General features: G+C 53.2%; 103 protein-coding genes (2 of these 103 running past the window's edge). 37 read left to right on the top strand and 66 right to left on the bottom strand.

Annotated elements, in window-relative coordinates; genetic code table 11:
- Positions 1-1,139 carry the 3' portion of a phosphotransferase RcsD gene (rcsD, locus tag WHR59_RS07630; protein WP_043017014.1) on the top strand. 1,531 nt of this gene lie to the left of the window's left edge, so 1,139 of the gene's 2,670 nt are visible here — the last part of the coding sequence; its start codon lies beyond the left edge, outside the window; the stop codon is at positions 1,137-1,139.
- Positions 1,140-1,155: 16 nt separating this feature from the next.
- Positions 1,156-1,806, top strand: coding sequence for a response regulator transcription factor RcsB (gene rcsB, locus WHR59_RS07625; protein ID WP_003027592.1), 651 nt, complete (start codon positions 1,156-1,158; stop codon positions 1,804-1,806).
- A gap of 112 nt (positions 1,807-1,918) precedes the next feature.
- Here the strand turns inward: rcsB and rcsC are convergent, their stop codons facing one another.
- Together rcsC and gyrA are read right to left on the bottom strand one after the other, a co-directional pair.
- Positions 1,919-4,765 (bottom strand): two-component system sensor histidine kinase RcsC, encoded by a 2,847-nt coding sequence (rcsC, locus tag WHR59_RS07620; protein ID WP_199994362.1) that lies wholly within the window; start codon positions 4,763-4,765, stop codon positions 1,919-1,921.
- Positions 4,766-4,885: 120 nt separating this feature from the next.
- Positions 4,886-7,522 carry a DNA topoisomerase (ATP-hydrolyzing) subunit A gene (gene gyrA / locus WHR59_RS07615; protein WP_047409857.1) on the bottom strand — a complete coding sequence of 879 codons (2,637 nt, stop codon included), beginning with the start codon at positions 7,520-7,522 and terminating at the stop codon, positions 4,886-4,888.
- A gap of 158 nt (positions 7,523-7,680) precedes the next feature.
- Between gyrA and ubiG the strand changes: the two genes are divergently transcribed.
- The 4 genes from ubiG to yfaE all read left to right on the top strand — a co-directional run bounded on the left by ubiG (position 7,681) and on the right by yfaE (position 12,609).
- Positions 7,681-8,409 carry a bifunctional 2-polyprenyl-6-hydroxyphenol methylase/3-demethylubiquinol 3-O-methyltransferase UbiG gene (ubiG, locus tag WHR59_RS07610; RefSeq protein WP_043017017.1) on the top strand — a complete coding sequence of 243 codons (729 nt, stop codon included), beginning with the start codon at positions 7,681-7,683 and terminating at the stop codon, positions 8,407-8,409.
- A gap of 418 nt (positions 8,410-8,827) precedes the next feature.
- Positions 8,828-11,113: a class 1a ribonucleoside-diphosphate reductase subunit alpha gene (gene nrdA / locus WHR59_RS07605; RefSeq protein WP_043017018.1), complete on the top strand. Its 2,286-nt coding sequence runs from the start codon at positions 8,828-8,830 to the stop codon at positions 11,111-11,113.
- 111 nt (positions 11,114-11,224) lie between these two features.
- Complete coding sequence (gene nrdB / locus WHR59_RS07600) at positions 11,225-12,355, top strand: class Ia ribonucleoside-diphosphate reductase subunit beta (protein ID WP_043017019.1); 1,131 nt, start codon at positions 11,225-11,227, stop codon at positions 12,353-12,355.
- A complete protein-coding gene (gene yfaE, locus WHR59_RS07595; protein ID WP_043017020.1) occupies positions 12,355-12,609 on the top strand; it encodes a ferredoxin-like diferric-tyrosyl radical cofactor maintenance protein YfaE in 255 nt (84 codons plus the stop codon). Before nrdB ends, yfaE begins: the two co-directional genes overlap by 1 nt.
- Before the next feature lie 172 nt (positions 12,610-12,781).
- Here yfaE and glpQ read toward each other — a convergent pair whose 3' ends face one another.
- Both glpQ and glpT read right to left on the bottom strand, forming a co-directional pair.
- On the bottom strand, positions 12,782-13,849 hold the full coding sequence (gene glpQ, locus WHR59_RS07585) for a glycerophosphodiester phosphodiesterase (protein ID WP_043017021.1): 1,068 nt from the start codon (positions 13,847-13,849) through the stop codon (positions 12,782-12,784).
- A 3-nt stretch (positions 13,850-13,852) separates the two neighbouring features.
- Complete coding sequence (gene glpT / locus WHR59_RS07580) at positions 13,853-15,211, bottom strand: glycerol-3-phosphate transporter (protein WP_047409846.1); 1,359 nt, start codon at positions 15,209-15,211, stop codon at positions 13,853-13,855.
- A 270-nt stretch (positions 15,212-15,481) separates the two neighbouring features.
- Here glpT and glpA point away from each other — a divergent pair, with 270 nt between their 5' ends.
- The 4 genes from glpA to WHR59_RS07560 all read left to right on the top strand — a co-directional run bounded on the left by glpA (position 15,482) and on the right by WHR59_RS07560 (position 20,661).
- Positions 15,482-17,110 carry an anaerobic glycerol-3-phosphate dehydrogenase subunit A gene (gene glpA / locus WHR59_RS07575; RefSeq protein WP_172863197.1) on the top strand — a complete coding sequence of 543 codons (1,629 nt, stop codon included), beginning with the start codon at positions 15,482-15,484 and terminating at the stop codon, positions 17,108-17,110.
- The gene (gene glpB, locus WHR59_RS07570) at positions 17,100-18,359 is read left to right on the top strand and encodes a glycerol-3-phosphate dehydrogenase subunit GlpB (RefSeq protein ID WP_172863198.1); all 1,260 of its coding nucleotides are present in this window, start codon (positions 17,100-17,102) and stop codon (positions 18,357-18,359) included. Before glpA ends, glpB begins: the two co-directional genes overlap by 11 nt.
- Complete coding sequence (gene glpC / locus WHR59_RS07565) at positions 18,356-19,546, top strand: anaerobic glycerol-3-phosphate dehydrogenase subunit GlpC (RefSeq protein ID WP_172863199.1); 1,191 nt, start codon at positions 18,356-18,358, stop codon at positions 19,544-19,546. Before glpB ends, glpC begins: the two co-directional genes overlap by 4 nt.
- Before the next feature lie 185 nt (positions 19,547-19,731).
- Positions 19,732-20,661: an Rpn family recombination-promoting nuclease/putative transposase gene (locus WHR59_RS07560; protein ID WP_338843780.1), complete on the top strand. Its 930-nt coding sequence runs from the start codon at positions 19,732-19,734 to the stop codon at positions 20,659-20,661.
- Between the two features lie 38 nt (positions 20,662-20,699).
- Here WHR59_RS07560 and WHR59_RS07555 read toward each other — a convergent pair whose 3' ends face one another.
- The gene (locus WHR59_RS07555) at positions 20,700-21,896 is read right to left on the bottom strand and encodes a nicotinamide mononucleotide deamidase-related protein YfaY (RefSeq protein ID WP_338843779.1); all 1,197 of its coding nucleotides are present in this window, start codon (positions 21,894-21,896) and stop codon (positions 20,700-20,702) included.
- Between the two features lie 79 nt (positions 21,897-21,975).
- The gene (locus WHR59_RS07550) at positions 21,976-22,518 is read right to left on the bottom strand and encodes a YfaZ family outer membrane protein (protein WP_043017028.1); all 543 of its coding nucleotides are present in this window, start codon (positions 22,516-22,518) and stop codon (positions 21,976-21,978) included.
- A 317-nt stretch (positions 22,519-22,835) separates the two neighbouring features.
- Here WHR59_RS07550 and nudI point away from each other — a divergent pair, with 317 nt between their 5' ends.
- The 8 genes from nudI (at position 22,836) to arnF (ending at position 30,923) form a co-directional block, all read left to right on the top strand.
- Positions 22,836-23,261: a nucleoside triphosphatase NudI gene (gene nudI / locus WHR59_RS07545; protein WP_043017029.1), complete on the top strand. Its 426-nt coding sequence runs from the start codon at positions 22,836-22,838 to the stop codon at positions 23,259-23,261.
- 282 nt (positions 23,262-23,543) lie between these two features.
- Positions 23,544-24,683: a UDP-4-amino-4-deoxy-L-arabinose aminotransferase gene (arnB, locus tag WHR59_RS07540; protein ID WP_043017030.1), complete on the top strand. Its 1,140-nt coding sequence runs from the start codon at positions 23,544-23,546 to the stop codon at positions 24,681-24,683.
- A gap of 2 nt (positions 24,684-24,685) precedes the next feature.
- The gene (arnC, locus tag WHR59_RS07535; protein ID WP_043017031.1) at positions 24,686-25,669 is read left to right on the top strand and encodes an undecaprenyl-phosphate 4-deoxy-4-formamido-L-arabinose transferase; all 984 of its coding nucleotides are present in this window, start codon (positions 24,686-24,688) and stop codon (positions 25,667-25,669) included.
- Positions 25,666-27,648 carry a bifunctional UDP-4-amino-4-deoxy-L-arabinose formyltransferase/UDP-glucuronic acid oxidase ArnA gene (gene arnA / locus WHR59_RS07530; RefSeq protein WP_172863201.1) on the top strand — a complete coding sequence of 661 codons (1,983 nt, stop codon included), beginning with the start codon at positions 25,666-25,668 and terminating at the stop codon, positions 27,646-27,648. Before arnC ends, arnA begins: the two co-directional genes overlap by 4 nt.
- A complete protein-coding gene (arnD, locus tag WHR59_RS07525; protein ID WP_075145885.1) occupies positions 27,645-28,547 on the top strand; it encodes a 4-deoxy-4-formamido-L-arabinose-phosphoundecaprenol deformylase in 903 nt (300 codons plus the stop codon). The genes arnA and arnD overlap by 4 nt, the downstream gene beginning before the upstream one ends.
- A complete protein-coding gene (arnT, locus tag WHR59_RS07520; RefSeq protein ID WP_172863202.1) occupies positions 28,544-30,202 on the top strand; it encodes a lipid IV(A) 4-amino-4-deoxy-L-arabinosyltransferase in 1,659 nt (552 codons plus the stop codon). Before arnD ends, arnT begins: the two co-directional genes overlap by 4 nt.
- Complete coding sequence (arnE, locus tag WHR59_RS07515) at positions 30,199-30,534, top strand: 4-amino-4-deoxy-L-arabinose-phosphoundecaprenol flippase subunit ArnE (protein WP_172863203.1); 336 nt, start codon at positions 30,199-30,201, stop codon at positions 30,532-30,534. The genes arnT and arnE overlap by 4 nt, the downstream gene beginning before the upstream one ends.
- On the top strand, positions 30,534-30,923 hold the full coding sequence (gene arnF, locus WHR59_RS07510; RefSeq protein WP_043017036.1) for a 4-amino-4-deoxy-L-arabinose-phosphoundecaprenol flippase subunit ArnF: 390 nt from the start codon (positions 30,534-30,536) through the stop codon (positions 30,921-30,923). The genes arnE and arnF overlap by 1 nt, the downstream gene beginning before the upstream one ends.
- 2 nt (positions 30,924-30,925) lie before the next feature.
- On the opposite strand, the gene pmrD is transcribed toward arnF, so the two are convergent.
- The 9 genes from pmrD to WHR59_RS07465 form a co-directional block, all read right to left on the bottom strand.
- Positions 30,926-31,189 carry a signal transduction protein PmrD gene (gene pmrD, locus WHR59_RS07505; protein WP_172863204.1) on the bottom strand — a complete coding sequence of 88 codons (264 nt, stop codon included), beginning with the start codon at positions 31,187-31,189 and terminating at the stop codon, positions 30,926-30,928.
- Between the two features lie 95 nt (positions 31,190-31,284).
- Positions 31,285-32,709 carry an o-succinylbenzoate--CoA ligase gene (gene menE / locus WHR59_RS07500; RefSeq protein ID WP_043017038.1) on the bottom strand — a complete coding sequence of 475 codons (1,425 nt, stop codon included), beginning with the start codon at positions 32,707-32,709 and terminating at the stop codon, positions 31,285-31,287.
- The gene (gene menC, locus WHR59_RS07495; RefSeq protein ID WP_087051299.1) at positions 32,706-33,668 is read right to left on the bottom strand and encodes an o-succinylbenzoate synthase; all 963 of its coding nucleotides are present in this window, start codon (positions 33,666-33,668) and stop codon (positions 32,706-32,708) included. The genes menE and menC overlap by 4 nt, the downstream gene beginning before the upstream one ends.
- Positions 33,668-34,525 carry a 1,4-dihydroxy-2-naphthoyl-CoA synthase gene (menB, locus tag WHR59_RS07490; RefSeq protein ID WP_043017040.1) on the bottom strand — a complete coding sequence of 286 codons (858 nt, stop codon included), beginning with the start codon at positions 34,523-34,525 and terminating at the stop codon, positions 33,668-33,670. Before menB ends, menC begins: the two co-directional genes overlap by 1 nt.
- Before the next feature lie 14 nt (positions 34,526-34,539).
- Positions 34,540-35,298, bottom strand: coding sequence for a 2-succinyl-6-hydroxy-2,4-cyclohexadiene-1-carboxylate synthase (gene menH, locus WHR59_RS07485; RefSeq protein ID WP_172863205.1), 759 nt, complete (start codon positions 35,296-35,298; stop codon positions 34,540-34,542).
- Positions 35,295-36,965 (bottom strand): 2-succinyl-5-enolpyruvyl-6-hydroxy-3-cyclohexene-1-carboxylic-acid synthase, encoded by a 1,671-nt coding sequence (menD, locus tag WHR59_RS07480; protein ID WP_227093294.1) that lies wholly within the window; start codon positions 36,963-36,965, stop codon positions 35,295-35,297. Before menD ends, menH begins: the two co-directional genes overlap by 4 nt.
- Positions 36,966-37,049: 84 nt before the next feature.
- The gene (menF, locus tag WHR59_RS07475; protein WP_075145882.1) at positions 37,050-38,348 is read right to left on the bottom strand and encodes an isochorismate synthase MenF; all 1,299 of its coding nucleotides are present in this window, start codon (positions 38,346-38,348) and stop codon (positions 37,050-37,052) included.
- A 104-nt stretch (positions 38,349-38,452) separates the two neighbouring features.
- Positions 38,453-38,758, bottom strand: coding sequence for a stress response protein ElaB (elaB, locus tag WHR59_RS07470; RefSeq protein WP_003027683.1), 306 nt, complete (start codon positions 38,756-38,758; stop codon positions 38,453-38,455).
- Positions 38,759-38,821: 63 nt separating this feature from the next.
- The gene (locus WHR59_RS07465) at positions 38,822-39,283 is read right to left on the bottom strand and encodes a GNAT family N-acetyltransferase (RefSeq protein ID WP_043017044.1); all 462 of its coding nucleotides are present in this window, start codon (positions 39,281-39,283) and stop codon (positions 38,822-38,824) included.
- A gap of 67 nt (positions 39,284-39,350) precedes the next feature.
- Here WHR59_RS07465 and rbn point away from each other — a divergent pair, with 67 nt between their 5' ends.
- Together rbn and WHR59_RS07455 are read left to right on the top strand one after the other, a co-directional pair.
- Positions 39,351-40,268 (top strand): ribonuclease BN, encoded by a 918-nt coding sequence (gene rbn / locus WHR59_RS07460; RefSeq protein ID WP_338843774.1) that lies wholly within the window; start codon positions 39,351-39,353, stop codon positions 40,266-40,268.
- Between the two features lie 64 nt (positions 40,269-40,332).
- Positions 40,333-41,337 carry a chemotaxis protein gene (locus WHR59_RS07455; RefSeq protein WP_047409800.1) on the top strand — a complete coding sequence of 335 codons (1,005 nt, stop codon included), beginning with the start codon at positions 40,333-40,335 and terminating at the stop codon, positions 41,335-41,337.
- Between the two features lie 58 nt (positions 41,338-41,395).
- On the opposite strand, the gene nuoN is transcribed toward WHR59_RS07455, so the two are convergent.
- The 14 genes from nuoN to lrhA form a co-directional block, all read right to left on the bottom strand.
- A complete protein-coding gene (gene nuoN, locus WHR59_RS07450; protein WP_003027689.1) occupies positions 41,396-42,853 on the bottom strand; it encodes an NADH-quinone oxidoreductase subunit NuoN in 1,458 nt (485 codons plus the stop codon).
- A gap of 6 nt (positions 42,854-42,859) precedes the next feature.
- The gene (gene nuoM, locus WHR59_RS07445) at positions 42,860-44,389 is read right to left on the bottom strand and encodes an NADH-quinone oxidoreductase subunit M (protein WP_003027692.1); all 1,530 of its coding nucleotides are present in this window, start codon (positions 44,387-44,389) and stop codon (positions 42,860-42,862) included.
- Positions 44,390-44,639: 250 nt separating this feature from the next.
- The gene (nuoL, locus tag WHR59_RS07440; RefSeq protein ID WP_043017047.1) at positions 44,640-46,481 is read right to left on the bottom strand and encodes an NADH-quinone oxidoreductase subunit L; all 1,842 of its coding nucleotides are present in this window, start codon (positions 46,479-46,481) and stop codon (positions 44,640-44,642) included.
- Positions 46,478-46,780 (bottom strand): NADH-quinone oxidoreductase subunit NuoK, encoded by a 303-nt coding sequence (nuoK, locus tag WHR59_RS07435; RefSeq protein ID WP_006683663.1) that lies wholly within the window; start codon positions 46,778-46,780, stop codon positions 46,478-46,480. The genes nuoL and nuoK overlap by 4 nt, the downstream gene beginning before the upstream one ends.
- Positions 46,777-47,331, bottom strand: coding sequence for an NADH-quinone oxidoreductase subunit J (nuoJ, locus tag WHR59_RS07430; protein ID WP_043017048.1), 555 nt, complete (start codon positions 47,329-47,331; stop codon positions 46,777-46,779). The genes nuoK and nuoJ overlap by 4 nt, the downstream gene beginning before the upstream one ends.
- An 11-nt stretch (positions 47,332-47,342) precedes the next feature.
- Positions 47,343-47,885: an NADH-quinone oxidoreductase subunit NuoI gene (gene nuoI, locus WHR59_RS07425; protein WP_003028062.1), complete on the bottom strand. Its 543-nt coding sequence runs from the start codon at positions 47,883-47,885 to the stop codon at positions 47,343-47,345.
- A gap of 14 nt (positions 47,886-47,899) precedes the next feature.
- Positions 47,900-48,877 (bottom strand): NADH-quinone oxidoreductase subunit NuoH, encoded by a 978-nt coding sequence (gene nuoH / locus WHR59_RS07420; protein WP_003028063.1) that lies wholly within the window; start codon positions 48,875-48,877, stop codon positions 47,900-47,902.
- Positions 48,874-51,600, bottom strand: coding sequence for an NADH-quinone oxidoreductase subunit NuoG (gene nuoG, locus WHR59_RS07415; RefSeq protein WP_075146370.1), 2,727 nt, complete (start codon positions 51,598-51,600; stop codon positions 48,874-48,876). Before nuoG ends, nuoH begins: the two co-directional genes overlap by 4 nt.
- 80 nt (positions 51,601-51,680) lie before the next feature.
- Positions 51,681-53,018 carry an NADH-quinone oxidoreductase subunit NuoF gene (gene nuoF, locus WHR59_RS07410; RefSeq protein WP_338843773.1) on the bottom strand — a complete coding sequence of 446 codons (1,338 nt, stop codon included), beginning with the start codon at positions 53,016-53,018 and terminating at the stop codon, positions 51,681-51,683.
- Positions 53,015-53,515, bottom strand: coding sequence for an NADH-quinone oxidoreductase subunit NuoE (gene nuoE / locus WHR59_RS07405; protein ID WP_003028069.1), 501 nt, complete (start codon positions 53,513-53,515; stop codon positions 53,015-53,017). The genes nuoF and nuoE overlap by 4 nt, the downstream gene beginning before the upstream one ends.
- 2 nt (positions 53,516-53,517) lie before the next feature.
- A complete protein-coding gene (gene nuoC, locus WHR59_RS07400) occupies positions 53,518-55,320 on the bottom strand; it encodes an NADH-quinone oxidoreductase subunit C/D (RefSeq protein WP_075145879.1) in 1,803 nt (600 codons plus the stop codon).
- Positions 55,321-55,405: 85 nt separating this feature from the next.
- Complete coding sequence (gene nuoB, locus WHR59_RS07395; protein WP_003028075.1) at positions 55,406-56,068, bottom strand: NADH-quinone oxidoreductase subunit NuoB; 663 nt, start codon at positions 56,066-56,068, stop codon at positions 55,406-55,408.
- 15 nt (positions 56,069-56,083) lie between these two features.
- Positions 56,084-56,527 (bottom strand): NADH-quinone oxidoreductase subunit NuoA, encoded by a 444-nt coding sequence (gene nuoA / locus WHR59_RS07390; protein WP_003028077.1) that lies wholly within the window; start codon positions 56,525-56,527, stop codon positions 56,084-56,086.
- Between the two features lie 627 nt (positions 56,528-57,154).
- On the bottom strand, positions 57,155-58,093 hold the full coding sequence (gene lrhA / locus WHR59_RS07385; RefSeq protein WP_043017049.1) for a transcriptional regulator LrhA: 939 nt from the start codon (positions 58,091-58,093) through the stop codon (positions 57,155-57,157).
- A 928-nt stretch (positions 58,094-59,021) separates the two neighbouring features.
- On the opposite strand from lrhA, the gene alaA reads away from it, so the two are divergent.
- On the top strand, positions 59,022-60,239 hold the full coding sequence (gene alaA, locus WHR59_RS07380; RefSeq protein WP_003028082.1) for an alanine transaminase AlaA: 1,218 nt from the start codon (positions 59,022-59,024) through the stop codon (positions 60,237-60,239).
- An 83-nt stretch (positions 60,240-60,322) separates the two neighbouring features.
- Positions 60,323-60,922 carry a 5'-deoxynucleotidase gene (yfbR, locus tag WHR59_RS07375; protein ID WP_003028083.1) on the top strand — a complete coding sequence of 200 codons (600 nt, stop codon included), beginning with the start codon at positions 60,323-60,325 and terminating at the stop codon, positions 60,920-60,922.
- Positions 60,923-60,985: 63 nt separating this feature from the next.
- Here yfbR and WHR59_RS07370 read toward each other — a convergent pair whose 3' ends face one another.
- From WHR59_RS07370 to yfbV, 4 genes are all read right to left on the bottom strand, one after another.
- Positions 60,986-62,818, bottom strand: coding sequence for an SLC13 family permease (locus WHR59_RS07370; RefSeq protein ID WP_043017051.1), 1,833 nt, complete (start codon positions 62,816-62,818; stop codon positions 60,986-60,988).
- Between the two features lie 77 nt (positions 62,819-62,895).
- The gene (locus tag WHR59_RS07365; protein WP_338844065.1) at positions 62,896-63,573 is read right to left on the bottom strand and encodes a sugar phosphatase; all 678 of its coding nucleotides are present in this window, start codon (positions 63,571-63,573) and stop codon (positions 62,896-62,898) included.
- On the bottom strand, positions 63,566-64,060 hold the full coding sequence (locus WHR59_RS07360; protein WP_003028086.1) for a YfbU family protein: 495 nt from the start codon (positions 64,058-64,060) through the stop codon (positions 63,566-63,568). Before WHR59_RS07360 ends, WHR59_RS07365 begins: the two co-directional genes overlap by 8 nt.
- Positions 64,061-64,143: 83 nt before the next feature.
- Complete coding sequence (gene yfbV, locus WHR59_RS07355; protein WP_003028087.1) at positions 64,144-64,599, bottom strand: terminus macrodomain insulation protein YfbV; 456 nt, start codon at positions 64,597-64,599, stop codon at positions 64,144-64,146.
- Between the two features lie 339 nt (positions 64,600-64,938).
- Between yfbV and ackA the strand changes: the two genes are divergently transcribed.
- The 4 genes from ackA (at position 64,939) to WHR59_RS07335 (ending at position 71,402) form a co-directional block, all read left to right on the top strand.
- Entirely contained in the window at positions 64,939-66,141 is a 1,203-nt protein-coding gene (gene ackA, locus WHR59_RS07350; RefSeq protein ID WP_043017052.1) for an acetate kinase, read from the top strand.
- Between the two features lie 75 nt (positions 66,142-66,216).
- Positions 66,217-68,361, top strand: coding sequence for a phosphate acetyltransferase (gene pta / locus WHR59_RS07345; RefSeq protein ID WP_043017053.1), 2,145 nt, complete (start codon positions 66,217-66,219; stop codon positions 68,359-68,361).
- Positions 68,362-68,561: 200 nt separating this feature from the next.
- Positions 68,562-70,082 carry a putative basic amino acid antiporter YfcC gene (gene yfcC / locus WHR59_RS07340; protein WP_047409785.1) on the top strand — a complete coding sequence of 507 codons (1,521 nt, stop codon included), beginning with the start codon at positions 68,562-68,564 and terminating at the stop codon, positions 70,080-70,082.
- 309 nt (positions 70,083-70,391) lie between these two features.
- Complete coding sequence (locus WHR59_RS07335) at positions 70,392-71,402, top strand: fimbrial protein (protein ID WP_043017055.1); 1,011 nt, start codon at positions 70,392-70,394, stop codon at positions 71,400-71,402.
- 50 nt (positions 71,403-71,452) lie between these two features.
- On the opposite strand, the gene yfcD is transcribed toward WHR59_RS07335, so the two are convergent.
- From yfcD to yfcF, 3 genes are read right to left on the bottom strand one after another with little or no spacing between them, the layout of a single operon-like run.
- The gene (gene yfcD / locus WHR59_RS07330) at positions 71,453-71,998 is read right to left on the bottom strand and encodes an NUDIX hydrolase YfcD (RefSeq protein ID WP_043017056.1); all 546 of its coding nucleotides are present in this window, start codon (positions 71,996-71,998) and stop codon (positions 71,453-71,455) included.
- A gap of 56 nt (positions 71,999-72,054) precedes the next feature.
- Positions 72,055-72,606 carry a phosphodiesterase gene (gene yfcE / locus WHR59_RS07325; protein WP_338843771.1) on the bottom strand — a complete coding sequence of 184 codons (552 nt, stop codon included), beginning with the start codon at positions 72,604-72,606 and terminating at the stop codon, positions 72,055-72,057.
- 55 nt (positions 72,607-72,661) lie between these two features.
- A complete protein-coding gene (gene yfcF / locus WHR59_RS07320) occupies positions 72,662-73,306 on the bottom strand; it encodes a glutathione transferase (protein WP_043017058.1) in 645 nt (214 codons plus the stop codon).
- A 134-nt stretch (positions 73,307-73,440) separates the two neighbouring features.
- Here yfcF and yfcG point away from each other — a divergent pair, with 134 nt between their 5' ends.
- From yfcG to WHR59_RS07300, 4 genes are all read left to right on the top strand, one after another.
- The gene (yfcG, locus tag WHR59_RS07315) at positions 73,441-74,076 is read left to right on the top strand and encodes a GSH-dependent disulfide bond oxidoreductase (protein WP_043017958.1); all 636 of its coding nucleotides are present in this window, start codon (positions 73,441-73,443) and stop codon (positions 74,074-74,076) included.
- A 54-nt stretch (positions 74,077-74,130) separates the two neighbouring features.
- On the top strand, positions 74,131-74,493 hold the full coding sequence (folX, locus tag WHR59_RS07310) for a dihydroneopterin triphosphate 2'-epimerase (RefSeq protein ID WP_043017059.1): 363 nt from the start codon (positions 74,131-74,133) through the stop codon (positions 74,491-74,493).
- 19 nt (positions 74,494-74,512) lie between these two features.
- A complete protein-coding gene (locus tag WHR59_RS07305; RefSeq protein WP_043017060.1) occupies positions 74,513-75,406 on the top strand; it encodes a TIGR01777 family oxidoreductase in 894 nt (297 codons plus the stop codon).
- 71 nt (positions 75,407-75,477) lie between these two features.
- Positions 75,478-75,993 (top strand): GNAT family N-acetyltransferase, encoded by a 516-nt coding sequence (locus WHR59_RS07300; protein ID WP_072033351.1) that lies wholly within the window; start codon positions 75,478-75,480, stop codon positions 75,991-75,993.
- 33 nt (positions 75,994-76,026) lie between these two features.
- Here WHR59_RS07300 and hisP read toward each other — a convergent pair whose 3' ends face one another.
- The 7 genes from hisP to WHR59_RS07265 all read right to left on the bottom strand — a co-directional run bounded on the left by hisP (position 76,027) and on the right by WHR59_RS07265 (position 82,115).
- Positions 76,027-76,800 carry a histidine ABC transporter ATP-binding protein HisP gene (hisP, locus tag WHR59_RS07295; RefSeq protein ID WP_043017062.1) on the bottom strand — a complete coding sequence of 258 codons (774 nt, stop codon included), beginning with the start codon at positions 76,798-76,800 and terminating at the stop codon, positions 76,027-76,029.
- A gap of 13 nt (positions 76,801-76,813) precedes the next feature.
- The gene (gene hisM, locus WHR59_RS07290) at positions 76,814-77,521 is read right to left on the bottom strand and encodes a histidine ABC transporter permease HisM (protein WP_043017063.1); all 708 of its coding nucleotides are present in this window, start codon (positions 77,519-77,521) and stop codon (positions 76,814-76,816) included.
- Positions 77,518-78,204, bottom strand: a complete 687-nt coding sequence (locus WHR59_RS07285) for a histidine ABC transporter permease HisQ (protein ID WP_043017064.1) — start codon at positions 78,202-78,204, stop codon at positions 77,518-77,520. Before WHR59_RS07285 ends, hisM begins: the two co-directional genes overlap by 4 nt.
- 187 nt (positions 78,205-78,391) lie before the next feature.
- On the bottom strand, positions 78,392-79,174 hold the full coding sequence (gene hisJ / locus WHR59_RS07280; RefSeq protein ID WP_003028120.1) for a histidine ABC transporter substrate-binding protein HisJ: 783 nt from the start codon (positions 79,172-79,174) through the stop codon (positions 78,392-78,394).
- 247 nt (positions 79,175-79,421) lie between these two features.
- Positions 79,422-80,204 carry a lysine/arginine/ornithine ABC transporter substrate-binding protein ArgT gene (gene argT / locus WHR59_RS07275; protein WP_043017065.1) on the bottom strand — a complete coding sequence of 261 codons (783 nt, stop codon included), beginning with the start codon at positions 80,202-80,204 and terminating at the stop codon, positions 79,422-79,424.
- 287 nt (positions 80,205-80,491) lie between these two features.
- A complete protein-coding gene (locus WHR59_RS07270) occupies positions 80,492-81,061 on the bottom strand; it encodes a UbiX family flavin prenyltransferase (protein ID WP_043017066.1) in 570 nt (189 codons plus the stop codon).
- Positions 81,062-81,122: 61 nt separating this feature from the next.
- A complete protein-coding gene (locus tag WHR59_RS07265; protein ID WP_172863213.1) occupies positions 81,123-82,115 on the bottom strand; it encodes a LacI family DNA-binding transcriptional regulator in 993 nt (330 codons plus the stop codon).
- Positions 82,116-82,454: 339 nt separating this feature from the next.
- On the opposite strand from WHR59_RS07265, the gene WHR59_RS07260 reads away from it, so the two are divergent.
- Together WHR59_RS07260 and WHR59_RS07255 are read left to right on the top strand one after the other, a co-directional pair.
- Entirely contained in the window at positions 82,455-83,858 is a 1,404-nt protein-coding gene (locus tag WHR59_RS07260; protein ID WP_338843769.1) for an MFS transporter, read from the top strand.
- A 7-nt stretch (positions 83,859-83,865) separates the two neighbouring features.
- Positions 83,866-85,827, top strand: coding sequence for a glycoside hydrolase family 127 protein (locus tag WHR59_RS07255; protein WP_338843768.1), 1,962 nt, complete (start codon positions 83,866-83,868; stop codon positions 85,825-85,827).
- Positions 85,828-85,861: 34 nt separating this feature from the next.
- Here WHR59_RS07255 and WHR59_RS07250 read toward each other — a convergent pair whose 3' ends face one another.
- The 4 genes from WHR59_RS07250 to WHR59_RS07235 all read right to left on the bottom strand — a co-directional run bounded on the left by WHR59_RS07250 (position 85,862) and on the right by WHR59_RS07235 (position 91,332).
- Positions 85,862-87,247, bottom strand: coding sequence for an amino acid permease (locus WHR59_RS07250; protein WP_181634519.1), 1,386 nt, complete (start codon positions 87,245-87,247; stop codon positions 85,862-85,864).
- A gap of 66 nt (positions 87,248-87,313) precedes the next feature.
- Entirely contained in the window at positions 87,314-88,417 is a 1,104-nt protein-coding gene (locus WHR59_RS07245) for an alanine/ornithine racemase family PLP-dependent enzyme (protein WP_181634518.1), read from the bottom strand.
- Position 88,418: 1 nt separating this feature from the next.
- A complete protein-coding gene (locus tag WHR59_RS07240) occupies positions 88,419-89,840 on the bottom strand; it encodes an APC family permease (protein ID WP_338843767.1) in 1,422 nt (473 codons plus the stop codon).
- 94 nt (positions 89,841-89,934) lie between these two features.
- On the bottom strand, positions 89,935-91,332 hold the full coding sequence (locus WHR59_RS07235) for a diaminopimelate decarboxylase family protein (RefSeq protein ID WP_079939913.1): 1,398 nt from the start codon (positions 91,330-91,332) through the stop codon (positions 89,935-89,937).
- A 207-nt stretch (positions 91,333-91,539) separates the two neighbouring features.
- Here WHR59_RS07235 and WHR59_RS07230 point away from each other — a divergent pair, with 207 nt between their 5' ends.
- Entirely contained in the window at positions 91,540-92,967 is a 1,428-nt protein-coding gene (locus tag WHR59_RS07230) for a sigma-54 interaction domain-containing protein (RefSeq protein WP_199994351.1), read from the top strand.
- Positions 92,968-93,002: 35 nt separating this feature from the next.
- On the opposite strand, the gene purF is transcribed toward WHR59_RS07230, so the two are convergent.
- The 9 genes from purF to pdxB all read right to left on the bottom strand — a co-directional run bounded on the left by purF (position 93,003) and on the right by pdxB (position 102,153).
- A complete protein-coding gene (gene purF / locus WHR59_RS07225; protein ID WP_016153855.1) occupies positions 93,003-94,520 on the bottom strand; it encodes an amidophosphoribosyltransferase in 1,518 nt (505 codons plus the stop codon).
- 33 nt (positions 94,521-94,553) lie between these two features.
- Positions 94,554-95,042 (bottom strand): colicin V production protein, encoded by a 489-nt coding sequence (gene cvpA, locus WHR59_RS07220; protein ID WP_005129678.1) that lies wholly within the window; start codon positions 95,040-95,042, stop codon positions 94,554-94,556.
- 220 nt (positions 95,043-95,262) lie between these two features.
- Entirely contained in the window at positions 95,263-95,925 is a 663-nt protein-coding gene (gene dedD, locus WHR59_RS07215; protein WP_043017070.1) for a cell division protein DedD, read from the bottom strand.
- The gene (gene folC / locus WHR59_RS07210; protein ID WP_338843766.1) at positions 95,915-97,183 is read right to left on the bottom strand and encodes a bifunctional tetrahydrofolate synthase/dihydrofolate synthase; all 1,269 of its coding nucleotides are present in this window, start codon (positions 97,181-97,183) and stop codon (positions 95,915-95,917) included. The genes dedD and folC overlap by 11 nt, the downstream gene beginning before the upstream one ends.
- Positions 97,184-97,375: 192 nt before the next feature.
- The gene (accD, locus tag WHR59_RS07205) at positions 97,376-98,290 is read right to left on the bottom strand and encodes an acetyl-CoA carboxylase, carboxyltransferase subunit beta (protein WP_043017072.1); all 915 of its coding nucleotides are present in this window, start codon (positions 98,288-98,290) and stop codon (positions 97,376-97,378) included.
- 149 nt (positions 98,291-98,439) lie between these two features.
- Positions 98,440-99,099 (bottom strand): DedA family protein, encoded by a 660-nt coding sequence (locus tag WHR59_RS07200; RefSeq protein ID WP_043017073.1) that lies wholly within the window; start codon positions 99,097-99,099, stop codon positions 98,440-98,442.
- 24 nt (positions 99,100-99,123) lie between these two features.
- Positions 99,124-99,936, bottom strand: coding sequence for a tRNA pseudouridine(38-40) synthase TruA (gene truA, locus WHR59_RS07195; RefSeq protein WP_047409760.1), 813 nt, complete (start codon positions 99,934-99,936; stop codon positions 99,124-99,126).
- Entirely contained in the window at positions 99,936-100,949 is a 1,014-nt protein-coding gene (locus WHR59_RS07190; RefSeq protein WP_043017075.1) for an aspartate-semialdehyde dehydrogenase, read from the bottom strand. The genes truA and WHR59_RS07190 overlap by 1 nt, the downstream gene beginning before the upstream one ends.
- A gap of 67 nt (positions 100,950-101,016) precedes the next feature.
- Positions 101,017-102,153 (bottom strand): 4-phosphoerythronate dehydrogenase PdxB, encoded by a 1,137-nt coding sequence (gene pdxB / locus WHR59_RS07185; RefSeq protein WP_047409756.1) that lies wholly within the window; start codon positions 102,151-102,153, stop codon positions 101,017-101,019.
- Positions 102,154-102,261: 108 nt separating this feature from the next.
- Here pdxB and flk point away from each other — a divergent pair, with 108 nt between their 5' ends.
- Positions 102,262-103,263, top strand: a complete 1,002-nt coding sequence (gene flk / locus WHR59_RS07180) for a flagella biosynthesis regulator Flk (RefSeq protein WP_043017959.1) — start codon at positions 102,262-102,264, stop codon at positions 103,261-103,263.
- On the opposite strand, the gene WHR59_RS07175 is transcribed toward flk, so the two are convergent.
- Positions 103,260-104,438 (bottom strand): MFS transporter, encoded by a 1,179-nt coding sequence (locus WHR59_RS07175; RefSeq protein WP_003834805.1) that lies wholly within the window; start codon positions 104,436-104,438, stop codon positions 103,260-103,262. The two genes, flk and WHR59_RS07175, sit on opposite strands and share 4 nt — an antisense overlap.
- 289 nt (positions 104,439-104,727) lie before the next feature.
- On the opposite strand from WHR59_RS07175, the gene WHR59_RS07170 reads away from it, so the two are divergent.
- Positions 104,728-105,246: a YbjP/YqhG family protein gene (locus WHR59_RS07170; RefSeq protein ID WP_043017960.1), complete on the top strand. Its 519-nt coding sequence runs from the start codon at positions 104,728-104,730 to the stop codon at positions 105,244-105,246.
- A gap of 50 nt (positions 105,247-105,296) precedes the next feature.
- Here the strand turns inward: WHR59_RS07170 and fabB are convergent, their stop codons facing one another.
- Positions 105,297-106,511: a beta-ketoacyl-ACP synthase I gene (fabB, locus tag WHR59_RS07165; RefSeq protein WP_003028160.1), complete on the bottom strand. Its 1,215-nt coding sequence runs from the start codon at positions 106,509-106,511 to the stop codon at positions 105,297-105,299.
- A gap of 159 nt (positions 106,512-106,670) precedes the next feature.
- Between fabB and mnmC the strand changes: the two genes are divergently transcribed.
- Positions 106,671-108,671 carry a bifunctional tRNA (5-methylaminomethyl-2-thiouridine)(34)-methyltransferase MnmD/FAD-dependent 5-carboxymethylaminomethyl-2-thiouridine(34) oxidoreductase MnmC gene (mnmC, locus tag WHR59_RS07160; protein ID WP_338843765.1) on the top strand — a complete coding sequence of 667 codons (2,001 nt, stop codon included), beginning with the start codon at positions 106,671-106,673 and terminating at the stop codon, positions 108,669-108,671.
- Positions 108,672-108,782: 111 nt separating this feature from the next.
- Here the strand turns inward: mnmC and WHR59_RS07155 are convergent, their stop codons facing one another.
- The 6 genes from WHR59_RS07155 to prmB are packed head-to-tail and all read right to left on the bottom strand — an operon-like array spanning position 108,783 to position 113,336.
- Positions 108,783-109,061: a YfcL family protein gene (locus tag WHR59_RS07155; protein ID WP_338843764.1), complete on the bottom strand. Its 279-nt coding sequence runs from the start codon at positions 109,059-109,061 to the stop codon at positions 108,783-108,785.
- A gap of 32 nt (positions 109,062-109,093) precedes the next feature.
- The gene (locus WHR59_RS07150; protein ID WP_181231221.1) at positions 109,094-109,642 is read right to left on the bottom strand and encodes an elongation factor P hydroxylase; all 549 of its coding nucleotides are present in this window, start codon (positions 109,640-109,642) and stop codon (positions 109,094-109,096) included.
- Positions 109,642-110,451: a sulfite exporter TauE/SafE family protein gene (locus WHR59_RS07145; RefSeq protein WP_043017079.1), complete on the bottom strand. Its 810-nt coding sequence runs from the start codon at positions 110,449-110,451 to the stop codon at positions 109,642-109,644. The genes WHR59_RS07150 and WHR59_RS07145 overlap by 1 nt, the downstream gene beginning before the upstream one ends.
- Positions 110,451-111,275: a penicillin-insensitive murein endopeptidase gene (gene mepA / locus WHR59_RS07140; RefSeq protein ID WP_043017080.1), complete on the bottom strand. Its 825-nt coding sequence runs from the start codon at positions 111,273-111,275 to the stop codon at positions 110,451-110,453. The genes WHR59_RS07145 and mepA overlap by 1 nt, the downstream gene beginning before the upstream one ends.
- A 3-nt stretch (positions 111,276-111,278) precedes the next feature.
- Entirely contained in the window at positions 111,279-112,364 is a 1,086-nt protein-coding gene (gene aroC / locus WHR59_RS07135) for a chorismate synthase (RefSeq protein WP_043017081.1), read from the bottom strand.
- A gap of 39 nt (positions 112,365-112,403) precedes the next feature.
- Positions 112,404-113,336 (bottom strand): 50S ribosomal protein L3 N(5)-glutamine methyltransferase, encoded by a 933-nt coding sequence (gene prmB, locus WHR59_RS07130; protein ID WP_043017082.1) that lies wholly within the window; start codon positions 113,334-113,336, stop codon positions 112,404-112,406.
- A gap of 166 nt (positions 113,337-113,502) precedes the next feature.
- Between prmB and smrB the strand changes: the two genes are divergently transcribed.
- Positions 113,503-114,054: an endonuclease SmrB gene (gene smrB, locus WHR59_RS07125; RefSeq protein WP_003839296.1), complete on the top strand. Its 552-nt coding sequence runs from the start codon at positions 113,503-113,505 to the stop codon at positions 114,052-114,054.
- An 80-nt stretch (positions 114,055-114,134) separates the two neighbouring features.
- On the opposite strand, the gene sixA is transcribed toward smrB, so the two are convergent.
- The gene (gene sixA, locus WHR59_RS07120; protein WP_003028179.1) at positions 114,135-114,620 is read right to left on the bottom strand and encodes a phosphohistidine phosphatase SixA; all 486 of its coding nucleotides are present in this window, start codon (positions 114,618-114,620) and stop codon (positions 114,135-114,137) included.
- 208 nt (positions 114,621-114,828) lie between these two features.
- On the bottom strand, positions 114,829-115,343 hold the 3' end of the coding sequence (gene fadJ, locus WHR59_RS07115; protein ID WP_338843760.1) for a fatty acid oxidation complex subunit alpha FadJ. The gene runs 1,633 nt beyond the window's last position; only the last 515 of its 2,148 coding nucleotides appear in the window; the start codon falls outside the window, past its right edge; its stop codon occupies positions 114,829-114,831.

Here is a 115,343-nt window from a genome sequence, read left to right as displayed (position 1 = left end):
TGGCCAACCTGCTGGAAAGCGACGCCTGGAAAGGGGAATCGACGCTATTTTCCGTGCAGGCGTTAATTGATGATGTGGTTCCTGAGGTTCTGCCCGCTATCAAACGTAAAGGGCTGCAACTGCTGATTAAAAATCACCTGAGCGCCCATGATGAACGCCGCGGCGACCGTGATGCCCTGCGCCGTATTTTGCTGCTGTTAATCCAATATGCGGTAACCACCACGCAAATCGGCAAAATCACGCTGGAAGTCGACCAGGATGAGTCGGAGGCTGAACGCCTGACCTTCCGCATTCTGGATACCGGAGAAGGCGTCACGTTGAATGAAGTCGATAACCTGCATTTCCCGTTCATCAATGACACGCAGGGCGATCGATATGGCAAGGCCAACCCGCTGGCGTTCTGGTTATGCGATCAGCTCGCCCGCAAGCTGGGCGGACACCTGAACATTAAAGCGCGGGAAGAACTTGGAACACGTTATATAGTCCATGTTAAAATGCCGCTGCACGATCAACATGCTGAAAGTGAAGAACGTTTGTTAGATGACGTCTGCATAATGGTTGATGTCACTTCTAATGACGTACGCAGCATTGTATTACGTCAGCTGGAGAACTGGGGCGCAACCTGCATCACGCCAGATGAACGGTTGAATAGTCAAGAATATGATCTCTTTTTAACAGATAATCCGTCTAATCTTACTGCCTCAGGCCTTCTTTTAAGCGATGATGAGTCTGGCGTGCGGAAAATTGGCCCTGGCCAGCTGCGCGTCAACTTTAATATGAGCAATGCTATGCAGGAAGCTGTCCTCGAGCTGATAGAAGAGCAGCTGGCACAAGAAGAGATCCAGGAACTCCCCCTCGGCGGAGATGAAAACGCCGAACTTCATGCCAGTGGTTACTATGCACTCTTTGTAGACACAGTACCGGATGATGTTAAGAGGTTGTATACTGAGGCAGCAACCAGCGATTTCGCTGCGTTAGCCCAAACGGCCCATCGCCTGAAAGGCGTGTTTGCCATGCTTAATCTGGTACCCGGCAAGCAGTTATGTGAAGCGCTGGAACATCTTATTCAAGAGAAAGATGCTCCAGGTATAGAAAAATACATCAGCGACATTGACGATTACGTCAAGAGCTTGCTGTAGCAAGGTAGCCCAATACATGAACACTATGAACGTAATTATTGCCGATGACCACCCGATTGTACTGTTCGGTATTCGTAAATCACTTGAGCAAATCGAGTGGGTAAACGTTGTCGGCGAATTTGAAGACTCCACTGCACTGATCAACAATTTGCCTAAGTTAGATGCTCATGTGTTGATTACCGACCTCTCAATGCCGGGAGATAAATACGGTGACGGGATCACGTTAATTAAGTATATCAAGCGCCATTTCCCGAGCCTGTCGATTATCGTTCTGACTATGAACAATAACCCGGCAATCCTGAGCGCGGTACTGGATCTTGATATTGAAGGGATTGTCCTGAAGCAAGGTGCGCCAACCGATCTGCCGAAAGCGCTTGCCGCTCTGCAGAAAGGTAAGAAATTCACCCCGGAAAGCGTTTCTCGTCTGCTGGAAAAAATCAGCGCCAGCGGCTACGGTGACAAACGTCTGTCTCCGAAAGAGAGTGAAGTTCTGCGTCTGTTTGCCGAAGGTTTCCTGGTTACTGAAATCGCGAAAAAACTCAACCGCAGTATTAAAACCATCAGCAGCCAGAAAAAGTCGGCAATGATGAAACTCGGTGTGGAAAACGATATCGCCCTGTTGAATTACCTCTCTTCCGTAACGCTGAGTCCCTCAGACAAAGAGTAATTCTTTTAGCACAAAAGTGCCTGATGGCACGCCGTTTATCAGGCCTACGAATGACACTGCGTGGTGCGTGTTCCGTAGGCCGGATAAGGCAAACGCCGCCATCCGGCATCTGTTATTCCCGCGCCTTCCTCACCCTTTCCGCATAGACCGTCAGCGTTTGCTTCAATACGTCCAACGTCACTGGCTTAGACAGACAGCTATCCATACCTGACTCAAGACAACGCTGCTTCTCTTCGGCCAGCGCGTTGGCCGTCACGCCGACAACCGGCAGCGTTAACCCTAGCTGGCGAATACGCTGCGTCAGACGATAACCATCCATGTTCGGCATGTTGACGTCGCTCAGTACGATGTCGATATGGTTTTTACTCAGTACATTGAGTGCATCCACGCCGTCATTCGCGGTTTTACACTGGTATCCCAACGATCCCAACTGATCGGCCAGTAAACGTCGATTGATCGGATGATCGTCGACCACCAGAATCATCATGTCATCGTTCGTTGCCCCTACTTTATCCGGGGCTGGTAGTGCAGTGGAAAGCTCTTCACTGTTCAGCTCAACGCTGTAGATATGCGCCAGCAGCGCAGGCAGCTCGTGAGGTGATGCCACGCTGTGCACCCACTCCCCAGGCACTCTTTCCAGTGGAATACCGATATGACGGCGGCAGAAAATCACCGCGGCGCGTCCCTGCCATGCCTGGTCCAGCACATCGTCAGCAATTAGCAGGTCATCCGCATCCGGTTGTTGCCCCTCATAACGCAGCACTGTCATCCCGTTACGCGTCAGGCTGGATTCAACAAACTGATACAGCGACGCGTTACGCACCGCCAGCCAGCAACGCTTGCTGACAAGCCCATCGATACCTTTATTCAGTGGATACTGCGCGCCATAAAGCGGAATACGCAGCATAAACTGACTCCCCATTCCCGGTTCAGAATCGACGGAAATGTCTCCATCCATCATGCTGATCAGTTTTTCACAGATAGCCAAACCAAGTCCGGTTCCCTGGAAATTACGCTGGACGCCGGTTCCCACCTGGAAGAAAGGATCGAACAACCGGACGACCTCTTTGGCAGGGATCCCGACTCCGGTATCACGTACGCGAATACTGAGATAGTCGCCGTTACACTGCACGTGCAGCACAATGCAGCCGGTATCGGTAAACTTGATAGCATTACTCAACAGATTGGAAATTACCTGCTGTAAACGCATCGGGTCGCCATTGAGCGCCACCGGTACATTTGGGTCGATAAAGCAGTACAAGCCCAGTTGCTTGCGGACCACCAGCGGCAGATAGTTAGCCGTAATATGATTCATGACTTCACGCGGTGAAAACTCGCGCGGTTCAATCTTCAGCTGTTCAGATTCAATTTTCGAGAAATCGAGAATATCGCTGATAATTTTCAACAGCAGGCTGGAAGAGTTGTTCATCGCCGTCACCAGGCGATCCACCCCGTTGGGTAACTCTTTGGTTTGCAACAAATCGAGGTTACCGATAATACCGTACAGCGGCGTACGCAGCTCGTGGCTCACCGTCGCAAGGAACATCGATTTGGACTGGCTCGCCTGCTCCGCCGCCTGCGCCATCTCCTGCAACGACTCTTCCATTTTTACGCGCGCGCTGACGTCAACCAGCACGCAAATCGCTACGTTTTCATTACGATAGCGCGAGTGCACAAAGCTGATTTGCAGATTGGTATTGTTACTGGTCAGTACATCGACAAAATTGACCTGCTGGCCGCAGATAATTTGCGTCAACCGCTGCCGGTCTTCATGCGTCAGCATGTTGAGATAGGTGTGCGCCAGCTCATTACTCAGGATGTTAATGCCATCTATCGTACGCAGAATACAAATACCAACCGGCGCGGAAGCCACGATTTTACGGTTAAACTGCTCGTGCTCTTCCAGGCGCTGAGCATCGCTTTCCGCCGGAATAAAAATACGTCGCTCATACATACGCGTGAGCATAAATAACGCCGCACCAACCAGCACATTCAGTAGGATCGCGTTCAGGATCATCATGCGGATCCGCTCCAGCACCAGGTCGACCGGTACGGAATACACAATGCTCAGCGATGAAGGGGGCAGGTTTTTCTTCAACACCAGATCGCGAAAACCTGGGGTATAACCAAACCAGGAGCGCTCCTGCATCCAGCGTGGTTCAGCCTTAATATTGCCCTCAGGGCCGGTGAGCGAAATGAGCGCATGACCATTTTCATCAAGAATGGTCACGCCCATTGGCAAACTGCCAGGCGTGAAGAAGTTTTCCATACGAATAGGTTGTTCGACGCCGAGCAGCGCTTGCAGACGATTGGCGAGATAAACCGGCGTCAGCGCATAGAAATACCCCACGCCCGGACGCGGCCCCTGGCTGATCCAGAACAAGTTGTTGCCGTTTTCGTCTTGCGTAGCATTGCGATACTTAATAATGCGCTCGTGTAGCGCCTTCAGCGCCTCGTCACGTTCAACCGGCATATCACGCAGGCCGAAATTAGCCATACAAAGGTTGTCGCTGCCGATCAGGAACACGCGATTCAAATCATAGGCGGCGGAAAAGTTGTCGCGCCAGTAGCGCATAAACCACGCCAGCGATTCCAGCGATCCCCGCCAGGCGTTGCCCATCACCGAGCAGTCGGAGTCGGCAAACAGCGGCTCAAAGTTTGGCACAACGGTTTTATCATCCCGCGACCGCAACGACATCACGCCGTTTTCCGCCGTTAAACGATTCTCAGCGATATATTTCAGCTCTTTAATTACATCAGAGGTGCGCTGAATGTAACGTTGGGCCTGATCGGAGCTGAGGTTAAGCTCCTGATGGATCTCAGATTCTCTCTGGTGCAGCGCATTCACGATGTAGAAAACGGAGGCGAACGCAATTAAAAACCAGATCAGGAGCGCCAGGGCCCTGAACAGGTAGCGTGAGACTTTTAGCGTTGAATGAACGGAAGCAAGGTATTTCAAAGGGGCGAAGCTCCGCCTCAGGGCATTAATAGAGTGTGGTTAAGGTAGCGGTAAATGTCTTTTGTCGCAATGCCATTAAAAAAAGGGCCGGATTTCTCCGGCCCCCTTATAACATCTCAATTACTCTTCAGCGTCGTCCGCTGCATCGTCATCGCTTTCCGCTTCAGGCGCGATATCCTCGTCCCCTTCAGCAGCACTGCCGTCGATGGAGTCGAGCTCTTCATCATCAACAGGTTCAGCCACGCGTTGCAGACCCACTACGTTTTCATCTTCCGCAGTACGGATGAGGATCACGCCCTGGGTATTACGCCCTACTACGCTGATTTCCGACACGCGAGTACGCACCAGCGTACCTGCATCGGTGATCATCATGATCTGGTCGGTATCTTCAACCTGCACTGCGCCAACAACGGAACCGTTGCGCTCGGTGACTTTGATGGAGATAACGCCCTGGGTCGCACGAGACTTGGTCGGATACTCTTCCGCCGCCGTACGTTTACCGTAGCCGTTCTGGGTAACGGTCAGAATTGCGCCTTCACCGCGTGGAACGATCAGCGATACCACGCTGTCGCTTTCCGCCAGTTTGATACCACGTACGCCGGTCGCGGTACGACCCATTGCACGAACGGCATCTTCTTTAAAGCGCACAACTTTACCCGCGGCAGAGAACAGCATGACTTCGTCACTACCGGACGTCAGGTCAACGCCAATCAGTTCGTCGCCTTCGTTCAGGTTAACCGCAATGATACCGGCAGAACGCGGACGGCTGAACTCGGTCAGCGCCGTTTTCTTCACGGTACCGCTGGCGGTTGCCATGAAGACGTTAACACCCTCTTCGTACTCGCGTACCGGCAGAATTGCGGTGATACGCTCGTTCGCTTCCAGCGGCAGCAGGTTGACGATTGGACGTCCACGCGCGCCACGGCTCGCTTCCGGCAGCTGATAAACCTTCATCCAGTACAAACGACCACGGCTGGAGAAGCAGAGGATCGTATCATGGGTGTTAGCCACCAGCAGGCGGTCGATAAAGTCTTCTTCTTTAATACGTGCTGCAGATTTGCCTTTACCGCCACGACGCTGCGCTTCGTAATCGGTTAACGGCTGATATTTCACGTAACCCTGATGAGACAAGGTCACGACAACATCTTCCTGGCTAATCAGATCTTCGATGTTGATGTCAGCACTGTTCGCGGTGATTTCGGTACGACGTTCGTCGCCGAACTGCTCGCGAATCAGCTCCATCTCTTCACGGATAACTTCCATCAGACGATCGGCGCTGCCCAAAATGTGCAGCAGTTCAGCGATCTGCTCCAGCAGCTCTTTGTATTCGTCGAGCAGTTTTTCATGCTCAAGGCCAGTCAGTTTCTGCAGACGCAAATCCAGAATCGCCTGGGCCTGCTGTTCAGTCAGGTAGTACTGACCATCACGCACGCCAAATTCCGGCTCCAGCCACTCAGGACGCGCGGCGTCATCACCGGCACGTTCCAGCATGGCAGAAACGTTGCCCAGCTCCCACGAACGCGCGACCAGCGCTGCTTTCGCTTCTGCCGGAGTCGGCGCACGACGGATCAGTTCGATGATCGGATCGATGTTCGCCAGCGCAATCGCCAGTGCTTCAAGAATGTGTGCACGGTCGCGAGCTTTACGCAGTTCAAAGATAGTACGGCGGGTTACGACTTCACGGCGGTGACGTACGAACGCGGCGATAATATCTTTCAGGTTCATGATCTTCGGCTGACCATGGTGCAGAGCAACCATGTTGATACCGAAGGAAACCTGCAGTTGAGTCTGGGAGTAAAGGTTGTTCAGAACCACTTCCCCGACCGCGTCGCGTTTCACTTCAATCACGATGCGCATACCGTCTTTGTCAGACTCGTCACGCAGCGCGCTGATACCTTCAACGCGTTTGTCTTTTACCAGCTCGGCGATTTTCTCGATCAGGCGCGCTTTGTTCACCTGATACGGAATTTCATGGACGATGATGGTTTCGCGGCCAGTTTTGGCATCCGCTTCGACTTCTGCGCGGGCGCGAATGTACACTTTGCCACGGCCGGTACGGTAGGCTTCTTCAATACCACGACGACCGTTGATGATCGCGGCGGTCGGGAAGTCCGGACCCGGAATATGTTCCATCAGCCCTTCAATGCTGATGTCTTCATCGTCAATGTATGCCAGACAGCCGTTGATCACTTCCGTCAGGTTGTGCGGCGGAATGTTGGTTGCCATACCTACCGCGATACCGGACGAACCGTTCACCAGCAGGTTAGGAATTTTGGTCGGCATGACGTCAGGAATTTGTTCGGTGCCGTCGTAGTTATCGACGAAATCAACCGTTTCTTTTTCCAGGTCAGCCATCAGCTCATGGGCGATTTTCGACATACGGATTTCCGTATAACGCATCGCCGCTGCGGAGTCGCCATCGACAGAACCAAAGTTACCCTGACCATCTACCAGCATGTAACGCAAGGAGAATGGCTGCGCCATACGAACAATGGTGTCGTAAACGGCGGTATCACCATGAGGGTGGTATTTACCGATTACGTCACCAACGACACGGGCAGATTTTTTATAGGCTTTATTCCAGTCGTTGCCCAATACGTTCATGGCGTAAAGTACGCGACGGTGAACCGGCTTCAGGCCATCTCGGACGTCCGGCAGCGCACGGCCAACAATGACCGACATCGCATAATCCAGATACGAGCTCTTCAGCTCTTCCTCAATGTTGACCGGTGTAATTTCTCTCGCAAGGTCGCTCATCTAACCGCTATCCCTCTACTGTATCCCGGATTCAAAGGTCGCAAATTATAACACATTCGCACAGATTCAGGTAAATGGATTCCCCCAGACAGAGGCTTTATTCATCCCGCCAGGCTGATATACTCATTTGCATCGCAAATTTAGGAGTAGAAGCCCCAATGAATGCCGAAAAACCCCCGGTAACTCACAACGTTGACCATGAAGAAATTGCCAAGTTTGAAGCAGTCGCGTCACGCTGGTGGGATCTTGAGGGTGAATTTAAGCCACTGCACCGTATTAACCCACTGCGTCTGGGCTATATTACTGAGCGCTCAGGCGGCCTGTTTGGTAAAAAGGTACTCGACGTCGGCTGCGGCGGCGGCATTCTGGCGGAAAGCATGGCGCGCGAGGGCGCAACCGTCACCGGGCTGGACATGGGTTTTGAACCGTTACAGGTAGCAAAACTTCATGCGCTGGAGAGCGGCATCCAGGTGGAATACGTACAAGAAACCGTTGAAGAACACGCGGAAAAACATGCGCATCAGTACGACGTTGTGACCTGCATGGAAATGTTAGAACACGTGCCGGACCCGCAGTCGGTGGTCAGGGCCTGCGCCAGACTGGTCAAACCGGGCGGCGAAGTGTTTTTCTCCACGCTTAATCGTAACGGCAAATCCTGGCTGATGGCCGTAGTTGGAGCGGAATATGTTTTGCGTATGGTGCCAAAAGGCACCCATGATGTGAAAAAATTCATTAAGCCCGCTGAACTGTTGGAGTGGGTTGACCAGACCGTGCTGAAAGAGCGTCATATGACCGGCCTGCACTACAACCCGATCACCAACAGCTTTAAACTCGGCCCAGGGGTTGATGTGAATTATATGGTGCACACTACCGCCAGGGTTGATTAACCTCTCCTGTAGGCCGGATAAGGCGTCAACGCCGCTATCCGGCATGCTCACGGGAACAATGCCTGATGACGCTCCGCTTATCAGGCTTACAAATCCTGTGCCAGATCATAAGAACTTTCTTCGCCTTAGATGAAGAAATCAGCACTCGATCAAATTTTCTATTTTTTTTCTCAATTATTGACATCCTCGCCAGGCCTTATAAGACGCGCACTTAGCGATTATTACCCTTTTGCAACCTCAATTTAACCTCAAAATCAACTCTTGTACTGAAAAGAATCCCTACTAGAATACTCACCATATAGCGTCTACTTTATCAAACAACCCCTACATATAGTATTTATCCACAGACTTAGTCACAACATGACTTTGTGGATAATATGGGGGATATTTTTTCTTTCACGGACAGGTAAAAAACCACATGAATCAGAGTCTGCTGGTGACAAAGCGTGATGGTAGTACAGAGCGCATCAATCTCGACAAAATCCACCGAGTTCTGGATTGGGCGGCAGAAGGACTGAATAACGTATCGATTTCTCAGGTCGAGCTGCGCTCCCACATTCAGTTTTATGACGGTATCAAGACCTCCGATATCCATGAAACGATCATTAAAGCTGCCGCCGATCTGATCTCCCGCGAAGCGCCAGATTATCAGTACCTGGCTGCTCGCCTGGCAATTTTCCATCTGCGCAAAAAAGCCTACGGCGAGTTTGAACCGCCGAAACTGTTCGACCATGTCGTGAAAATGGTTGAAATGGGCAAATACGACAATCATCTGCTGGAAGACTATACGGAAGAAGAGTTCAAGCAGATGGACTCGTTCATCGTACACGACCGGGATATGACCTTCTCCTACGCGGCGGTGAAGCAGTTAGAAGGCAAATACCTGGTACAAAACCGTGTTACCGGTGAGATTTATGAAAGCGCGCAGTTCCTCTACATACTGGTAGCGGCCTGCCTGTTCTCTAACTATCCGCGCGAAACACGTCTGCAATATGTAAAACGTTTCTACGACGCCGTTTCTACGTTTAAAATTTCGCTGCCTACGCCGATTATGTCCGGCGTGCGCACCCCTACTCGTCAGTTCAGCTCCTGCGTGCTGATCGAGTGCGGCGACAGCCTGGATTCCATCAACGCCACCTCCAGCGCGATTGTGAAATACGTTTCTCAGCGCGCCGGTATCGGTATCAACGCCGGTCGCATCCGCGCACTGGGCAGCCCGATCCGCGGCGGTGAAGCGTTCCACACCGGCTGTATTCCGTTCTACAAGCACTTCCAGACCGCGGTAAAATCCTGTTCCCAGGGTGGCGTACGTGGCGGTGCAGCCACGCTGTTCTACCCAATGTGGCACCTGGAAGTTGAAAGCCTGCTGGTCCTGAAAAACAACCGTGGCGTTGAAGGCAACCGCGTGCGTCACATGGACTACGGCGTACAGATCAACAAACTGATGTACACCCGTCTGCTGAAAGGCGGCGATATCACACTGTTCAGCCCGTCCGACGTCCCGGGCCTGTATGATGCGTTCTTCGCCGACCAGGACGAGTTTGAACGTCTGTACACCAAATATGAAAACGACGACAGCATTCGCAAGCAACGCGTGAAAGCGGTCGAACTGTTCTCCCTGATGATGCAGGAACGTGCCTCTACCGGCCGCATCTACATCCAGAACGTTGACCATTGCAACACCCACAGCCCGTTTGATCCGGTTGTCGCGCCGGTGCGCCAGTCAAACCTGTGCCTGGAAATCGCCCTGCCGACCAAACCGCTGACCGACGTTAACGACGAAAACGGCGAAATTGCGCTGTGTACGCTGTCCGCATTTAACCTCGGCGCTATCAATAGCCTGGACGAGCTGGAAGAGCTGGCCGTACTGGCGGTGCGCGCGCTGGATGCGCTGCTCGATTACCAGGACTATCCAATTCCTGCCGCCAAACGCGGCGCGATGGGCCGTCGTACGCTGGGTATTGGCGTGATCAACTACGCCTACTGGCTGGCGAAAAACGGTAAGCGTTATTCTGACGGCAGCGCGAACAACCTGACTCACAAAACCTTTGAAGCCATTCAGTATTACCTGCTGAAAGCCTCTAACGAGCTGGCAAAAGAGCAAGGCGCGTGCCCGTGGTTTAACGAAACGACTTACTCCCAGGGCATTCTGCCGATCGATACCTATAAAAAGGATCTCGATGCTATTGCCAACGAGCCGCTGCATCTGGACTGGGAACAGCTGCGTGAATCCATCAAGACGCACGGTCTGCGTAACTCAACGCTGTCTGCGCTGATGCCGTCCGAGACCTCTTCGCAGATCTCCAACGCCACCAACGGTATTGAACCGCCGCGCGGCTACGTGAGCATCAAAGCGTCGAAAGACGGTATTCTGCGCCAGGTCGTGCCGGACTACGAACACCTGCACGACGCGTACGAACTGCTGTGGGAAATGCCAAACAACGACGGCTATCTGCAGCTGGTAGGTATCATGCAGAAATTTATCGATCAGTCGATTTCCGCCAACACCAACTACGATCCGTCACGTTTCCCGTCCGGAAAAGTGCCGATGCAGCAGTTGCTGAAAGACCTGCTCACCGCCTACAAATTTGGTGTCAAAACGCTGTATTATCAGAACACCCGTGACGGTGCGGAAGATTCTCAGGACGATCTGGTACCGTCCATTCAGGACGACGGCTGCGAAAGCGGCGCATGTAAGATCTGATGAATGTTGCCGGGTGGCGCTACGCTTACCCGGCCTACGATTGCACGGTTTGTAGGCCGGATAAGGTTTTTATACCGCATCCGGCGCTCATCCCACAAAGGATTCACATCAATGGCATACACCACTTTTTCACAGACGAAAAATAACCAACTTCTGGAGCCGATGTTCTTCGGCCAGCCGGTGAACGTTGCCCGCTACGATCAGCAAAAATATGACATCTTCGAAAAGCTGATCGAAAAGCAGCTCTCTTTCTTCTGGCGTCCGGAAGAGGTCGATGTTTCTCGCGATCGCATCGACTTCCAGGCGCTGCCGGAACATGAAAAGCATATCTTCATCAGCAACCTTAAGTATCAGACGTTGCTGGACTCCATTCAGGGACGCAGCCCAAACGTAGCGCTGCTGCCGTTAATCTCGATCCCTGAGCTGGAAACCTGGGTGGAAACGTGGGCGTTTTCTGAGACGATCCACTCCCGTTCTTATACTCATATTATTCGTAACATTGTGAACGATCCGGCGGTGGTGTTTGACGATATCGTCACCAACGAACAGATCCAGAAACGCGCGGAAGGCATTTCCAGCTACTACGACGAATTGATCGAGATGACCAGCTACTGGCATTTGCTGGGCGTTGGCACACATACGGTCAACGGTAAAACGGTTGTCGTTAACCTGCGTGAGCTGAAGAAGAAGCTGTACCTGTGCCTGATGAGCGTTAACGCGCTGGAAGCCATTCGCTTCTACGTCAGCTTCGCCTGCTCCTTCGCCTTCGCTGAACGTGAACTGATGGAAGGCAACGCGAAAATTATTCGTCTGATCGCCCGTGATGAAGCGCTGCACCTGACCGGTACTCAGCATATGCTGAACCTGCTGCGCAGCGGCGTGGACGATCCGGAAATGGCGGAAATTGCCGAAGAGTGCAAACAAGAGTGCTATGACCTGTTCGTCCAGGCCGCGCTGCAGGAAAAAGAGTGGGCAGATTATCTGTTCCGTGACGGCTCAATGATTGGCCTGAACAAAGATATCCTGTGCCAGTACGTTGAGTACATCACCAACATTCGTATGCAGGCTGTCGGGCTCGATTTGCCGTTCCAGACGCGCTCTAACCCAATCCCATGGATCAACACCTGGCTGGTGTCTGATAACGTGCAGGTTGCGCCGCAGGAAGTGGAAGTCAGCTCCTATCTGGTTGGGCAGATTGACTCGGAAGTTGATACTGACGATCTGAGTAACTTCCAGCTCTGATGGGCCGCGTTACTCTGCGCATCTCTGGCACACAGTTGCTGTGCCAGGATGAACACCCTTCCCTGCTTGCTGCGCTCGAATCGCACAATGTCGAAGTAGAATATCAGTGCCGTGCAGGTTATTGCGGCTCCTGTCGTACCCGCCTGGTAGCGGGCCAGGTCGACTGGATTGCCGAACCTCTGGCCTTCATTCAACCAGGTGAAATTTTGCCCTGCTGCTGTCGGGCAAACGGCGATATTGAAATAGAAATGTAACGCATCGTGGGGAAAAATCGTTACTGACAAAAGAGCCGCCGGTGAACGGCAGCTCTTTATTTCTCCTGCAGGCAGGTATGAAAACGTTGACAGCAGACGGCCTTATCTAGCGGTTTATAACGTTTCATCCTATAAGGCCCGTGACCGGAGGTGCGTCACAGGCCTTGTGCCATTACTCTTTATTCAGGAACTTCACTGCTTTGTCGGGGAAGTCGGTGAACAGCCCGTCAACGCCCGCCTTGTTATACAGAATGTCATACAACTGGTTTACGTCAGTAGTGTAATCCGGCAACTGATCGGCACGAACGGTATAAGGATGCACCACCATCTTGTTCTGATGCGCATCCTGTACCATGCCAGTTAACAAGATATTGCCTTTCTTCGACTTCTCATCAACCAGCATGTGGTAGTCCGGCCCAATGCCGTCCGCATACTGCGCAACCTGCTTCATGGCACCCGGTTTAAACATCCAGTCGTAGTTGTAATTAACCCAACTGCCGTCCGGCTTTTTCTCCTGTGTTTCATTCCAGTCAGTGTACGCAATCAACTGTACCAGATTGAGATCCATCCCCATCTTCGGTTCCAGCTCATTCTTAATGCGCTTTAACTCTGCGACATCAAAACACTGCAGATAGACCTTGTCGTTCTTGTCGGTATACCCGTACTTTTTCAGTACTTCCAGCGTTTTAGCCGCAATGTCCTTCCCTTCCTGATGATGGAACCACGGTGCTTTCATTTCCGGATAAATACCGATGTTTTTACCGGTTGAATGATTTAATCCCTGAACAAACTCAATCTCTTCTTCGAAAGTGTGTACGCGGAAGTCAGATTTACCCATCGGGAAACGCCCTGGGTAGGTCTGGACCTTTTTGCCATTTTCGATATCAAAGCCTTCGGTAAATTTCAGCGATTTAATCTCATCCAGCGTAAAGTCGATAGCGTAATAACGCCCGTCTTTACGCGCGCGATCCGGGAAACGCTCGGCAACATCGGTGACGCGGTCAAGATAGTGGTCATGCAGGACGACCAGATGGTCGTCCTTGGTCATCACCAAATCCTGTTCCAGGTAATCTGCGCCCTGAGCATAGGCCATCGCTTTCGCAGGCAGCGTATGCTCCGGTAGATAACCGCTGGCGCCACGGTGCGCAATCACGATTTTATCAGCGGCAACCGCTGCGCTGCTAACCACCATACCTGCCAGCATTAGCGCTACGCTGAGACTTTTCAATGTGGTTTTCATCTATTAGCCCCCGTTACGCTTCAGTTCCATCTCTTCGTGATGACGTTTTTCGCCAATCATAACGACCACCAGCAGAATTACCGCCAGCACGCTACCGCCAATCATCACCATAAAGCCGCCGTCCCAACCGAAGAAGTCAACGGTGTAGCCGACAATGGCGCTCGCCGCCACAGAACCGCCGAGATAACCGAACAGTCCGGTGAAGCCTGCCGCCGTACCCGCCGCTTTTTTCGGCGCCAGTTCCAGCGCGTGCAGACCAATCAGCATGACCGGGCCGTAGATCAGGAAGCCGATGATAATCATACAAGCCATATCAACGTTCGGATTTCCTGCCGGGTTCATCCAGTAAACGATGGTCGCAATCGTCACCAGCGTCATAAAGAACACGCCGGTCGCACCACGGTTGCCACGGAAGACTTTATCCGACATCCAGCCACACAGCAGCGTGCCCGGAATACCCGCATATTCATACAGGAAGTAGGCCCAGGAAGATTTATCCAGTGCGAAATGCTTCACTTCTTTCAGATAGGTCGGTGACCAGTCGAGGATGCCGTAGCGCAGCAGATAAACAAACACGTTGGCGATAGCGATGTACCACAACAGTTTGTTCGGCAGTACGTATTGCATGAAGATCTGCTTCGCAGTCAGCTCTTCTTCCGCTTTCTCGTTGTAATCGTCCGGGTAGTCGTTCTTGTACTCTTCGATAGGCGGCAGGCCACAGGATTGCGGCGTGTCGCGCATCAGAGCAAAAGCAAACAGCGCGACGACGATCGCACCGAAAGCAGGCATGTACAGCGCCGCTTTCCAGTCATTAAACCAGGCCATGCCCAGCAGGAACAACAGAGGAGGCAGACCGCCGCCCACGTTGTGCGCACAGTTCCAGACGGAAACTATGCCCCCACGCTCTTTCTGCGACCACCAGTGCACCATGGTACGACCACACGGCGGCCACCCCATTCCCTGGAACCATCCGCAGAGGAACAGCAGCACAAACATAATCGCAATGCTCGACGTCGCCCACGGCACAAAGCCCATAAACAACATCACAGCGGCGGCCAGTATCAGACCCGCTGGCAGGAAAACGCGCGGATTCGAGCGATCCGAGACGGATCCCATGATGAATTTCGAAAATCCATAAGCAATGGAGATACCGGACAAGGCAAAACCCAGATCGCCACGCGAAAAGCCTTGCTCAACCAGATACGGCATCGCAAGGGCAAAGTTCTTACGTACCAGATAGTACGCGGCATAACCAAAAAATATCCCCAGAAAAATCTGCCAACGTAATCGACGATATGTCGGGTCGATCTCCGCTGCAGGCAAACGCGCCGTGTGTGACGCTGGTTTAAAAATGCTCAACATAGTGTAGCCTCCGTGGCCGTCTTTCATTCGAAGTAAACACTGCAGTTCGTCATTACTACCCTACCGCTCCCAGTGTGGCCGCGATGTTAAGGAAAGATACATAACAAAAATGTGAAACGCAGCACATATTGTTACAGATTTATGACAAATGTTCATAAAAGCGCATGAAATCACGTTTCATTTTCGAATAATGAGCGATTATGCGCGAAATCAAACAATCCATGTTTTTTATGTGGCTAAATGATAAAAAACGAACTGTGAGGAAAAACAATGAAAACTCGCGACTCGCAAACAAGTGACGTGATTATCATTGGTGGAGGAGCAACTGGTGCAGGGATCGCACGTGATTGTGCACTGCGCGGGTTGCGCGTCATCTTAGTGGAGCGCCACGATATCGCCACAGGGGCGACCGGACGTAACCACGGCCTGCTGCACAGCGGTGCGCGCTACGCCGTCACCGATGCTGAATCTGCCCGTGAGTGCATCAGCGAAAACCAAATTCTGAAACGTATCGCCCGTCATTGCGTTGAGCCGACGGACGGTCTGTTTATTACCCTGCCGGAGGATGAGCTCTCCTTTCAGGCTACCTTTATTCGCGCCTGTGAAGAGGCCGGTATTCGCGCAGAAGCGATCGACCCTCAGCAGGCCCGCATTATCGAACCCTCCGTTAACCCACAGCTGATTGGTGCGGTAAAAGTGCCGGACGGCACGGTTGATCCTTTCCGCTTAACCGCCGCCAACATGCTGGATGCGCGTGAGCATGGCGCGGTTATCTTAACGGCCCATGAAGTGACGGGACTGATTCGCGAAGGGGCAACGGTTTGCGGCGTTAACGTGCGTAACCATCTTACGGGTGAGATGCAGTCCCTGCATGCGCCAGTAGTGGTCAACGCCGCCGGGATCTGGGGCCAGCGCATCGCGGAATATGCCGATCTGAGCATCCGTATGTTTCCGGCCAAAGGTTCACTGCTGATTATGGATCATCGTATTAACCAGCATGTCATCAACCGCTGCCGTAAGCCGTCTGACGCCGATATTCTGGTGCCCGGTGATACCATTTCGCTAATCGGTACTACCTCGCAGCACATTGATTACGACGATATAGACAGCAACCGCGTCACCGCAGAAGAGGTCGATATTCTGCTGCGTGAAGGTGAGAAACTGGCGCCGATTATGGCGAAAACGCGCATTTTACGCGCCTACTCAGGTGTGCGTCCGCTGGTGGCCAGTGACGACGATCCAAGTGGACGTAACGTCAGCCGCGGAATTGTGCTGTTCGATCATGCAGGGCGTGACGGACTGGAGGGATTTATCACCATTACCGGCGGCAAACTGATGACCTACCGCCTGATGGCGGAATGGGCTACCGATGCGGTTTGCCGTAAGCTGGGTAATACCCAACCTTGTACAACGGCAGACACCGCGCTGCCTGGCTCACAGGATTCTACCGAGCATACGCTTAAACGCGTGATCTCGTTGCCCGCACCACTGCGCGGCTCGGCGGTCTACCGCCACGGCGATCGCACCCCTGCGTGGCTTAGTGAAGGTCGTCAACACCGCAGCCTGGTCTGTGAATGCGAAGCGGTCACTGCAGGCGAAGTGCAATACGCCGTCGAAAATTTAACCGTCAACAGTCTGCTGGATTTGCGTCGCCGTACCCGTGTTGGAATGGGGACCTGCCAGGGCGAATTATGTGCCTGTCGCGCCGCAGGTTTGCTGCAACGTTTTAATGTCACCACCGCCGCGCAATCTATCACCCAGCTTTCCGATTTCCTCAACGAGCGCTGGAAAGGCGTGCAGCCTATCGCCTGGGGAGATGCGCTGCGCGAAAGCGAATTCACGCGCTGGGTCTATCAGGGATTGTGCGGTCTGGAAAAGGAGCACCAGGATGAAATTTGATACCGTCATTATCGGCGGCGGTCTGGCCGGACTGCTGTGCGGCCTGCAACTGCAAAAAAGCGGTTTACGCTGCACGATTGTCACGCGCGGCCAAAGTGCCCTGCATTTTTCCTCCGGCTCACTGGATTTGCTCAGTAACTTACCCGATGGCCAACCGGTGACCGATATAGAAGCGGGCCTGAATGCGCTGCGCACTCAGGCACCAGCGCATCCGTATAGCACCATCGGAACCCACAACGTTCTGGAACTGGCCCAGCAGGCGCAAAATCTGCTGGAAGAATGCGGGACCCATTTGCAGGGCAAGGTACATCAGTCACATCAACGCGTAACCCCGCTGGGAACACTGCGCTCAACCTGGTTAAGTTCCCCGGAAGTTCCGGTCTGGCCGCTGCCTGCGCAGCGTATCTGCGTGGTAGGTATTAGCGGCTTACTGGATTTCCAGGCACATCTGGCCGCGGCCTCACTTCGTCAACGCAATCTCAGCGTCGAGACGGCAGAAATCGACCTGCCTGAGCTGGACGTCCTGCGTGATAACCCAACCGAGTTTCGCGCCGTCAATATAGCGCGCCTGCTGGATAACGAAGATAAATGGTCACTACTCTATGACGCTTTATTACCGGTCGCAAAAACCTGCGACATGATAATCATGCCAGCCTGCTTCGGTCTGGCAGATGAACGACTCTGGCAATGGCTTAACGAGCGCCTCCCCTGCTCGCTGTCGCTGCTACCGACCCTACCGCCTTCGGTTCTGGGTATGCGTTTACACAACAAATTGCAGCGCAAGTTTGTGCGTCAGGGCGGCGTCTGGATGCCGGGTGATGAAGTGAAGAAAATCACCTGTCAGGATGGCGTGGTCAGCGAAATCTGGACCCGTAATCATGCCGATATTCCTTTGCGACCACGCTTCGCCGTGCTCGCCAGCGGCAGCTTCTTCAGCAGTGGACTGGTCGCCACGCGTGAGGCTATCTATGAACCGATCCTCGGGCTGGATGTACAGCAAACCACCACTCGCGCCGAGTGGTATCAGCGTGACGTCTTCGACCCACAACCATGGCAACAGTTTGGTGTTACGACCGATGCCGGATTACGCCCGTCACTGGCGGGACAAACGATAGAGAACATGTATGCCATCGGTTCCGTTCTCGGCGGATTCGACCCTATCGCCCAGGGTTGCGGAGGCGGCGTGTGCGCTGTCAGCGCTTTACATGCCGCACATCATATTGCGAAACGTGCAGGAGGCCAGCAATGAGCGACACACGTTTTGAAAGTTGTATCAAATGCACGGTGTGCACCACGGCCTGCCCGGTAAGTCGCGTCAATCCGAACTACCCTGGTCCTAAACAGGCCGGCCCGGACGGTGAGCGTCTGCGCCTGAAAGATGGCGCGTTATATGACGATGCGCTGAAATACTGCATTAACTGTAAGCGTTGTGAAGTAGCTTGCCCGTCAGACGTGAAAATTGGCGATATCATCCAGCGCGCGCGCGCCAAATACGACACTACACGTCCGTCGTTACGTAACTTTGTCCTGAGCCATACCGATTTGATGGGTAGCGTATCCACCCCCTTCGCCCCGATAGTGAATACCGCCACCTCGCTAAAACCGGTGCGTCAGCTGCTGGATTACGCGCTAAAAATCGATCATCGCCGTACGCTGCCGAAGTACTCCTTTGGTACTTTCCGCCGCTGGTATCGCAGCGTTGCCGCACAGCAGGCGCAGTATCCGGATCAAGTCGCCTTTTTCCATGGCTGTTTTGTGAATTACAACCATCCCCAGCTCGGCAAAGATCTGATCAAGGTGTTGAACGCGATGGGAACCGGGGTGCAACTGCTGAGCAAAGAGAAATGCTGCGGCGTGCCGCTGATTGCCAACGGCTTTACCGATAAAGCGCGTAAGCAGGCGGTGAGCAACGTGGCTTCGCTTAGGGAAGCGATTGATGGCAAGGGCATTCCGGTGATCGCCACCTCATCCACCTGCACCTTTGCGCTGCGTGATGAATATCCGGAAGTGCTGGATGTCGATAACTCAGGCCTGCGCGAGCACATTGAACTGGCAACCCGCTGGCTGTGGCGCAAGCTGGATGAAGGCAAAACGCTACCGTTGAAAACGCTGCCGCTGAAAGTGGTCTATCACACGCCTTGCCATATGGAGAAAATGGGCTGGACGCTCTACACGCTGGAGCTGCTGCGCCAAATTCCGGGACTGGAGCTGACGGTGTTAGATTCTCAGTGTTGCGGAATCGCCGGAACATACGGCTTTAAAAAGGAAAACTACCCGACATCGCAATCCATTGGCGCACCGTTATTCCGCCAGATTGAAGAAAGCGGCGCTGATATCGTCGTCACCGACTGTGAAACCTGCAAATGGCAGATTGAGATGTCTACAAGCCTTCGCTGTGAACATCCGATCACCCTGCTTGCCAAAGCATTGGGTTAACTCTGTTGCCCGGTGGCGTCCTGCTTACCGGGCATTTTTGCGCATCATGTTCCGCTTAACTGAATACGTTGCAATTGGACGTATTTATCTCTGATTCATCTACGCAAAGCCCCCATTCTCCACATGCAACGCATGTTAGAAGCGGATACCGTCACGCCATCTTCTCTTTCTGGTGACGGACTACCATGGCTAAATCCACCACACCTACACCGCACGATGCGGTTTTTAAAAAGATAATGTCTTACCCCGAGATGGCTCGGGATTTTCTGGATATTCACCTCCCTGTCGCATTACGTGAGATATGCGATATGCAAACGCTGAAGCTGGAGTCCACCAGTTTTATCGAACAGGATCTCCGTGCTTACTACTCAGACGTATTGTGGTCACTAAAAACACGCGAAGGTCAGGGATATATCTATTGTGTTATTGAACATCAGAGTACAGCGGTACAGCATATGGCATTTCGCCTGATGCGTTATGCTATTGCTGCGATGCAGCATCATCTTGATGCTGGAAATAAAACGCTGCCACTGGTCGTTCCCATGTTGTTTTATCACGGCCAGCAAAGTCCCTACCCCTGGTCACTCAACTGGCTGGATGAATTTGACTGCCCGCAACTGGCACGACAACTGTATTCAGAGGCTTTCCCGCTGGTGGACATCACCGTAATACCGGACGATGAGATTGCGCAGCATCGGCGCGTCGCGTTGCTTGAATTAATGCAAAAACATATTCGCGATCGTGATTTGATGGGGCTGGTGGACCGTCTGGTCTCGCTTTTAGTTACAAGCACCGCTAATGACAGCCAGTTGCAAACGCTATTTAATTATCTGCTACGGTACGGTGACGCTTCTCACGTCAGCGGATTTATCCATGAAGTTGCCGAACGTTCCCCACATAACAAGGAGAGGTTAATGACAATAGCAGAGAGGCTGAAACAGGAAGGTCACCACAATGGGCTACAGCAAGGAATTGAACAAGGATTAGCGCAAGGAGTACGCAAAGGTACACAAGAAGAAGCCTTACGCATCGCGCGCATGATGCTGGAAAATGGAATTGATAGGGATTTGATTCGGTTAATTACCGGGCTATTGCCTGACGATGTCACCAAATGAGTCAGACAGGGAAGGTTTGTAGCCTTCCCTATCAATCATTAAATCGTGAGCGACTCAACGACTTCGATCCAGCCGTGCTCGCTGGCAACATCCTGGCCGTTGAGCCAACGGCGCAGCATATTGAGGGCCATCATCGCGCACACTTCCTGGCGAATCGGCAAGCTGTAGCGATTAGCGTTCAACCGTACGCGTAAGGCATGCGTCCCGTTAGGCGTGGCCAACGCAAAGTTAATATGTTCGTTTTCGAAAGCCGATATCGCCAGTGCCAGCCCGGCATAGTGATTGCCTCGTCGCTCGGTTACCCAATGCGCCGTTTGCGCCAGCGTTTCTTCCTGGGGAGGCACCACTTCACTTGCCAACAAAGGAGCATTTGCACGCGAAAGCTGTAGCGCCACCAGACCACCGGTGAATTGTTCGCTCAGCGTCAGGCTGTATTGTCGTTCCTGCAATGTGCGGGCGATTTGCGCGGGCAAACCTTCCGTACCTTCGAAAATCATATTCTGCCCGGCAACCCGCTTAACTTCGGGCCACAGCGCCAGCATCGCTTCGCGTTGGGAATCCGGTCCAGTCAGCTTCAGCTCAATAATCGGCATTGAGGAGCGGTAGCCCATTGTCACTCCCGGAGGCAATGGCAGCGGGTCCAGGCTTTGCGCCAGATCGCTTTCTGAGCGACCAAAAGTGGTTAATCGCAGGCATAGCGGAGGTTGAGACAGCGAAAAACGCTCACGCAAACGCGGCAGGATTTCATGCTCAACCATGACTTTAAATTCAGATGGTACACCCGGCGTAAAGAACATCAGGCAGCGGTTAAGGTTCAGGGCAAACCCGCACGCGGTCCCCACCGGATTATTGATAAACTCCGCGCTGGCAGGAAGTTCAGCCTGTTTGCGGTTGCTCGGCGCCATTACGCGTCCACGATCGCGGAAATAACGCTCCATCTCGGCGAGCCATGCATCATGCAGCACCAGCCCTTCGCCTTTTGCCGTTGCCGCCGCCAGCGCGCTCAAGTCATCGCTGGTTGGCCCCAGACCGCCGTTAACGATCAGTACATCGGCATGTTCGCTACGCTCACGCAAGACGGCGACCAAATCGTTAAGATTGTCACCTACCGTGTTGCGACGCGTTAGCGGTAAACCCTGATTAAAGAAAAAATCGGCCAGCCAGGCGGCATTGGTGTCGACGATTTGTCCGTGCAACACTTCATCCCCGGTGGATAACATCTCCACGTTTAACATCGTGTTCTCCTGCTTTTATGATGAAAACACTATAACGCATGGAGGGGGGAAGGCGCGACTGAACGCCGCGCCAGAAATATCAGAAGCTGGCATTAACCCCAACGTACGGGCCGTCAGCAATCGCATTATCACGGTTGCCGTCTTTACCCGCCAGGTTCAGATAGCGATAGCCGGCTTCAATGCTTAGCGGGCGCAGGATAGTCAGACGCGCACCGGCATTCGCTTCTTCATAGCTGTCGATACCGCTGGAAAGCGAATCCGGCGAGTAATAGTACTCACCAAACAGACGAATGCTGTCGCCGATCGGCCACTGTAAACCGCCCCCTACCGCCGCCGCATAACCTTCATCACCATCGTTTGGATTGGTATAAACGCCTTTACCGCCAACGGTCGCTAACAGTGGACCCAGTGGGATATTCAGACCCAGGCCCAGTCCGGCAACATCACCGTCGTCATCGTTATGCATCCAGTTACCGCTGACAGCCAGACCGGTGGTCTCAGTACCCATACCGAAACCCAGGTTGGTGTAGTCTTCGCCCGCCTGGCCGCTGATGCTAATCGCGCTCGCCGACGCGGAAAAAAACAGCATTCCGGCAAAACCCAACATTAAACTTTTTTTCATTTTCTATCCTTTCCAGCAAGAATCAAAACATAGCCCCAAAACCGGTGAATTGTACTGTCAGATGACGAGGAATCAATGAGCTAAAAAAGCGATGCAACGACATATTGTAACTAAATACTACTCAGAAGATGTGGATAAGGTTAAATTCTTGTGTCATTTATACATGTGAACGTAGCAAATGGCCGTTTTCAACAAACATCCTGTTTTCCCAGCCAAAGTGGCGTTATTCATTGATGAAGCATTTTTTCTAGCGTCAGCAAAAGGTAAGATGCGTGCATGATGGAATTTTTTTCTACCTCCCCTAAAGGACTGAACTTATGCGCCAAAGAACGATTGTTTGCCCATTAATTGAAAACGATGGCTGTTATTTGCTGTGCAAAATGGCTGACGACCGCGGTGTGTTTCCCGGTCAGTGGGCGCTGTCTGGCGGCGGTGTTGAACCAGGCGAACGCATCGAAGAAGCTTTGCGCCGGGAAGTGAGAGAAGAACTGGGTGAACAGTTGGTGTTATCAGAAATTACGCCATGGACCTTTAGTGACGATATTCGTACCAAAACTTATGCCGATGGCAGCCAGGAAGAGATTTATATGATTTATCTCATCTTCGATTGTGTGGCGGCGAATCGCGAAGTGAACATTAACGAAGAGTTCCAGGCATTCGCCTGGGTTAAAGCGGAAGATCTCCGCACCTACGACTTAAATATCGCCACGCGTAAAACGTTAACTTTGAAAGGGTTACTGTAAATCCCACAAGTTTAAACGTAATATAAACAATGTGCACAATAGCGGTATTGTTCTCAGCATTCAGCAACAGAGGTCATTACCGCCATGAAGACTAAAAACACTTTATATTCAAACAAATAAATCACCGCTCCCTCTTTTTATCTTTGAATTTCAAACCTTAAACTCTTAAGGATAAATTAACCTTCAGTCATTAACCTTTGAAGCCTGATTAAATAATTAACGCCCCCTGTTTATCACGAAAAATAAAACTTCGGTGGCGTTAAATGGCTTGAAGGAATAATGATGTCTGACTTTTTGCCTTTCTCTCGCCCGACCATGGGCGCTGAAGAACTTGCCGCTGTGAAGACGGTTCTGGACTCTGGATGGATAACCACCGGCCCGAAAAACCAACAACTGGAAGAAGCATTCTGTCAGCTCACCGGAAATCAGCACGCCGTCGCCGTCTGCTCCGCTACGGCAGGGATGCACATCACGTTGATGGCGCTGGGCATAGGCGCAGGCGATGAGGTCATTACGCCGTCAATGACATGGGTTTCGACCCTCAACATGATTGTTTTGCTGGGTGCGGCGCCGGTCATGATCGACGTCGACCGCGATACGCTGATGGTCACGCCGGAGCAAATTGAAGCCGCTATCACCCCGCGTACCAAAGCCATTATTCCGGTACATTACGCAGGCGCCCCCGCCGACCTTGACGCAATTTATGCCATTGGCGAGCGCTACGGCATTCCGGTTATAGAAGATGCGGCTCACGCCGTAGGGACGTTGTATAAGGGTCGCCATGTCGGCGCGCGCGGCACGGCAATCTTCTCGTTTCACGCCATCAAAAATATCACCTGTGCAGAAGGTGGGCTAATCGTCACCGACGACAGTCAGCTTGCCCAGCGTCTTCGCAGCCTGAAGTTTCACGGTCTGGGCGTCGATGCATTTGATCGACAAACCTATGGCCGGGCGCCGCAGGCCGAAGTACTTGCGCCAGGATACAAATACAACCTCACAGATATCAATGCCGCCATCGCGCTGGTACAGCTGAATAAGCTGGGACAACTGAATTCACGCCGGGCGCAAATTGCCCAGAAATATCAACAGGCGCTGGCCGATACCCCGTTTCAACCGCTGGGCCTGCCCCAGTGGTCGCACGTTCACGCCTGGCATCTGTACATCATTCGCGTTGACGAAGCGCGCTGTGGCCTGAGCAGAGATGCCCTGATGGAGGCGCTAAAGGCCAAAAATATCGGTACTGGTCTGCATTTTCGTGCGGCCCATACGCAAAAATATTACCGCGAACGCTTCACTACCCTTTCGCTCCCAAATACTGAATGGAACAGCGCGCGCATCTGCTCGCTGCCGCTATTCCCCGACATGACCGAAGCGGACACCCAGCGGGTGATTACGGCACTTCGCGAGATTGCAGGACAATAACCATGTTTGAAGCAGCACCGATCAAAAAAGTCTCGGTGGTCATTCCCGTTTTTAATGAACAGGAAAGCCTGCCAGAGCTAATCAGACGTACCAGTGCCGCCTGCGAAAAATTGGGCAAAGACTATGAGATTCTGCTAATCGATGACGGCAGCAGCGACAACTCCGCGCAGTTGATGATGGACGCGTCTCAGGCACCGAACAGCCATATTGTCTCTATTTTACTGAATCGAAATTACGGGCAACACTCGGCAATTATGGCCGGTTTCAGCCATGTCACCGGCGACTTAATCATCACGCTGGATGCCGATTTGCAAAACCCGCCGGAGGAGATCCCCCGACTGGTTGCCACCGCAGATGAAGGCTTCGATGTGGTGGGTACGGTACGTCAGAACCGCCAGGACAGCGTATTTCGAAAGACCGCCTCGCGCATGATCAACCATCTTATTCAGCGCACCACCGGTAAAGCGATGGGCGACTATGGTTGCATGCTACGCGCCTATCGCCGTCACATCGTCGATGCCATGCTGCATTGCCAGGAGCGCAGCACCTTTATCCCGATTCTGGCCAATATTTTTGCCCGTCGCGCCACCGAAATCCCGGTACATCATGCAGAGCGTGAATTTGGTGACTCTAAATACAGCTTCATGCGTCTGATCAACCTGATGTATGACCTGGTGACCTGTCTGACCACCACGCCGCTTCGTATGTTGAGCCTGTTGGGCAGCGTGATTGCCGCCACCGGCTTTACCTTATCCGTTGTGCTTGTTGTTCTGCGCCTGACGCTCGGCCCACAGTGGGCCGCGGAAGGGGTATTCATGCTGTTTGCCGTCCTGTTTACCTTTATCGGCGCACAGTTTATTGGCATGGGTTTACTCGGCGAATATATCGGTCGCATCTATAACGATGTCCGCGCCCGCCCCCGCTATTTTGTTCAACACGTTATTCGCCCACAAACCACACAGTCAAACGAGGAAAACCGCGCATGAAAACCGTCGTATTTGCCTATCACGATATGGGATGTCAGGGTGTCCAGGCTTTGTTAGATGCAGGTTATGAAATCGCTGCAATTTTTACACACACCGACAACCCGGGTGAAAAAGCGTTTTTTGGATCTGTTTCCCGCCTGGCGGCCAGCGCTGGTATTCCAGTTTACGCCCCGGAAGAGGTCAATCATCCCCTGTGGATTGAGCGCATTAGCCAACTGGCGCCAGATGTCATCTTCTCATTCTACTATCGTCATTTACTGAGTGATGAGATCCTCAGTCTTGCGCCTAAGGGGGCATTTAATCTGCACGGTTCGCTGCTGCCGAAATACCGTGGTCGCGCGCCTCTGAACTGGGTATTGGTTAATGGCGAAACCGAAACCGGCGTCACGCTTCACCGCATGGTCAAACGCGCGGATGCGGGTGCCATAGTTGCCCAGCAGCGCGTTGCTATTTCGCCGGAAGACGTGGCGTTAACGCTGCACCATAAATTGTGCCAGGCTGCGCGTCAGTTGCTGGAACAAACGCTGCCTGCGATTAAAACGGGAGATTATGCAGAACGCCCCCAACAGGAAGCAGAAGCCACCTGCTTTGGTCGCCGTACGCCGGAAGATAGCCTCCTCGACTGGAACAAGCCAGCCGCAGAGCTGCATAACCAGGTTCGCGCCGTCAGCGATCCGTGGCCAGGCGCATTTAGCTACGTCGGCACGCAAAAGTTCACCGTCTGGACATCTCGGGTTTGCACAAATGATTTTGCGGCCCAACCGGGCACCGTCGTCTCCGTATCCCCTTTGCTGATCGCCTGTGCTGATGGCGCACTGGAGATTATTACCGGACAAGCTGGCGATGGTATTGCAATGCAGGGGTCACAACTGGCGCAGGTTCTGGGCCTGGTACCAGGTTCTCGTCTGAACAGCCAGTCAGTTACCGCCAGCAAACGTCGTACTCGTGTGCTAATCCTCGGCGTTAACGGCTTCATTGGTAACCATCTGACCGAGCGCCTGCTGCAAGAAGATAATTATGAAGTATATGGACTCGATATTGGTAGCGACGCCATTGGGCGTTTTCTGCAACATCCGCGATTCCATTTCGTCGAAGGTGACATCAGCATTCACTCCGAATGGATTGAGTATCATGTGAAAAAATGCGACGTCGTGCTGCCGCTGGTGGCGATCGCAACGCCAATCGAATATACCCGCAACCCGCTGCGCGTGTTTGAGCTCGATTTCGAAGAGAACCTGAAAATCATTCGCTACTGCGTGAAATACCATAAGCGCATTATTTTCCCGTCAACCTCCGAAGTCTACGGCATGTGTACCGATAACGTCTTCGATGAGGACAGCTCGAATCTGATCGTCGGTCCGGTGAATAAACCGCGCTGGATCTACTCTGTTTCTAAGCAGTTGCTGGATCGCGTTATCTGGGCGTACGGCGAAAAAGAGGGATTGCGCTTCACCCTGTTCCGCCCGTTTAACTGGATGGGGCCGCGTCTGGACAGCCTTAACGCCGCGCGTATCGGCAGCTCACGCGCCATCACCCAGTTGATCCTCAATCTGGTGGAAGGGTCACCGATCAAGCTGATTGAAGGCGGCAAGCAGAAACGCTGTTTTACCGACATTCGCGATGGTATCGAAGCCCTATACCGCATCATTGAAAACGAAGGCGGACGCTGCGACGGCGAGATTATCAACATCGGTAACCCGGAGAACGAAGCGAGTATTCAGGAACTGGCAGAAATGCTGCTTTCCTGCTTTGAAAAACATCCATTGCGTAACCACTTCCCGCCGTTTGCCGGTTTCCGCGACGTCGAAAGCAGTACCTACTATGGTAAAGGTTATCAGGACGTTGAGCATCGTAAGCCCAATATTCGCAACGCAAAACGCTGCCTGAACTGGGAACCTGGCATTGAGATGCAGGAAACGGTAGAAGAGACGCTGGACTTCTTCTTACGCAGCGTGGATATCACGGAACACACATCATGACCAAAGTCGGCTTGCGCATTGATGTCGATACGTTCAGGGGGACGCGCGAAGGCGTGCCCCGCCTGCTGGAGACATTGAACCGACATCGCGTCCGGGCAAGTTTTTTCTTTAGCGTTGGACCTGACAACATGGGGCGCCATCTCTGGCGTCTTGTGAAACCACAATTTCTGTGGAAGATGCTGCGCTCAAACGCGGCATCACTCTACGGATGGGATATTTTGCTGGCGGGAACCGCATGGCCGGGTAAAGAAATCGGCCAGGCTAATGCGGCGATCATTGCACAAACCGCCCTGCTTCATGAAACCGGTTTGCATGCCTGGGATCACCATGCCTGGCAGGCGCGAAGCGGAAACTGGAATGATAAACAGTTAATTGATGATATTTCACGAGGCATATCCGCCCTTGAAGCCATCATCGGACAGCCTGTCACCTGTTCTGCGGTTGCCGGATGGCGTGCCGACAACCGCGTCATCCATGCCAAAGAAACGTTCCATCTGCGCTATAACAGCGACTGTCGGGGAACATCGTTATTCCGTCCTGTGCTGGCGTCCGGGAAAACAGGTACACCGCAAATTCCCGTCACGTTACCAACATGGGATGAAGTGGTTGGTCAGGAGGTCCAGGCGGTGGACTTCAACTCTTATATTCTCTCCCACATCCAGATGAGCAGAGGAACACCGGTGTACACCATTCATGCGGAAGTTGAAGGCATCGCCTTTCATCAGGACTTTGACGAGCTGCTTATTCGCGCCGCAGACATGGGGATCACATTTTGCCCGCTCGGCGAGCTGTTACCAGACGATATTAATACGCTGCCAACAGGACAGATCGTGCGTGGCAAAATTCCCGGCAGAGAGGGGTGGCTCGGCTGCCAACAACCGGTGAGTGTGACACAATGAAATCTGCTGCCCGCTACACTCTGGCGTTCATCGCTTTTATTGCGCTGTATTTTATTCTTCCCATCAACAGTCGCCTGCTCTGGCAGCCAGATGAGACGCGCTATGCCGAAATCAGCCGGGAAATGCTGACCTCTGGCGACTGGATCGTTCCTCACTTTTTAGGGCTGCGTTATTTTGAAAAACCGATTGCCGGATACTGGTTAAACAGCATCGGGCAATGGTTGTTTGGCGCCAATAATTTTGGCGTCAGAGCGGGGGCCATTTTTGCCACCTTGCTGACGGCGCTACTGGTAGCCTGGCTTGCCATGCGGTTATGGCAGGATAAGCGTACCGCCGTACTCTCATCAGTTATCTTTTTAACGTTTTTTTTGGTATACAGCATCGGCACCTACGCGGTACTTGATCCTATCATCGCGCTCTGGCTAATGGCGGGCATGTGTTGTTTTTGGCAGGGGATGCAGGCCACCACCAGAACGCGCAAAATGACTGCCTTTTTGCTGTTAGGGTTAACCTGCGGCATGGGCGTAATGACCAAGGGTTTCCTGGCGCTTGCCGTTCCGGTGCTCAGCGTACTGCCGTGGGTTTTCGCACAAAAGCGCTGGAAAGATCTCATTATCTACGGTCTGCTGGCGGTTGTCGGCTGCGTCGTGATTGTGCTGCCGTGGGGAATAGCGATTGCCCGGCGTGAGCCGGATTTCTGGCATTATTTCTTCTGGGTCGAACACATTCAACGCTTCGCGCAGGATGATGCTCAACACAAGGCTCCAGTCTGGTACTACATCCCGATATTTGTAGCGGGCGCATTACCGTGGCTCGGGCTGCTTCCCGGCGCACTGCGTACGGGCTGGTGTGAGCGAGATGTTCCGCGCAGCACACTGTACCTGCTAAGCTGGATTATCATGCCAATCCTTTTTTTCAGCATCGCGAAAGGAAAATTGCCAACCTATATTCTTTCCTGCTTCGCGCCGCTGGCGATATTGGTGGCGCGTTTCGGCCTACAGGCCGCGGAAAAAGGCTCAGCCGCGCTGCGCGTCAATGGCTGGATCAACGTTCTGTTCGGTGTGACCGGGATTGTCGCCACGTTTATTGTTTCCACGCTGGGCCCGTTAAAGACGCCGGTCTGGTCGCATATCGAAACGTATAAGGTGTTTTGTGCGTGGGGTATTTTTATCGTCTGGACGCTGTTCGGCTGGTATACGCTAAATAACCGCGAGAAGAACTGGCCATTCGCAGCGCTGTGCCCATTGGGACTGGCACTGCTGTTTGGCTTTTCCATTCCTGACCGGGTGATGGAATCTAAACAGCCACAGTTTTTTGTCGAGATGACCAAAGAGTCGCTGGACTCGAGCCGTTATATTCTCACCGATAGCGTTGGCGTCGCCGCGGGGCTGGCCTGGAGCCTGAAGCGTGACGACATCATGATGTACGGACAAACGGGCGAGTTAAAATATGGCCTTAACTACCCGGATGCCCAGGGGCGTTTTGTCAGTCGGGAAGACTTTGCCGACTGGTTAGCGCAACATCGTCAGCAAGGAAACATTACGCTCGTGCTCTCGATTGATAAGGATGAAGATATTAATCAACTTGCCATCCCTCCCGCTGATTACATTGATAATCAGGGGCGTCTGGTCCTGATTCAGTATCGACCCAAATGATCTGGATAGCCTTAGTTCTCGCCAGCATGCTCAGCGTCTGCGGCCAGTTATGCCAGAAGCAGGCGACCCGACCGGTGTCCCCACGAGCGCGAAAACGTCATATTTCGCAATGGATTGGGCTTGCTCTGGCAAGTCTCGGTCTGGCCATGCTGCTCTGGCTCGCGGTACTGCAGAACATTCCTGTCGGCATCGCCTACCCCATGCTGAGTCTTAACTTTGTCTGGGTGACGCTGGCCGCATGGAAAATCTGGCGTGAACCCGTCACCACGCGCCACTGGCTGGGGGTTGGGCTCATCATCACCGGCATCTTTATTCTTGGGAGTGCGGTGTAATGGGCATATTTTGGGGATTATGTAGCGTTATTATCACCTCCGCCGCCCAGTTGAGTCTCGGCTTCGCGATGGATAATCTGCCGCCAATGCTGCGGCCGCAGGAATTCATCACAGCCGTATTTTCTCTTAGCATCGGGGCGTTTGCTCTGTATGCCGGGCTGGCCGGCTATTTACTGTCGGTTATTTGTTGGCATAAAGCCCTGCACCAGCTCGCACTGAGCAAAGCTTATGCTCTGCTCAGCCTGAGCTATGTGCTGGTGTGGGTTGCATCCATGATTCTGCCCGGCTGGCAGGGAACATTTTCATTGAAGGCACTTGCCGGAGTGCTGTGCATCATGGCGGGGCTAATGACGATTTTTCTGCCTTCACATCAGCGCCAGCAGCCCTGAGACTATTTATCTTCGGACAGTCGTAACACGCGTTCCCATTCGTCGCAAATATACTGTTTGGCATCAATTATCTTAATCATCCGGGATAAATCGCGATTAATACAATACTGCGCGTCTTTTAAGGGAGAAAGGAGATCTCCGGGCTTAACCCGCTCAGAAGATTGCGCCTCGGCAAGCATCTTTAACGAACCGCCGCTATCACAAAGCACAACATAGAGCCTCCTTGCTTTTTTGTGACAGCAAGTCTTCTTCACATGCCATTCCATAGCGCACCTTTTGCTAATGAATTTCACACAAGGTTACACATTAGCAGATAAACAAAAGGACAATGGCTACGCAACGGCGAAAGTGAGAAATGTAATTACTGTTTTCTTAATGTTAACAATGAAGCAGTTACCCAATCCGACAGCGCGCGGCGAGAGATTTTAATCCCTCCAGCTTTGAGTTCGGGAGGCAACGTCAACCAACACACCGGTTGTTGAAAGCGAGCTAGCTTATCTTTAACCCACTCTGCCAGATTGGTTTCTCCAGCGTTGGCGTCATACTCAATGACCGCCACCGGGCGATGCCCAAACTCCTGGTCTTCTATCGGCACAATAAAGGCTTGCAGAACATGCGGATGCGCTGCAATTACGCGTTCCACCTCTTCCGGCTGAATGCCTTCCCCGCCGCTAAAGAACAGATTGTCCATACGACCGACAATGGTCAACTTGCCGTCCTTCAACACGCCGCGATCGCGGGTCGCAAACCAGCCTTCCGCGTTCACTAAGGGAATAAGCTTACCGTTACGCCAGTAACCTTGCGCCATGCTGGGGGCACGCAGCCAGATTTCATCATCAACGATTCTGACTTCTCTGCCTACCAGCGGGGAACCCACATCCGCCAGACCATCCGCCTCTTTCGCGCAGACCGTAGAAGCAAACTCCGTCAAACCGTAACCGCACCAGCAGCGAATCCCCTGCTCGCGCGCCTGTTCCGTTAATTCAACAGGAATTGCCGCACCGCCCAGCAGTACCGCTTTGAGCGTGACCGGCCTGTTGTTGACCAGCAAGCGCCACAACTGCGTAGGCACCAGCGAAGCGTGGGTGCACCCAGCCAACATGTGCTCAAGCGGCTGCTTGTCGCGCACGGTCATTCGCGCCCCGGCAAACAACCAGCGCCACAATATGCCCTGACCGGAAACATGAAACAGCGGCAGTGAGAGTAGCCAGTCATCTTCAGCGCCAAACGGCATTAACGACAGCACGCCCTGCGCGCTCGCCAGATGCGCCTGACAGGTATGCACCGCCGCCTTCGGCAATCCGGTAGAACCAGAGGTTAACGTCATCGTGCTCAAACGTTCGGGTAACCACGCGGCGGCATGCGTGCCTGGCACTACCTGCATCTGCAACGGACTGAGCCCTGAAAGTGCGTTAGCGGCTTCCAGATCGAGCGCAAAACGCAGCGTTAAGTCCGGGACCAGCGCATCTAGCAGCGGCTGGGGCAACTGTGGATTCACAGGTAAAACCCGCGCCCCACATTGCAGCAATGCCAGCCAGGCCAGCAAAGCCCGCGGATGGTTCCAGGCACGAAGCAGGACACCATCGCCTTCTTCCACGCCCTGAGCGGCAAAACCGCAGGCCAGATGGTCAACGCGCGTGCAGAGCTCGCTCCAGTTTAATACCTCATCGTTGAGGCGCAGGGCTGGCGCCTTCGCACGCACTTGTCGCCAGTGGCGCCACGGCCAATCACCCGGTTGTATCAGGCCCGATAAGCTCACGCTATCGGGCATGTCCTGCTGGGTCATAGCAGACGTTCCAGCGCTTCAACGTCAATACACGGCAACGCGCTGCCCGGCCAGGTGCGTACCTGCTGGCACTGCATCAGACTCAGGGTATCCAGACCTGGAATGGTCTGCGGCGTCAGCCAGGCGGCAATTCGCGCCAGCTGAGTTAAGCCCAGGCTCGACTCGATCGACGAGCTAATAACAGCGGTGAGACCAAGCGCATGCGCCGCTGCAACCTGTTCGCGTACTTTATCGAGACTGCCCGTCAGCGTAGGTTTGATAACCACAGCCTTGACGCCCTCTTCGGCTTCGAAGGTAAAATCCGCTTCACGCAGACTTTCATCCCAGGCGATGGCAATGCCAGTTTCACGCGCAAAAGCACGGGAGTCATCGCGGGTTTTGCACGGTTCTTCGAGGAAAGCGATGCGGCCGCGATACTCCGGATTAACGTATTTTGCGAACTGCTGGGCTTTCAACGGCGTCCAGGCTCGGTTGGCGTCAAGACGCAAATGCAGCTCTGGGATAGCCTCAAGCAGCAGGTTGGCTACCATACCGTCGCGAACCGCTTCATACAGTCCGACCTTGATCTTCGCCACTTTTTCACCTGGCATATCCGCCAGTTGCAGTACCAGATCGTCAGGATCGCCCGTACACAGCGGTGCAGCACGGTAATCTGCGTCCTGTGGCAATGCGCCGGCCAGTTCGGCCAACGCACAGCTTGCGCCAAAGGCGACCGAAGGCAGTTGCGGTAAAGAGGCATCGCCTTGCAGCCAGCCTTTGACCCAGACCAGCAGTTCGGTTTGCGCCTCTTCCCAGCTTTCCTGACTAAAGCCCGGCAGTGGGGAGATCTCTCCCCACCCTTCGCGCTCGCCGTCACGAAGACAAACGTACAGCCCGTCACGCGTTTTTAACCGCCTGTCGCGCAGAATCACCCCCGCGTCCATGGGGATCTGCCAGCGGTATACCTGCGCGCTACGCATTACGGATTCCGTTTGAATTTGCTGAAATCAGGCTGACGTTTCTGGTTAAAGGCGTTACGACCTTCCTGACCTTCTTCCGTCATGTAGAACAGCATAGTGGCGTTACCCGCCAGCTCCTGCAGACCAGCCTGACCATCGCAGTCAGCGTTCAGCGCGGCTTTCAGGCAGCGCAGCGCCATTGGGCTGTTTTGCAGCATTTCGCGACACCAGCGTACGGTCTCTTTTTCCAGATCCGCCAGCGGAACCACGGTGTTGACCAGGCCCATATCCAGCGCTTGTTTTGCATCGTACTGACGGCACAGGAACCAGATTTCACGCGCTTTTTTCTGACCGACGATGCGCGCCATGTAGGAAGCGCCCCAACCGCCGTCGAAAGAACCGACTTTCGGACCGGTCTGACCAAAGATGGCGTTTTCAGCCGCAATGGTCAGGTCGCACATCATATGCAGCACGTGCCCGCCGCCGATGGAGTACCCTGCTACCATCGCCACGACCGGTTTCGGACAGGTGCGAATCTGACGCTGGAAGTCCAGTACGTTCAAGTGATGCACACCGGAATCATCCTGGTATCCGCCGTAGTCGCCACGCACTTTCTGATCGCCACCTGCGCAAAACGCTTTGTCGCCCGCACCAGTCAGAATAATCACGCCGATGTTGTCATCATAGCGGGCGTCCGCCAGCGCCTGGATCATCTCTTTCACGGTAACCGGACGGAAGGCATTGCGTACCTGCGGACGATTAATGGTGATTTTTGCGATACCGTCGGTGGATTTCTCATAAAGAATATCGGTGTAGCCTTCAGAGCAATCGTGCCATTCTACCGGTGCGTAAAGCATTGTTTCATCAGGATAGATCATAAAATGTCCTATAGTCAGCGACGCAGAATCTGAGCCAGACAGTCCACCACGCCAGCGGGATTATCCCGATGCGCGTTGTGTCCGGCATTACGAATCACATGGTTTGGTACTGATATTTCCGCCGCTAAAGCGCGGAATTTATCGTCACGTTCACCACATAAATAATAAAACGGAAATGTGCGCGTATGGAGTTGCGCACGTAAATCAGGTTGTACGGCAAGCGAGGTTGCCTCAAGCATTGCCGCCAGCGTATACCCATTATTCTGGCTACGCAGAGCGACCAGCGCCTCTCTTTGCGCCGCATTCAGCGAGGAAAAAACCGGTTGTTGGTACCAGTCATTAAACACCTCGCGCAGCGGCTCAGCGCGAAAACGCGCAGCCCAGCGACCATCCGAGAGACGACGCTGCACACGCGCCTCCTCGCTTTGCAAGCCAGGATGTCCACCTTCAACCACCAGACCACACAGTCCCGGCATCTCCTGACAGGCTGCCATCATCGCGACTCTGCCGCCAAGAGAGTATCCTACCAGCCAGTAGTTAAGTATGTTGTAACTAAGCAGAGTATTATGCAGCAAAGCGTTTACGTCATCGAATCCGCTCACGCTAATGTCAGCGGACCCGCCGTGTCCTGGCAGGTCGATGTACAGCCGCGAATAATTCTGAAACGCTTCGCCAACCGTCTGCCATTCGCGATAATCGCCGGAAAAACCGTGCAGGAAAACCAGCCAGGGAAATCCTGGCTGGCCCTCGTTTGCCTGCGCGTGCAGGATCATAGATGGCTTACCTGCGCCAGCAGTTGCTGCAGGGTTTGCGCCCCGTCAGTTTCATTTACCACCAGCTCAATCACCGTTGCCGCCGGAGTACGCCAGGCGTTATTCAACGCGCTCTCCAGTTGCTCCCAGTTTTCCGGACGCTGGTATTTAAGGTCAAACATGGCGGCAGCATGCTCAAAATGCACGTTCTGCGGCATCAGGTAGAACCGTTCGCGTTCGCTTGCCGGCGTCGGCAGCAGGGAGAAGATCTGCCCGCCGTTATTGTTGACCACTATCAGGACAAACGGCGCGGATACCTGGCGCAATAACGCCAGGGCATTGAGGTCATACAACGCAGATAAATCACCGACGATAGCCAGCGTCGATTTTGCGCTGGCGCGCTGTACGCCTGCAGCCGTTGACAACAGACCGTCGATACCGCTCGCGCCGCGGTTGCTATAGACCGGGAAACCCGCCGGAAGCTGTGACAGCGCATCAATCAGACGCACCACCAGGCTGTTGCCCACGAACAGTTGTCCCTGCTCCGGCAGGTATTCGCGGATACGGTGGGCTAATTGCGCTTCACCAAACGCGTCGCGGCGGGCTTCTACCGCCTGCCAGGCCAGCTGCGCCAGGCGTGGGATTTCTACGCACCAGGGCTGACGTTTCTCCGCCGGATGCAGCTCCAGCCAGTCGCCAACCTTTGCTACCAACCTGCGCCCACGATGATGAGCCGGATCGAGGCGGCCTTCGAGATTATCGACAATCCAGTATTCCTGCGGATCACAGCTGGCCTGCCATTGCAGGAGTCGTTTTCCAGTCAGGCTACTGCCAAGCTGCACCACAATCTGCGCCTGCTGTAATTCAGCTACCGCTTTCGCATTCCCGAGCCACAGGTCGGCGCACGGCAACGGCTGTCCGGTTTGCGACAGAACATCGCCAATCAACGGCCAGCCTAGCATCTGCGCCCATTGCGCAACCTTCTTGCCCTCTTCGGCACTCATGCGACCTGCAATCACGACGCCGCGTTTTTGTCGCCAGAAAAACCAGTCACGCTGTTTGTCGCTTTCCAGCCGACGCGCTTCACGCAGCCAGGGTTTATCGTCCTGCCACCAGTCGCCAAGGCGCTGCTGCCAGGCAATCCCCGTTTCGTCCATATCGCCATACAGCGGTTCCGCAAACGGACAATTAATATGAACCGCCCCGCTATGCAGCGCGGCTAAGGCGTTATCAATGGTGGACACCAGCCAGCTCGCCGGGATGTCCTGGGTCGGGCGCGGTAAGGAGAGCGTTTGCGATGGATGCGAGGCAAACATTCCGGCCTGACGAATTGCCTGGTTAGCGCCGCAGTCGATAAGTTCAGGCGGTCGGTCAGCGGTAAGTAAAATCAGTTTTTCACCGGTCAGTCCCGCTTCGATCAACGCGGGATACAAATTCGCCACCGCCGTACCGGACGTCACAATCACGGCGACAGGCTGCCGGCTGACTTTTGCCAGACCTAAAGCCAGATGCCCAAGACCGCGCTCATCAAAATGAGTATGGTGGATAAAAGCCGGGTTTTCCGCTGCCGCCAGCGTCAACGGTGTAGAACGAGAGCCAGGGGCAATGCAGACATGCCTGACGCCGTGGCGAGTGAGTGCTTCCAGAATGACCGCCGCCCAGCGTCGGTTAAATGCGCTTACTGACATGAGATTGTCCGGTATCAATATTGCGACACAGTATAAAGAATCGAATAAATGGATTTTTGATATGAGTCGGTAATATACAACTCATTACCCTTCCATCTGTAATAAAGTGCGCAGTCCTGCCGCTTTATTGTCTATTTCTTGCCATTCCTGCTCAGGATCTGAACCGCGAACGATCCCTGCCCCGGCATACAGGCGCACCACGTTTGCGCTAATTTTCGCCGAACGTAATGACACGCAAAACTCGCTTTGGCGCAGAGAAAGGTAACCCGCAGAACCGGCATACCACTCGCGTTCAAAGGGTTCATTATGTTGGATAAATTCACGCGCCAGCTCACGCGGAATGCCTGCGACTGCCGCCGTAGGCTGAAGCTGCATCAGGCAAAGCGTATCGTCGGCCTGATTCAGTTCCGTCCAGATACAGCGACGCAGGTGCTGCACTTTACGCAGTCTGAGCACCTGCGGCGGCAGCACGTCAAGCGTTTGCGTACAGCCCTGCAAACGCTGGCAAATATCTTCGACCACCAGCATATTCTCGCGCTGGTTTTTATCATCTTTCATTAGCCATTCACCCAACTGCCATGCCCGATGATCCTCAGGGTGATTGGCAACGGTTCCGGCCAGCGCCTCGGTGCGCAGCGCCGTGTCACGCCGTCGATACAGACGTTCAGGGGAAGAGCCAAGAAACGCGCACTCTGCAGAGAATGCCATAAAGAAATGGTAGCAGTTCAGGTTCAAGCGACGGCTGGAGGCCATCACGGCCGCGGCATTAACCGACTGAGAAAACTGTAAGTCGGTCGCCCGCGCCAGCACCACCTTCTCAAGCGCTTCCGCATTGATTGTTTGCGTGGCGAGTTTTATCAGATCTGTCCAGCCTGCTTTATCCGGCCAGTTCTGTTCTCCCGTCAAATGCAGGCGCAATGCGGGTAGCGGCTTTACGTTAGCGAGCGATGAAATTAACGCCATCGCCTGCGCGGCGTCTTCACGCAGCGACACGTCGCTATAGAGATGTAAGCGTAAGCTCGCCGCCCCGGCGCAACGTCGCCATTCCAGCCGTGGCAATAACAAATTACCGCGCTGGGGCTCAAAGGCATTCAGGCCCCAGATACGCAGGTCGGGATGATTATCATGCTGGCGTAAAAAGTGCTGAGCTGATTCCAGCGAGGAAAATGCGGCGACAGCGCCCAGAACGGCGGCTTCTTCGTCGCCGTTACGCTGCTGCCAGTAAAACTGGGGCCAGACGGGTTGACTGGCCAGCCATCCTAAAGCATCAAACGCATCATTCAGTGGGAAAGGTATATCGTAAATACGAATTCCAGGTGCTGCCGGTATCTCTTGCGACAAATGACGCATCAGACTTTCCAGCGCAGTAGTGATTGAATGCACGCGGACCTCTCCCTGTTAAAAACCTCACATTATACGGGGTACTGAGCAGAAAAAGCAGTACCCCCAGTTAGGGAGTACGTACAAATGCGCTGACGGAATGGAATTTATCGCCGTGCTAACAATAATCCCATCACTAAACCGACCGTGGCGCCAACGCCAATTCCGCGCCAGGGTTTTTCATGCACATAGTCATCGGCCCGGCAAACGGCTTTTTTCGCGCGGTAATAGTAGCTGTCAGAGGCGTGGCTGACGCGATTTCTCACCTCTTCTAACGCCCGCTCTGCCCGCGCTTTTAACTCAAGGTATTTTTGATCGGCTGGATCGCCGGAAGAACGCAGCACCTCCTCCAGCGTTTCACTCAACAATTCCAGATCATCATCGATGCGTGACTCATAAGAATGAAAAGACATTTTATTCTCCCTTTCTATTGACGTACCCGCTAACTATAGACAATCAGGCGTGTTTGCGCCTGTTTATGCCTGATGCGCTTCTCGCGCCATGCCGATGTGCGGAATACCGTCTTCGTCATAGATATCCGTGACCGGAACAAAACCAAAGCGCGCATAGAACGATTGCAGATGGGCCTGCGCCCCCAGATACAGCGCCTTATGCGGCCAGTGCTGGGTACAGGATGCCAGTGTTTGGGTCATCAGTTGCTGCCCCAGTTTTTCACCACGCAGCGCTTCGCTTACAATCACCCGGCCAATGACCACCGGCTCCAGCTCGTCATCGCTTTTCAGAATCCTCGCATACGCCACCAGCTCATCGTTATGCCAGCCCAGAATGTGCCGGTTTTCCCCAACCAGGTCATCACCATCCACATCCTGATACGGACACTGTTGTTCAACAACAAACACCGCACAGCGAAGCTGAAGAATGGCGTACAGCTGCTGGGTATTGAGCTTTGCATGGTGGAGATCTTGCCAGTGGATCATTGTCTGCCCCTTTGTTGTGATAACCTGAACACCCTGCCTTGTTGATGGCGAAAAGTGTAACGCGAAGATGGAATTACTATTTTTAGGCACGTCTGCGGGTGTCCCCACGCGCTCCCGCAATGTAACGGCAATTTTACTGAATCTGCAACACCCGACTCAGGCGGGGCTGTGGCTTTTTGATTGTGGTGAAGGAACGCAGCATCAGTTGCTGACCACGCCGTTTAACCCAGGAAAACTCGATCGTATTTTTATCAGTCATCTGCACGGCGATCACCTGTTTGGTTTACCGGGGCTGCTGTGCAGTCGTTCGATGGCCGGCAACGTCCAGCCGCTGACGCTATACGGCCCGAAGGGGTTGCGAGAGTTTACCGAAACCGCTTTGCGCTTAAGCGGCTCGTGGACCGATTATCCGCTGGATATTGTAGAAATCACTGCAGGTGAGATTGTCGATGACGGCCTGCGTAAAGTAACGGCGTACCCGCTGGCGCACCCGCTGGAGTGCTACGGTTTTCGTATTGAAGAGCACGACAAGCCAGGGGCGCTCGACGCCAGCGCCCTAAAGGCCGCAGGCGTTAAATCGGGCCCGTGGTTTCAGGATTTGAAAGCCGGGAAAACCATCGTACTGGAAGATGGTCGCGCGATTAACGGCGCCGAATTTCTCGCTCCGGCCACCAGGGGAAAATCTGTGGCTATTTTCGGCGACACAGGCCCCTGCGCGTCCGCCATTGAACTGGCACGAGGTGTGGATGTAGTGGTGCATGAAACCACGCTGGACTCCTCAATGGAGGAAAAAGCCAACAGCCGCGGGCACAGCTCGACCCGACAAGCCGCAAAGCTGGCGCTTGAGGCCGGAGTGGGACGCCTGATCATGACCCACGTTAGCTCACGCTACGATGAAAAAGGCTGTCAGCGGTTACTCGAAGAGTGCAAAGCAATATTTCCAGACACGGAACTGGCTCACGATTTCGCCATTTTCACCGTTTAATGCTCCATTTTTCCGCCTCAGTGCCGATAACAGTGGAAAGGCTGGCTTTCACACTGAGGACAGGATGAATAATTTCCAGAAAGATATTGATGACAGGACAAACCTAACCCTGTCTAACCGTTTTGAACTGCTACTGTTTCGCCTTGGCAAATCTGTTGAGGAGCAAAAATCAGAGCTGTTTGGCATCAACGTATTCAAGCTGCGTGAAATCGTACCGATGCCGACCTTTACGCGTCCGGCAGGTATGAAGGCCCCGCTGCTGGGTATGGTTAACATTCGCGATCAGGTGATCCCTGTGATTGACCTGCCCGCCGTCGCGGGCTGTAAGCCAGAGACCGGGCTTAACATCCTGTTGATCACGGAGTATGCCCGCAGCGTCCAGGCATTTGCGGTGGAATCAGTGGAAAACATTATGCGTCTGGACTGGCAACAGGTGCATACCGCTGAGAAAGCCGTCAATGGTCGCTATATTACCAGTATCGCCTGTCTGGACGATAACAAAGAGACCAATAACCTGGCGCTGGTGCTCGACGTCGAACAGATCCTGTACGACATTGTACCGTCGAACCATGACCTGCGCGCAACGAACCTGAAAACCAATAAATTCAACATTACGCCGGGTGCGGTGGCGATTGTGGCAGATGATTCCAAAGTGGCCCGCGCGATGCTGGAAAAAGGGCTTAACGCCATGGAGATCCCGCACCTGATGCATGTGACGGGCCAGGATGCGTGGGAGAAGATCCAGCAGTTATCTGAGGAAGCTGAAGCGGAAGGTAAGCCAATCAGCGAGAAAATAGCCCTGGTGCTCACCGATCTGGAAATGCCGGAGATGGACGGTTTTACGCTTACCCGTAAGATAAAAACCGACGAACGCCTGAAGAAAATCCCGGTCGTTATCCACTCTTCACTTTCCGGTAGCGCCAACGAAGATCACGTTCGCCGAGTAAAAGCGGATGGCTACGTGGCCAAATTCGAAGTCAATGAGCTTTCTTCGGTGATCCAGGAAGTGATGGATCGCACAGCGAAAGGCATCAGCGGTCCGCTGGTGAGCCGTCAGCTATTGAACTGACCGTATTGCACGCATAAAAAAACCCGCCTTGGCGGGTTTTTTCGTTTCTGCATTTCGATTACATCAGCGGAGTCGCTAACTGCACAATGCTGATCAGCGGTTGCGGGTAGATACCCAGCACCAGTACCAGCAGAGCTGAAATCAGCACCACGATACCGCCCGCGCTATACTGCCAGTTGGACGGCGCATCGCGGTTCAACTGCTGCGGTGCGCTCAGGTACAAGCTTACGGCAACGCGCAGGTAGTAGTACAAACCAATCGCAGAACCTACCACCACAGCGGCAACCAGCCACCACAGGTTAGCCTGCACACCGACAGCCAGTACGTAGAACTTACCGATAAAGCCCAGCGTCATCGGAATACCCGCCAGAGACAGCATCATCACCGTCATCACCGCCGCGAGGATCGGACGATGCCAGAACAGACCACGGTAGGAGAACAGAGAGTCTGCATCTGGGCCGCGGTACGGGCTGGACATCAGGCTGACCACACCGAACGCGCCGAGGCTGCTGAACAGGTAACCGGCCAGATAAACGCCAACCGCTTCCATCGACATTTCGCCGCTCTGCAGGGCAATCAGCGCCACCAGCAGGTAACCGAGGTGAGAGATAGAAGAGTAACCAAGCAGACGCTTGATGTTGGTCTGGCTCAGCGCCATCAGGTTACCAAAGATGATGGAAGCAAAGGCGATCACGCCCAGCACGATACGTACCGCTTCGCTATCACCTACCGGTGCGTACAGGAACAGACGCATCACCACGCCGAAGATAGCGATTTTGCTCGCCGTCGCCAGGAAGGTGGAAACCGGAGCCGGAGCGCCCTGGTATACGTCTGGCGTCCACAGGTGGAATGGAACCAGCGAGAGTTTAAAGCCGAGGCCAACAATCATCAGACCGAAGCCCGCCAGCAGCAGTGGTTCGTGCAGCATGCCATCGCCAAGGCTCTTACCGAGCGCGACAAATGACAGGTTGCCAGACTGTGCGTACACCAGAGCCATACCGAACAGCAGGAAAGAAGACGCTGCGGCAGACAGAATGGTGTATTTGATACTGGCTTCAAGCGAACGTTTCTGACGGAACGCATAGCCAACCAGACCAAACAGCGGCAGAGAGATAAGCTCAATACCAAGGAACAGCGCCGCCAGATGGTTAGCGTTAGCCAGCAGAATACCGCCGAGCGCGGCAATCAGCACCAGCAGATAGAACTCTTCCCGGTTGTCGTCGTAGCCTTCCAGCCACGGGTAAGCGAAGGTACAGGTGGCAAGACTCGCCAGCAGCACCAGCCCGGTGTAGAGCATAGCGAAACCGTCAACCCGCATCAGCGGGGTGACGTCCATGGCGCCCGCCTGGCCAACAAACCAGAGCGAAACCAGCGCGGCGTTAAGCCCAATGACCGACAACGTGGCATTGAGGAAGTGATTGCGTCGCCACGCAATGGAGAGCATCACAACCACCACCGTCAAGCCGACGATCAGCAGCGGTAGCAGCGCAATCAGGTGTTGTGGAGTTATTGTCATGGCGATTTACGGCCTTGTAGTAGTAACGGAATTAACAAACCACTGCTGGATGTTGCTCATCGCAGAATGCGAGGTATCCAGAATCGGCTGCGGATAGAAGCCAAGCAGTACCAGAAGCACAACCAGCAACAGGATGATAAACAGCTCACGCAGCGACATCCCTGGCAGTTCAACACTGGCAATCTGGCTCTTCGCCTTACCAAAGTAAGCGCGATGCAGCATCGCCAGCGAGTAAACAGAGGCAAACACCAGACCAAAGGTCGAGATCACGGTAATGACCGGAACCACCTGGTAGCTGCCGAACAGAATCATAAATTCGCCAACGAAGTTACCTGTACCCGGCATACCCAGCGTACACACTGCGAAGAACATTGACAGCGCAGGCAACCATTTCATTTTGCCCCACAGGCCGCCCATCATACGCATATCACGCGTGTGCAGACGTTCGTACAGCTGACCACACAGGATGAACAGACCGGCTGCGGACAGACCGTGCGCGATCATCTGAATAACCGCACCCTGGTAAGCCAGCTGGCTGCCGGTGTAGATAGCAATCAGTACGAAGCCCATGTGCGATACGGAGGTGTAGGCAATCAGACGTTTGATGTCGTACTGATTAAAGGCCATCCACGCGCCGTAGAAGATGCCGATTACGCCAAGCCACATTGCGATAGGCGCAAACTCCGCCGACGCGTTCGGGAACAGCGGCAGGGAGAAACGCAGCAGACCGTAGGCTGCGGTTTTCAGCAAAATCCCCGCCAGGTCAACGGAACCTGCGGTCGGTGCCTGAGAGTGCGCATCCGGCAACCAGCCGTGCAGCGGAACCACCGGCATTTTCACCGCGAAGGCGATGAAGAAGCCCAGCATCAGCAGGTATTCCACGCCGTGGGACATCGGGGTATTCAGCAGCTCTTCATAGTTGAAGGTCCACACGCCGGTCGCTTTGTAGTGCACAAACACCAGCGCCAGGATGGCAATCAACATCACCAGACCACTGGCCTGGGTATAAATGAAGAACTTGGTTGCCGCCGTGATACGCGTTTTACCGTCAGAGGCTTTATGCCCCCAAAGTGCTATCAGGAAGTACATCGGCACCAGCATCATTTCCCAGAAGAAGAAGAACAGGAACATGTCGATGGCAAGGAATACGCCGATTACGCCGCCTAAGATCCACATCAGGTTCAGGTGGAAGAAGCCCTGGTATTTTTCGATTTCATTCCAGGAGCAAAGGACCGCCAGAACACCGAGCAGACCGGTCAGGACTACCATTAGCAGCGACAAGCCGTCGATGGCTAAATGGATAGAGATGCCAAAACGTGGGATCCACGGCAGGACAAACTCAGACTGCCACTGCGGAATACCCGCGGATTGCGTCAGTGAATAGCCGCCCTGCAACCACAGTTGCAGGCCTAGCGCCAGCGTCAGTCCCATGGTAATCAGCGCTATCCAACGCGGCACCTTCACGCCAAAGCGTTCGGTCTGCCAGCACAGGAAGCCACCGATGAAAGGGATTAATATCAACCAAGGTAATAACATGGTGATCTTTGTTCCTTGTTTAAGTCCCGTTCAGGCTATCTCACTCGTCATAGCGAATCCCGGCTGTGCTCGCAACCCTTACGTACTTCAGTACGCTTCGGTTGCTGTGCGCAGGCGGTGTCCACTCTGACTTCGCCGATAACGCCTGTCCTTTTGGACCTGATTTTCAACGAATTTTAAAAATTCTCTTTGGGTTTGTAGGCCGGATAAGCGAAGCGCCATCCGGCAATCGTTCATCCAGCCAACAAACTCAACGCAGTACCATCAACAGTGCCAGCACAACGACAGCGCCGATGCTCATTGATGCCACATACCAGCGCAGATAACCGTTCTCGCTTAACAGCAGGCCTTTACCTGCAAAGCGGGAAAGGATGGCCGGAATGTTCATCATTGAGTTCAGCGGATCGCGTTTCAGCAACCAGGCAACGCCCAGGAACGGCTTAACGAACACTTTGTCGTACAGCCAGTCGAAGCCCCAGGCGTTATACCACCAGGTCCCCAGCAGACGACCTGGCGCACTGTTGGCAATCGATGTCACCAGCGTGCGTTTGCCCAGCCACAGCCATGCTGCGATCAGGATGCCCGCAATCGCTACGATACCGGAGGTAATTTCCAGCGTCATGACGCGACCATGTTCAAGCTCGGTCGTCGCAGGCAGTACCCCCTGCAGCGGTGGCACAATCAGCGCGCCGACGAAGGTGGACAGGATCATCAGCACAATCAGCGGCAGATGATGGGTAATCCCCTTCCCTGCGTGAGCGTGAATTTGTTCTTTACCGTGGAACACGATGAAAATCATACGGAAGGTATACAGAGAGGTCATGAACGCACCGACCAGACCTGCAACCATCAGATTGATATGACCGTTCGCCATCGCACCGGCCAGAATCTCATCCTTACTGAAGAAGCCTGCGGTAATCAGCGGCAGAGCCGACAGCGCCGCGCCACCAATCAGGAAGCAGAGATACACCAGCGGAATAGACTTACGCAGGCCGCCCATCTTGAAGATGTTCTGTTCGTGGTGACAAGCCAGGATAACCGAGCCGGATGCCAGGAACAGCAGCGCTTTAAAGAAGGCGTGCGTCATCAGGTGGAAAATCGCCGCATCCCACGCCTGAACACCCAGCGCCAGGAACATATAACCAATCTGGCTCATGGTGGAGTACGCAAGAACGCGCTTAATGTCGGTCTGTACCAGCGCGGCGAAACCCGCCAGCACAAGCGTGATAGCACCGATAATTCCCACCAGATGCAGAATTTCCGGGGTCATCAGGAACAGGCCGTGCGTACGTGCAATCAGGTAGACACCGGCGGTAACCATCGTTGCGGCGTGGATCAGCGCGGAGACAGGCGTCGGGCCGGCCATCGCGTCAGCAAGCCAGGTCTGCAACGGCAACTGCGCGGATTTACCCACCGCACCGCCCAGCAGCATCAGGGTTGCCCACATCAGCATGTTGTTACCCGCTTCGAAGTGCGCAGGCGCCAGTTCGACCATTTCGCGGAAATTCAGCGTGCCCAACTCGTTGTAGAGGATGAACAGCGCGAAGGCGAGGAACACGTCACCGACACGGGTTACCACGAAGGCTTTCATTGCCGCAGCGCCATTCTTCGGATCGGTGTAATAGAAACCGATCAGCAGATAGGAGCACAGGCCCACGCCTTCCCAGCCGAGGTACATCAGCAGCAGGTTGTCCGCCAGTACCAGAACTACCATGCTGGCGATAAACAGGTTGGTGTAGGCGAAGAAACGAGAGTATCCCTCTTCACCGCGCATATACCAGGAGGCGAACATGTGGATCAGGAAACCGACGCCGGTCACCACGCTGAGCATGGTCAGCGACAGGCCGTCCAGCACCAGGTTAAAACCGATGTTGAAGTCACCAACGGACATCCACGTCCACAGCGGCTGGCTGTAGGCCTGTTGGCCATTGGCAAAGAAGTCAACGCCAACAAACGCCGTCACCAGCGCCGCCAGGCCAATCGACCCGACGCCCACGGTAGCGGACAGATTTTCTGACCAACGACCGCGAGAGAACGCCAGTAATACAAAGCCAATAAATGGCAGAATAATGGTTAAGGCAAGCATGTTCATCCACGCATCTCACTTACTGAATCGATGTTCAGGTTCTGGCGACGGCGATGAAGTTGCAGCAACAGCGCAAGTCCAATGCTCGCTTCCGCAGCCGCAAGGCTGATGGCGAGAATATACATCACCTGACCATCGGTCTGGCCCCAGTAGCTTCCGGCGACCACAAAGGCCAGCGCGGAGGCGTTAATCATGATTTCCAGCCCGATCAGCATAAACAGCAGATTGCGGCGGATAACCAGACCGGTTAAACCCAGTACGAATAAGACAGCCGCGAGGATCAGTCCATGTTGTAAGGGGATCATGCGTGCTCCTCCGTTTTTCTTTTCGCGCGGTCATCGGCGCGGTTGCTCAGCACTTCACCTGAACGCTCTTCGCGTCCAACGTGGAAGGCCACAACCAGACCCGCCAGCAGCAGCATCGAAGCCAGTTCGACCGCCAGTACATACGGACCAAACAGGGAAATACCGACTGCTTTCGCGCTGATTGGCGTACCGTCAATGCCCTGATCGTTAACGCCCAGAATGGCGTACACAATGACCACCAGCATGATGGCCGACAGAATCGCCGGACCAATCCACACCTGCGGTTTCAGCCACTGGCGTTCCTGTTCAATTTCAGAACCACCGAGGTTGAGCATCATTACCACGAACACGAACAGCACCATGATGGCGCCCGCGTAGACGATAATTTCCAGCGCACCGGCGAAGTAAGCGCCTAACGAGAAGAACACCCCGGAAATCGCCAACAGCGAAATAATCAGATACAGCAACGCGTGTACCGGATTGGTGTGGGTGATCACCCGCAAGGTTGCGAGAATGGCTATCAGGCCACAGATATAAAAAGCGAACTCCATTGCCCCTCTCCTTACGGTAACAGGCTCTTGACGTCGATAGGCTTGGCTTCGTTCTCTGCTTCGCCCTTATCTTTGCCGTCGATTGCCATACCTGCCATCCGGTAGAAGTTATATTCCGGGTATTTGCCCGGACCGGAGATCAGCAGATCCTCTTTCTCGTAAACCAGGTCCTGGCGCTTGTACTCACCCAGCTCGAAATCTGGAGTCAGCTGAATAGCCGTTGTCGGACAGGCTTCTTCGCACAGGCCGCAGAAAATGCAGCGTGAGAAGTTAATGCGGAAAAACTCCGGATACCAGCGGCCATCTTTGGTCTCTGCTTTTTGCAAAGAGATACAGCCTACCGGACACGCTACCGCACACAGGTTACAGGCAACGCAGCGCTCTTCACCGTCCGGATCGCGGGTCAGAACGATACGACCACGAAAACGGGGTGGTAGATAGACCGGCTCTTCCGGGTACATCTGCGTTTCGCGTTTCGCGAACGCATGCAGGCCGATCATCCAGATACTGCGTACCTGGGTGCCGAAACCTACGAACAATTCTTTTAAGGTCATGGTCTTTGTGTCCCTTATTGCGCCTGCCACAGAATGACAGCCGCCGTTACCAGCAAGTTGACGAGCGTCAGCGGCAGACAGACTTTCCAGCCGAAGGACATTACCTGGTCATAACGAGGACGCGGTAACGACGCACGAATCAAAATGAACATCATCATGAAGAACGCGGTTTTCAGCGCGAACCAGACGAATGGCGGTAAGAACGGGCCATGCCAGCCACCGAAGAACAGGGTAACCATCAGTGCAGAAATGGTGACGATACCGATGTACTCACCCACGAAGAACAGACCGAATTTCATACCGGAATATTCAATGTGGTAACCGTCGGCCAGTTCCTGCTCGGCTTCTGGCTGGTCGAAAGGATGACGGTGACACACCGCCACGCCCGCGATGGCAAAGGTGACAAAACCAAAGAACTGCGGAATTACGTTCCAGATATCAGCCTGGTTGTTGACGATGTCGGTCATGTTAAATGAGCCGGCCTGCGCCACCACGCCCATCAGGGAAAGTCCGAGGAACACTTCGTAGCTCAGCGTTTGCGCAGACGCACGCATCGCACCGAGCAGGGAGTATTTGTTGTTACTGGACCAGCCGGCGAACAGTACCGCGTATACCGCGAGACCTGCCATCATCAGGAAGAACAGGATCCCGATGTTCAGGTCAGCGACCACCCAGTTCGGACTCACCGGCACGATGGCGAAAGCCAGCAGCAGCGAGGTGAAGGCGATCATTGGTGCCAGGGTAAAGATGACGCGATCCGAGAATTTCGGGATCCAGTCTTCTTTAAAGAACATCTTGATCATGTCCGCAACCAGCTGGAGCGAACCGCCCCAGCCAACACGGTTCGGTCCGTAACGGTTCTGGAACAGACCCAGCAGACGACGTTCGCCAAAGCTCATGAATGCCCCGCAGGTGACCACCACCAGCAGGATCACGACCGCTTTGAGAATGCTCAGCAGGATCTCAATCAGATCGGGTGTAATCCAACTCATTGTTGTGCCTCCTGCAGATCCTCAAGACGCGCACCTGCCAGTACCGGCGCGATGCCAGGCATACCCATCGGCAAACCAACCTGCCCTGCCGTTAATCCTTCAGCGATTTCAACCGGCAGCGTAACCGTGTTGCCATCGTAGCTGAAAGAAACGCGCGTACCGGCATTAACCCCCAACTTCGCGGCATCAGCCGGATTGAGTTTAATGTACGGCTGCGGCATACGGGTCTGGAAGACCGGCGCACGTTGTGACATTTCGTCGCTACCAAACAGATGGTAGTAAGGCGCGATACGCCACTGACCATCCTGAGCCTGGAAGCTCGCCGGAACGGTAGTGAAGTAATCCATCCCATCCGCAGAAGCTTCGATCAGACGCACGCCTGGGTCGCCATGACGCAGTTTACCGCCCACTTCATCCTGGAACTTATTCCACGCCTGTGGGGAGTTCCAGCCTGGTGCCCAGGCAAACGGAATTTGTGAACGCGGCGCAGACGGTTGGTTGTTCCCTTCCATCGAGAAAGCGAACATGGTGTCTTTGTCCTGCGGCTGGCGCGGTTCGTGTACGCTGATGTTGGCGCGCATTGCGGTACGACCGCTGTAGCGGTGCGGTTCACGTGCCAGTTTCTGTCCACGAATACGGAAGGTTGCATCCGGCGCGGCATCTTTAATACCCGCCAGTTGCGGCAGCTTCTCAACGACCGCGTCGATGACGTGGTCAAGCTGCGTCCAGTCTACTTCACGGCTCTGCACGGTGCTGTGCAGCGAGTGCAGCCAGCGCCAGCTTTCCAGCATGACGGTGTTGCTGTCGTAGTAGGACGGGTCGTAGACCTGGAAGAAGCGTTGGGCGCGGCCTTCGTTGTTAATCACCGTACCATCACTTTCGGCGAAGCTTGCGGCGGAAAGCACCAGATGGGCGTTTTCCATAATTGCCGTACGCTGATGATCAACGACCAGTACCAGTGGCGCTTTCGCCAGCGCGGCGTTCACACGCGTAGCTGAAGCATGGCGATGCAGGTCATTTTCCAGCACCACAACGGCGTCAGCACGACCTGTTTCCAGCTCGGTCAGCGCATCCTCAAGGGAACCACCGCCAATCATACCCAGGCCCATGCTGTTAACAGAGCGAGCAATCATGGTGATGCCGACATCAGCGCCCCGACCTTTCAGCGCCTTCGCCACGTTGGCAGCCGCCTGAATCACCTCGGCGCTACCGGCGTTGGTGCCGGAAATAATCAGTGGTTTCTTCGCTCCGGCCAAGGCCTGAACGATAACGTCAATTTTGTTCTGCAGGTCACGATCGATACCGTCAACCGCCGGGGCGTTGTTATCCAGCGCGTGGGCGATAGCGAAACCTAAACGCGCCTGATCTTCAACCGGCGCACGGTAGGTCCATGCGGCGATATCATCCAGACGGGTGTTATCGACGTTGGTGACGAACAGCGGATGCTTGGCGCGCTGGCCGATGTTGAGGATGGCCGCAATCTGCCAGTCGGCCACTTTCTGCGCCGCCGCCATTTCGCGTGCTTTACCTTTCACCGCCTGACGCACTGCCAGCGCAACGCGCGCGCCGGTCTGGGTGACATCTTCGCCCAGCACCAGAACCGCATCGTAGGATTCGATTTCGCGCAGTGCCGGAGTATGAATACCGCCGTCACGCAGTACGCTCAGCGCCAGCTGCAGACGTTCCTGCTCGCCCTGGGCGATACCGGTATAGAAGTTATCCGCACCGACCAGTTCGCGCAGTGCGAAGTTGCTTTCAACGCTGGCGCGCGGGGAGCCGATACCAATCACTTTCTTCGACTGACGCAGAATATCTGCCGCGCCCTGCATCGCCTGTTCGGCGTTCAGCGTGATCAGGTCATCGCCACGACGCTGTACCGGCTGACGCGGACGGTCTTTCAGGTTCACGTAACCATAGCCAAAACGACCACGGTCGCAGAGGAAGTAATGGTTAACAGTACCGTTATAACGGTTTTCGATACGACGCAGTTCACCGTAGCGCTCGCCCGGGCTGGTGTTACAGCCGATGGAACACTGCTGGCAGATGCTCGGCGCAAACTGCATGTCCCATTTACGGTTATAACGCTCGGAGTGCGTTTTATCGGTGAAGACGCCGGTCGGACAAATTTCGACCAGGTTGCCGGAGAATTCGCTTTCGAGCGTACCGTCTTCCGGACGACCGAAGTAGACGTTGTCATGTGCGCCATAGACGCCCAGATCCGCGCCATCGGCGTAATCTTTGTAGTAACGTACGCAGCGATAGCAGGCGATGCAGCGGTTCATTTCATGAGAGATGAACGGCCCCAGGTCCTGGTTGCGGTGCGTACGCTTCGTGAAGCGGTAGCGACGGAAGCTATGACCGGTCATGACGGTCATATCCTGAAGGTGGCAGTTACCGCCCTCTTCACAGACCGGACAGTCGTGCGGGTGGTTAGTCATCAACCACTCCACTACGCTTTCGCGGAACTGCTTCGCTTCTTCGTCATCAATAGAAATAAAGGTGCCTTCGGTGGCCGGTGTCATACAAGACATCACCAGGCGACCACGCGTGTCTTCCGCGTTTTGATATTGCTTCACCGCACACTGGCGGCAAGCACCGACGCTTCCCAGCGCCGGGTGCCAGCAAAAGTACGGAATATCAAGGCCGAGAGACAGACAAGCTTCCAGCAGGTTGTCCGCTCCGTTGACCTCATATTCTTTGCCGTCTACATGAATCGTAGCCATAGTCAGCATGCTTCCAGTTGGCTCGGTCGTAACCGAGCGTTAATCGAATTACTTATCGCGATGCAGGGGTTAACCTGCAATTACCAGCGCTCTTTCAGCAGGTTCGGCTGAATACCACCAATCTGATGGGTATTGCTGAAGGACTGCTTGATGCCAGCTTCGAATTCTTCGCGGAAATATTTAATGGCGCTCTGCAGCGGTTCCACCGCACCCGGTGCGTGTGCACAGAAGGTTTTACCCGGGCCGAGGAAACGACACAGTTGCTCAAGTGTCTCGATATCCCCTGGCTGGCCTTCGCCACGCTCCAGCGCGCGCAGAATTTTCACACTCCACGGCAGACCGTCACGGCACGGCGTACACCAGCCGCAGGACTCGCGGGCAAAGAACTCTTCAAGGTTACGCACCAGAGGAACCATGCCGATCTCGTGATCGACGGCCATTGCCAGCGCGGTACCCAGACGGCTGCCTGCTTTACCGATGCTTTCGAATTCCATTGGCAGGTCAAGGTGCGCCTCGGTCAGGAAGTCAGTACCCGCGCCGCCAGGCTGCCAGGCTTTAAACTTCAGGCCATCGCGCATGCCGCCCGCGTAATCTTCGAGGATCTCACGCGCGGTAGTACCGAAAGGCAGTTCCCACAGGCCAGGATTCTTCACGCGACCAGAGAAGCCCATCAGCTTGGTGCCTGCGTCTTTGCTCTTCGAAATGTTCTGGTACCACTCCACGCCGTTCGCGAGGATAGCCGGTACGTTACACAGGGTTTCAACGTTATTTACGCAGGTCGGCTTACCCCATGCGCCAGAGCTTGCCGGGAACGGCGGCTTGGAACGCGGGTTAGCACGGCGACCTTCGAGGGAGTTAATCAGCGCGGTTTCTTCACCGCAGATATAACGCCCTGCCCCGGTGTGGACAAACAGTTCGAAGTCAAAACCGGTGCCCATGATGTTTTTGCCAAGCAGACCGGCTTCGGTCGCTTCGGCGATCGCGCGACGCAGATGCACGGCCGCTTCGATATATTCACCGCGCAGGAAGATGTAACCACGGTACGCTTTCAGCGCAAACGCGGAGATCAGCATGCCTTCCACCAGCAGGTGCGGCAGCTGCTCCATCAGCAGACGGTCCTTATAGGTGCCCGGTTCCATTTCATCGGCGTTACACAGCAGGTAACGGATGTTCATGGATTCGTCTTTCGGCATCAGGCTCCACTTCAGACCGGTGGAAAAGCCCGCGCCGCCGCGCCCTTTCAGGCCAGCGTCTTTTACCTGATTAACGATATCATCCGGTGACAGTCCGGTCAGGGCCTTTCGCGCACCTTCGTAGCCGTTCTTGCTACGGTATTCGTCCAGCCATACCGGCTGTTTGTCATCACGCAGACGCCAGGTCAGCGGATGCGTTTCGGGAGTACGGATAATGTCTTTCATTTATACCGCTCCAGCAGTTCGGGAATGCCTTCCGGGGTCAGGTGAGCGTGAGTATCCTCATCGATCATCATGTTTGGCCCTTTATCGCAGTTCCCCAGGCAACAGGTTGGCAGCAGCGTAAAACGACCGTCGAAGGTCGTCTGCCCCGGCTTGATGTTGAGTTTTTTCTCAAGCGCAGCCTGGATCCCCTGGTAGCCGTTGATATGGCACACCACGCTGTCGCAGTAGCGGATCACGTGGCGACCTACCGGCTGGCGGAAGATCTGGCTATAGAACGTGGCAACACCTTCTACGTCGCTTGCCGGGATACCCAGCACATCAGCGATCGCATAGATCGCGCCATCCGGCACCCAGCCACGCTGTTTCTGAACGATTTTCAGCGCTTCAATGGACGCCGCACGCGGGTCTTCGTAGTGGTGCTTCTCGTGCTCAATCGCTTCACGCTCAGCCGCACTCAGCTCAAAAGCCTCGGTTTGTGGTTGTTGATTCTCGTGCATAATTAGCGGTCCACATCTGACATAACAAAATCGATACTACCCAGATGGACGATAAGGTCGGACACCAGGCTGCCACGTACCGCTACCGGGATCTGCTGCAGGTGTGCATAGCTCGGGGTACGGATACGGGTACGATAACTCATGGTGCTGCCATCGCTGGTCAGGTAGTAACTGTTGATACCCTTGGTCGCTTCCACCATCTGGAAGGACTCGTTTGCCGGCATAACCGGTCCCCACGAAACCTGCAGGAAGTGGGTGATCAGGGTTTCGATATGTTGCAGCGTGCGCTCTTTCGGCGGCGGCGTCGTCAGCGGATGATCCGCTTTGAACGGGCCTTCCGGCATGTTATTGAGGCACTGCTCAAGGATGCGCAGACTCTGGCGCAGCTCTTCAACTTTCAGCATCACGCGGGTATAGCAGTCGGACACACCGCCGCCAACCGGAACTTCAAAGTCAAAGTTTTCGTAGCCAGAGTACGGACGCGCTTTACGCACGTCGAAATCAATACCAGTCGCGCGCAACGCAGCACCGGTACAACCCCAGTCCAGCGCTTCTTTCTTGCCGTAAGCGGCAACGCCCTGCGAACGGCCTTTCAGGATGGTGTTACGCAGCGCCGCTTTCTCGTAGGAATCCAGACGTTTTGGCATCCAGTCGAGGAAGTCACGCAGCAGCTTGTCCCAACCGCGCGGCAGATCGTGCGCCACGCCGCCGATACGGAACCAGGCCGGGTGCATACGGAAACCGGTGATCGCTTCCACGACGTCATAGATTTTCTGACGGTCGGTAAAGGCGAAGAATACCGGAGTCATTGCGCCGACGTCCTGAATGAACGTGGAGATATACAGCAGGTGGCTGTTGATACGGAACAGTTCAGACAACATCACGCGAATCACGTTAACGCGATCCGGCGTGGTGATACCAGCCAGTTTCTCAACGGCCAGTACATAAGGCATTTCGTTAACGCAGCCGCCGAGGTACTCGATACGGTCAGTGTACGGAATATAGCTGTGCCAGGACTGACGTTCACCCATCTTTTCAGCGCCACGGTGGTGGTAGCCGATGTCAGGCACGCAGTCGACGATTTCTTCGCCATCAAGCTGCAGCACAATACGGAACGCACCGTGAGAAGACGGGTGGTTAGGACCGAGGTTGAGGAACATGAAGTCCTCGTTTTCGGTACTACGCTTCATGCCCCAGTCTTCTGGTTTGAAGGTCAGCGCTTCCATTTCCAGATCCTGCTTGGCTTTGGTCAGCTCAAACGGATCGAATTCGGTCGCACGCGCCGGGTAGTCTTTACGCAGCGGATGACCTTCCCATGTAGACGGCATCAGCAGACGCGTCAGGTGCGGGTGGCCTTCGATATCGATGCCAAACATTTCCCAGGTTTCACGCTCATACCAGTTGGCGTTCGGGAACAGTTTGGTGAAAGTCGGTACGCGCAGATCGTTTTCAGACAATGCCACCTTGAGCATGATATCGCGATTGCGTTCAATGGAGATCAGGTGATAGAAAACGGAAAAATCCGCGGCAGGTAACCCTTCGCGGTGCGTACGCAGACGTTCGTCCATGCCGTGTAAGTCAAACAGCATGACGTAAGGTTTCGGCAGTCTCTTTAAGAAATCGCCAACTTCCAGTAGTTGTTCACGCTTGACCCAAACAACGGGTACCCCGGTGCGAGTCGCCTGAACGGTAAAGGCATCCGGCCCAAAACGGTTGCGCAGTTCGCCAATGACCGGGTCATCAAGGTGATCCCGTGTTTGCCATGCGGCGTCTTGCGCGGTTAAGTCGGTCATATTGTTCACCATTGCAAATGGTCCGTGGTGGTCGGCAGTGCTTCGCGCTATTTATGTAGTGATAAGCGAAGGAAGTGCTGCTGCCGACAGGCGCAAATTAAATCTCGTCTGGTGTACGAAGATTCGTTACAGCAATACGTTCGCCGCGTTTACGCTCGCGTTCTGACTGCATATTGGCGCGATAAACGCCCTGATCGCCAACCACCCAGGAGAGCGGACGGCGTTCTTTGCCAATCGAATCTTGCAGCAGCATCAGAGCCTGCATATACGCTTCCGGACGCGGCGGACATCCCGGGATGTACACATCAACCGGAATAAATTTATCAACGCCCTGCACCACAGAATAGATGTCGTACATACCGCCGGAGTTGGCGCATGCGCCCATGGAGATAACCCATTTCGGTTCCAGCATCTGATCGTAGAGGCGCTGAATAACCGGTGCCATTTTGGTAAAGCAGGTTCCGGCTACCACCATCAGGTCAGCCTGACGCGGCGATGCACGCAGTACTTCCGCACCAAAACGGGCCACATCGTGCACGGCGGTAAACGAGGTCACCATCTCAACGTAGCAACAGGAAAGGCCAAAGTTATATGGCCAAATTGAGTTTTTACGGCCCCAGTTAACCATGTCATGCAGCTTGCCCATGAACACGTTTTTGTTAACTTCTTGCTCCAGGGGGTCGGTTACGATCTCCTGTTTTTGCAGGGGGTAACGGTCGTTCTCACCGTTAGGATCTATGCGGGTGAGCGTATAATCCATCTTAATGCCTCGCGGTTAGCGTTGACGATTAGCGATACTGTTCGTTTCCGGGTTCATACGCTCGCGGCGTGAACGCGCGGGCGTCCAGTCCAGCGCGCCAATACGCACCAGATAAACCAGACCTGCCAGTAACACAAAAATAAAAATTGCAGCTTCCACAAAGCCAATCCAGCCGCTTTCACGGATAGAAGTTGACCATGCGAACAGATACAGCGCTTCAACGTCGAAGATAACGAAGAACATGGCTACCAGATAAAACTTGGCAGACAGGCGCAAGCGGGCGGTGCCGACCGAGTCGATACCTGATTCAAACGGCACGTTTTTAGATCTCGCGCGCGCGCGACCACCTAAAAACCAGCCGCCGACGAGCATCAGGCAGCACAGGCCAATGGCAACAATAAGAAAGATAGCGAATGCCCAGTGATGAGCGATGATTTCAGTGGATGTTGACATACTCATTGCTTACTCATCAAAAGTAGCGCCAAATTCTCTGCTCTTTTCGGCAGATGAACGCCACATCGATTCATGGGGAGGAATAAAAAAAACCTTACAATCACTGTGAAAAACCATTTTATACAGCTAATTGATGGGGTTTTTTACTCCTTTCTATAACCTTTTGTCAACTTTAACAAAAGTTTCCTCACATTATTTTACACCAATCCAACTTCATTAACATAAAGTGCTGTTTAGACCAATTTCGATCGCATCATCGGTCATTTTTAACGTTGTTGAATCGTGTCCGTAGTGAAGTAAAAAAGATAATACTCGTCTATTTTGACAGGAATTCACCCAGATGCCTCCCCCTAAATGGGAGTATTTTCTTGATCTGTGACACGCTTTTGTTAATTCACCATAAAAAACAGCAACAATTTCTCTAGTTTTTTAACATGGAAACAATTAGCAATGCTGCTGATTATTTTTTAGCCTAACATCAGGCCGTTTTTTTACCTTCTGATTTTGTTAAGTTTTAGTATAGCAAATGACATAAAGCGGCAATATTTGCATAAAAAAAGAGCCGCTGGATGTTCTTTCAGCATCAGCGGCTCTTTTTTACACTTACATTTTAAAACTGTTTTTTGTGACAGGTTACTCAAAGTCGCCTTCAACAATCAGCGAGTCATCTCCCCCTTCAGGGGTAAACTGATTGTATTGCCAAGGATTTTGATACGTTTGCATCGACTTAAAGATAACGTCTGCCAGCTCATTTTGCGTGGACGGATCGCAGCACAACAGATACTCAGTATCAGGCAATGGCGGCAATCCGTCGGCGGCACCCAGGACGCGCAAATCCGGACTCATCATTTCAACAGGACGCGCAGTGACGCCGAGCCCTGCTTTTACCGCCGCACGAACCGCGGGTAATGTTGAAGCGACATATGCCAGACGCCATGGGATCTGTGCAGCGTTTAATGTCGCCAGCACGATATCGCGAAACGGACTCGGATCGTCCAGCAGAACCAACGGTACCGGCTCACCCTTTTGCAGGATATATTCGGCAGCGCAGTACCAGTGTGTTGGCGAGGTACGCAGATTCAGACATTCAAAATCGCCTGGTCGGTTGGTGGTAACCACCAAATCCACTTCTTGCGACTTCAGCATATCCACCATATAAGCGTTACGCTTGACTCTCACATCCAGCGCAAGCTTCGGATAAACCGAACTTATACGGTTGAGCAGGAAAGGCAGTATGGTATCGGCGGATTCATCAGAAGCACCGATAGTTAACACTCCCTGAAGATTATTAAACATTAATGATGAGCATGCCTCATCATTAAAACGCAGTATTTTTCTGGCGTAACCCAACAGTTGTATACCATGTTCGGTCAGTAGCTTGTTGCGTCCATGGCGTGCGAACAACTCTTTCCCCACGAGTTGCTCAAGACGCTGCATTTGCTGACTCACCGCAGACTGAGTTCGACATACCGCAGCTGCCGCAGCCGCAAAGGTATTCAGGTCGGCAACAGCAACGAAGGTTCTCAGCAGATCGAGGTCGAGGTTAATTATCGGACGATTTGCATTTATCATAGTTTTTCACTTACTCGCGGGTCATACCGGGTTAATGCTGTGCATTTGGAATCAAACAACTCCATTTGTAATGTGCCTCCCTCGCAGTTTCGCTTAGTGTAACCAAGTGAAAATAAGGATGTATTTGGTTTAACAAACGAAACAATTCTCTTTCTGAGCTATTTTAATACCCGTGATATTCATCGGAATATAGCAACGAGAAAGAGCCGGATTTTTAGCTGCTGGATGATTCTGACTTATGGAAAACATGTAAATTTTGTAAATTTAAAAAAAAGTTAACGAACAATAATTTACACATTAAGAACTATCTTTTCAGTATGTTAGGAACAACCAACCAACATTTGAATTATCTTAAAATTCAGACTACTTACCATTTCATGGGACTTATCTTAACCTAAAACCACTATATTTATAAGTGTTATCGTGAATAATTCCAGGCAAATTCGTGTTATGTCCTGGCAGCAGTTTCCCTATTATTAGTCCACTCAATTTGATGCCATTTAAATATTAAATAATAATTAATTAAGAATCCCTCAATTCATTAATTATGCTTAACAATGGATTTACACCGTATCCCGGACGGATCAGACCGATAACAACCCCCGCAGCTAAAACCTCAGTATTTTCGAATTGCCTCATCCAGCTTAGACGTCGGTGACATTTCGCTTTACAGCCTTAACTTTTTTTGACAAGACAAATCACCACAACCAAACCGTCATAACGAATCATATGACTAATAAAATACAGTTAACCAGATTATTATTCTATGATAATCACATCATTTAGTTGTTAACAGTTAATTATAACTTCATGGCTTTTCAAAATGTTCAACTAAAGACCCTTCAAAACTCACCGCCGTGGGAGTACATTGTGCTGGGCTGACTTCCATGGCAGGGAGTGGCATTCACAGCTAAAAAGGTCAACGTTCATGTCCCCCATTGAAAAATCCAGCAAATTAGAAAACGTCTGTTATGACATTCGCGGCCCGGTTCTGAAGGAAGCAAAGCGCCTGGAAGAAGAAGGCAATAAAGTTCTGAAACTGAACATCGGCAACCCGGCGCCATTCGGGTTTGAAGCGCCAGATGAAATTCTGGTGGATGTGATCCGCAATTTGCCAACAGCGCAAGGATATTGCGACTCAAAAGGTCTTTATTCCGCCCGTAAAGCGATTATGCAGCATTACCAGGCCCGTGGTATGCGCGACGTCACCGTGGAAGATATTTATATCGGTAACGGCGTTTCTGAATTAATTGTGCAGGCTATGCAGGCATTGCTGAATAGCGGGGACGAAATGCTGGTTCCTGCCCCTGATTATCCACTGTGGACGGCGGCGGTTTCGCTCTCCGGCGGTAATGCCGTGCACTACCTGTGTGACGAATCATCAGACTGGTTCCCGGACCTCGATGATATCCGCGCCAAAATTACACCGCGTACCCGCGGGATCGTCATCATCAACCCAAACAACCCAACCGGCGCTGTTTATTCTAAAGAGCTGCTGATGGAGATTGTTGAGATTGCTCGCCAGAACAACCTCATCATCTTTGCGGATGAGATTTACGACAAAATTCTCTACGATGACGCTGAACACCACTCCATCGCGGCAATGGCTCCGGACCTGCTGACCATCACCTTCAACGGCCTGTCAAAAACCTATCGCGTCGCTGGTTTCCGTCAGGGCTGGATGGTGCTGAACGGACCGAAAAAACATGCCAAAGGGTATATTGAAGGTCTTGAGATGCTGGCCTCTATGCGCTTATGTGCCAACGTTCCGGCGCAACATGCTATTCAGACCGCGCTGGGCGGATACCAGAGCATCAGCGAATTCATCATGCCTGGTGGGCGTCTGTATGAACAACGCAACCGTGCATGGGAACTGCTCAATGACATTCCCGGCGTCTCTTGCGTAAAACCGCGCGGCGCACTGTATATGTTCCCGAAAATTGATGCTAAACGCTTCAACATTCATGACGACCAGAAGATGGTGCTCGACTTCCTGCTGCAGGAGAAAGTTCTGCTGGTGCAGGGGACGGCGTTCAACTGGCCGTGGCCGGATCATTTCCGCATCGTTACGCTGCCGCGAATTGATGATATCGAAATGTCGTTGAGTAAATTTGAGCGTTTCCTGTCGGGTTATCGCCAGCTGTAACCCCGCAAAGTGCTACCGGGTTTGCATCCGGTAGCACTCTCTGCGCAAAATACCGTTACTGAAGTCACTGAGTAAGGGTCGTTATGAAGCAGAGCCACTTTTTTGCCCACCTCTCCCGTCTGAAACTCATTAATCGCTGGCCGCTGATGCGCAATGTGCGCACCGAAAACGTGTCTGAACACAGTCTGCAGGTTGCCATGGTTGCTCATGCGCTGGCCGCGATCAAAAACCGTAAATTTGGTGGTCAGGTGAATGCTGAGCGTATTGCCCTACTGGCGATGTATCACGATGCGTCAGAGGTGTTGACCGGCGATCTCCCTACCCCGGTGAAATACTTCAACTCGCAGATTGCCCAGGAATATAAAGCGATAGAGAAAATTGCCCAGCAAAAGCTGGTCGATATGGTTCCTGATGAACTGCGCGATATTTTTGCGCCTCTCATTGATGAACATGCCTTGAGTGAAGAAGAGAGATCGATTGTTAAACAGGCCGATGCCCTGTGCGCATATCTGAAGTGTCTGGAGGAACTCTCCGCCGGTAACAACGAGTTTCTGCTGGCTAAAACGCGTCTGGAAAAAACGCTGGAATCGCGACGCAGCGAGGAGATGGACTACTTTATGGACGTATTCGTCCCGAGCTTTCACCTCTCATTAGATGAAATAAGCCAGGATTCACCATTGTAAGTTTGCACCGACATTACCTTTATATGCCGGACAGGATGTTAGCCTCCATCCGGCATATAAAAATCAAAACGGGAACAGCATCGGGATCATCACCACGCACACCACCATCACAATGATGGTAAACGGCACGCCAATCTTCACAAAATCGCTAAAACTGTAGTTGCCAGGCCCGAGCACCAGCGTGTTTACCGGCGAAGAAACCGGCGTCATAAAGGCCGCGGATGCCGCCATCGCAATCACCATCGCAAAAGGATAAGGCGAAACACCCATCGACTTTGCTGCCGCCAGCGCGATTGGCGCCATCAGCACCGCCGTCGCGGTGTTGGAGATAAATAACCCGATGGTCGCGCACAGCACGAACAGGCAGCCCAGCATCATATACGGACCATACCCACCGCCGACGTCCATCAGCCCTTTCACCACCAGATCGACACCGCCGGTTTTTTGTAAGGCCAGCGCGAAGGGCATCATCCCGACAATCAAAATAATGCTCGGCCAGTGAATCGCTTTATAGGCGCTTTCGGCATCGATACAACGAAATTTCCCCATCAGCAGACAGGCGATGATCGCGGCAACCGTATTGGGAATTTCATCAGTGAGCATCAGGGCGACCATCAGCACCAGGCAGAAAATCGCATGCGGCGCCTGGCTGTGCGCCGGAGAAGCTTCACTGACTTCCACGGGCATATTCAGCACCACAAAATCGCGCCCTTTTTGTCCAAGCAGCGTGATAAGCTTCCAGTTTCCCACCACTAAAATGATATCGCCCATCAACAGCGGCTCATCAACCACCGCTCCGGCCAGCGCTGTACCATCACGCTTCAGCCCAACGACATTCAGCCCGTAACGCGTACGAAAAGCGATTTCCCGTACCGTTTTGCCGATCAATTCCGACTCAGGGATCAGAGAGATTTCGGCCATCCCCACGTCAAGCGCCTGCTCGGAGAAGTATTCGCCGCGCAGTACCATCGGCTCCAGCAGTTGCTCACTGCAAAACTCTCGCAGATCGACATCCGCTGCAGACATATCAATCAGCAGCACGTCACGGGCACGAAACTCAGAAACCCCGTTTACGTCAACGATCACGCGACGAAAGCGACGCCAGCGCTCCACGCCAATCACGTTTGCCCCGTAGCGCTCACGCAGTTTCAGGTCGTCCAGACGCTGGCCTATCATAGGAGAACCCGGACGAATCGCCAGGCGACGCGCGCGCCCGGTCAGGCGATATTCTTTAATCAGATCGCGAAAGGTCCGGCGTTTCCAGCCGTCTCCCGGCTGGCCGGAATCTTCCCCCTTGAGCATAAAGCGCATCAGCAGCATATAAATTATGCCAAGCACCAGGACCACCAGCCCCATCGGGGTAACGCTAAAAAAACTGAAACCGTTAAGTCCTTCGCGCAACAATTCACTGTTGACGACCAGGTTGGGCGGCGTCGCCACCAGCGTCATCATGCCGCTGATTAGTCCTGCAAAACTCAGTGGCATCATCAGGCGTGAAGGGGAAATTTCCATGCGCATGGAAACGCTTAGGACCACCGGAATAAAGATGGCGACCACGCCGGTCGAACTCATAAACGCACCAAGCCCGGCGACGGTAATCATCAGCAACACCAGCATTTTGACTTCACTGCTGCCAGCCACCTTCACCAGCCAGGCTCCCATTACCGTCGCCACCCCAGTACGCACCAGGCCATCGCCAATAATGAATAAAGCCGCTATCAAAATAACGTTAGGATCGCTGAATCCGGAAAAGGCTTCTGTGATGCTCAATGTTCCGCTGAGAACAAAGGCAATAATGACCAGCAAAGCGACCGCATCCATACGCACTCTGCCAGTTGCAAACAAAACGACGGCAATCGCCAGCAATGAGAGAACCCATATCAATTCACCGTTCACAACATATCCTTGTTAAATGAGAGGGATGAGTCGATTCTGCCATAAAAAAGCCCCAACAATCTGGGGCTAAATCATGATCAGGTATTTCTTACCACGACCACATTTCCGTTGGGTTGTTTGGTCACAGAAATATGTTCCAGACTGGTCAGCGAAAAATCGACCTCATCCAGACGTGGCGTATCCGCAGGCGCGTTGACCGCTATCACATGACACCCTGCAGCCAGTCCTGAGAGCACTCCGGCAGGCGCATCTTCCACCACCGCGCATTCCTGTGGCGCAAGACCCAGAAGCTGCGCGCCGAGCAGATAGGCGTCTGGCTCTGGCTTCCCTCTTTTTACCCGCTCGGCGGTGACAAACACTTCAGGCGCAGGAAGCCCCGCGACACGGTGGCGCGCCCGCGCGACTGGCATAGATCCAGAGGTCACAATAGCCCATGGAATACCCGCTTTATTGAGGTGGTTGAGTAATTCAACCGCCCCCGGCAGCACGGTGATCCCAGCGGTTTCCGTCGCTTCGATCTGCTCCAGGCGGGTGAATTCCGCGGCGATCTCAGCCTCAGATTTTCCCACCATAAAGTGTCGCAGCGAGGTAATGGCCTGCTTGCCATGAATAAAGCCGAGCACCTCGGCATGATCGAGGCCAAAACGATCGGCCCAGTTGCACCACGCGCGTTCTACCGCGGGTAAGGAATCGACCAGTGTCCCATCCAGATCAAACAGAAAACCTTTGCACTGCACGCTCGCCCCCTCAGGCATTAATGATTTGGTTAATTTCATTCGCGCTCAGGTGATACTGGCGCGGGCAAGAGTGCCAGACATTCAGCATACGCTGATATTTTTCCCACATCGGGGTCTGGGCGTTGAAGCCATGCGTACCTGCATCGAAGTGGGTATAACGACCTTCCACATTAACCATAAAACGAACGTACCCGAGGAAACGGGCTTCCGTTGCGGCGTCAAAACCGAGGAAGGTCACGCGACGCTCATCAATGGCCTGCGCGTCTTTAAGGTTAGTCCAGGACACATGTAATGCGTGATACATCTCCATAATATCGATAATCGTACGACAGGTTTCTTCCGTCAGCTCACCAAACTCGCGATCCAGCTCGCGCATCTGCAAGCCGTAACCGCGTTCAATAATCGTCTGCAAACGACGATAACGCTCGGCGTTAGTTGGATCGAGCATAGTCATCATTTTGTACTGATTCGACAAAATCAGACGTTGAGCGTTGGTCATTTCCATTTGGGACTCCTGTATCACTGCTACTGCGATGAAAAAAAAGAAGGCATCTTGTGCCTTCTTTTATATGCGTAATCAGGGGTCAATTACAAATCATCGAGGAAAGTTTTATCCAGTTGTTTGAAGGCGCGCTTAAGCGTGTCAGCCAGCGCCTGGTAATCAGGCTTTCCTTCTACCGGAGAGAGCGCCTGCCCGGCCTCTTGCAATTTACCCCGAACTTCGTAGAACCAGTTGAGTATTGAAGGCGGCAGCGGCGTTACAGAACGTTTACCCAGCCACCACATGCCCTGCATCGGCAGGCTGAGCGCAAACAGCGCAGTCGCCACGGCCGGTCCCAACTGCCCGCCGAGCGCAATTTGCCAGCATAAGGTGAAGACAGCGATGGGTGGCATAAAACGGATTGCGTAACGCGTCATGCGAATCACGCGGTTCTCAACAAACACGGGCGCGAGGCGCTTTTCCATTGGCCACGTCTTCGCATAGTGCTGCCCCCGGCGAAACAAGCTAAAAAAATTGACGGAACGATTATCCGGTGTCGACATGGCGGTTACCTCAACTTCACATATAAAAATTAAAAAATTTGTGCAAAACAACAACTACAAGGGACATCGTTCAAAACATTTTGTCTTTGATACCCACATTCAGGTATCCTGTGCCGGCCTGTAAGGCCTTTAGTCCAAAATCATTGAGTCGTCAAATTGGCATATAGTATGCCATTGCCTGAAAAATACGCAAAATGACATAGACTCAAAGGTATTTATTCCATCGTGCCCAAAAAGACAATGGCGCATGATGTTAATCATAAACGTCGGTGTCATCATGCGCTACGCTCTATGGCTCCCTGACGTTTTTTTAGCCACGTATCATAAATAGGTACTTCCATGTCGAGTAAGTTAGTACTGGTTCTGAACTGCGGTAGCTCCTCACTGAAATTTGCCATCATCGATGCAGTAAACGGTGAAGAATACCTCTCTGGTTTAGCCGAATGTTTCCATCTCCCAGAAGCACGTATCAAGTGGAAAATGGACGGCGGTAAACAAGAAGCGGCTTTAGGTGCAGGCGCCGCTCACAGTGAAGCGCTGAACTTTATCGTTAACACTATTCTGGCACAAAAACCAGAATTGTCCGCGCAATTGACCGCTATTGGTCACCGTATCGTACACGGCGGCGAGAAGTACACCAGCTCCGTGGTTATCGATGATTCTGTTATCCAGGGCATCAAAGATTCCGCCTCTTTCGCACCGCTGCATAACCCGGCTCACCTGATCGGTATCGCAGAAGCGCTGAAATCCTTCCCGAATCTGAAAGACAAAAACGTAGCTGTATTCGACACCGCGTTCCATCAGACTATGCCGGAAGAGTCTTACCTCTATGCTCTGCCGTACAGCCTGTACAAAGAACACGGCGTTCGTCGTTACGGCGCGCACGGTACCAGCCACTTCTTCGTCACTCAGGAAGCGGCAAAAGTGCTGAACAAACCGGTTGATGAGCTGAACATCATCACTTGCCACCTGGGCAACGGCGGTTCTGTATCTGCTATCCGTAATGGTAAATGTGTTGATACCTCCATGGGTCTGACCCCGCTGGAAGGTCTGGTGATGGGTACGCGTTCCGGTGACATCGACCCGGCGATCATCTTCCACCTGCACGATACCCTGGGCATGAGCGTTGACCAGATCAACAAAATGCTGACCAAAGAGTCCGGCCTGCTGGGTCTGACCGAAGTCACCAGCGACTGCCGTTATGTTGAAGATAACTACGCCACTAAAGAAGACGCTAAACGTGCAATGGACGTTTACTGCCACCGTCTGGCGAAATACATCGGTGCTTACACCGCGCTGATGGATGGTCGTCTGGATGCCGTTGTCTTCACCGGTGGTATCGGTGAAAACGCAGCAATGGTTCGTGAACTGTCTCTGGGCAAACTGGGCGTTCTGGGCTTTGACGTTGACCACGAACGTAACCTGGCCGCACGTTTCGGCAAATCTGGTTTCATCAACAAAGAAGGTACCCGTCCTGCGCTGGTTATCCCAACCAACGAAGAACTGGTTATCGCGCAAGACGCGAGCCGCCTGACTGCCTGATTTCACACCGCCAGCCTAGCTGGCGGTGCTGTTTTGTAACCCGTCTAAATTGGCGGTAACGAAAGAGGATAAACCGTGTCCCGTATTATTATGCTGATCCCTACCGGAACCAGCGTCGGTCTGACCAGCGTCAGTCTTGGCGTGATCCGCGCAATGGAACGCAAAGGCGTTCGTCTGAGCGTCTTCAAGCCGATCGCTCAACCGCGTGCCGGTGGCGATGCGCCAGACCAGACTACCAGCATCGTCCGTGCTAACTCTTCTCTGCCAGCCGCTGAGCCGCTGAAGATGAGCCACGTTGAGTCTCTGCTGTCCAGCAATCAGAAAGATGTGCTGATGGAAGAGATCATCGCGAACTACCACGCGAACACCAAAGACGCTGAAGTTGTACTGGTTGAAGGCCTGGTCCCAACCCGTAAACATCAGTTCGCACAGTCTCTGAACTACGAAATCGCGAAAACGCTGAACGCGGAAATCGTCTTCGTGATGTCTCAGGGCACCGATACCCCGGAACAGCTGAACGAGCGTATTGAACTGACTCGCAGCAGCTTCGGCGGCGCGAAAAACACCAACATCACCGGCGTAATCGTTAACAAACTGAACGCACCGGTTGATGAGCAGGGCCGTACTCGCCCGGATCTGTCCGAGATTTTCGACGACTCTTCCAAAGCGAAAGTGATCAAAGTTGATCCGGCCAAACTGCAAGAATCCAGCCCGCTGCCGGTTCTGGGCGCGGTGCCATGGAGCTTCGATCTGATTGCTACTCGTGCAATCGATATGGCGCGTCACCTGAACGCCACCATCGTTAACGAAGGCGATATCAATACCCGTCGCGTGAAGTCTGTGACTTTCTGCGCACGTAGCATCCCGCACATGCTGGAGCACTTCCGCGCAGGCTCCCTGCTGGTAACTTCCGCAGATCGTCCTGACGTGCTGGTTGCAGCATGCCTGGCGGCCATGAACGGCGTGGAAATCGGCGCCCTGCTGCTGACTGGCGGCTATGAAATGGACGCGCGCATCACTAAGCTGTGCGAACGTGCATTTGAAACCGGCCTGCCGGTATTCATGGTGAATACCAACACCTGGCAGACCTCTCTGAGCCTGCAGAGCTTCAACCTGGAAGTTCCGGTTGACGATCACGAGCGCATTGAGAAAGTTCAGGAATACGTTGCTAACTACATCAACGCTGACTGGATTGAATCTCTGACCGCGACCTCTGAGCGCAGCCGTCGTCTGTCTCCGCCGGCGTTCCGTTATCAGTTGACTGAGCTGGCACGTAAAGCCGGCAAGCGCGTTGTTCTGCCTGAAGGCGACGAACCGCGTACCGTTAAAGCGGCGGCTATCTGTGCCGAACGTGGTATCGCAACCTGCGTACTGCTGGGTAACCCGGATGAGATCACTCGCGTTGCGGCCTCTCAGGGTGTTGAACTGGGCGCTGGCGTAGAAATCGTTGATCCAGATGTGGTTCGCGAAAGCTACGTTGCTCGTCTGGTCGAACTGCGTAAAAACAAAGGTATGACCGAAACCGTTGCCCGCGAACAGCTGGAAGACAACGTGGTTCTCGGTACCCTGATGCTGGAGCAGGACGACGTTGACGGCCTGGTTTCTGGTGCAGTTCACACTACCGCGAACACCATCCGTCCGCCGCTGCAGCTGATCAAAACTGCGCCGGGTAGCTCCCTGGTGTCTTCCGTGTTCTTCATGCTGCTGCCGGAACAGGTTTACGTTTACGGCGACTGCGCGATCAACCCGGATCCGACCGCAGAGCAGCTGGCAGAAATCGCGATTCAGTCCGCAGAATCCGCTATTGCCTTCGGTATCGAACCGCGCGTAGCGATGCTCTCCTACTCCACCGGCACCTCTGGTGCAGGTAGCGACGTAGAGAAAGTGCGTGAAGCGACTCGTCTGGCGCAGGAAAAACGTCCTGACCTGATGATCGATGGTCCGCTGCAGTATGACGCCGCTGTTATGGCTGACGTAGCGAAATCCAAAGCACCGAACTCTCCGGTTGCAGGTCGCGCTACTGTGTTCATCTTCCCGGATCTGAACACCGGTAACACCACCTACAAAGCGGTACAGCGTTCTGCCGACCTGATCTCCATCGGGCCGATGCTGCAGGGTATGCGCAAGCCGGTGAACGACCTGTCTCGTGGCGCGCTGGTAGACGATATCGTCTACACCATCGCTCTGACCGCGATCCAGTCTTCCCAACAGCAGCAGTAATCTGCCGGGTGTGCCGGATGTCTTATCCGGCAACACCTGTGCTTATCAAACCGGAAATAGATGATATTTCCGGTTTTTTTATCTCTGTTTTTCCCTGTGGCATATTCTGAAACATTTGTCAGGATGCGCTGCATCAATGAATAACTATTCTCCTGTTTGCATACTTACTCTCTTTTGCATTGCAACAGGGATAGTCTTTCATGTCAGCAGTAACAGAATCACAGCCAGCCAGAAAATGGGCGATGCCCGATACGCTGGTGATTATTTTTTTCGTCGCCATTTTAACCAGTCTGGCGACATGGGTTGTTCCCGTCGGGATGTTCGACAGTCAGGAAGTGCAGTATCAGGTTGATGGACAAACCAAAACCCGTAAGGTGGTCGACCCCCACTCTTTTCGAATTCTGACCAACGACGCGGGTGAAGAGCAGTATCACCGGGTGCAATTTTTCACCACCGGTGATGAACGCCCGGGCCTGATGAATTTTCCATTTGAAGGGTTAACCTCCGGATCGAAATTCGGCACCGCCGTCGGCATTATTATGTTTATGCTGGTGATTGGCGGCGCATTCGGCATCGTTATGCGTACCGGAACCATCGATAACGGCATCCTGGCGCTGATCCGCCATACGCGCGGGAACGAAGTCCTGTTTATCCCGGTGCTGTTTATTCTTTTCTCCTTAGGTGGCGCAGTGTTTGGCATGGGGGAAGAGGCCGTCGCCTTTGCCATTATCATTGCTCCGCTGATGGTGCGCCTGGGTTACGACAGTATCACCACCGTTCTGGTTACCTATATCGCGACTCAGATTGGCTTTGCCAGCTCGTGGATGAACCCGTTCTGCGTGGTGGTCGCGCAGGGTATTGCGGGCGTGCCGGTGCTCTCTGGTTCCGGTCTGCGCATCGTGGTGTGGGTCATTGCCACGATGATTGGCCTGACCTTCACGCTGGCCTACGCGGCGCGCATCAAAAAGAATCCGCTATTGTCCCGGGTTCATGAGTCCGACCGCTTCTTTCGCGAGCAGCAGGACGAGGTTGTGGAACGACGCTTCACGCTCGGCGACTGGCTGGTGCTGCTGGTGCTGACCGCGGTGATGATTTGGGTGGTCTGGGGCGTTATCGTCAACGCGTGGTTTATTCCGGAAATCGCCAGCCAGTTCTTCACCATGGGGCTGGTGATTGGCATTATCGGCGTGGTCTTTCGGCTCAACGGCATGACGGTCAACGTCATGGCCTCCTCGTTTACCGAGGGGGCGCGCATGATGATTGCCCCTGCCCTGCTGGTCGGTTTTGCTAAAGGCATATTACTGCTGGTCGGCAACGGTGAGGCGGGCGAAGCCAGCGTGCTAAACACCCTGCTAAACAGCATTGCCAACGGCATTAGCGGGCTGGATAACGCCATCGCGGCGTGGTTTATGCTGCTGTTCCAGGCGGTGTTTAATTTCTTTGTGACTTCCGGCTCTGGTCAGGCCGCGTTGACCATGCCGTTATTAGCGCCATTGGGCGATCTGGTTGGCGTAAACCGTCAGGTCACCGTGCTGGCCTTCCAGTTTGGCGACGGCTTCAGCCATATTATCTATCCAACGTCAGCATCGCTGATGGCAACGTTAGGCGTTTGCCGGGTGGATTTTCGAAACTGGCTGAAGGTTGGCGCCACGCTGTTGGGACTGCTGTTTATTATGTCCAGCGTGGTGGTGATCGGCGCACAGATAATGGGCTACCATTAATTTAATCTTTATATATTTAATATCGGAAGCATTCATCACGCTTCCGATATTTATCATTACTTAATAAAAAAACTTCGCTAATAACATTATAAAATACAACCATCAATATATATTAAATTAAAGTATTCACAAAAATTATATTTATAAAATCATAAAATAAGACTTCATCAATAGATTTTTGAAAAACCGCCATGTTACCCTGCTTCCTCAATTCACTCTTATAAAAACATCATGACGCGAAATACATTTATTATGCTAATGCTGCTTATTGCCCCCTTACGTGCGGTATGGGCAGCAGGTTGTACGTTTATGATTGGCAATACTTCCGACCAAAATGCTACTGTCAATGCAGATATTGGCATCGCTGCCAGCGGGCAAAGTTATTTACCCAATACCGCCGACGTCCTGGTAAAAACCAATAACACCGGAATTTCCTACTGGGGAAAAAACGAAAACAAACAAAGCTCTAAAGTCATTTTTACCCGCGTCGACAATACCACTTTCCCGATGGACCCTAACAACAATAAAGGTGCACTGGTAGACAAATCTATTCCCGGTCTCTACTTTACGCTTGCCGCGAATTTAACGCCGCCTGCTGGCTACTGGACCGGCTGGGAAAAAATGCCCATCTACATGTCCAATGACAGCAGCGTAAACCAAACTGACCCACAGTTCATATGGGGTTGTGCAAACAACTCAAGCGCACAGTGGCTGATGAATGCCACCGCGACCTTTACGCTGACATTCTATACCACCGCCGAGTTCGATCCGGCCCAGGCAGCCGGCAAGCAGGTATTTGCCACCCGGCAAAAAGTAGGCGAAGTGGCCAACAGTACCGGGGCCGGAGGACAAATCGATGTCTATTTAAACGGACCGGTCACCATTACTACCGCCGGATGCGGCGCATTTAAAGCAGAAGAAGTCGTCAATCTGGGGCAGACAACGGTGGAGGACTTATATGCCTGGGACACAGTTAATGAAACGCCCTTTTCAATAAAGCTGCAAAACTGCTACGGCAACCCGAGTCTGGTGATAAATCTTTCCAGCAACCAGGTAAAAGATAATAAGCTGGTCAATACCAGCGGCAGCGCCAAGGGTGTTGGCGTGGGATTAGGTTATATACTGACATCTAGCGGAGCAGATTACCTTTCTGGCTTAGATTTGACGAAAGCAGTGACGCTTGACTCCCGGTATTTAAATTATGACGCATCGGGCAACGGAACATTAAATCTATCTGCCCACCTTGCGATTATCGAAAGAAGCGCCTTAACCGGAGGAACGGTTAATATTCCGACGGTCATCACTCTGACTCATCCGTAATAAACATCGCTACCGCAACGAGTTTTAGCGTTGCGGTAACGGTTAACGTCTTATTCCGTTTCTTCTTCTTTCAGCGATTCATTCTTGGCGTTGCGGGTCATCCACAGCGCCAGGGCTTTCAGTGAGTCCGGCGTGAACTCGTCGCAGCGCGCGGTAATTTCTTCCGGCGTCAGCCAGCAAACTTCACTCACTTCTTCTTCCTGAAGCGCAAACGGCCCGTGGGAGACGCAGCTAAACAGCCCGCCCCACACGCGACAGTTCTGGTCTTCAAAATAAAACTGCCCATGTTCGGCAAACGGCACACCCGCAATCCCCAGTTCCTCTTCCGCTTCACGGCGCGCTGAGTCCAGCAGTTGCTCGTCAGCCTGCACGACACCGCCTGCGGTGGCATCCAGCATGCCGGGCAAAAAATCTTTTGTCTCAGTGCGACGCTGAACTAGAATTTTGCCCATACCATCGTGCACAACGATATACGTCGCACGATGGCGTAAGCGTTGCGCCCGCATTTGTTCCCGGCTGGATTGTGCAATGACTTCGTTGTCTTCATTCACAATATCCACCCATTCCGTACTTGCCAAACGACGCTGTTCCACCATCAGGAAACCTTCTTTTTTCTGGCGCTCTTACGGCGCGTTTATGTTTGTGGGGTAAATTACGGATTAATCTCGACCTGTGCAATAACACTTTGATCATTGAGTGCCATTACGCTGAGAACATTATCATCCAGAATCCCGTAACTTGCCGCAAAGCCCCCTTTCGGGATGCTTACCGAGCCGGGATTGAAGTGGTAAACATCCCCCTGCCGCTCGGCGACCGGCAGATGAGTATGCCCGTAAACCAGCACATCTCCTGCGTTGAGCGCCGGCATATTTTGCGGACTAAAAAGATGCCCGTGCGTCAAAAAGAGCCGCTGATTTTCGGTCAGAATTTGCTGCCACGGCGCGGTCATCGGAAAATGCAGGAGCATCTGATCCACTTCGCTGTCGCAGTTGCCACGCACCGCGATAATTCGCGCGGCCTGCTCATTCAGCCGCTCTGCAACCTGTGCTGGCGCATAGCCTTGGGGTAGCGCATTACGCGGCCCATGGTTTAAAACATCACCCAATATCACCAGCCATTGCGCACCGCTTGCGCTAAACAGTTCGAGTACGCGTTCCGTGGCTGGCAACGAACCATGAATGTCCGATGCGAACATCAGTTTCATCACTCACTCCTCGTTGAAAATTACCTTGTAATGATACTGGATTACGCCCCGTTTTTCAGCAGGAACGCTTCGCCGAAAGCGCGATAAAACGCTGGACAGAAGCGCGCTGCCACTGGAAGGCGGCGTATTCCGCAAGCGCCTGCGGAACCTCATCGCCGTTAAGGACCAGACGATTAAGCATTAGCGCTAAATCGCAGTCAGCGATACACCATTCGCCAAATAAATTCTGCTTACCGTGGCTCAGTAAACTGCTCGCAGTAGCGAACAGTTTTTCCGCACTGGCTTTTCCCGCGTCGCTTAATGGCCCCTTCTTCACGCCAGCAAAAACCACATCCGTTGATCGTTCTTCACGGATAGGCATTAGATCGCTGCGGATCCACGCCTGAACCTGACGCGCCCGCGCGCGCTTTTGTACATCGTGTGGGTAAATACGCTCCCACTGCGGTGGCGCAAAGCGCTCTTCCAGGAACTCAGTAATCGCTGATGATTCGCTCAGCTCGAAACCGTCGATTTCAAGAACCGGCACGCGGCGCGTCAACGCATAGCCTTGCCATGAAGGTTGCAAGTGTTCACCGCTGTTGAGATCAACGGTTTTCAGCGTAAAAGGCAGCCCTTTCTCTTGCAGAGCGACATAAACAGACAGCACGTAAGGGGAGAAAAAATTGGCATCTGACCACAGCGTAATTGCAGATTTGCTCATAATGTCCTCTGAAGTGTATTGGCTTGCCTTCAAAATATAGAGTCTTTCTCTTGCTGTCACTTGATGAAAACTCACGCACGCCAACAGGCTCTATACTTGTTATGACCCGGTTCATGACAAAACGGACGCTGAAAATGATCGATCTCTATTACACGCCATCGCCAAACGGTCACAAAATCACGCTTTTCCTTGAAGAGGCGCAGCTGCAATACCGTCTGATTCATGTCGATATCAGTAAAGGCAGCCAGTTTCGCCCTGACTTTCTGCAGATCTCGCCGAACAATAAAATCCCGGCCATTATCGACAGCGCCCCGGCGGACGGAGGAAGACCTATCAGCCTGTTTGAGTCCGGAGAAATTTTGCTCTATCTGGCGGAAAAGAGCGGTAAGCTGCTGAGCGGTGAGTTGCGTGAGCGCCACACCACGCTGCAGTGGCTGTTCTGGCAGGTCAGCGGGCTGGGCCCCATGCTGGGCCAGAATCATCATTTCAGCCACTACGCCCCACAAACGATTCCCTACGCCATTGAAAGATACCAGGTAGAAACCCAGCGCCTGTACAACGTGATGAATAAACGCCTGGAAACGTCCCCCTGGCTGGGAGGAGATCACTACAGCATTGCCGACATTGCCTGCTGGCCGTGGATCCACGACCATCAGCGTCAGCGCATCGACCTCGACAACTATCCGGCGGTTAATAACTGGCACGAACGCATCCGTACGCGTCCCGCTACGGAACGCGCCATGCAGCAAGCACAGAGTGAGAAGCGGTGACGCGAATCGGTTCTCGTGTATCATGCAAAGGTTCATACATGGAGGAAACCTGCAATGTCACAACCTGACGCTATTATTCGTATAAAAAACCTTCGTCTGCGCACCTTTATCGGCATCAAAGAAGAGGAGATCCTTAACCGCCAGGATATCGTCATCAACATTGCCATTCACTATCCGGCAGACAAAGCCCGTGCCAGCGAAGATATCAACGACGCGCTGAATTATCGCACTATCACCAAGAGCATCATTGCCCACGTGGAAGGTAACCGCTTCTCATTGTTGGAAAAATTAACTCAAGATGTGCTCGATATCGCACGCGAACATCACTGGGTCACTTATGCTGAAGTGGAGATAGATAAACTTCACGCATTGCGTTACGCCGACTCAGTTTCTATGACGCTGAGCTGGCAGCGCTAAACGTAACCCGGGAGGCGACATGCAGATTCTGATTACCGGCGGTACTGGCCTGATTGGACGTCATCTGATCCCCCGCCTGCTGGAACTGGGGCATCAGATAACCGTAGTGACACGTTCCCCTGATAAGGCGCGTCAGATCCTCGACTCCCGGGTCGCGCTGTCCAAAGGCCTGGCTGAGCGACAAAACCTCAATGATGTTGATGCCGTGATTAATCTTGCCGGAGAGCCTATCGCAGATAAGCGCTGGAGCGCACAGCAAAAGGAACGCCTGTGCCAGAGCCGTTGGGGTATTACGCAGAAGCTGGTCGATTTAATCAATGCCAGCGAGACGCCGCCCACGGTGCTTATTTCCGGTTCCGCTACCGGTTACTACGGTGATTTGGGCGAAGTTGTGGTCACGGAAGAAGAGCCGCCGCATAACGAATTTACCCACAAGCTGTGCGCCCGCTGGGAGCAAATTGCCAGCACTGCGCAGAGCGATAAAACTCGCGTGTGTATGCTGCGTACCGGCGTGGTACTGGCCTCTGCTGGCGGTATTCTGGCAAAAATGGTCCCGCCGTTTCGTCTTGGCTTAGGCGGCCCCATTGGCAACGGACGGCAGTATATGGCCTGGATCCATGTTGATGATATGGTCAACGGAATTATCTGGCTGCTGGATAACGATCTGCGCGGTCCCTTCAATATGGTTTCACCCTATCCGGTACACAATGAGCAGTTTGCCCATGCGCTGGGCCACGCGCTGAACCGTCCTGCCATTCTGCGCGTTCCCGCCAGCATAATGCGTCTACTGATGGGTGAGTCTTCAGTGCTGGTTCTCGGCGGGCAGCGGGCGTTGCCAAAACGCCTGGAAGCGTCTGGTTTCGCCTTTCGTTGGTACGATTTAGAAGAAGCGCTGGCGGATGTCATTCGATAACCCTTAAGCGCTATTCACAGTCGCCGTTGCGGTGGTAAGGTTATAGACCAGATATCCGCAATGGCGACGTTATGGCGATAATTTCGACTCCCCGACTTACCCTCTCTTTGTTTCAGTTTTCTGACTGGTCATTTTTCCAGAGACTACGTGAATGTCCTGACGTCATGCGTTATATGGGCGATATCGCCCCAGCGAAAGATACGCGTCTGTTATTCGCCAGACGCCTTGCCGCACAGCATACTTTCGTCATCCGCGAGCATAACAACCCAGCGCCGCTCGGCGATATTGGCCTGCAAATCAGTCACCTGTACCCGCACGAGGCCGACCTCGGCTACGCCATTATGCCGCAGGCTCAGGGGAAAGGTATTGCCAGCGAAGCCGTACGCGCGGTGTGCCAGTATGCCTTCGAGCAGACATCCGTCACGGCGATAAATGCTTACGCTCTTGCGGAGAATAAGGGCTCAGTGCGGATTCTGGAAAAAACGGGCTTTGTGCGTACGCAGGTGCTGGAAAAAGCATGTGAGATTGACGGCATCGCCTACGACGACTGGGTGTTTCGGCTGGAGCGCGACGCGCTAAAATTGTAAGCCCGGAAAGCGTAGCGCCTCCGGGCAGGTGATTTACTTCAACGAACCTTTGAGGAACTGCTGCAAACGTGGGCTTTGCGGATTACCGAATACCTGCTCCGGGTCGCCCTCTTCTTCAATTTTCCCCTGATGCAGGAAAATCACGTGCGTGGAGACATGACGGGCAAAACCCATTTCGTGGGTCACGACCACCATGGTTTTTCCCTCTTCGGCCAGTTGCTGCATAATGCGCAACACTTCGCCCACCAGCTCCGGATCAAGCGCCGAGGTGGGCTCATCAAACAGCAACACTTCCGGTTCCATCGCCAGCGCGCGGGCAATGGAGACGCGCTGCTGCTGACCACCGGACAGGTGCACCGGATATTTTCCCTGTGCGCGCTCATCAATGCCCACTTTAGCCAGATACTTCACCGCACGTTCGCGGGCTTCCTGCTTGCTCAGCCCCAGCACCTGGATCGGCGCTTCCATCACGTTTTCCAGCACCGTCATGTGGCTCCACAGATTAAAGTGCTGAAAGACCATCGTCAGTCGCGTACGCAGCAGGCGCAGCTGATTTTTATCTGCAACCTTAAGCTGACCGTCTTTGTCGCGCACCAGACCAATATTCTGGCCACTGACGACAATCGACCCGGCGCTCGGTTTCTCGAGAAAGTTAATGCAGCGCAGAAAGGTACTTTTACCGGAACCTGACGAGCCAATAATACTGATAACATCACCCGCGTTGGCCTGCAGCGATACCCCTTTCAGCACTTCATGTTCGCCGTAGTGCTTATGTAAATCGATAACGTTTAATTTATTTTCAGACATCGTGTTACTCGAATCATTTAGAGGATACATGCTGCAACCAGCGTTTTTCCGCTCTACGGAACAGACTGATCAGGACATACGAAATAATCAAATACAGTACAGCGGCAATACCGAATGCGGTAAACGGCTGATACGTTGCCGAGTTGATATCACGGGCGATTTTCAACAGGTCAGGCACCGTTGCGGTAAACGCCAGCGCCGTGGAGTGCAGCATTAAAATCACTTCATTGCTGTAAGCCGGCAGCGCAATACGCAGCGCGGAAGGCAAAATAATGCAACGATACAGTTTAAACGACGAGAACCCGTAAGCACGCGCGGCTTCAATCTCACCATGGGGCACGGAACGAATGGCCCCGGCGAAGATCTCCGTCGTATAGGCGCAGGTGTTCAGCGTCAACGCCAGCACGGTGCAATTCAGCCCGCTGCGGAAAAACGCGTTGAGGAAATCCGTGCCTTTAACTATCTCCAGCGTATACATCCCGGAATAAAACACCAGTAGCTGTACGTACAGCGGCGTCCCACGAAAAATATAGGTGAATAGCCAGATAGGGAACTGGATAAATTTATTACTGGAAACACGACCAATTGCCAAAAACAGCGCCAGTATCCCGCCCATCACCACTGATGAAATCAGAAGCCACAGGGTGATAGCAACGCCGGTGTAGCGATATCCGTCGGTCCACAGCAGGGACTTCCAGTATTCCTGAATAATCTCGATCACAGGTCAGCCCTCTTCACACCCACGGAATAGCGGCGCTCAAGGTACAGCAGCACACCATTAGAAACAGTGGTAAACACCAGATAGATGACCCCGCACACTACGGCAAAATAGAACGGCTCCCAGGTACTCTTCCCGGCAAGCTGAGTGGCTTTCACCACGTCTTCAAGTCCAAGCAACGATACCAGCGCCGTGGCCTTAAGAATGACCTGCCAGTTGTTGCCAATTCCCGGTAAGGCATAGCGCATCATCGCCGGGAACATTATGCGGCGAAATATTTGTGAGCTGGTAAAACCGAATGCCGTCGCGGCTTCAATATGGCCTTTTGGCACGGCCATAAATGCGCCACGAAATGTTTCGGTAAAATAGGCGCCGTAGATAAACCCGAGCGTAATGATACCCGCGACCATTGGATCGATATCAATCTGGCCGATACCGATGGCATCGGTAACGGTGTTCAGCGCGATTTGTAATCCGTAGAAAATGAGCAGCATTAAGACCAGATCGGGCACGCCGCGGATAAGCGTCGTGTACCCTTCGAATATAAGCGCCAGCGCCCGGCTTTGCGACAGCTTTGCTGCCGCGCCGACTAAGCCTATCAGAACCGCCAGTACCACCGAGCTGAGTGCCAGCTCGAGCGTAACAATTGCGCCCTGTAAAATAACACCTGAAAAGCCATACAACATGCTGCCTGTCCTGTTGTGTGTGTGGTGAAGTAAGAAGCCTCTTTTGATTTCAGACTCACCGTTAAATGCCGGATGGCGGCTTTGCCTTATCCGGCCTACAAATCAACGTAGGCCGGATGAGCGCAGCGCCATCAGGCATAAATTCAACGTGTCAAAAATCTACGGGCTTTATCAGCACCTGCGGTGATTAACCGCCGTAAACATCAAAATCGAAGTACTTTTTCGCCAGCTTCTCGTAAGTACCGTCAGCTCGCATTTCGGCAAAGGCTTTGTTCAGCGCTTCGCGCAGCTCGTTGTCGTCTTTGCGCAGTCCCATACCGGTACCCACGCCGAACAACTTCTCATCTTTCACAGACGGGCCGCCGAATTTATAATCTTTACCAACTGGCTGCTTCAGGAAGCCTTCGCTGGCTGCGACTTCATCCTGGAATGCGGCATCAATACGCCCGGCAGTCAGGTCAGAATAGATATTGTCTTGCCCCTGATAGGAGACAATTTCAATACCTTTTGGCGCCCAGTGTTCGTTGCCGAACGTTTCCTGAGTCGTGCCCTGCAGTACGCCAACACGTTTGCCTTTCAGCGACTCAATGGTCGGCTGAATCGCAGAATCTTTAGCGACAACCAGACGTGAGTCCGCTGCATAAAGCTTGTCGGTAAAGGCAATTTCCTGCTGGCGTTTTTCAGTAATGGAAAGCGAAGACATAATCGCATCAATTTTCTTCGCTTTTAGCGAAGGGATAAGCGCGTCCAGCGGGTTTTCCACGAAGGTACATTGTGTATTGATACGTTTGCACAGCTCTTTAGCCAGATCGATATCAAAACCGACTAATTCACCCTGCGCATTTTTCGATTCGAACGGCGCATAAGTAGGATCGGTACCAATACGAATTTTTTGCGGAATGGCTGCAAATGCTGCGGTAGCACTGGAGAAAGCCAGGACCAGAGAAAGAGACAACACCAGTTTTTTCATAACTATCCTCAACAGACTGTCTTTTATAGGGGATCTTTACAGGACCAGGTGCAGTTATCGTGCCATTAATCAGGCCGACAAGGCAAAGCATTCTACCCTGTCGGCGGTATTTATTTGCATGAAAAGCGCTTAAGTATGCACTCATGCTTATTAAGTCAGCGATAAAAGCACCAAAACAGTGCACTGAATTTATCATGCACCGTAATGGTTACCCGCAATGGTGCAGTCAATTCCCCGCTGCGGCGTATTAATCACCGTAGACATTGAAGTTAAAATACTTGCTCGCCATTTTGTCGTAGGTGCCGTCTTTGCGCAGTTCGCCCAGCGCTTTATCGAAAGCGGCTTTCAGCTCTGCATCATCTTTGCGTAAGCCAATCCCGGTTCCGTCGCCAAAGTATTTTTTATCTTTCACTGATGGACCGGCAAAGACGTAGTCCTTACCAGCGGGCTGCTTCAGGAAGCCTTCGCTGGCCGCGACTTCATCTTGCAACGCCGCGTCCAGACGGCCCGCCGTCAGGTCAGAATAGATGAGGTCCTGGTTCGCATAGGCCACCACGTCCACGCCTTTGCTGCGCCAGTTGTCATTGGCATAGGCTTCTTGAGTCGAGCCTTGCAGGACGCCAACGTGCTTGCCCTTCAGGGAGTCCAGAGTCGGTTGAATCGGGGAACCTTTCGCGGCGATCAGACGTGAGTCTGCAGCGTAAAGTTTGTCCGAGAATGCAATCTCTTGCTGACGCTTCTCGGTGATAGAAAGCGAGGAGATGATGGCATCGATTTTTTTCGCTTTCAGCGACGGGATCAGCGCATCAAAGTCGCTGGCAACCCAGGTACATTTGATCTGCATGCGCTTACACATCTCATTTCCCAGATCGATATCAAAGCCGACGAAGTCGCCTTTGGCATCTTTAGAGGAAAAAGGTGCGTACGTTGTATCTGTACCAATACGAACCGTCTGCGGAAGTGCTGCGTAGCTGGCCGCGGTGGCGGAGAGTCCTACCAGCAAAGACAAAGCAAGAACCGTCTTCTTCATACATAACCCTCAAGTGGCGTAATTTTATTATGTTTTACGTTGTGTTGTGTGTTTGCAGACTTTTTCATGCAGGTCTTATGCCATTTTCGCGCCGATGAGGATATTCGACGTTAAATATGTTAATAAAACGTTGCAATAATGTCCTGATTTTGAAGATAGCAGGTCTGACGGTTGAACCGCAGCGTTTCGTTGAGTTTTAACGAATTAAATGTTGAGGATATGATCGCGGTTACAAAATTGCCCTGAAACAGGGCAACGGATGTTTCTTTGCACGCTGATGGAACGGCTTACGCCCCTTGCCAGCGGGTGAACAGATCCTGCGGAAGGGAGATATCAAACTGATCAAGTACGCGGTTAACCGTTTGATTAATCACATCATCCAGCGTTTGAGGGCGATGATAGAATGCCGGGACAGGCGGCATAATCACCGCGCCAATTTCCGCCGCCTGCGTCATCAGCCGCAGATGACCCAGATGCAACGGCGTTTCACGCACGCACAGCACCAGCGGGCGACGTTCTTTTAACACCACGTCTGCCGCACGGGTAAGCAGTCCATCGGTGTAGCTGTGAACGATGCCAGAAAGCGTTTTGATTGAACACGGCAGAATAACCATTCCGGCGGTCTGAAAAGAACCGGAGGAGATACTGGCGGCGATATCGCGCGTATCGTGATTCACATTCGCCAGGGCCTGCACGTCGCGTACAGAGAGGTCCGTTTCCAGCGCCAGCGTCTGCCGGGCAGCGGCACTCATCACCAGATGGGTTTCCACATCGCTAACGTCACGCAAAACCTGCAGCAGGCGCACGCCGTAAATTGCCCCGCTTGCGCCAGAAATACCAATGATGAGTCGTTTCACTGTGAGAGCCTTTTCGTCGTAATGGCGAGACTTTGCCGGATTACGGCGTCGGGCGCAACTGTCAATGTGGCGCTGAACTGAGCGAGCTTTCACGAACCACCAGACGAACCGGCTGCAGCAGATTTCGTTCCCCTTGCTCATTGAGTAGCAAACGAAACGCATCCTGTCCAAGCTCGCGCTTATCAACCGCAACGGTGGTTAACGCCGGATGCGCCCAGGCCGCTGCATCAATATCATCGAATCCAACAATGGCGATATCTTCCGGCACCCTGATTCCTTTGCGCGCACAGACCCGCATCGCCACCAGCGCGGCAATATCGTTATAGGCAAAAATCGCGTCCGGCGGCTGGGCCAGCGCCAGCAGTTTGTCCATCCCCTCAATCAGCGCCTGCTCAATATTTTTGACCGGCGGCGCTTCAACCTGATATTCCTCAGGAAGCGAGAGTCCGGCGTCAAACAGCGCCTGCTGATACCCTTCTACACGCTGGCGAATACTGTAATGTCGTTGCGAATGTCCAAGAAATGCAATGCGCTTGCGTCCCTGTTCAAGCAAGTGACGTGTAGCAATAAATCCGCCATGAAAATTATCCGGGTTGACGCAAGGAAAGTCGGCGGCCCACAGATCCACCAGCGCCACAGGCAATGCCAGCTTCCGCAATTCAGCAAGTATTTCAGCTTCCAGATAACCGGCGCAGATAAGCGCATCGGGCTGGTGCAGGTTAATCATCTCCGCCACCGAGTCTTCCGGTCCGATGGGTAAGAAACTCATCGCAATGTCATTTTCCCGACAAGCTTCAGCCACGCCGAGCATCACCGTGGAATAGAAAGGTAACGCGCTGGCGATATTGTGTTCGCGATGCAGCAAAAAAAGTAAGCGTTTAATACGACCGCTACGCAAACGGCCAAAATCGTAGCCCTCAGCCTGCGCAATCGTCAGTATTCTCTGACGCGTCTCCTCGCCAAGACCGGGTTGCCCTTTCAGCGCCCGGGAAACCGCAGCAATAGAAACGCCGCATGCCGCTGCAATGTCTTTAATTCGGGTCTTTTTCGCCATTCCGTTTGTTTGCACCTGTCACGCGTTCTTCAGTCGACGTCTGATTCCATTAGCCGTAAGCATATCACTCTCACAGCAGACGATTAACAATACGTAATTTCCCCACAGAGTCACTAGCAGAACCGCTAATCGTGCTCCTCCACCCTGTATTTGTGACTAAGATCACTATTAATAATATTTTTCTAGTAAAAATTACGATCATTTTCACAGAGAAAGAAACACGTCATATACCAATACTCCATAGCAGATCTATGCTCACCGCCGTTACTTGTTTAGTAAAAACTGTCAGAGATAAGCCGTAATGACTCTTTAAATCATCCCCCTGTTCGAGGATTGGTTATGACAATTGCTGATAACCTGGATACTGATGTACAGACAATTGACGCGGGCGAGACGCTTTCGACCCGCGAAAAGATAGGCTATGGATTAGGCGATGCCGGCGGGCACTGCATCTCAGATTTGATAAGCGGCTTTTTGCTCTTTTTCTATACCGATGTTTTTGGCTTAAGCCCGGCCATTGTGGGGGCGATGTTTTTTGTTCTGCGTATTTTCGATGCCGTTTCTGACCCGGTGATGGGCGTGATTGCCGATCGTACCCGCAGCCGCTGGGGCCGTTTTCGTCCGTGGCAACTGTGGACCGCAGTACCGCTCGGCGTAATCGGCATTCTGACTTTCACGGTGCCGGATATGGGGCCAAACGCGAAAATTGCCTGGGCCTTTGGCACCTACTTCCTGCTCTCCATCGGCTATACCGCTAACAACGTTCCATACTGTGCGCTGATTAACGCAGTGACTAATCGACACGATCAGGTGATGTCTTGTCAGTCCTGGCGCTTTGTATTAAGCGGCATTGCGGGTTTCCTGGTCGCGGTAGGATTACCGTGGATGGTGGAGGTCTTTGGGCAGGGCAACCTGGCAAAAGGCTACCAATACGGCGTAACGGTACTGTGTACCGTGGGCGTGGTGATGTTTCTGCTGTGCTTCTTCTGGGTCAAAGAGCGCGTACCGTTATCGCTGGCGGGCAGCTTTACGTTGCGCGAACATCTGGCCGGGCTGCGTAAAAACGATCAGCTCTTGATGATGCTGGTGATGTCCTTCCTGCTGGTAAACATTCTGTGTATTCGCGGCGGCGGCTACATGTACTTTATCTCTTATGTCCTGCAGGGCAGCGCCGGGTTTATGTCGCTGTTTTTTGGCGTAGTGACCGTGGCATCCATTGCCGGGGCGATTATCGTCAATCCCCTCTCCCGCCGCTTTAATATGGTGAAACTGTATTTTTACACCAACCTGGCGCTGGTCGTCTTCGGTATCGCCATGTACTTTCTGCCGACCGGGCCGCAGTACCAGACCCTGTGGCTGGTTTGTATCTTAATCAACAACGTGGTGCTGGGTTTCACCCTGCCGCTGCACTTCTCCATTATGGCCTTTGCCGATGACTACGGTGAATGGAAAAATGGCGTTCGTTCATCCGGCATGAACTTCGCCTTCAACCTCTTTTTTATCAAGCTCTCCTGGGCATCGTCCGGGGGCATTATCAGCCTGATTCTGATTATGGTGGCCTATCGACCGGGGCTGGAAAACCAGACCGCGGCATCGATTCAGGGCATCACCCTGCTGCAAAGCATCGTACCCGCAATTTTCCATCTCGCGCTGGCGCTGTGCCTGCTCAAATGCCGTCTCAACGGCCCGATGATGCAGCAAATCTCAACCGATCTTCACCAACGACATTCACACATTTCCTGAGGTAAACATGATGCAGTCTGATGTGATTGAAGCCGACCTGAATAACATCACCATCACCGACCCGTTTTTAGGAGAGTACCAGCGTCTGATCCGCGACGTGGTTATCCCCTATCAATGGCAAGCGCTGAACGACGAGATCCCTGAAGCGGAGCCAAGCCACGCGCTGATGAACTACCGCATTGCCGCCGGACTTGAGCACGGTGAGTTTTATGGCATGGTATTTCAGGATAGCGATGTGACTAAATGGCTGGAAGCCGTGGCCTGGTCACTCAGTCAAAAGCCGGACGCACAGCTTGAGAAGATCGCCGATGAGGTCATCGAGCTGCTGGCAAAAGCACAGTGTGAAGATGGTTATCTCAACACCTGGTACACCGTTAAAGAGCCAGGGCTGCGCTGGACCAACGTTGCCGAATGCCATGAGATGTACTGCGCCGGGCATCTGTTTGAAGCCGCAGTGGCCTTTTTTAACGCCACCGGCAAGCGTCGGCTGCTGGAGATAGCCTGCCGCTTCGCCGACCACATCGACACCGTTTTCGGTCCAAACGAAGGCCAGCTGCGCGGCTATCCGGGTCATCCGGAAATTGAGCTGGCGCTGATGCGCCTGTATGAAGTCACACAGGAACCACGCTATCAGGCGCTGGCACGCTTCTTTCTCGAAGAGCGCGGCCAGCAACCGTACTATTACGATATTGAGTTTGCTAAGCGCGGGGGCACCTGGCACTGGGATAACTGGGGCGAGGCATGGATGGTCAAAGATAAAGCCTATACCCACGCCCACAAACCGCTGGCGCAACAGAGCGAAGCCGTCGGCCATGCGGTACGTTCGGTGTATCTGATGACCGGGCTGGCGCATATCGCCCGCATGACGAACGACGAAGAAAAGCGCCAGACCTGCTTGCGTATCTGGAATAACATGGTGCAGCGCCGAATGTACATCACCGGCGGTATTGGCTCGCAAGGGATCGGCGAGGCCTTCACCAGCGATTACGATTTACCGAATGATACCGCCTATGGAGAAAGCTGCGCCTCCATCGGCCTGATGATGTTTGCCCGCCGCATGCTGGAAATGGAAGGCGACGCGCACTATGCCGATGTCATGGAACGCGCGTTTTACAACACGGTGCTGGGTGGGATGGCGCTGGACGGCAAACATTTCTTCTATGTGAACCCGCTGGAAACGCAACCCAAAAGTATTCCGCATAACCATATTTACGACCACATTAAGCCCGTGCGCCAACGCTGGTTCGGCTGCGCCTGCTGCCCACCAAACATCGCCCGTACGCTGGTCGCCATTGGTCACTATATTTTTACCCCACGCCCGGACGCGCTGTTTATTAACTTCTATGCCGGTAGCGAGGCGCAGTTTACGGTTGACGCTCAGAAGCTGGCGCTCAAGATTGAGGGTAACTATCCGTGGGACGAGCAGGTCTCGATTCGCTTTAACCAGCCGCAGGTAGTCGAGCACACGCTGGCGCTGCGCCTGCCAGAGTGGTGCGCGGCACCAACTGTGCAGGTAAACGGCGAAGCGGCTCAGGGCAAAATGGTGAAAGGTTATCTGCACCTGCATCGCCAGTGGCAGGAAGGAGACATCATTACCCTAAATCTGCCGATGCCCGTTCGTCGCGTGTATGCCAATCCGCTGGTGCGCCATGCGGCGGGTAAAGTGGCGATTCAGCGTGGGCCGCTGGTCTACTGTCTGGAAGAGGCGGATAACGGCGCACAGCTGCACAACCTGTCGCTACCGAAGGCGAGCGCGTTTCGTGAGGTTCAGGGCGTGGGCTTACTGAAAGGGAAAGTGCTGCTACAGGCGGAAGGCGTACGCGTGTTGACCGCGCATGAGGATAAGCCGCTATACAGCTTTGATAATCGCCAGACGGCGGTTGAGAAGCAGACGCTGACCTTTATCCCGTGGTTTAGCTGGGCCAACCGCGGCGAAGGCGAAATGCGAATTTGGGTCGACGAGACTTAAAACAGAGGCGTTCCCGCCAGTCGGGAGCGCCTTTTTATCGTACAGTTGGTTTTAAATAAAACCATGACGCTACAATGATGCCCATCAATACCAGCTCAATGAGCATAATCAGCCCACCTTGCCCGCTAAACCAGGTACCAATGATTATCGCGATATTAGTGATGATGACAAACCAAGCCAACCACGGGAACAATCGTGATCGATAGCTGACCAGACTTGCGGGATACACTCCACGATTTACCGCCTGTCGAAAACGGAACTGACACCAACCGATAACTATCCACGCAAGGCACCCCACTTGCCCGGTACTGGCAATTAAATAGAGATAAAACTGCTGAGCGGGAATATAACGTGTCAGCATCGACACCAGGGCTAAAAGCACTGTCAGTAAAATAGCGTTAACCGGCACGCCGTTACCGCTTAATTTACCAAATCGTGCAGGGGCAAATCGGGAACCCGCCATCGACCATAGCATACGTGAACTGGCATAGACTGCTGAATTTGCTGCTGAAACAGCTGCGGAAAAAATGACCAGCATCATAAGAACATCAGCCCCAGGAATACCGACGTGTGAGAACACCCAGACGAAGGGACTATTTCCATCAGGTACTTTTCCATGTGGATAAACCAGCGCCAGAACAGCAATCGCCAGACCATAAAACAGGATTATTCGCAAACCAATGCCCTGAATAACCTTCGGCAACACTGAGTGCGGCGATTCCGTTTCTCCTGCCGCGCTTCCTACCAGTTCCACCCCCTGAAATGAATAGATGACTATCGTCATGCAAACCAGAATTTGCTCCCATCCGTTGGGAAACCACAAACCATCACTTTTCAACGTCGGATGCCAGTTTGCATCTCCTGAGAAAGAGAAAATCATGACGCCGCCTGCCACGATGAAAAGCACTATTGCAAAAACCTTAAGCGCTGATAGCCAGTATTCACATTCACCGAAACTTTTCGCCGAGCATAAATTGATCAGCGTGAGTGCGACAAGGATGATTAGGCAATAAAAATGGACAGGTATAGCAGGGAAAAATTGATGGGCAATGAAACCCGCAGCAGTCAGATCTGCTGCCAGGGAAAACACCCAACTCAGCCAATATAGCCACCCAATGATATAGCTCCAGATAGGATTGGGCAGGAACATCAACGCATAATGCTGGAATGAACCTGAATGGGGAAACGCGCAGGACAGCTCACCAAGGCACATCATGGTTGCCAGCATAATCGCGCCAGCGAACAGATAAGCCAGTAATGTTCCCGCGGGCCCGACGCTATTGAGCGGTTCGGCAATACCGATAAATAAACCGGTGCCGATTGTCCCACCGAGAGAAATCATCAGCAAATGGCGTTTTTTGAGGTTTCGTCGTAACCCATTTTCAGGCTCGGCGGGCGGTAGCACTTGCAGGGTACTCATGGTCACTCCCTGTCCCGGATAACGTCATAGACGCCGCCACAGATAAATGACCGTGGCGGCAGTGGCTTATTGAATAAACCTCATGGCAACGCCCTTCGTCTGACAGGCCATCAGAAGCCCCGTATAGTCAAGTTCAAAACGGACGACATCTCCCACTTTCAACGGCTGCTCGCATGCTTCAATATCCACCAACGTATGGTCGCTGGTTTGTCCAAGGATGGTGATATTGTCGTCGCAGGGCACACAGTTATCGGAAGGTACGTCCTGACGACCAAACGCCAACAAGGCCCGCTTGCGAACACCATGATCAACAAAGGTTTTAGTTTGCAGGAAAGCGTCTACGCCAAGTTCTCCTACGGGTATTGTCGGCTTGCTGTTAAGCTCGATAATCTCCGCCTCAAGGACATACATATCAGAACACGCTTTTTCCACCGGCTTGGCAGAGTGATGAAATTCGTTCAGATACTTCATCTCGACATATTCAATGCCAAACTCATGCAACCCCCCGATCCGTAAATGGTTTAATCCCTGAGGCCAAATTTCTTTATCCAGTAAATGGTAGCTGGTGCAATTACCGGCAGAGAGTCGGCGCACTGGCATGCCGCTGTCCTGCTCTACTCGCGCAGCCAGTGCCAGAAAATCTTCACCATTTTTTACCGTGGGCAGGACGGTACCATAGCAATTGAAGTTGGTACCCAAGCCATACAGCTCAAGACAAGGTAATTCCTGAATAAGCCGGATAGTGCTGAGAATTTGTGAATACTCGGTGAACCAGATACCTTCGCGTAAATCCCCCATATCAACCATCAGCAATACCTGATGCATTTTCCCCTGGCGTTGGGCTTCCTGTGATAAAGCGCGCAGGATAACGGCTTCACTGTTCAGACTGATATCGGCATAGCGGATAACGTCTTCAATTTCACTTAGGCAAGGACTGCGGAGTAAACAGGTAGTACAGCCGATTTCACGGATTTTTTTCAGATTGTAGGTCCGTGATTCTGCAATCACCTGAATGCCGCCATTAAATACGGCCTGCGCAGTTTCAACACATCCATCAAAAACTTTATTGACCGCCATGACCTCAATTCCACTGCTGGCTAAAAGCGCTTTTTCTGTTCGGGCATTTTCTTCCAGCTTGCGTAAATTGATTTCCAGGATGGGCATATACATTTTATTTTCCTCCTGCCATGCTCATTCGAGCATTACGTTTCTGCGCCCGATGGTAGATACTTTCAGCAACAATAACGGCCAACAATGCGCCACCAACGATCTTGCCTGCGTACTGGAAATATCCCCCCATATCAATTTGTGAAGGCGGGATAAACAGCAGAGCAACGGCAAAGGCAATAGAGATAAATCCAAGCGCCGGCAGCACTGCAGGTAGGACTTTTCCGGGTATTTTAAAGCTTCTTGGCGTATCCGGTTGCGTCTGACGCAAGCGCCAGAATGCCGGGAACATCACCAGATAGGGAATGAAGTAGGTAATTGTAGTCAGTGCGGTCAACATCCAGTACGCCGCAGCAACGCTCGGGGATATAAAGGTTGAGAAGCACAGAACAGTGACAATAATTGCCTGCACGATCAGCGCAAATGCTGGCGTTTTCCAGACCGGGTGCAGTTGGGCGATTTTATCGCCTAACAGATTATCCTCGCGTGAGGCTTCCTGAAGCATGTAGATAGGCCCCACCAGCCAGGAGTTAATCTGACCCAGAGCACCAAAAAACATACAGAATGCCATCACCGGAATCAGCCACGGCATGTGTAACGTATCCGCTGCGGCGTGCATCGCCTGCATTACGCCCGCAACAATGTCGGTATTCCCCGCAGGCAGCAGCGTGTTCAACGCCCAGGTTCCCACCATGTAAATACCCACAATAACAACAGCAGAAACCGCCATTGCTCGCGGGAAATCACGTTGCGGGTTACGCGTGCGTCCGGCAATCATCGGCGCAACTTCCAGACCAGCAAAAGCAAACATCATGCTCGAAAGAAAGACAATGGTATCCCAGTGACTCAGGTCAGGAACCCAGTTTACCGCCGTCGCGTAATCGGTTTGCATCGGATGTCCGGTGGCCAACCATACGATAGCCAAAATGATCAAAATCGCAGAAGGAATAAACACACCACACCAGGCGCTGACGCTGTTGATAATTTTGGTCCACTCCATGCCGCGTATATTCATTAACGTCAGCAACCAGAAAATAACCGCTGAACCAACACCAATAAACGCTTTATTCTCAGCCAGACCGTCACCAATCATGTAGCCCAGCGCTGTAAAACCAAATTGCAGCATCAGAGGAAAAAATAACACGCAGGAAAAGAGGAAACACACCACGACTATCCACGCGATACGTTTACCAAACGCTTCTTTAATCCAGACAAATATCCCACCATCTTTCGGCCAACCGGTGGAGAGTTCACCACACACCATCGCCAGCGGAAAGAACAGACAGAATGCGGCAATAACCCACAACAGCATTGCTGAAGCGCCGTAGGGAGCGACATTCGGTATTTGTCGCAAACTCAGAATGGCAATGACATTCATAAAGACGATATCTTTGATGCCAAGCAAGCCAGAACTATTGTTACTCATGGCCATCTCCTGTTATTCATTCAGGGGCATCACTGCCCTCTTCGAATTACCTGACTCATGGACTCCGGCCAATGCCGAAGCCCAATAATGAGATTTAATAAATGTCGTACTTGACCATATCTTCGTAACTGTCTTCCCGACGGATTAAGCGATCTTTTCCCTCTTTGTCTATCATCACGACAGCAGAGCGCGGGCGGTTGTTGTAGACCGTCTGGCTTTCGATGGTGTAAGCGCCCGCATCCAGAAATGCGACGATATCGCCAATTTGCGTGTTCTTCGGCATCAGGAACTCCTCCCCCTTCACGCCCATATGGAAGTAATCACCGCCGTCACAAAGAGGCCCTGCGAGTTTGATCCACGCGTCATGCGAATCTGTCATTCTGGAAACGTTGTAGACATAGAAGAACCAGTCAAAATGCTGACTGTCTGAAAGCACACTGTATCCGGCATCAACAAACTTCCACTCAACGTGACATTCAACATTGCCGTTAAGGTCATAGTTGGTTTTACGTTTTTCACAGGCGACTTCTGTTAGCAGAACGGCGGCCGAACCGGTAACCTTACGCCCGGGCTCAATACAGATTTCCACATCCGTACGCCACTTATGGACTTCACGAATAACCGCATCAGCAAAATCCTGTGCCGTAATCCCGGCATACATATTGTCTTTAAGCGGATCGCCATTTTCCTCATCATATTTGTAGGGGACAGGAATACCGCCGCCCACGTTGATGAGATCAAATTTAATCCCCAGAACCTCTTCCAGACGTCGAGATTCATCCACCAATACTTTGGTTGCTTTGGCAAAAGGTTCAGATTCAGGAACCTGATCGCCCACATGCATATGTAAACCGCGAAGATGGACATAAGGCATTTCCAGGATCCGCCGACAGGTTTCTTCCGCTTGTTCCAAATCCAATCCCGATTTTGCGTGAAATGCGGTCACCAGCTCTGCATGCGTCGCTGACGGAACGTTTGGTTCCACACGAACGCAAACATTGGCGACTTTTTTCAATTTGCGGGAAATAGCATCAATGTGATCCAGTTCATACAAGCTATCGACGTTGATCAGGTACAGATCGTTAGCAATGGCGTATTCCAGGTCGGCTGGTTTTTTCACTACACCATTAAAGACAATCTGGTCGCCACGAAAGCCGATTTCCAGACATTTACGAACTTCGTACTGTGAATTAGCCTCAGCACAAATTCCTGCATCACGAATCGCCTGAAGCACTCCCATCACTGAGCAGGTTTTGGAGGCAAAAAAGGTTTTGGTATTTTTATGGGCAGCAAACGCCTGCTGGATTTCGTTGATATTACGAATAATCTCTGACTCAGAGAAAACATAGAACGGCGTCGGATACTTGCGTGCCAGAGCATCCAGATCCACGCCATCAAAACACAAGTGACCCTCTTTTTGTTGGAAACGGCGATCGTTTTCTATCACTTGCTCACGTAATTGGTTGTAGTTTTGAATAATCGAATCAGTCATAACATCCTCAGCTTATTTTCATGTAAGAGACCACATTCTCACAATGGATATAGCAACAGGCGTGCCAAAACTTAACTCTATTAAAATCAGTCAGTTACATACATAAAATTATTGTGAATTTTGTCATTTAGCGTGCTATTCATCACAACGACGAAAATTCGTCACTTTTATAATGATGTTATTAAACAAGGAAAAAGGAATTCGGCAATGGCTTCCACTAACGAAGAGTTGGCTGCAGCACTAAAAATGTTCTCCCGATTCTTCGATCTTATCCATCAACCCCTGGCGGTTATTAACGAGCGTGGTGAGTATGTCTATTACAACCAGGAGAGTGCGGATCTTGACGGATACAGCATTGAGCAGGCGCTAGGTAAACATATGCTGGATGTTTATCCGAGCATGAAAGAGACGCAAAGCACCATGCTTTCATCACTGAAGAAAGGTGTGGAATATATCGGTCATTACCAGATTTACTACAACGCTCGAGGTCAGGCGGTGGATTATCAGCATACTACCGCTCCACTCTATTCCAGTGATGGCAGCATGATTGGCGTTATTGAAATTGGCAGGAACATGTCCGGCGTCAGGCGGTTACAGGAACAGGTTGTAGAGCTTAACCATTTGCTGTACGCCGATCGCCATGAAAAACACCACGCAATTATTACTGAGAATCCGGAGATGCTGCGTAATATTGCGAAAGCAAAACGTCTGGCGGCAAGCAATATTCCCGTGACCATCGTTGGTGAGACGGGAACCGGTAAGGAGCTTTTTTCTCGTTTAATCCATCATTGTAGTAAACGCGCCGATAAGCCATTCATTGCTCTTAACTGTGGCGCACTTCCACCGACGCTTATTGAAAGCACTCTTTTTGGTACTGTCCGCGGCGCATACACCGGGGCAGAAAATAGTCAGGGATATCTGGAACTGGCAAACGGCGGTACGCTTTTTCTCGATGAGCTCAACGCCATGCCTATTGAGATGCAAAGTAAACTATTGCGCTTTTTACAGGATAAAACATTCTGGCGCCTGGGCGGCCAACAACAAATCCACTCAGATGTACGTATTGTAGCAGCAATGAATGAAACGCCCGCGCACCTTATCCAGACAGGTAAGCTGCGCGCAGATCTTTTTTACCGGCTGAATGTGGGTATGCTCATCCTTCCCCCTTTACGGAAACGCCCGGAAGATATTGCGCTGCTAGCTAATTATTTCATCGATAAATACCGCAACGACGTACCGCAAGATATTCATGGGCTGAGTGAAGCTGCGCGTATTGCCTTACTTAATCACACCTGGCCCGGCAATGTCAGGATGCTGGAAAATGCTATCGTCCGCAGCATGATTATGCAGGAAAACGACGGGATGCTGAAAAAGATTATCTTTGAAGAAGAGGAGTTAAACTTAGGCGTTGCGGATGTCCCTACCGTCGTCAGCCGCCCCGCACGCTCAGAATCAGAGGTGGATGGCTCGCTTGAAACAAGGGTGGCCAGGTTCGAAAAAAGCCTGATTGAAACAGCGCTGAATAGCTGCCAGGGAAATATTGCAGCAGCCGCACGAAGTCTCAATATTTCCCGAACGACATTGCAGTACAAGGTACAAAAATACAGTATTCGTTTCGGCGTAGTGAGTCTTTGATAAAAGCCAGCGACATTATGCCGCTGGCGGTAGCATTAACCTTCGTTGTGCATCTCAAGGTTTTCCGCTTCGTTCTGACGCAACACCGCTTTGGCATCGTCATTACGCAGGGAGTCGAGGAAATCGAGATATTGCTGGTCGACGTCTTTAGTAACGTACACGCCGTTAAACACTGAACATTCAAACTGCTGAATATCCGGGTTTTCCGCGCGGACCGCTTCAATCAGATCGTTCAGATCCTGGAAGATGAGCCCGTCTGCGCCGATTATCTGGCGAATCTCGTCGACTTCGCGACCATGAGCAATCAGCTCCGTCGCCGTCGGCATATCGATACCATACACGTTCGGGAAGCGAATTTCCGGGGCAGCAGAAGCCAGATACACCTTCTTCGCTCCGGCTTCACGCGCCATCTCGATAATCTGTTCTGAGGTGGTGCCACGTACGATAGAGTCATCCACCAGCAGCACGTTCTTATCACGGAACTCCGCACGGTTGGCGTTCAGCTTACGGCGCACGGATTTACGGCGCAGCTGCTGGCCCGGCATGATAAAGGTACGCCCTACGTAGCGGTTTTTCACAAACCCCTGACGGTACGGCTTCCCGAGGATACGAGCAATTTCCAGCGCGATATCGCAGGAGGTTTCCGGAATCGGGATCACCACGTCAATGTCTAGATCTTCCCACTCACGGGCAATTTTTTCGCCAAGCTTAGTCCCCATATTCACACGGGCGCTGTAGACGGAAATCTTGTCGATAAAGGAGTCAGGACGAGCGAAGTAAACGTATTCAAACAGACACGGATTGCTCACCGGGTTATCGGCACACTGGCGGGTAAACAGCTGACCTTTTTCGGTGATATACACCGCTTCGCCGGGTGCTACGTCGCGCAGGAATTCAAAGCCCAGCGTATCCAGCGCTACGCTCTCGGATGCCACCATGTACTCGGTACGACCATCGCCGATATCGCGTTTACCCAATACCAACGGGCGAATACCGTTAGGATCGCGGAAGGCAACCATACCGTGGCCGATAATCATCGCCACGCAGGCATAGGCGCCGCGGATCTGGCGGTTGGTTGCGGCAATAGCAGCAAAAATATTGTCGGCTTCCAGCGGATAGTGGCGGAAGTTATCCAGCTCGCTGGCGAAAATATTCAGCAGAATTTCAGAATCTGAAGTGGTATTGATGTGGCGGCGCTTTTCTTCGAACAGCTTTTTACGTAGCTCATGCGCGTTGGTCAGGTTGCCATTATGGGCAAGCGTGATGCCATACGGTGAGTTGACGTAAAAAGGTTGAGCTTCGGAGGCGCTGGAGCTGCCAGCCGTTGGGTAACGCACATGACCGATGCCCATATTGCCCTGCAAACGCTGCATATGGCGCGCTTCAAAAATATCGCTCACCATTCCGTTTGCTTTACGCAAGCGGAAGCAGTTGTTGGCATCAATGGTGATGATGCCTGCGGCATCCTGACCACGATGCTGGAGCACCGTTAACGCGTCATAAATCGACTGGTTTACCGGCATAACACCGGCGATACCGACAATACCGCACATACGTCTTTTCCTCGTTCAGCAACAACCCAAAGTTTATACTTTGGGCAAGAAACTTGACGAGCTTTGCAGATAGTCAAAGAACCATCTGATGATGAAACTGAACTGCGGGATCAGCTGCGACTTACTCCAGTCTTCACTTTTCGACAGACCGGTAAAGGTATCGAGAAAGAACAGTATGGCGGCGACGATCAGCGCTCCTCGCAGAGCACCAAAGCAGATCCCCAACACCCTGTCGGTACCCGACAAGCCTGTTTTCTCTACCAGTTGGCCTATCACAAAGTTAACGATAGCGCCGACGATAAGTGTCGCGATAAACAGTATCGCGATAGCAATCCCATTTCGAACCAGTTCGTCTTCAAAGCCCGTAAACCAGACAGACAGGTAAGTGTAGTAATGGCTGGCGACAAAGAAAGCACAACCCCAAGTCACCAACGATAATGCTTCACGAACAAAGCCACGGATCAGGCTAACCAGACAGGAAAAACCAATCACCGCGATAATGGCGTAATCAATCCAGACCATAAGTGTCCCACGATTTAACGCCCTGTCGTCCTGTTCGGGGCGCATTCTAACAGAAAAAGAAAACGTTTGCGTAGGGATTTCCTTTCCACGCGTAAATAAAAATGGCGCTGAAAAAATCTTCAACGCCATACCTTTTTATGCCTTTTCGGGCAGTGCCGGATAGCGGTGAAAACACCCTATCCGGCCTGAATAAGAGCAGCGCCGAGAACAGCGCAATCCCTTAATTAGGGGTGTACCCCATCACGACGCCACTCAGACCAGAGATCTTCTGCAGCTCGCCCAGCGAGTTCTTTAGCTTATCTTTGGAGGCGTCAGGCCCTACGAGAATACGGGTTATTTTACCCTGCACCGGCGTCGACGGGGAAGTATATACCCGGAAGCCCGCGCCACGAAGTTTACCCACGATCTCATTGACCTTATCCGCATTTTTCAGCGCACCAAGCTGTACAACGTACGCTTTACCAGTCGGCGCTGGCGGTTCCTCAACAGCCGGTTTAGGCGCTGGGGTCGGTGCAGGCGTCGGAGCGACGGCAACAGGCTGCGGCTTCGGTTTGGGCTTCGGCTGCTCTACGGGCGCAGGGACAGGATCTAACTCCGCGCTGTTTGCCGTCGTCAAACGTGACGGATCCAACGATGGCGCGGCAGCATCACCCGCCCGCACCTCTTCTGCCGCCCCTTCCGGCGGCTGGGTCGGCAGCGCCTGCGTTGCCGCAGGCATCATGTCTGGTTCATCGCGATCGCCGGGTTTCGGCACCAGAGGGATCGCCGCAAACTCATCCTGATAATGCTTTTTCTGCCCGTCAAGCAGCCCGGGGAGCACAATCACCCCCAGCGCGACCAGCACAATTGTGCCGACTAATCGATTCTGAAACTTACTCGCCACCGCTTCTCCCCACGTCTATCACTTCCATGACATGTGCGACAGTGTGAAACGATCCACACACCAACACGGTATCTTCTGGCTTCGCCTCAGCGAGTGCTGCAGACCATGCCTGCGCCACGCTGTCATAGGCGTTGCCTTTGCCCAGGTGCTCCAGCAGTTGTTCTGCCGTTGCACCACGCGGCCCTTCCAGGGGCGCACAGTACCAGGCGTCAACCACGCTTTTTAACCAGGCTAACGTACCGGCAATATCTTTATCATGTAGCATACCGATAACCGCAAGTACACGCCCGCTTTTCACTAACTTTTTCAGACGTCCGGTCAAATACTCCGCCGCATGAGGGTTATGGGCGACATCAAAAATCACCCGCGGCGACTCGCTCACAATCTGAAAACGCCCCGGTAAAATCGCTTTTTCGATACCCTCACGAATCGCCTGCTCGCTGACGTTAAGCCCGCTTGCGCGCAGCGCGGCCAGCGCGGTAGCGGCGTTAGGTTGTGGAACCTGCGGCAACGGCAGGTGCGACAACGTTCCATGAGCGTCCGTAAATGACCAGGCATTCTCCGTGAACGCATAGCGCCAGTCCACGCCGCAGCGTTGCAAAATCGCCCCGCTCTCTTGCGCAACATCGGCGATGGTGTAAGGCATTTCCGGTTCGCCGACGATAGCCGGTTTCTCTGCGCGGAAAATTCCCGCCTTCTCACGACCGATGCTTTCGCGATCCGGGCCCAGCCAGTCAGTATGGTCAAGTGCAATGCTGGTCACCACAGCGACATCGGCATCAACGATATTGGTCGCATCAAGGCGGCCGCCTAACCCCACTTCCAGAATGACGACATCCAGTTGAGCCTGTTTAAACAGCCAGAGCGCTGATAACGTACCGTATTCAAAGTAGGTCAGAGAAATGTCGCCACGCGCATCTTCAATCTCAGCAAATGAGGCGGTATGCGCGGATTCCGGCAGTTCACGTCCCTGCACGCGCACGCGTTCCGTGTAGCGCACCAGATGGGGTGAACTGTAAACGCCAACTTTATAACCTGCTGCGGTCAGCACAGATTCCAGCGTACGGCAGGTTGTGCCTTTCCCGTTGGTTCCCGCCACTGTAAAAACAAATGGCGCGGGTTTCAACACACCGAGTTTGCGCGCCACCTGACTGACGCGTTCAAGGCCAAGATCGATGGTTTTACTGTGCAGGTTTTCCAGATAAGAAAGCCACGATGCCAGGGGCGACGCGGCTTGAGGAATACGTTTATTGTCCATGATGGCTGTAGATTCTTTACGTTGAGGAAAGCAAAAGGGCAGCGCCAACCGGCCTGCCCTTTTTTACACGTCGTTTTTCACGTTGCAGATGCGTTGGCTGTACTCGCTCTCCCGAATCACTTACCGGTGTAAGCTCATCGGGATCAACGCTTTTATCGCCTGCCTGCAACCCGAAACCCATAGAGTAAACTATCAGGCCTCTGGTTCCTGCTCGGGAACCGGAGGTACCACCTCGCCTTCACGCGGCTCATCCGGATTCGGCGCAGGCAGATTCATCAGCTTCGCCAGAATGCTTGCCAGTTTCAGGCGCATTTCCGGACGGCGGACGATCATATCGATAGCGCCTTTTTCAATCAGGAACTCGCTGCGCTGGAATCCCGGCGGCAGTTTCTCACGTACGGTTTGCTCGATAACACGCGGACCCGCGAAGCCGATCAGTGCTTTCGGTTCTGCAATGTTAAGATCGCCCAGCATCGCGAAGCTCGCGGAAACACCGCCCATCGTTGGGTCGGTCAGTACAGAAATATACGGTAAACCGCGTTCCTGCATTTTCGCCAGCGCGGCAGAGGTTTTCGCCATCTGCATCAGAGACATCAGCGCTTCCTGCATACGCGCCCCGCCAGAAGCGGAGAAGCAGATCAGCGGACAGTTATCTTCCAGCGCCTGCTCAACGGCGCGGACAAAACGCGCACCGACCACAGAGCCCATGGAGCCGCCCATAAACGCGAACTCGAATGCAGCAGCAACGACCGGCATGCCGTGGAGCGTGCCTTTCATCACCACCAGCGCATCTTTCTCACCGGTTTCTTTCTGCGCAGAAGCCAGTCTGTCTTTGTATTTTTTGGAGTCACGAAACTTCAGCACGTCTTTCGGCTCAAGCTCGCTACCCAGTTCCACAAGAGAACCTTCATCTAACAGGCTATGCAGGCGATTGCGCGCCGACATGCGCATATGATGGTCACACTTCGGACAGACCTCAAGATTACGTTCCAGCTCAGCACGGTATAAAACCTGACCGCAGCTATCACACTTGGTCCACACCCCTTCAGGAATGCTTGCCTTGCGGGTGGGAGTAATGTTGCTTTTAATTCGTTCAATCCAGCTCATTGGTGACCTTTCTGCCTGAACCCTAGTCAGCTTTGTTATAAGGGGCGCATAATGCCATTTTTGCCCCTAACAGACCATGAATGTTGCACATTAAAACATAACAGCCCGAAACTTTGGATAAAAAAGTGGTCGAACCGCTGAGTTACTTTCTATTTTGCAGCCCGTGACGCAGCACGTTTATGGCGAATCACTTCAATTACGCCCGGCAATACGGAAAGGACGATAATCGCCACAATCAGTAATTTCAGGTTTTCCTGAACGATCGGCAGATCGCCGAACAGATAGCCTGCATAGGTGAACAGCAATACCCACAGCAGCGCACCTGCGACGTTATACATCGCAAAATGACGGTAGGACATGTGCCCCATCCCGGCAACAAACGGCGCGAATGTACGCACGATAGGCACGAAACGCGCCAGGATAATCGTTTTGCCGCCATGACGCTCGTAGAACGCATGGGTTTTATCCAGGTAACTGCGACGGAAAATTTTTGAGTTCGGGTTACTGAAAAGTTTTTCACCGAACAACCGGCCAATCGTGTAGTTCACCGCATCGCCGATAATCGCCGCCACAATCATCAACATCACCATCAAATGAACGTTGAGATCGTTAGTTGGCAGCGCAGAAAGCGCACCAGCGACAAACAACAGCGAGTCTCCCGGCAGGAATGGCGTTACCACCAGTCCGGTTTCGCAGAACAGGATCAGAAACAGAATCGCGTATACCCAGATACCGTATTCCGCAACCAGCTCCGCCAGGTGCACATCAATGTGCAAGATAAAATCGATAAGAAAGTAAATCAGGTCCATAGTTTTGCCTTTATACGACTCAAATTAGTCCGCCAGAAATAGCGGGCCCATAGGCGGTTTTGGCAGGTCGAACCGTTCCGGGTAATCTACCGCAACCAGATACAGCCCTTCCGCTTTCGCCGTTGCCGCTGCCAGCGTTCTGTCCTTCGCCGCTAACAGTTCTGCTATCCAGCTCTCCGGCTGGTTGTGGGCGCCTACTTCCATCAGGCTGCCGACAATATTCCTGACCATATGATGTACAAAGGCATTCGCTTTAATATCCACCACCACATATGCACCGAAACGTTCGACGTTAATGTGCATCACGTTGCGCCACGGTGTGCGCGACTGACACTGCACCGCCCGAAACGAGGTAAAATCATTTTCGCCAATCAGACACTGGGCAGCACGATGCATACGCTCAGCGTCCAGCGGTTCATAGTAATGGGTTACCCCTTTACCCAAAACCGCAGGGCGCAACCGATGATTGTAGATGATGTAGCGATAACGGCGAGCCGTGGCGCTAAATCGGGCATGAAAATCATCAGGTACAGCTTTCACCCAGCGTACAGCGATGTCACCAGGTAAATTCGCATTTACCCCCAGTGTCCAGGCCGCATCTTTACGCAGGGCGGTCGTTTCAAAGTGCACAACCTGCCCCGTGCCATGAACGCCCGCATCCGTGCGTCCCGCACAAAAGACATTGATGCGTTCATTCGCCACCTGAGAGAGCGCTTTTTCCAGTTTTTCCTGAACGCTACGCACTTCGTTCTGGCGCTGCCAGCCATAATATTTGCTGCCGTCATACTCAATGCCCAGCGCAATTTTATGGGTTGCAGGCTGTTGCTGGTCAGACATTAGTACAGGTACTCCTGTACCAGTTTTTCCGCAATTTTCACCGCCATCAACGCGCCGCCGAAGCGTACGTTGTCTGCCACAGACCAGAACTGAACCTGCTCCGGCATACCGTAATCGTTATGCACACAGCCAATTGACAGGTGCGGAGTGCCCGAGGCATCGCCAACCTGGGTCGGGAAATCAGTCTCTTCCGACAACACCACGTCCTCACCGCGTGAAAACGCATCACGTGCTTCTTCTGCCGCCAGCGGACGCAGAGCTTCAAAATTCACCATCTGCGCATGGCCATAAAACACGGGCGACTGCACGATGCTGGCGGAGATCAGTAGTCCGTCGTCCTGCATAATTTTGCGCACTTCATCGACAATACGACGCTCTTCCCGCACGCTACCTTCGCGATCTGGCAGCAGCGGCAGCATGTTGAACGCCAACTGACGGCCAAAGAAATCATCTTCGTCAATCGGGATGCCGTTAAGCAGTTTCGCACTCTGTCCGGCCAACGCATCGACGGCTTTTTTACCGTGAGCGGAAGCCGAAATAATATTGGTCACCGTAATACGTGACAGACCGCCGTCATCAATCAGCGGCTTCAGCGCAGACAGCAGTTGGCTGGTCAGGCTATCAGGGACCGCAATCACATTACGGTTGCGGTAATCCGCCAGCACGAACGGGTTAACGTCCGGAACCACCAGCGGAACGTCCGGCTCAAGCGCGAACAGGCCACTGCTGTCGATAACCAGACAACCGGCATTGGTCGCTTCTTCGACCCATGCGGCGGTGGCTTCTGCGCCCGCAACGAAAAATGCTAACTGCGCCTGCGTCCAGTCAAAGTCTGCAACGTCCTGCACAATGACCGATTTACCGTTAAAACGCAGATGCTCGCCGGCGCTTTCATTACGCGCCAGCGCATAAATTTCACCGACCGGGAACTGGCGTTCAGCCAGCGTATCGAGCAGGGCTTCGCCTACGGCGCCCGTAGCGCCAAGAATGGCAATATTCCAGCCTTCAGACATGGTGATTTACTCCAGAAATACGTAAGCGTCCCTGTCGTATTATTCGACAGGGAGCATTAAGAAGACATTAATGTGCCGGGTGGTGAACCGCGTTAAAACCCAGCTTACACAGCAAGGCCGCAGCCGTTGCGTCGTCACACATCACGTATAAAGACGACCATTCACGGCGCTCAAGATAATTTTTACGCAGTTTATCAAACTCACCCGGAATTCCAGCGACTTTACGCAGCGGCGCATCATCGCGGCGCACATCATACACTAAATGCGCCAGCCTTTTCAGCGTTGGCTGATCTAACGGGCCATGCAGAGTGATACGACCAAATTCAGGCGCCGGTAACAGGGTATTCAGCGCCACGTGCTGTTCGCGACCAATAAACTTGCTATAGGCCTCAAAGACCTGCGTGGTGCCACGCGCTTTTCCTTCCAGGGTGTACCCGGCAATGTGCGCTGTGCCGATATCGGCTTTCTCCAGCAATGCCACATTGAGATCCGGCTCCCCTTCCCAGACATCCAGTACGACGCTCAGCGACTGACCGGCATTCAATCGGTTCAGCAATGCCGTATTGTCGATGACTGGCCCGCGGCAGGCGTTGATCAGAATGGTGCCCGGCTTCAGTCGGCTAATCAGCGCGTCATCCGCGAGGTGCAACGTCTTGTACGGTCCGTCTTTGAACAGCGGCGTATGGAAAGTCAGCACATCGGCTTGCTCTACAAGTTCATCCAGCGAGCAGAAATTGCCTTCGTCACCGCGATCGGCTCGCGGTGGATCGCACAGCAGCGTGCGGATCCCCAGCGCTTCCAGGCGCGTCTGCAAACGTCCGCCCACGTTACCCACGCCCACGATGCCCACTGTACGATCGCGTAGCGCAAACCCGTCACGCTCCGCCAGCATCAGCAGTGCTGAAAACACATATTCCACGACCGCAATCGCGTTACAGCCGGGGGCGGCGGAAAAACCGATCTTCGACTGCGCAAGCCAGGCTTCATCTACATGGTCCGTGCCTGCGGTTGCCGTACCGACAAATTTAACCGGTTTTCCGCTAAGCAGTGATTCATTTACTTTCGTCACCGAGCGCACCATTAAGGCATCCGCATCATCCAGTTCGGCAACGGGAATCGGGCGACCGGGAACCGCTTTGACCTCCCCCAAACGACTGAACAGTTCGCGGGCATAGGGCATATTTTCATCAACGAGGATTTTCACGTCTTTCGCACCTGTTTGAGAACGAGAGTTAACCGGGCAAGTGTGCCATAATCTCGCCGCCAGGCATACTGCGAGACCTGGTCAGCACAGATTTAAGGAACAGAGATGATGCAGCCCATTTCAGGTACGCCCGCTCGCCCTCCCGGCGAAGGCCAAAATGCCCCTTCCGCGGCGGGTGAACAACCGTTATCCACACAACAACGTACCGTGCTGGAGCGACTGATTACCCGTCTGATTTCACTCACCCAACAGCAAAGCGCCGAGGTGTGGGCCGGAATGAAGCACGATCTGGGCGTTAAAAGTGATACGCCGTTGCAGTCACGTCACTTTCCTGCCGCTGAGCAAAACCTTAACCAACGGCTGGGGGTTGCTCAGCAAAATCATGCTAATCGTCAGGTGCTGTCGCAGCTCACTGAATTACTGAGTCAGGGAAATAACCGCCAGGCGGTAAGTGATTTTATCCGTCAGCAGTATGGGCAAACGGCGCTTAGCCAGCTCACGCCTGAGCAGTTGAAGAACGTGCTCACGCTGCTGCAGCAAGGGCAACTTTCGATACCGCAACCGCAGCAACGCCCGGCCACCGATCGTCCGTTGCTCCCCGCTGAGCACAATACGCTGAACCAGTTGGTTACCAAACTGGCGGCGGCCACGGGAGAATCCGGGAAGATGATCTGGCAGTCGATGCTGGAGCTGTCTGGCGTAAAAAGCGGAGAGCTGATCCCCGCCAAACAATTTACGCATCTGGTCACCTGGCTGCAGGCGCGCCAGACGCTCAGCCTGCAAAGCGCCCCAACACTGCAAACGCTCCAGGCGGCGCTAAAGCTGCCATTAGAGCCGAATGAGCTGACGGCAATAAAAGAGTACGCGCAGCAGACGTATCAGATCCAACCACAAACGATTCTGACCACGGTGCAGGTGCAGGACTTGCTGAATCAAATCTTCCTGCGCCGCGTGGAACGAGAACGCGAGCTCAGCGATCCGCGTCATCTGCAGCCCATTTACAGCCCGTTCGCGCCGATGATTGAAACGGTTAAATCTCTGTCGGCACGACCGGGACTGCTGTTTATTGCGTTGATGATTGCGTTAGCCATTTTCTGGCTGGTCGCTTAACCTTTACGCAGCGTTAGCAGCGTCACAATAATGCCCACCACGGCGGATATCGCCCCGGCAAGGAATACCGAGGGATAACCGTATGCGGTGGCCAGCACCCCGGCGACCGGACCACTTATGCCGTAGGAGATATCCTGAAACGCGGCATAACCGCCCAGCGCTGTACCGCGAACCTGCGCGGGCACTCGCTTCACGACCTCGACGCCCAATGCCGGGAAGATAAGCGAACACCCGGCCCCGGTTAATGCCGCCCCGAGCAGCGCAATCCAGGCCGATGGGGCCTGCCACAACAGAATCAGTCCTGCGGTTTCCACCAGCAAGGAGACAACGGCGACCTTCACGCCGCCGAACCGGTCTGGCATCCAGCCAAACAGAATGCGCATCAGCACAAACGCCCCACCAAACGCGGTCAGGGTGAACCCCGCCATCGTCCAGCCGTTGCTGACAAAATAGAGTGAAATAAACGTACCGATCACCGCAAAGCCAACGCCCTGCAATGCCAGACCCAGGCCCGGTTTCCAGATAAGCCCTACCACGCTCCATAACGAAGGACGTTCTCCTGCATGAGCAGGCACTTTGCGCACGGTGCCGTTGAATGCCCAGGCCAGCAGCGGTAAAACCATCGTCGTCCCCGCCAGCGCCGCAAAACCAAAGTGGCTGTGGATCAACAGGCCCAGCGGCGCACCGGCAGCCAGTGCGCCGTAAATCGCCATCCCGTTCCACGACATCACCTTACCCGAACGTGTTGGCCCGACCAGCCCAAGTCCCCAGGTCAGCGTCCCGGTGAGCAACTGGCTTTCGCCAAAACCGAGGATCAAACGACCGACGATTAACAACGCAAATTTTACGGGGACAGAAACAGGCAATAGCGCGGCTAAAAGCCACGCCGCGCCCGCCAGCCCACAGGCAAACATCCCCTGTAGCGCCGAACGTTTAGCGCCATATTGATCGGCCAGGCGCCCGGCGTAGCCGCGCGTTAATACCGTTGCCAGAAACTGTACGCCTACGGCGATACCGACCATGGTATTGCCATAGCCGAGCTCCTGGTGCACAAACAGAGGAATGACGGGCAAAGGTAAACCGACCGTCATATAGGTCAGGAAAACCGCAAAAGCGATGCGAAACAGCGAAAAGTTCGCCGAAGGTGTTTTTTCTTGTTGGGTTACAGCTGTCATGCGTTACTCCAAAATGCAGAGTAAGGCGAGGAATGCCCACGCCCCCTCTACCTGACTATCAGGATTAAGGTGCGTTGGATAACGTTAAACGCTTACGCATTATCAAGAGGATAATGTTGAAGCTGGAGTCTGCCTGCGAGGGGCTAAACTTGTCAACCTTGAAATCACTGAACACCACACAAAACAAATGGTTATTCTCTCTAAGAAAAGCACAAACAATGAGGAAAAAGTTGTCAATCAGGAAGACACTCAACGATCAGTTTTGCCAGAATATTTTATGGACACGGAAATGAAAGCATTTTCGCTTATTGCTCTCATCCTGGTGCTTTGCGGCTGCTCTGCGCCTCATCGGGACAGCACACAAGATGTAAAACAGTTCTATCTCGCGTGGATGTCCGCATACACACAAGATCGGGATACGTCCGCACTCATGCAACTTTATGTGGCGAAAGACGTTATCGACCGTCTGGCGCTGATTGACAGCCTTTACGAGCAGGAAATAATAAATTCTGACTATTTTATGTACGTGCAGGATTACGACCCTGAATGGATCCCGCGGCTACGGGTTGGAGCAGCGCAACACTTTCTCGGTGGCGAAAAGGTGGAAGTACAATTAGGTGGACCGACAGGCGAAGCGCCCATGCAGTTGGAAGTGTATACCCGTTGGGAAGAAGGTCGCTGGAAAATTTATCGCGTGCGGGATCTGGGCAATCAATTTGAACAGCCAATCTACAGCGCCGGTGATATTGCGCAAGCCAGGGCATGGTCTGCGGAGATCGCACCGGAGTACGAAAAGATGAAAAAATAAAAAAGGGAGCCATCAGGCTCCCCTTTGCATCTCATTTTGTAGACTTACACTTACAGCTTACGCATGACCAGCGTTGCGTTGGTGCCGCCAAAGCCGAAGCTGTTGGACATCACAGTGGTCAGCGCCTGCTCGGTCGGTTTGGTCACGATGTTCAGACCTGCCGCCTGCTCATCCAGCTCTTCAATGTTGATGCTTGGCGCGATAAAGCCGTGTTCCAGCATCAGCAGAGAGTAGATAGCTTCCTGTACGCCAGCCGCGCCCAGGGAGTGGCCGGTCATCGCTTTGGTCGCAGAGATTGCCGGGCTGTTGTCGCCAAACACTTCACGAATTGCGCCAAGCTCTTTCACGTCGCCTACCGGAGTAGAGGTACCGTGGGAGTTCAGGTAGTCGATCGGCGTGTCTACGCCGTGCATCGCCATCTGCATGCAACGTACTGCGCCTTCGCCAGACGGAGCAACCATGTCAGCACCATCGGACGTTGCGCCGTAACCGACGATTTCCGCATAGATATGCGCGCCACGGGCCAGAGCATGTTCCAGTTCTTCGACGACAACCATACCGCCGCCGCCTGCAATAACGAAACCATCACGGTTTGCGTCATAGGTACGGGAAGCTTTGGATGGATCGTCGTTATATTTGGTAGACAGCGCGCCCATTGCGTCGAATTCACACGCCATTTCCCAGCACAGCTCTTCGCCGCCGCCAGCAAAAACGATGTCTTGTTTGCCCAGTTGAATTTGTTCTACCGCATTGCCGATGCAGTGCGCAGATGTCGCACAGGCAGAGCTGATGGAGTAGTTTACGCCGTGGATTTTGAACGGCGTTGCGAGGCAGGCTGAAACGCCGGACGCCATCGCTTTGGTGACCACATACGGGCCAACCGCTTTCAGGCCACGCGGGCTACGCATTGCGTCAGCGCCGAATACCTGAAAACGTGGGGAGCCGCCGCCGGAACCTGCAATCAGGCCAACGCGCGGATTATTCTGGTAATCTTCTGCAGCAAGGCCAGCATCAGCCACAGCCTGCTCCATTGAAAGGAATGCATAAATGGATGCGTCGCTCATGAAGCGCACTACTTTGCGGTCAATGAGGCCAGTGGTATCCAGTTTTACGTTGCCCCAAACGTGGCTACGCATGCCGGAGTCCTTCAGCTCCTGAGAGAAAGTGATCCCTGAACGTCCTTCACGCAGAGATGCCAGGACTTCCTGCTGGTTATTACCGATGCTGGAAACGATGCCCAAGCCAGTAATCACTGCACGTTTCATTCAATACCTCTGTAAGTCGCACTATTTTAAAGTTTCGAGTGGCACAATAGCGTACACTTGTACGCCGAACAAGTCCGATCAGCCAATTTATGTGGAAATTTGCGCAGCCAGGCACTCATCGCTAAGATCGGGGCACAGCCTGCCAGACGAGTAACTTACGTGAAACAATACGCTATACAACCTGCCAACCTTGAATTCAACTCTGAGGGTACACCTGTTTCCCGAGATTTTGACGATGTCTATTTTTCTAATGATAACGGGCTGGAGGAGACACGTTACGTCTTTCTCGGCGGTAACCATCTCGCACAGCGATTCCCTTCACATTCACGCCCCCTCTTCGTGGTAGCAGAAAGTGGGTTTGGCACCGGACTTAACTTCCTCACGCTCTGGCAGGCATTTTCCGAGTTTCGTGATACTCACCCTGACGCTACCCTGGAAAGATTACATTTCATCAGTTTCGAAAAATATCCGCTAACGCGTGAAGATCTTACTTTAGCCCACCAGCACTGGTCAGAACTTGCGCCGTGGGCCTCGGCGCTGCAAGAGCAATGGCCGCTGCCGCTAGCGGGATGTCATCGTCTGCTGCTTGATGAAGGGCGTGTCACACTGGATCTGTGGTTTGGCGATATTAACGAGCTGACCTGCAAACTGGATGATTCTCTTAATCAAAAGGTGGACGCCTGGTTCCTGGACGGTTTCGCGCCGGCAAAAAACCCGGATATGTGGACGCCAACACTGTTTAACGCGATGGCCCGACTGGCTCGTCCCGGCGGTACATTAGCGACCTTCACATCGGCAGGCTTTGTACGTCGGGGGTTGCAGGAAGCCGGGTTTACAATGCAAAAATGCAAAGGCTTTGGCCGCAAGCGCGAAATGCTCTGTGGCGTAATGGAACAGACTCAGGCGCTCCCTTCCTCAGCGCCATGGTTTGCACGTACGGGAACAGATAAACGTGAAGCCGCCATTATTGGCGGGGGGATTGCCAGCGCATTGTTGTCTCTGGCGTTACTGCGCCGTGGCTGGCAGGTCACGCTGTATTGCGCAGACGAAAAACCCGCCGGGGGCGCATCCGGCAATCGCCAGGGCGCGCTCTATCCGCTACTCAGCAAGCATGACGCGGCCATTAATCTGTTTTTCCCCACCGCGTTTACCTTTGCCCGTCGACTGTATGACGCCCTCCCCGTTGAGTTCGCGCATGACTGGTGCGGCGTGACGCAACTGGCATGGGATGAGAAAAGCCAGCAAAAAATCGCGCAGATGCTGTCCCTTGAACTGCCCGATGCGCTCGCCATCGAGGTTGACGCTCAGCAGGTTTTACAAACGACAGGCGTGGAAACCGGATGCGGCGGGATTCAGTATCCGAGCGGAGGATGGTTATACCCGGCGCAGTTAACCGCCGCCGTACTGGACTATGCCGCAACGCTGGGATTACGCACCCGCTATCAACATACGCTGACCTCACTGACACGCCACACGGCAAGCTGGCAATTGCAGTTTGCCAGTGGTGAAACCGCCACTCACGCAGCTGTCGTTCTGGCTAACGGTCATCGAATTAACAGCATTGAGCAGACGCAGTCGCTCCCGGTGTACTCCGTGGGCGGTCAGGTGAGTCATATTCCCACCACGCCTGCGCTTTCAGCGTTGCGTCAGGTGCTGTGCTATGACGGCTACCTCACGCCGCATAACCCGCAAAATCAGCAGCACTGCATTGGCGCCAGCTATCATCGAGGGAGCGAGGAAACCGCATATCGCGAGGACGATCAGCAGCAAAACCGTCAACGCTTAATCGACTGCTTGCCTAACGCTGCGTGGGCAAAAGAGGTAGACGTTAGTGGCAATGCCGCCCGCTGTGGAGTGCGCTGCGCCACGCGCGATCACATGCCGATGGTCGGTAACGTCGCGGACTATGACGCCACGCTCAGCCAGTATGCCACTCTTGCCGAAGACAAAGAGCACGCCGTAAACGCCCCGGTGTATTCCGATTTGTTTATGCTGGGCGCGCTGGGCTCGCGCGGGTTGTGTACTGCCCCGCTATGTGCAGAAATTCTGGCATCACAAATGAGCGATGAACCTATCCCTATGGATGCCAGCACGCTGGCGGCGTTGAATCCGAATCGGTTGTGGGTAAGGAAGTTATTGAAGGGTAAAGCGGTGAAGTAAGATACCATCTCATTATTGCCTGATGGCGCTACGCTTATCAGGCCTACAACCCCCGTCCACGTAGGCCGGATAAGACGCCTTCGCGTCGCCATCCGGCACAATCCGCTGCAATTAGTGTTTTGTCGCCTTCTGGAACAGCGTGTCCCACATCTCTTTCACTAACGCCTGGTCACGCGGCGAGAGTTCGCCTGCGCTGATGGCTTTTGCCAGGCTGCTGGTCACATTGGCGTACAATGCCTCAGCGGAATGGTCCTCGCCAGCGTCCAGTTCAGCCACGGCCAGCGTCAGGTGCCCACGCAAATAGCCACTGGCAAACAACTCATCATCGCTGGCGTGCTCTACCATATCGTCGATTAATGCCAGAATGCGTGATTCAAACTCCGCGATCATCTTCTTTCCTCATTGTAAACGTGGTAGCGGCTTCAGTTGAGCGCTTCGGGCCACGGGAATTGTTCCGCCTTAAGTTCAGGCGTGTGATAATAATTTTGTAACGCGTTAATGAAGCGTGCCGGACGTTCGGGGATGCCCTTATCCAGATACTCCATCACCTGGGCATGAACACGGCGCTGGAATACCACGCGATCCGGTTCAAAGTCCCCTTCCAGGTTGTCGCAACTGACGTTAAACGGGTAGCCCGCCGCCATGCAAAACAGCCAGTCAAACGCCTGCGGCTTCACTTCCACATCTTCAAACTGGCATTGCGTCTTCGCATCGCGTCCATCAGGGCAGTACCAGTAACCAAAATCGACCAGCTCACGACGGGCCTTACCGGCGATGCACCAGTGTGAGATTTCGTGTAGCGCGCTGGCATAATAACCATGCGCAAAAACGATACGGTGATACGGTAATTCCGCATCAGCAGGAAGATAGATCGGTTCGTCTTCGCCTTTAATCAGACGGGTATTAAATTCATCGGCAAAGCAGCCGTTAAAAATCTCAATTAACTGTTCATAGTGATGGGTATTATTCATTAGTTCATCCCCAGCCAGTGGAGAATCTCCTGTCCATGATTATCATAAAGTAGCTTGGCGCTCATCACGGCGGAGACAATAACAATCATTGGCCGTATGAGTTTTTGTCCTTTGCTGAGCACCAAACGCGAGCCCATCCGTGCGCCAATAAACTGGCCAATGAGCATCACAAATCCGGTCGCCCAAATCACTTTGCCGCCGAGGGCAAACAGCAACAGCCCACCGATATTCGATGTGGCATTTAATACTTTGGCGTGGGCCGTCGATTTCGCCAGGTTATAGCCGCATAACATGACAAAGGCCAGCGCGTAGAACGATCCCGCCGCCGGACCAAAAAAGCCATCGTAAAAGCCAACGCAGCCACCGGCCACCAGCGCGAAAGGCAACCCGTGCAATCGACGCTGACGATCTTCTTCGCCCACTTTCGGCATTAACAGAAAGTAAAGGCCAATACAGATAACCAGAACCGGCAGGATCTGGCGCAGAATATCTGACTGCACGTGCTGAACCAATAGCGCGCCGCTCATTGACCCGATAAACGTCATGAAGATATTGAGCTTCTGATCCGCCAGGTTAACCACGCCCCGACGAATAAAATAGAGGGAAGAAGAGATAGATCCGCCACAGGCCTGCAACTTATTGGTAGCCAGCGCTTGCGCGGGTGGCATCCCGGCCGCCATCAATGCCGGGATGGTGAGTAAACCACCGCCTCCGGCCAGAGAATCAATAAAACCTGCCAGCATCGCCACGAAAAAAAGCACGCCTAACAGCAGTGGCGACACCATAAACACAGAGGCAAAATGATCCATTAGAGTACATGCTCGTCCAGTAGCGCCTGGCAGGAAGGCGGCAACGGGGGCGGTGTCTTCTTCTCAGGCTTGGTGGTTCCAGGTTTTGGAGGTTCGAACCAGCTTTGCAGCTCCGCGCCACAGCCGTCACCCGGTGGCGGTAACGGCTGATCTTCGCACTCAAGACTGTCGGCAGGACAACGTAACCGTACATGCATATGCGCACGATGCTGGAACCATGGCCGCACTTTACGCAACCAGTCCCTGTCGGTACCCGCATCCAGACAAAGTTGCTGCTTAATCGCCGGGTTCACAAAAATACGCGTGACTTCATTATCTTTTGCCGCCAGCCTTATCAGGCTGAAAATCTCCGGCTTCCACAGTGACGGCACGACACGTTTACCGTCCTGTGAGACCAAATCTAACGCCTGCGGTCGCAGCAGTTGCGACTGGGTCCAGCGCGTTTTTGGCAGCTGCAGGAAAATATCGACATCCAGTCCCGTCTGGTGGCTGGCGTGACCGCCATTGAACCGCCCACCGGCCGGCATGCCCATATCGCCGATTAACACCGTGCCCAGCCCCAGATTATTAGCCTGATTACTCAGACGCTGGATAAACATCACCAGGTCCGGATGACCAAAGTAACGACGCTGATCGGTGCGCATCACCTGATAGTGTTCTGACTGTACAGGCAGCGTATCTGCACCAACAATGCAGCCATTGGAAAACGCGCCGATAGACTGCGCGCTACCTGCAACCGGATGGGTAATTTTCTGCCAGGGCGTCGCCGCCAGACAGGCGGTGCTGGCAAACAGAGCCAGCGCCACAAGTGCCGTTTTTTTCATCTCTTACCAGCGTGGAATATCGGTCTTCACGTCCGCATTCTGCGCCCGCTGACGCAGCAGGTGATCCATCAATACGATCGCCAGCATCGCCTCGGCGATCGGCACAGCGCGGATCCCAACACATGGATCGTGACGACCTTTAGTGATCATGTCGACTTCTTCACCGAAGCGGTTAATGGTACGACCTGGAACGGTAATACTGGACGTCGGTTTCAGCGCCATATGAGCAATGATTTGTTGCCCGCTGCTGATCCCACCCAGAATGCCGCCCGCATGGTTACTCTGGAAACCTTCTTTGGTGATTTCATCTCGGTTCTGGCTACCGCGCAGCGCAACAACGTCAAATCCGTCGCCAATCTCAACGCCCTTAACGGCGTTAATGCTCATTAGCGCATGGGCGATGTCGGCATCCAGGCGGTCGAATACCGGTTCGCCGAGACCCGCAGGAACGCCGCTTGCAACAACGGTCACCTTCGCTCCGATGGAGTCACCCTCTTTCTTCAGCCCACGCATCAGTTCGTCCAGCGCGTCGAGTTTATCCGGGTCCGGACAAAAGAACGGGTTAAGTTCCACCTGAGACCAGTCTTTGATCTCCAGCGGAATATCACCCATCTGCGTCAGGCAGCCGCGAATTTCAACGCCGAATTTTTCTGCCAGATACTTTTTGGCAATAGCTCCGGCCGCCACGCGCATCGCCGTTTCACGCGCGGATGAGCGTCCGCCACCACGGTAGTCGCGCAGGCCATATTTCTGCTCATAGGTATAGTCGGCGTGTCCTGGACGAAAAACGTCCTTAATCGCGCCGTAATCCTGTGAACGCTGATCGGTATTTTCAATCAACAGCCCAATGCTGGTGCCGGTGGTAACGCCCTCGAACACGCCGGAGAGGATTTTCACCTGATCCGGCTCACGACGCTGCGTAGTGTAGCGCGATGTGCCCGGACGGCGTCTGTCGAGATCGTGCTGCAGGTCAGCTTCTGTCAGAGAAATGCCCGGCGGAACACCATCGACAATACAACCGAGCGCCAGCCCGTGTGATTCGCCGAAAGTGGTTACGCGAAAGAGTTGCCCAATTGTGTTTCCTGCCATCACGGCTCCGTTATGAGTGTTGTGTATGTGCGCGTGTATTTAGTCTTTATAAATGCTGAAGTGCTCGCGAGCAGCGATTAACTGCTCTTTGGTCAGCATGAATACGCCGTCACCGCCGTTGTCGAACTCCAGCCAGGTGAACGGTACATCCGGATACTGCTCTATCAGATGTACCATGCTGTTTCCGACTTCACAAATCAGAATACCGTTATCTGACAGGTAGTCCGGGGCGTTCCCCAAAATGCGGCGGGTCAGTTTCAGCCCATCGCTGCCGGACGCCAGACCCAGCTCAGGTTCGTGGCGATATTCGTTTGGCAGGTCTGACATATCTTCCGCATCGACATACGGCGGGTTGGTCACAATCAGGTCATACTGGACTTTCAGCAGGTCGCGGAACAGATCGGAGCGGATCGGCGTTACGTGATGGATCAGGCCGTGCTCTTCAATGTTGTGTTCGGTCACCGCCAGCGCGTCCGTGGAAATGTCCACCGCATCGACTTCGGCTTCCGGGAACGCATAGGCGCAGGCAATGGCAATACAGCCGCTGCCGGTACACATATCGAGGATATGCTGCGGCTGCTCATTGATAAGACCCGCAAAGCGATTATTAATAAGTTCGCCAATTGGTGAACGCGGAACCAGCACGCGTTCATCTACATAAAACTCATGCCCGCAGAACCAGGCTTTGTTGGTCAGATAAGCAACGGGAATGCGCTCATTGACGCGGCGAATCACGCGTTCAACAATACGATGGCGCTCGCTGGAAGTCAGACGCGCGGTACGCATATCTTCTGGAATATCCAGCGGCAGATAAAGTGACGGCAGCACCAGCTGTACAGCTTCGTCCCATGGGTTATCCGTGCCATGGCCATACCAGATGTTCGCCGCGCTAAAACGGCTGACCGCCCAACGCAACATGTCCTGAATGGTATGCAGTTCACTCACTGCTTCATCGACGAAAATTTTATCCACGTATTCCTCCAGGGCATGCTCGTATTAAATTCGGCGGCTAGTTTGCCACGAAGACGGCGATAAATCAGCATTCACACAGGGCCTGAGAGCGAAAATTGCGTTTTAAGCGATCGGATGCCCGCCGAGTCGGGTTAAACTAGCGGAAAATAAAAGTTGAGACTCTCGAATGAAAAAGAAAACATCGCTCAGCGAGGAGGATCAGACGCTGTTTCGCCAGCTGATGACCGGTACGCGTAAAATTAAACAGGACACCATTGTTCACCGCCCCCCACGTAAAAAAATTGCCGAGGTTCCGGTTAAAAGGCTGCTACAAGAGCAGGCTGATGCCAGCCACTATTTCTCGGACGAGTTTCAGCCGCTGCTGAATACGGACGGCCCGGTAAGATACCTGCGTGCCGACGTGAGCCATTTCGAACTGAAAAAAATGCGCCGTGGCGATTACTCCCCGGAGCTGTTTCTCGATCTGCACGGACTGACCCAGCAGCAGGCCAAACAGGAGTTAGGCGCGCTGATTGCCGCCTGTCGTCGCGAACATGTGTTTTGTGCCTGCGTGATGCATGGCCACGGAAAGCATATTCTTAAGCAGCAAACGCCGCTCTGGCTGGCGCAGCATCCGCACGTGATGGCGTTTCATCAGGCGCCGAAAGAGTACGGTGGTGACGCCGCGCTGCTGGTACTGATTGAAGTGGAAGAGTGGCTGCCGCCTGAACTTCCGTGATGCAGAAAAACAGAAAGAGCCGCATTTGCGGCTCTTTGATTTTTCGGATGACGGCTGCGCCTTATCCGATTCCAGACTTTTTAAATCGCTTTTGCCATTTTCAGGTTACACGGGCTCATCTGCCAGTTAAAAGTCCCCTTCCCGCTCTCATCAAGCGTAACGCTGGCAATCGCTGATGTGGTAAACATCGGCGGTGTTTCGCCCGGGCAAAGCTCAGACACCAGATATCCCACTAAAGGCAAGTGAGAGATTACCAGTGCCGTGGCGATACCTTCATTGGCCAGAGCCTGTAAATAGGCGCTGACCAGACCGACATCGCCGCAGGGAGTCAACTCCGGCAAAACATCCACACCGGTTGGCAGGTTCATACACTCCCCCACCACATCCAGCGTTTGTTCGGCTCGTAGGAACGGGCTCACCAGAACACGTTCGATATCCACTTTTTGACCTTTCAGCCAGTTCGCCATCAGGCGAGATTCGTCACAACCACAAGAGGTTAAGGGACGAACCGAATCACTGGCGGCATCGAGGGCTGCGTCGCCGTGACGCATGATAAAAACTTGCATATTGCACCGCTTTTGTTAACCAGAATCACCGACACCTTTATCCGCAGCCCCTATTGACCGTGGTAACGATGTGGTGGCCGGCATTGTGCCTTATCCATTCACCGAATGAAACGCTGTTTTTTACCTCAACGACGTAAGTATAGTCAATCTCTGTTTACATTTTGAGCGAGACCCATACATTCAGTGCGGATTCATCCTACGTTTGACCTCATGAATTCAGGTCAGTTTCCCCAATATTCCAGAATTTTTCACCGCGTTCCGCCATCTGCAATAACTGCTCACACGGTGTAAACCGCGAGCCGTATTGCGTGGTCAGCCGTTGCAGAGTCGCAACCACTTCACCCGCGCCGAGAGAATCCATATACCGGAACGGGCCGCCGAGGAATGGCGGAAAACCAATACCAAATACAGCGCCGATGTCGCCATCACGCGCGCTGCGGACTATCTTCTCGTCGAAACAGCGTGCTGCTTCATTGAGCATTAACATGACGCACCGCTCAGCTATCTGCACGGCGGTAAGCCGGCCCTGACCCTGGACGCCAATAAGCGTATAAATTGCAGGGTCGACCTGTTTTTTGCTTTTACGCCCTTTCACTCCATAAAGATAGAAACCCCGACCATTTTTTCTACCTTTGCGATCGTCATTCAAAATTGAAGCAACAACATTTGCAGGCGCGCTAAAACGTTCTCCATATGCAGCCTCAAGCACTGGTATAATTTTAG

This window comes from Citrobacter europaeus (assembly GCF_037482245.1).
Classification (GTDB): Bacteria; Pseudomonadota; Gammaproteobacteria; order Enterobacterales; family Enterobacteriaceae; genus Citrobacter; species Citrobacter europaeus.
Note: the sequence above shows the minus strand (reverse complement) of the source record. Positions and strands in the feature narration are given on the sequence as shown.

What these genes read in the sequence shown, in the direction of transcription:
- glpC (WP_172863199.1), top strand. Translation starts at nt 18,356, where the DNA reads ATGAGCGACACACGTTTTGAAAGTTGTATCAAATGCACGGTGTGCACC.
- arnB (WP_043017030.1), top strand. Translation starts at nt 23,544, where the DNA reads ATGTCTGACTTTTTGCCTTTCTCTCGCCCGACCATGGGCGCTGAAGAA.
- WHR59_RS07555 (WP_338843779.1), bottom strand. Translation starts at nt 21,896, where the DNA reads ATGTTAAACGTGGAGATGTTATCCACCGGGGATGAAGTGTTGCACGGA.
- cvpA (WP_005129678.1), bottom strand. Translation starts at nt 95,042, where the DNA reads ATGGTCTGGATTGATTACGCCATTATCGCGGTGATTGGTTTTTCCTGT.
- WHR59_RS07255 (WP_338843768.1), top strand. Translation starts at nt 83,866, where the DNA reads ATGATGCAGTCTGATGTGATTGAAGCCGACCTGAATAACATCACCATC.
- yfbR (WP_003028083.1), top strand. Translation starts at nt 60,323, where the DNA reads ATGAAGCAGAGCCACTTTTTTGCCCACCTCTCCCGTCTGAAACTCATT.
- truA (WP_047409760.1), bottom strand. Translation starts at nt 99,936, where the DNA reads ATGTCTGACCAGCAACAGCCTGCAACCCATAAAATTGCGCTGGGCATT.
- aroC (WP_043017081.1), bottom strand. Translation starts at nt 112,364, where the DNA reads ATGGCAGGAAACACAATTGGGCAACTCTTTCGCGTAACCACTTTCGGC.
- folX (WP_043017059.1), top strand. Translation starts at nt 74,131, where the DNA reads ATGTCACAACCTGACGCTATTATTCGTATAAAAAACCTTCGTCTGCGC.
- hisJ (WP_003028120.1), bottom strand. Translation starts at nt 79,174, where the DNA reads ATGAAAAAACTGGTGTTGTCTCTTTCTCTGGTCCTGGCTTTCTCCAGT.
- yfcC (WP_047409785.1), top strand. Translation starts at nt 68,562, where the DNA reads ATGTCAGCAGTAACAGAATCACAGCCAGCCAGAAAATGGGCGATGCCC.
- yfaE (WP_043017020.1), top strand. Translation starts at nt 12,355, where the DNA reads ATGGGCCGCGTTACTCTGCGCATCTCTGGCACACAGTTGCTGTGCCAG.
- nuoM (WP_003027692.1), bottom strand. Translation starts at nt 44,389, where the DNA reads ATGTTATTACCTTGGTTGATATTAATCCCTTTCATCGGTGGCTTCCTG.
- yfcE (WP_338843771.1), bottom strand. Translation starts at nt 72,606, where the DNA reads ATGAAACTGATGTTCGCATCGGACATTCATGGTTCGTTGCCAGCCACG.
- nuoB (WP_003028075.1), bottom strand. Translation starts at nt 56,068, where the DNA reads ATGGATTATACGCTCACCCGCATAGATCCTAACGGTGAGAACGACCGT.
- yfcF (WP_043017058.1), bottom strand. Translation starts at nt 73,306, where the DNA reads ATGAGCAAATCTGCAATTACGCTGTGGTCAGATGCCAATTTTTTCTCC.
- hisP (WP_043017062.1), bottom strand. Translation starts at nt 76,800, where the DNA reads ATGTCTGAAAATAAATTAAACGTTATCGATTTACATAAGCACTACGGC.
- WHR59_RS07550 (WP_043017028.1), bottom strand. Translation starts at nt 22,518, where the DNA reads ATGAAAAAAAGTTTAATGTTGGGTTTTGCCGGAATGCTGTTTTTTTCC.
- WHR59_RS07170 (WP_043017960.1), top strand. Translation starts at nt 104,728, where the DNA reads ATGAAAGCATTTTCGCTTATTGCTCTCATCCTGGTGCTTTGCGGCTGC.
- nuoN (WP_003027689.1), bottom strand. Translation starts at nt 42,853, where the DNA reads ATGACAATAACTCCACAACACCTGATTGCGCTGCTACCGCTGCTGATC.
- alaA (WP_003028082.1), top strand. Translation starts at nt 59,022, where the DNA reads ATGTCCCCCATTGAAAAATCCAGCAAATTAGAAAACGTCTGTTATGAC.
- arnC (WP_043017031.1), top strand. Translation starts at nt 24,686, where the DNA reads ATGTTTGAAGCAGCACCGATCAAAAAAGTCTCGGTGGTCATTCCCGTT.
- purF (WP_016153855.1), bottom strand. Translation starts at nt 94,520, where the DNA reads ATGTGCGGTATTGTCGGTATCGCCGGTGTTATGCCGGTAAACCAGTCG.
- WHR59_RS07200 (WP_043017073.1), bottom strand. Translation starts at nt 99,099, where the DNA reads ATGGACCTGATTTACTTTCTTATCGATTTTATCTTGCACATTGATGTG.
- WHR59_RS07285 (WP_043017064.1), bottom strand. Translation starts at nt 78,204, where the DNA reads ATGTTGTATGGCTTTTCAGGTGTTATTTTACAGGGCGCAATTGTTACG.
- lrhA (WP_043017049.1), bottom strand. Translation starts at nt 58,093, where the DNA reads ATGATAAATGCAAATCGTCCGATAATTAACCTCGACCTCGATCTGCTG.
- nrdB (WP_043017019.1), top strand. Translation starts at nt 11,225, where the DNA reads ATGGCATACACCACTTTTTCACAGACGAAAAATAACCAACTTCTGGAG.
- WHR59_RS07360 (WP_003028086.1), bottom strand. Translation starts at nt 64,060, where the DNA reads ATGGAAATGACCAACGCTCAACGTCTGATTTTGTCGAATCAGTACAAA.
- glpA (WP_172863197.1), top strand. Translation starts at nt 15,482, where the DNA reads ATGAAAACTCGCGACTCGCAAACAAGTGACGTGATTATCATTGGTGGA.
- menC (WP_087051299.1), bottom strand. Translation starts at nt 33,668, where the DNA reads ATGCGTAGCGCGCAGGTATACCGCTGGCAGATCCCCATGGACGCGGGG.
- WHR59_RS07300 (WP_072033351.1), top strand. Translation starts at nt 75,478, where the DNA reads ATGGCGATAATTTCGACTCCCCGACTTACCCTCTCTTTGTTTCAGTTT.
- WHR59_RS07365 (WP_338844065.1), bottom strand. Translation starts at nt 63,573, where the DNA reads ATGCCTGAGGGGGCGAGCGTGCAGTGCAAAGGTTTTCTGTTTGATCTG.
- WHR59_RS07265 (WP_172863213.1), bottom strand. Translation starts at nt 82,115, where the DNA reads ATGGCGAAAAAGACCCGAATTAAAGACATTGCAGCGGCATGCGGCGTT.
- WHR59_RS07175 (WP_003834805.1), bottom strand. Translation starts at nt 104,438, where the DNA reads ATGACAGCTGTAACCCAACAAGAAAAAACACCTTCGGCGAACTTTTCG.
- smrB (WP_003839296.1), top strand. Translation starts at nt 113,503, where the DNA reads ATGAAAAAGAAAACATCGCTCAGCGAGGAGGATCAGACGCTGTTTCGC.
- WHR59_RS07455 (WP_047409800.1), top strand. Translation starts at nt 40,333, where the DNA reads ATGAATAATTTCCAGAAAGATATTGATGACAGGACAAACCTAACCCTG.
- WHR59_RS07245 (WP_181634518.1), bottom strand. Translation starts at nt 88,417, where the DNA reads ATGTATATGCCCATCCTGGAAATCAATTTACGCAAGCTGGAAGAAAAT.
- WHR59_RS07305 (WP_043017060.1), top strand. Translation starts at nt 74,513, where the DNA reads ATGCAGATTCTGATTACCGGCGGTACTGGCCTGATTGGACGTCATCTG.
- pmrD (WP_172863204.1), bottom strand. Translation starts at nt 31,189, where the DNA reads ATGGAATGGCATGTGAAGAAGACTTGCTGTCACAAAAAAGCAAGGAGG.
- rbn (WP_338843774.1), top strand. Translation starts at nt 39,351, where the DNA reads ATGGAATTACTATTTTTAGGCACGTCTGCGGGTGTCCCCACGCGCTCC.
- menH (WP_172863205.1), bottom strand. Translation starts at nt 35,298, where the DNA reads ATGATCCTGCACGCGCAGGCAAACGAGGGCCAGCCAGGATTTCCCTGG.
- WHR59_RS07240 (WP_338843767.1), bottom strand. Translation starts at nt 89,840, where the DNA reads ATGAGTAACAATAGTTCTGGCTTGCTTGGCATCAAAGATATCGTCTTT.
- nuoK (WP_006683663.1), bottom strand. Translation starts at nt 46,780, where the DNA reads ATGATCCCCTTACAACATGGACTGATCCTCGCGGCTGTCTTATTCGTA.
- arnA (WP_172863201.1), top strand. Translation starts at nt 25,666, where the DNA reads ATGAAAACCGTCGTATTTGCCTATCACGATATGGGATGTCAGGGTGTC.
- menE (WP_043017038.1), bottom strand. Translation starts at nt 32,709, where the DNA reads ATGACCCAGCAGGACATGCCCGATAGCGTGAGCTTATCGGGCCTGATA.
- WHR59_RS07235 (WP_079939913.1), bottom strand. Translation starts at nt 91,332, where the DNA reads ATGACTGATTCGATTATTCAAAACTACAACCAATTACGTGAGCAAGTG.
- nudI (WP_043017029.1), top strand. Translation starts at nt 22,836, where the DNA reads ATGCGCCAAAGAACGATTGTTTGCCCATTAATTGAAAACGATGGCTGT.
- argT (WP_043017065.1), bottom strand. Translation starts at nt 80,204, where the DNA reads ATGAAGAAGACGGTTCTTGCTTTGTCTTTGCTGGTAGGACTCTCCGCC.
- yfcG (WP_043017958.1), top strand. Translation starts at nt 73,441, where the DNA reads ATGATCGATCTCTATTACACGCCATCGCCAAACGGTCACAAAATCACG.
- nuoA (WP_003028077.1), bottom strand. Translation starts at nt 56,527, where the DNA reads ATGAGTATGTCAACATCCACTGAAATCATCGCTCATCACTGGGCATTC.
- flk (WP_043017959.1), top strand. Translation starts at nt 102,262, where the DNA reads ATGCAGCCCATTTCAGGTACGCCCGCTCGCCCTCCCGGCGAAGGCCAA.
- sixA (WP_003028179.1), bottom strand. Translation starts at nt 114,620, where the DNA reads ATGCAAGTTTTTATCATGCGTCACGGCGACGCAGCCCTCGATGCCGCC.
- WHR59_RS07230 (WP_199994351.1), top strand. Translation starts at nt 91,540, where the DNA reads ATGGCTTCCACTAACGAAGAGTTGGCTGCAGCACTAAAAATGTTCTCC.
- nrdA (WP_043017018.1), top strand. Translation starts at nt 8,828, where the DNA reads ATGAATCAGAGTCTGCTGGTGACAAAGCGTGATGGTAGTACAGAGCGC.
- arnF (WP_043017036.1), top strand. Translation starts at nt 30,534, where the DNA reads ATGGGCATATTTTGGGGATTATGTAGCGTTATTATCACCTCCGCCGCC.
- nuoI (WP_003028062.1), bottom strand. Translation starts at nt 47,885, where the DNA reads ATGACCTTAAAAGAATTGTTCGTAGGTTTCGGCACCCAGGTACGCAGT.
- ackA (WP_043017052.1), top strand. Translation starts at nt 64,939, where the DNA reads ATGTCGAGTAAGTTAGTACTGGTTCTGAACTGCGGTAGCTCCTCACTG.
- fabB (WP_003028160.1), bottom strand. Translation starts at nt 106,511, where the DNA reads ATGAAACGTGCAGTGATTACTGGCTTGGGCATCGTTTCCAGCATCGGT.
- glpB (WP_172863198.1), top strand. Translation starts at nt 17,100, where the DNA reads ATGAAATTTGATACCGTCATTATCGGCGGCGGTCTGGCCGGACTGCTG.
- WHR59_RS07465 (WP_043017044.1), bottom strand. Translation starts at nt 39,283, where the DNA reads ATGATCCACTGGCAAGATCTCCACCATGCAAAGCTCAATACCCAGCAG.
- elaB (WP_003027683.1), bottom strand. Translation starts at nt 38,758, where the DNA reads ATGTCTTTTCATTCTTATGAGTCACGCATCGATGATGATCTGGAATTG.
- yfcD (WP_043017056.1), bottom strand. Translation starts at nt 71,998, where the DNA reads ATGGTGGAACAGCGTCGTTTGGCAAGTACGGAATGGGTGGATATTGTG.
- arnD (WP_075145885.1), top strand. Translation starts at nt 27,645, where the DNA reads ATGACCAAAGTCGGCTTGCGCATTGATGTCGATACGTTCAGGGGGACG.
- folC (WP_338843766.1), bottom strand. Translation starts at nt 97,183, where the DNA reads ATGGACAATAAACGTATTCCTCAAGCCGCGTCGCCCCTGGCATCGTGG.
- rcsB (WP_003027592.1), top strand. Translation starts at nt 1,156, where the DNA reads ATGAACACTATGAACGTAATTATTGCCGATGACCACCCGATTGTACTG.
- menD (WP_227093294.1), bottom strand. Translation starts at nt 36,965, where the DNA reads ATGTCAGTAAGCGCATTTAACCGACGCTGGGCGGCGGTCATTCTGGAA.
- nuoF (WP_338843773.1), bottom strand. Translation starts at nt 53,018, where the DNA reads ATGAAAGACATTATCCGTACTCCCGAAACGCATCCGCTGACCTGGCGT.
- nuoL (WP_043017047.1), bottom strand. Translation starts at nt 46,481, where the DNA reads ATGAACATGCTTGCCTTAACCATTATTCTGCCATTTATTGGCTTTGTA.
- nuoE (WP_003028069.1), bottom strand. Translation starts at nt 53,515, where the DNA reads ATGCACGAGAATCAACAACCACAAACCGAGGCTTTTGAGCTGAGTGCG.
- arnE (WP_172863203.1), top strand. Translation starts at nt 30,199, where the DNA reads ATGATCTGGATAGCCTTAGTTCTCGCCAGCATGCTCAGCGTCTGCGGC.
- gyrA (WP_047409857.1), bottom strand. Translation starts at nt 7,522, where the DNA reads ATGAGCGACCTTGCGAGAGAAATTACACCGGTCAACATTGAGGAAGAG.
- nuoG (WP_075146370.1), bottom strand. Translation starts at nt 51,600, where the DNA reads ATGGCTACGATTCATGTAGACGGCAAAGAATATGAGGTCAACGGAGCG.
- nuoH (WP_003028063.1), bottom strand. Translation starts at nt 48,877, where the DNA reads ATGAGTTGGATTACACCCGATCTGATTGAGATCCTGCTGAGCATTCTC.
- arnT (WP_172863202.1), top strand. Translation starts at nt 28,544, where the DNA reads ATGAAATCTGCTGCCCGCTACACTCTGGCGTTCATCGCTTTTATTGCG.
- accD (WP_043017072.1), bottom strand. Translation starts at nt 98,290, where the DNA reads ATGAGCTGGATTGAACGAATTAAAAGCAACATTACTCCCACCCGCAAG.
- glpT (WP_047409846.1), bottom strand. Translation starts at nt 15,211, where the DNA reads ATGTTGAGCATTTTTAAACCAGCGTCACACACGGCGCGTTTGCCTGCA.
- WHR59_RS07190 (WP_043017075.1), bottom strand. Translation starts at nt 100,949, where the DNA reads ATGTCTGAAGGCTGGAATATTGCCATTCTTGGCGCTACGGGCGCCGTA.
- WHR59_RS07335 (WP_043017055.1), top strand. Translation starts at nt 70,392, where the DNA reads ATGATTGGCAATACTTCCGACCAAAATGCTACTGTCAATGCAGATATT.
- menB (WP_043017040.1), bottom strand. Translation starts at nt 34,525, where the DNA reads ATGATCTATCCTGATGAAACAATGCTTTACGCACCGGTAGAATGGCAC.
- glpQ (WP_043017021.1), bottom strand. Translation starts at nt 13,849, where the DNA reads ATGAAAACCACATTGAAAAGTCTCAGCGTAGCGCTAATGCTGGCAGGT.
- WHR59_RS07250 (WP_181634519.1), bottom strand. Translation starts at nt 87,247, where the DNA reads ATGAGTACCCTGCAAGTGCTACCGCCCGCCGAGCCTGAAAATGGGTTA.
- mepA (WP_043017080.1), bottom strand. Translation starts at nt 111,275, where the DNA reads ATGAAAAAAACGGCACTTGTGGCGCTGGCTCTGTTTGCCAGCACCGCC.
- WHR59_RS07155 (WP_338843764.1), bottom strand. Translation starts at nt 109,061, where the DNA reads ATGATCGCGGAGTTTGAATCACGCATTCTGGCATTAATCGACGATATG.
- WHR59_RS07260 (WP_338843769.1), top strand. Translation starts at nt 82,455, where the DNA reads ATGACAATTGCTGATAACCTGGATACTGATGTACAGACAATTGACGCG.
- nuoJ (WP_043017048.1), bottom strand. Translation starts at nt 47,331, where the DNA reads ATGGAGTTCGCTTTTTATATCTGTGGCCTGATAGCCATTCTCGCAACC.
- WHR59_RS07145 (WP_043017079.1), bottom strand. Translation starts at nt 110,451, where the DNA reads ATGGATCATTTTGCCTCTGTGTTTATGGTGTCGCCACTGCTGTTAGGC.
- ubiG (WP_043017017.1), top strand. Translation starts at nt 7,681, where the DNA reads ATGAATGCCGAAAAACCCCCGGTAACTCACAACGTTGACCATGAAGAA.
- nuoC (WP_075145879.1), bottom strand. Translation starts at nt 55,320, where the DNA reads ATGGTGAACAATATGACCGACTTAACCGCGCAAGACGCCGCATGGCAA.
- WHR59_RS07560 (WP_338843780.1), top strand. Translation starts at nt 19,732, where the DNA reads ATGGCTAAATCCACCACACCTACACCGCACGATGCGGTTTTTAAAAAG.
- yfbV (WP_003028087.1), bottom strand. Translation starts at nt 64,599, where the DNA reads ATGTCGACACCGGATAATCGTTCCGTCAATTTTTTTAGCTTGTTTCGC.
- WHR59_RS07150 (WP_181231221.1), bottom strand. Translation starts at nt 109,642, where the DNA reads ATGAATAATACCCATCACTATGAACAGTTAATTGAGATTTTTAACGGC.